Source organism: Devosia sp. ZW T5_3, from assembly GCF_044987315.1.
Classification (GTDB): Bacteria; Pseudomonadota; Alphaproteobacteria; order Rhizobiales; family Devosiaceae; genus Devosia.
On sequence record NZ_JBJDRE010000001.1, the window covers coordinates 397117 to 512098 of the forward strand.

Below are 114982 nucleotides of genomic sequence, written 5' to 3' on the forward strand. Positions count from 1 at the left end.
CACTTGGTAGAGCTAATGAAATTCTTCAGCTCCGGCGTCGCCGGATTGGCGAACAGCTCGGCCGGTGCACCTTGTTCGTGAACCTTGCCGGCATGCATGAAAACGATCTTGGACGCGACATTGCGTGCGAAGTTCATCTCATGGGTTACAAGGATCATTGTCATGCCCTGACGAGCCAGATCCTCCATGACTTTAAGCACTTCACCCACGAGTTCGGGGTCGAGTGCCGAGGTCACCTCGTCGAACAGCATCAGCTCCGGCCCCATGGCCAGGCAGCGCGCGATGGCGACGCGCTGCTGTTGACCGCCGGACAGTTGTTCGGGAAAAGCATCGATCTTTTCGGCAAGCCCGACGCGGGTCAGTACCTCGAGGGCAAGCTTGCGAGCGGACTCGCCCTTGGCCACGCGCTTGGACAGTGTAGGTGCCAGAGTGATGTTCTGCTCCACCGTCATATGCGGGAAAAGATTAAACTGCTGGAAGACGATGCCAACCTTCTGACGGAGGCGACGCAGGTCGGTATTGGCGTCGTGCACGCGCTGGCCATTGATGCGGATGTCGCCATCCTGGATGGTTTCAAGGCCATTGATACAGCGCAGAAGGGTCGACTTGCCCGAACCACTGCGGCCAATAATCGTGACGATCTCGCCCTTTTCGACTTCGATCGTCACGCCCTTGAGAACTTCGGTTTCACCAAAGGTCTTGCGGACATTGTTGATATCAACGAACGCCATGGAATTTTCTCTCCAGAGAACGCGACCACTGGGTCAGCGGGAAACAGATCGCGAAGTAGATCGCGGCGACGCAGGCATAGGATGTGAGAGGAGCGAAGGTCGCAGCGCTGGCCAACTGACCCGCGCGGGCCAGTTCGACAAAACCGACAACCGAAGCGAGCGAGGTGTTCTTGATCAATTGGACCAGAAAGCCGACCGTTGCTGGCAGAGCGATCTTGAAGGCCTGTGGCGCCACGACATGGCGAAAACTCTGCCACTTGGTGAGGCCCAGACAGGCTGCCGCCTCGCTCTGGGCGACATGCACGGCCTGAATCCCGCCACGCCAGATTTCGCCAAGAAAGGCAGCGGTGAAGACCGTGAAAGCCACGCTCACTGAAACCAGTGCCGGCATCTGAATGCCAAGAAACACCGGCATGCCGAAGTAGAAGAACATCAGCATGCCAAGCAGTGGCACGCCCTGCACGATCTGCAGGATGACCAGTGCGATCAGGTTCAGGACGCGATTGCCGCTGGTCCGCATCTGCGCCATCAGCAGGCCCAGCGGGCTACCAAATGCCAGGGAAATAAGGACCAGCGTGGCGGTCCATTGAACGGCCCAGAGCATGGTCAGGAAGTCTGAGAAGGTAAATCCGCGCATCAAGGGCCTCCTAACGACGCGTGGGCCAGCGGAAGGCAAGCCGCTCGACGCCGGCAAAGATCAGGCGCAAGGCCAAGACCATGGCGAAATAGATGACGCAAACCACCGCATAGACCTCAAAGCTACGGTAGGTGCGGCTTTCGACGAAGGCGGCGGTATGAAATAGCTCGTCGGCTGAGACCTGGCTGGCCAGCGATGAACCGAGCAGGATCAGAATGATCTGGCTCGAAAGCGATGGATACACGTTGCGCAGAGCCGGCGGCAGAATGACGTGACGAAACACCTGAAACTGTGTCAGCCCCAGGCACTGGCCAGCCTCAATCTGGCTCTTGGGGATCGACCCGAGCCCGCTCCTGAAGATCTCGACTGCATAGGCGCCCATATAGAGCGACAATGCCACCGAGGCGGCCTCGAACGGCGGCAAGCGCAGTCCGGCATAGGGCAATACGAAAAAGATCAGGAAGATCTGAATAAGCGCCGGCGTATTGCGGATCAGTTCCACATAGGTGCGAATGAACAGTCGCAGTGGCGCGAAGCGGCTATTGGACAGGGTCGCTCCGGCCAGGCCGATCACCATGCCGGCGACCGTTGCGATCAGGGTTAGGGTAAGCGTCACCTGAATGCCGTGCAGGAACTGGTCCTGATAACGCCAGAGCTGGTTGAAATTGAGATTCATGCGGCAGGGCCTTTACGTGCGGGACTAGCCGAAATGGGTGGGGAATACATCGGTGAGGACGCCGGCCGGGTTGCGGGCCAGTATGACGCGCCACCGATCGATGCAGGTGCACGGGTGGGATATGCCGAATTCGACTACATCGCCTACCGAGGCTGGATGGCCAGCCGGTATGCGTAGGAAGGCATGCTGGTCGTTCAGCTTGAAAACTTTAGCGTCTTGGCCGGAGACGAACTCGGCGCCGTCACGGTAGAAGGCCAGGGGACGCGGCAGGTCCTGATCTGACGACACGTCGCGCATACCCATGCCACAGATCAGTAAATCTGGTTCCGGCCGGGACAGAACCTCGGCCCAAACACGCAGAGCCGGAGCAAAGGCATCTGAAGCCCTTTGACCGGTGACCGGCGCGAAGCCATCGCGCTCGTCCAGCAGTGCCAATGAACGTTCGTAGACCCCATGATCATGGAAGTAGATTGCGCCGCTGCGTAAAACCATGCGGACGTTGCCGTCCATTTCAACCAAAGGGGACAGATGCTTCACGACGAGGTCGAAAAAGGACGATCCACCTGCGCTCAGGATGAGTTCCGCACCGGGCCGAGCTTTGCGAACCATATTGAACGCGTCCGTGGTAATCGCGCACAGCTCGGCGATGGCAGCTTCCGTTTCAAATGGATTAGCGCTGGCAACGGCGCCTTCGTAGCAGGCCACGCCAGCAAGCTTCAGATGTGGTGAAGCCAACACCGCCGCGATGACTGCGCCTACCGTTTCCCGGTCGCGAGCACCCGCACGGCCGCGGCCGACCTCGATCAAGGCGGGCAGGGGACGGCCTGCAGCTTCGCCGGCAGCGGCGATGGACAGGGCACTCGGAACCGAATCTACAAAAAAGTGGGCTTCGGCCTTAGGAAAGCCTGACAGTAATCGCCCGAAGCGAGCGCCCGATTTCCGACCGCCAATCTGATTTGCCACCAATAGTGTGTCGAAGCCATTTTCAAGCATCACCGCTGCTTGCTGCAGGTTGGCGACGGATAATCCCCAGGCACCTTTTTCGATCAGGCGCCTGCTCAATTCGGGCGACATCGGGGTCTTGGCGTGCGGTGCCAATGAAAGATTGAGCGCCTTGGCATAGCCAAGCATCGCATCGGCATTTCGATCGAAAGCCTCGATGTCGAGAGTCAATACGGGGAGAGACAGATCACCAGTCTCTGGACGCAATGCGGCGTGGGACAGCCCCTCTTCATTTGCCAACACCCCCACCAATCCTCGAAGCAAACTCACGACGCCCTCCAATGTTAACGTTGTCATTCAAGAGACTGATGTTAACGTTGTCAATGAGATTCTGTACTTCGCTTTTAGGCTGCTGGTGGAGAAAAATACCATGACAGATCAAAGTGATAGGTTTTCGCAGTGCCGACGCGGAAAACAGCCGACTGCTCTGTCAACATAGGAAGCGGGATCCAGAACGGGCTGGTCGGTGGCCACGTGAACGGCAACGCAGCCAAACACGACACTGCCTCGACCATAACTACGGCGGCACCTTTGTCGACCTGGCGATGTACGACAGTTTAGCGTGCATGCCCTTTCCAAGGCGGCATCAACTGACTGGCTTGACATGGATAAATAACCAACTTATTCGTATCACTAATACGTATAAGGAAAGCACTCGTGACTCGGAGAGCTACACAAAAGGACGTTGCGCTGCGCGCCGGTGTATCGCAGGCGGCTGTCTCGATGGTTCTTGGAGGTGGGGCGCCCTCCACGTTGCCGGCCGAAACGATCGATCGCATCCAAGCTGCCGCCAAAGAACTCGGTTACGTTCCGAACCGCGTGGCACAGGCGCTCAAGACGCGCCGCACAATGACGATTGCCTGCGTTGTTCCAGACATAACCAACCCGTTTTATCCGACCCTTATCCGCGGTGTGCAGAGGGTAGCTCAGGCCGGAAAATACGACGTCATCACCCTAAATAGCGATGGCAACGCTACCAGCGAGCGGCACTTCATAGAGTGGGCCCTGGAAGGGCGTATTGACGGCGTTGTAGGAGTCTTCTTCACGCTACGCGCCGCCGACCTTAAGGTTCTGCTCGATAATTCCGTCGCCGTCGTGCGCATAGAATCTTCTCGCAAATCGGGCGGGATTCTGCCGATCGACGACATTTTCGTCGATAGTCGTGCCGCCGCCGCAGTGGTGGTCGAGCGATTGATCGCCATGGGGCATCGCCGCATCGCAATGGTTGCCGGGGTCGGCGGGCCGCAAGGTGTGCGCGTTGAGGGCTACCGGGAAACCCTAGCTGCGCACAAACTAGATCCGCTTGTTGTGATTGAACACAGCTTCACCGAGTCTGCTGGGCTGGAGGCTGCAAATGCCATTCTCGAAAGTGGGTTTGCTGCTACGGCGATATTTGCTGCCAACGATTTGATGGCAATCGGGGTGATGCAAGCCCTGCGTAACCGCGGAATTGCGGTGCCTGGGAAAATGGCCGTGGTGGGGTTTGACAATATCTCGGCGGCTCCTTTGGTCACGCCCCCGCTGACAACCGTCACCCAGTTTCAGGACCGAATGGGCGAACGCGCGGCCGAGATCCTGTTGCAGCGCCTGAATGGAGAAATTGTCGGCCCTGGCACGGCTCAGGAAATGCCTTTCCAACTCATCGAGCGCGGATCGGTCTAGTTACTTTGCATTCTTGGAGGAGAATATGGACAATCGCATCTATGCCAAAGCCGCCATCGCCTTGCTGGTTGGCACTGCCTTCACCAGCGCGGCTCTTGCCGACGGGCCCATCAGTTGGTGGTACGAAACCGCGACTCCTGAACAACAGGGAGTAATCACCAAAAACATCATCGAGCCGTTCAACGCCGCGCATCCAGAGGACGTGTTGAGCATCGATTATCGAGGTGCCCAGCTCGACAATCAGATGCGTGTGGCGCTGCTGTCGGGCAGCGGCCCTGATATCGTTTATACGGCCGGACCAAGTTACGTGGCACCCATGGCGCAAGCCGGCCAGCTACTGGCTTTGGACAAATATGCCGAACAGTTCGGCTGGCAGGACCGCATACTGCCGGTTTTCATCGAAATGGGCAAGTACAACGGGCAGCTCTATGCGCTGCCTAAGACATACGAAACGCTTGGCCTTTTCTACAATGCCACCATGTTCAAAGAACACGGTTGGAAGGTCCCGACAACCATCGCTGAACTGGAAACAGTGGCGGATGCCATGTTGGCCGAGAATATCGTTCCATTCTCGTCCGGGAACGCGCTTTGGCGCCCGACCAACGAGCACTATGTTACGCTCGTACTCAACTCAATCGCGGGCCCCGAAGCCGTCTACCAGGCACTGACGGGCAAAATCCCGTGGACATCTGAGCCATTCGTCAAGGCTATCGATAAGCTCGACGAATGGTGGAAAAAGGGCTATTTCGGCCCCAACTACTTCTCGCTCAACGGCGAGCAGCAGGTCGCGCAGCTGGCCAATGGTCAGGCGGGCATGATGCCGTCCGGGACCTGGCAGTTCCAACACATCAACACCTACTTCCCACCTGCCAATGCAGAAGCCGGTTTCGTCGGGTTCCCGAGTGCCGAAGACGTAGGCGAACCAGTGTTTCCACTGGGGGTCGGCTCCACCTTTTCGGTTGCGGCATCTTCGCAGAACCCGGATGGCGCGGCGGCGGCGATCGACTTCATTTTCTCTGATGCAACCTATGCCAGCATGAACACCGAGTGGCAGGGCGAGTGGAACACGCCCCTCAAGGACCTTTCCGGCATCACGCTCGGAGACGGAGTGCTGCCACTCTACACCGAGGCCATGCAAACGCTCGCGCAGTCGGTCGCCGAAGACAAGTATGGCTACACAACCTGGACCTTCCTGCCGCCGGCAACCGTATCGTTCCTGGTGAGCGGCATCGAAGAGGTCTGGCTCGACCGCACCGATACCAAGCAGTTCCTGGAACAGCTGGATGCCACCTTCCAGCAGGAGATGGCCGAGGGCAAGGTACCCGCCATTCCGGCACGGTAACACCTCCCACGAACGTGGGGCGGCGGTTCGCCGCCGCCCTTCATGGCGGAGCCTCACATGCATCGACTCTATCTGCTTCCAACGTTGCTCATCAACGTGGTCATCATCCTGGTGCCGGCCATGCTGACGATCGCCCTGGCATTCTTTCGCTGGGATGGCATTTCCACGCCGGTCTTTATTGGTCTCGAGAATTTCCGGGTCCTGTGGGCCGACCGCGTTTTCTGGACGGCGCTGACCAACAACATCATCTGGACGCTGCTCTTTCTGACAGTGCCCATCGGCATCGGCCTGCTTGCCGCCACTCTGCTGCTTGTGGCGCGCCGCGGCAGCATGTTCTTCCAGGTCATCTATTTCCTGCCCATGATCATTGCGACGGCCATCCTGGCGCGTATCTGGCAAGGCATGATCTATAGCCCTCTGTCGGGCGTGAACGGCATGCTGCAACGCATGGGCTTCCCCACACTCGACCCGCTCACCCAGCCCTCCACGGCGCTGGTTGGCATCGCGACCGTGGACCTGTGGCATTGGTGGGGCTTTCTGTGCGTTATCTTCTTTGCGGCCCTTCGCCAGGTTCCGCAGGAGCAGGTGGAGGCAGCGCGCATCGAGGGCGCGTCCTTCTGGCAGATGATGCGCTACGTGCTTTTGCCGGGCATTCGCCCCACGATCACGCTGATGATGATCATGACCGTGATCTGGTCCTTCCTCGTTTTCGACTTCGTCTACATCCTCACCCAGGGCGGCCCCGCCTTTTCCAGCGAGGTTCTGTCGACGCTGGCCTATCGGAGCGCCTTCTATGACCTAGCGGTCGGCAAGGCCGCAGCCGTGGCCGTGATTATCTCGATCTTCGGTCTGATCGCCACGGCCTTCTACATCCGCGAACAAGCCCGGGAGTTCGACCAATGAGACTGATCGAAAGCCGTGCCACGCTGTTGCTTACCTATGCCATTCTCACCGTTCTGCTGGTGATCACCCTGTTCCCCATAGCGCTGCTGGTGCTGAATTCCGTCAAACCGGCCGCGCAGATCATCCAGAATCCGCTGGCCTGGCCCGAAACCTTCCGTTGGGACAATTTCACCCGGGCCTGGAACGACGCACGTTTCGGCACCACCATGCTGAACTCGGCGATCCTGTCGGGCCTGACCATCATTCTGGTCTGCACCACCGGTTCGCTCACCGCCTATGTGCTGGCGCGGCGCAAGATCAAGTCGTGGAAGATCATTACCTTCTACCTCCTGGCAACGACGACCGCGCCGATCCAGCTCTTCCTGTTCCCGCTCTATTTCGGCTTCGCCCGGCTGGGCCTGATCAACAACGCCGTGGCCGTGTCGGTGGTCTACACCGCCATCTGGTCGCCTTTTGCCGTCATGTTACTGCGGACCTACTTCCTGGCAGTGCCCAAGGAGCTCGAGGAGGCTGCGCTGATCGACGGCGCCTCGCACTGGCAGGTGTTTACCAAGGTCATGCTGCCCATCGTATCGCCGGGCATCCTGACCGTCGCGCTGATCATCGGGCTCTATTCATGGAACGAGTTCCTGATCGCGACGACCTTCCTTCAGCGTGCCGACACGTCCACCGCAATTGTCTCATTCTTCCTGCTGTCCGGTCAGTACAGTAGCGACTGGGGTGAGATCATGGCAGCGGCTCTGATCATCGTGCTGCCCGTCATCATCCTGTTTGTCCTGCTGCAGCGCCGCTTCATCGAAGGCATGGCCGGCGGCTCGGTCAAGGGCTGAACCAACTAAAATTCTGAGGAGATAAAGATGTCCGTCCCAAACGATTATCTTGAGCGCGTCTATGCCGGGGTGCTTGGCAAGCTGATTGGCGTTTACCTTGGCCGCCCATTCGAAGGCTGGACCTATCAGCGCATCATGGATGAGCTTGGGCCGATCGAATACTATGTGCACGACCGGCTCAACCAGCCGCTGGTGGTCACCGATGATGACGTTGCGGGCACCTTCACCTTCATCCGTGCGCTGGAGGATTACGACCTCTCGCCCGATCTGCGCGCCGAGGATATCGGCAAGGCGTGGCTGAACTACATGTGCGAGGAGCGCTCGATCCTGTGGTGGGGCGGCAATGGCAATTCCACCGAACATACCGCCTGGCTGAATCTCAAAAAGGGTGTGCCGGCGCCTGCCTCCGGGTCCATTGCCGTCAATGGCAAGGCAGTTGCCGAACAGATCGGCGCGCAGATCTTCATCGACGGTTGGGCCATGGTCGCGCCAGGCAAGCCGCAGCTCGCGGCAAAACTCGCCGAGCAGGCCGGTAAGGTCAGCCATGACGGGGAATCGGTCTATGCGGCCATGCTCTGGGCGGCAATGGAAGCGGAAGCCTTCCGCACCAAGGATATCGACGCACTGATCGATGTCGGCCTGTCGGTCATTCCCGCCGACAGCCTCATCGCCAAACTGATCGCCGACATTCGCGCTTGGCACAGCCAGCACGCCGACTGGCGCGAATGCCGCCAGCTCATTGAGGACAATTACGGCTACGACAAGTATCCCGGCAATTGCCACGTCGTACCCAACCACGCGCTGATGATCATGTCGGTGCTCTATGCGTCGGACGATTTCCAGAAGGCCCAGATGATCGTCAACACGTCCGGTTGGGACACGGACTGCAATGCCGGAAACGTCGGGTGCCTGATGGGCATCATGCTCGGTCTTGAGGGCATCGAAGATGGTCCGGACTGGCGCGGCCCCATTGCCGACCGCTTGCTGATCTCATCTGCAGATGGCGGCAACTCGATCAATGACGCAGTCCGCACGGCCTATTACCTGGCCAATCTCGGCCGCAAGCTGGCCGGCGAGGGCGAGCTGGGCGACCCCAAGAACGGCGCGCAGATGCACTTCTCGCTGCCGGGTAGCCAGCAGGGATTCCGTCCCGATGGCACCGCCGGCGGCAGCGCCAATCCTGCCTTGCGCAACGTCGAGTTTGAAGGCGGCCGCGCCTTGTCCATCAATTACGAAGCCCTCGGCCCGGGACAGTTCGCAATCGTGACCACGCCGACCTTCTCGCCGCCCGAAATGCTCAAGATGCGCACCTATGACTTGATGGCAACGCCGCTAGTCTATCCTGGCCAGACAATCAGGGCCCGCGTCGTCGCCCCAAAGGATAACAAGGGTAGTGTCGAAGTCCGGCTGCGCCTGCGGGTTTACGACGCGGCAGACCAGTTGCGCGACGTGGACGGCCAGGTCCAGCGCCTGTCGCCCGGATCAGAAACCGAGCTGGAATGGCGCCTGCCGGAATTCGACGGCCAGCCTATCGCTGAAATTGGCCTCGCTATTGCCGCCGAGGGCCGCCGCGCCGACGGCTCCGTTCTGCTCGACTACATGCGCTGGGATGGATCGGCCGAGCTTACCTTACGCCGGCCCCAGGGCGATGGCGACTTCTGGCGCATGGCCTGGGTGAACGGCGTGGACTTCTTCTCCAAGCGCTTTCCCCCCAGTTTCCGAATCTCGCAATCGCGGGACGAGGGCATGGTCTCGCATGGCACACGCCAGTGGACCGACTATGCGCTCAAATCCGATATCATGGTGCATCTGGGCAATTACGGCGGTGTGGCGCTGCGTGTGCAAGGCCTGCGCCGCTATTACGGCGTGCGTGCGACACGGAACAACACCCTCGAAATCGTGCGCGTGCGTGACGACGAGGTGAAGGTCCTTGCTTCCACCGCCTTCGCGTTCGATTTTGAGACCAAGCTCTCCTTCGACGCCAAGGTGGTCGGAAACACCATCTCGGCCAGCGTCAACGGCACCCATATTTCCGCCAGTGACCCCAGCGCCGACGGTTTTGCCAATGGCGGCATCGGTCTGGTCGTGCATGAGGGTGCGCTGTCCACCGACGCGGTCAGCATTGCGGCCGCAGCCTGAACGTCATTGAAAGGAGAGCACCATGGCTCCAGTACGCATTGAAAACGTCAAGAAATCCTACGGCGGCGTGCCGGTGATGCATGGCGTCTCAGTTGACATTGAACACGGCGAGTTCGTGGTTCTGGTCGGCCCCTCCGGTTGCGGCAAGTCTACCCTGCTCCGCATGATAGCTGGACTTGAGGATATCACTGACGGAACGATCAGCATCGGCGATCGCGTGGTCAATGATCTGCCACCTAAGGCCCGAGACATCTCCATGGTCTTCCAAAACTATGCGCTCTACCCGCATATGACGGTGGCCGAAAACATGGCGTTCTCAATGACCCTCGCTAAGGCTCCGGCCGAAGAAAAGAAGCGGCGGGTTGCTGAGGCGGCACAAATCCTGGGGCTCACCGAACTTCTGGGCCGATATCCGCGCCAGCTCTCGGGCGGCCAGCGCCAACGAGTGGCCATGGGGCGCTCTATCGTGCGCAACCCGCAGGTGTTCCTGTTCGACGAACCGCTGTCCAATCTCGATGCCAAACTCCGGGTGGCCATGCGCGCCGAGATTAAAAGCCTGCATAAACGGCTCGGCACCACGATCGTTTATGTTACGCACGATCAAGTGGAAGCTATGACGATGGCCGACAAGATCGTGGTTATGCAGGCCGGGCGAGTTGAGCAGTATGGCACTCCACTGGAGCTATACGACAATCCCGCTAACAGCTTTGTCGCGCAGTTTATCGGTTCGCCATCGATGAACCTGCTGCCGGTCATCCGGAAGGGTGATGAGGTGGTGCTGAGGTCTGGCGCAGCGACCGGATTGAGGGCGCCCTCGTCAATCCCGGAGGGCGGCACTTTGCTGCTCGGCAAGCGACCAGAGCATATTACAATCACGGACCAGGGTGTAACAGCTCGCGTGAAGGTCATTGAGCCCACTGGATCAGAGACTTTTGCTGTTCTGACTGCGGGAGAGCACGAAATCGTATGTCTGTTCCGTGAACGGGTGGGCTTAACCGATGATCAGCAAGTCCACCTATGCCTCACTGGCGGCGACACCTATTTCTTCAATCAGACAACTGGCGCACGCTTATAGGCGAAAACGATGCCGGCGACGGATTCCGGATTGCTAGGAACACACGGTTACTAGGCTCACGCAGCCGCCGCTGATGTCTGGAGCACTTCGCCGAACTTGGATCGGGGTGAGCCTCACCCCGACCTCATATCACCAGCAGATTACGGTGCGGGCCGGATAAGAAGCTCGGCTGCCACAGAATCCGGGCCGCCAAGCGGTCGGATTCTGACTAGTTTGCCACAGGTAGCACCGGTGATTTGCGTTCCGCTCGCTCGATCATTGTGCGACGTATCGTACCGAAGATCGCCAGTCCCCAGATGATGATCGTTGCCGCACCCAGCACACCAGCGATTGGACGGCCGAAGAAGCCAGCGAAATTGCCGCTGGTGATGATCATGGATGTCGTAAAGTTCGTCTCTACCAACGGTCCCAACACGATACCCAAAATGATTGGCGCGATGGCGAACTGCCGCCGCTCAAGGACATAGGCGACAATCCCCAGCACCAACATGATGCCGACCCCAAACATGGTGTTGTTGATGGAGAATGAGCCAACGATACAAAAGAGCAGGATGGCCGCGTTTAGAAGCGCCCTTGGCACTTCGAAGATCCAGCGCGCGGTACGGGCGGCCACGTAGCCAAGCGGCAGCATGAGGATATTGGCAATGACGAAGACCAGCATCACGGCATAGAAGTTTTCCGGATGCACCGTGAGCAATTGCGGGCCGGGATCCAGTCCCTTCATCACCAGCACGCCAACGGCGATGGCCGTCACCGCGTCGCCCGGAATACCAAAGACCATGGCCGGAATCCACGAGGCGCTTAGGGCCGCGTTATTGGTTGCGCCAGCTTCGACAAGCCCTTCGGGATGACCCTTGCCAAAGAGTTCGGGGGTCTTGGAGGTCTTTTTGGCCAGGGTATAGGTGACCCAAGCGGCCAGGTCGCCACCCACGCCGGGCAGGGCGCCGATCAGGCTGCCGATGATTGAGCCGCGGATCTGGTTCTTGCGATATTTCCAGAGGACCTTGAGCGTGCCCTTGAATGGGTTGCGGGAATTATCCTGGATGATAGCCGGTGCGCCGGTGCGGCCGGCTCGCATAATCTCGGCCAGCGCGAACATTCCGATCATCGCCGGGATGAAGCTGATACCGCCGGCCAACTCGGTCAATCCAAAGGTGAAGCGCTGCGATCCCATCAATGGATCCAGCCCCACCTGGGCAATGAACAGGCCGAGCAGTAGCGACAGTGCGCCTTTGGCCATGCCACCCGAGGAGATGAGTGCGGCGCAAGACAGGCCAAGCACCGCCAGCCAGAAATACTCAAAACTGGAGAAGCCCAGCGCAAACTTGGCCAAGGCCGGCGCAGTGAACATTAGGAAAACGAAGCCGAAAAGGCCACCCAGTACCGAACCGATGACGCCAATGCCGATGGCAAGGCCCGCCTGGCCCTTTTGCGCCATACGGTAACTGTCTTCCACATAGGCGGCCGACGCCGGCGTGCCCGGAATGCGCAGCAGGGTACCAGGCAAGTCCCCGGCAGTGATCGCCATGGCAGTGCAGGAAATGATGGCGGCAATGGCCGGAATGGGCGCCATATAGAAGGTGACAGGCACCAGTAGAGCTGTCGCCATGGTGGCGGTCAGGCCGGGCAGGGCGCCAACGAAGAGACCGAAAATGGCCGAGCCGGTAATGACAAGCAAGGTCTCGACATTGAAGACCAGCCCGAAGGCTTGCAGAAAGGCGTCCATGACTTACCCCAAAATTCCACGGGGCAAAGGCACCCGGAAGCCATAAGCAAACATGGCATAGATCGCGATTGCGGCCAGCGGACTGAAGATCAGCGCCGAGGGCAGCTTGCCCCCGCTCAACAGCACAATTGCGAAGGTGAAGAGAAGCCCGGTAATGAGGAAGCCCAGCAACGGCATCAAGAGAATGCTAGCCAGTACGCATCCCAAAGTGCCCAAAACGAAGGGGCTGAAGAAATTGGGTGGCGCATAGAGCACCGCCTGTTCGCCCGACGACTCTTCGGGCAGCAGCGGCGCATCCTCGTCAGGCGTCAAAAGCCAGCCTTGGACGGTCAGAACCAAGCCAAAAAAGGCCATGGCACCGCCGGTGATAGTGGGAAACAGGCCGGGGCCCACAGGCAAACCAGGCATGGCGTGGATGGATAGGGCTTGGCTCAGAATGAATAGGCCGCCAAGAGTGAAGGCGGCGCCCAGGGCAATGTCGGGATAGTTTCTTGCTTTCAACGGACCCTCCTCCATGAGGTAGCCCCCCGGCCACCGGCCGGGGTTAGGCGATTATTGTGCGGTGATACCAGCGGTCGAGATGGCCGTGGCGAAGGCCTCACCGCGGGTCTTGAGATAATTCTCGAAATCGGCACCACCTTCCCAGACGACACCGTAGTTGCGGCCGTCCATGAAGGTTGCGAACTCTTCGCTGTTCACGATTTCGTCGAGCGCAGTCGAGAGCTTTGTCACGACGTCTTCCGGCATGCCCTTGGGCCCGCCAAGGCCGCGCCAGCCTGCGATCGAGAATTCAAGGCCAAGCGCGTCGGTGATCGGGGGAACATTGGGCTGCTTGGGATTGACCTCATTGCCCAGAAACCCGAGCGCACGGATTTCACCGGCATCAACCAGCGATTGCGCTTCGGGGAACTGGGAGACGGCAACGTCAATGGCGCCGGAGGCCAGCAATTGCAACGAGGGCGTTGCTCCATCGGTGGGCACCCAGAATGCCTTGTCGGCGGGGGCGCCGAGCAGTTGCACCAAGCTCACCCACGACAAGTGGTTGAGGCCCCCGAAATTGGCGCCGCTGGCTTTGACGGCCGCGGGGTCCGCTTTCACCGCCTCGGCCAAATCCTGCATGCTCTGGTACGGCGAGTCAGCACGCACGAAGACGGCGGATGGATCGGCGTTGAACAGGCCGATCAGGGTGAAATCCTCATAGGTCATGTCGGCCGAACCAACAGCCTTATACATGGACAATTCGGTAGTGATGATGCCCAGCGTATAGCCGTCCGGATTGGCCGCCTTGATGGCTTCGTGGCCGACGATGCCGCCACCCCCGGTCCGATTGTTGACGGTGATCGGCTGCCCCAGCTTTTCCTCAAGCATAGTGGCGATGATGCGCCCGGTGGCGTCGGTGCCGCCGCCAGCGGCCCACGGAATGATCAGTTCGATCGGGCGATCTGGATATTGCGCCATGGCGGAACCGGCCATCATCAGCGTTGCAGCTAATGCCGCTGCGAGCGTTTTGACTGTCTTCATTTAACGTCCTCCCTTGAGGCCGGCTCGTTCGCCGGCGGCTTATGCGATCAAACCGTATCGCAAAATTATATACCACAATGTGGAATTAGCATGGAGTGCGGCACGAGACAACCGCTGTAGAGAAGGCATTCTGAAAGCGGCCTTAGTCCGGTTTATTGGGCGGTTGCATTGACATCTCGCCGGACCTGCACGTAAAACGATACAGGAATGGTATTCCACAATATGGAATTGATGCTCACGTGGGCGCCGTATTGATGAGCAGCGCCTGAAATGCAGACAGACCGATTTTCGGGTCCGCTTTCTCGTAACAGAGCGGCCCATAACTGGAGGAAAGATATGACGAATCCAATCGCCCAGCAGGTGCGCCAGACGCTCACCGGCATCCTGCCCCCGCTGTCGATGCCCTTTGACGAAAATGGCAATCTCGTCAAAGGCGCGCTCAAAGCGCAGGTCGATTTCATGATCGAATCGGGCGTGCGCGCCGTTGTTGTTGGCGGCTCGACCGGTGAGGGGCACACGCTCTCCAACAGCGAATTTGTGGAGGCCATGACAGAAGCCTATGAGGCCACCGCCGGCCGCGTGCCTTTCGTTGCCGGCCTGATCGTGCAATCGACACGCGAGGCCATCGACCGGGTCAAGGCGCTGGGCGATATGAAGATCGCCGCGCTGCAGGTGACCCCGGTCCACTACCTTTTCAAGCCGGGTTTGGAAGCCACGATCGAGCACTTCCGCGCTATCTACGAAGAAACCAAGGTCCCGGTTCTGATCTACAACGTCATTCCCTGGAACTATCTCAGCGTCGACGACATGCTGGCGATCATGGATGCCGTGCCGGGCGTTGTGGGTATGAAGCAGTCTTCGGGTGATCTCAAGTCCGTTTCCGACCTGATCCTGCGCGCCAAACCGGAAAACCTCATTCTGTCGGGCATCGACGCTCTGCTCTATCCAGCTTTCTCGCTGGGCGCCCACGGCGCCATCAGCGCGCTGACCTGTGCTGTGCCCGGCGTGACGGTCAAGCTCTACAATGCCGTAGAGGCCAAGGATTACGAGGCCGCCAAGGATATCCACTTCCGCCTCAACGCGCTGTGGAATGCCATGCGTCATGACAATCTGCCGGCCTGCGTGAAATATGTGCAGCACCGCCAGGGTCTGCCTATGTTCCATCCGCGCGCACCAATGGAGCGGGTCAGCGATGCGCAGAAGAAAAAGATCGACGCTGCCCTTGGCCCGGTTCTCGAATTGGTCACGATACGCGCCCGTTCGGCCGCCTAAGTCTGCATCTACCGGCCGCGGAGCTGAACGCGGCCGGTCCCGCCCCGTAGAACACCCTGGGAGGACGAACTGAAAAAGCTGATCAACGATCCCGCCAACTATGTCGATGAAATGCTGGATGGGCTGTGCCTGGCCCACCCGGGGCTGGTTCGCGTTGGCAGCGATCGCCGCGCTATCGCGCGTAACACCGCCATTCGCCAGGGTAAGGTCGGGATAGTTTCGGGGGGCGGTTCGGGCCATCTGCCCTTGTTCACCGGCTATGTCGGCGAGGGACTGCTCGACGCCTGCGCTATTGGTAATGTGTTTGAAGGGCCAACCATCAATTCCTGCCAGGACGCCATCGCGGCCGCCAACGGCGGTGCAGGCGTACTCTGCCTGTTTGGCAATTATGGTGGCGACAGGATGAATTTCGAAATGGCCAGCGAATTCGCTGCCATGGATAATATCGAAATCCGCACTGTGCTGGGTACCGACGACATTGCCAGCGCGGCGCCACAGGAAGCGCACAAGCGCCGCGGCGTTGCCGGCCTGATCTTTGCCTACAAAACCGCCGGTGCCTTGGCCGAACAGGACGCTGATCTGAACGCCGTCGCGGCCATCGCGCAGAAGACCGTCGATCGCACTAGGACCATTGGCGTGGCACTGTCGTCCTGCCAGATCCCAGGCGCGGCAGTCCCCAATTTCACCATTGCCGATGATGAGATCGAAATGGGTATGGGCATTCATGGAGAGCCCGGCATCTGGCGCAAGAAAGTCCGTCCAGCGGACGAATTGGTTGACGAAATGATCGCGATGCTGCTGGCGGAGAGACCCCAAGGCGCCAGCCGTGTATCCATCTTGGTCAATAGTCTTGGCTCTACGCCCTTCGAGGAGCTCTTCATTCTCTACCGCCGCGCAGCCCGGCAATTGGATGCGGTGGGTTTGTCTGTGGCGCGGCCCTTGATCGGCCCTTACGTCACCTCGATGGAAATGGGTGGGGCGTCCATCAGCCTCTGTTTCCTTGATGACGAAATCGAAACCTTGCTGGCCGCTCCGGCCGATTGTCCCTTCTGGCGGGTGGATTGAACCATGGCTATGACGCAGGAAACCCTGGCGACGGCTCTTGAACGGGCCAATACCCGCATGGACACGCTCGCCGACGTTCTCAATGCCGCAGATGCCAAATTGGGTGACGGCGATACCGGCACCATGCTGGCACGTCTCATTGCAACATTCGCCGCTGTGGACGTGCGCGCGACACCAGATCTTGGCACCGCTTTCATGGCTTTGGCCAAGGCCGGCGCCGCATCCACGGGATCGAGCCTGGGCACGCTGGTCATCACGGCGATGATGACGGCTGGCAAGGCGAGTGCCAGCCAATCGGCGCTGGGCTGGGACCGCCTGGGCCCGCTGTTGGCAGCCATCCGCGACGCGGCCATGGCGCGCGGCAAGGCCGAACTCGGTGCCAAGACCATTGTCGACGGGCTTGACGCCTTGGCGAAGAGCCTTGCCGGTGAGGAGGACCCCGCCACTATAGCTCAGATCGCGGACAGAACGATGCGGGCCGTGCTCGAAGATTTTCGCCCGCGTCCCTGCACCATGGGTCGTGCCCGAATGTTCGCCGACACGAGCCGAGGCCTCGATGATCCGGGCATGCTGGCGCTGGCCGAATTGGTCTGGGCGGTGATTGGGCATGAGGACGCGCGTCATGCCGGCACCGCGTTCGCTTGAGGTGAGCGGACAAGTGAATTATGGGATGAACAACCTGTCGCAGGCAGCGCCGGCGGTTCCATTAAAGTTCTGAGGCCCAAGCAATGACCGATCCCGTCGACGCTGCCGCTCCGGTCAAACCCGTTCGCAGCGACGAAAGCCTCAAATCGCTGACCAAGGTGTCGCGTGTTCTCGAGTGCTTCACAACCAGCCGCCGCTCGCTGAGCCTGGCGGAAATCTGCACCAAAACCGGCTATCCGCGCTCCACCACCCACCGCCTTTTGGCCGCGATGCGCGAGGTCGGGTTCATCGAGCAGGACCGTGAACGCGACTTTTATCGTCTCGGATTGCGTCTCTTCGAATTGGGCAATGTCGTGCTGGCAAATCTGGAATTGCATCGCGAGGGCCGCGCCATCGTCGATGCGCTGCACCGGTTGACGGGCAAGCCCGTGCATCTGGCGGTGTTCGACGGCCTGAACGCCGTCGTTATTCAGCGCACCGAGACCGAGCCCATGCTGTCCAACACGATGGTAGAAAATTCGCCGGCCTATTGCACCAGCGTCGGCAAGGCCATCCTGGCCTTTCAGCCGCCGGAAATTGTCCGGCGCGTCATCAATGCTGGCCTGCAGCGTTTCACTGAAACCACCATTACCGATGCGGTCGCGCTTGAGGCCGAGCTCGAGACCGTGCGTCAGCGGGGCTTTGCCATCGACAATGGTGAACACCAGCCGGGCCTGCGTTGCGTCGGCGCACCGATCCGCGACCAGTCCGGCGCAATTTTTGCCGGCATCAGCGTCAGTGCGCCGGCCTGGCAATTGCCCATGACCGAAGTGGATGAACTCAACAAAGTGGTAATTTACCACGCCAACCTCATTTCCCAGAGGCTGGGCTACATACGCTGATTGCAGCATCGCCCCGCTCCTCCTCGAGTGGCTGGATGGTGTAGGCCGACCTTTGGGGCCGGCTTTTTCGTCAGGCGGGACCGGCAACCCCCACCGGCCAAATGTCGCGCAGGTTCTCGCCAGCCAAGATGCGCGTGCGGCAGCGAATTTCGGCCTCGCCATTAGCATCTGCCGCGTCGGCAATGACGCTCACCAGATCGGCCGGAATAACCACTACGCCGGTAACGTCGGCAAAGATCACATCGCCGGGCCGTACTTTGACGCCGTCAATGTCCAGTTCGACCTGGTAATGTGCCGGCTCCATGCGGCCCGACACGCCCACCGGGCTCATGCCCTTGGCAAAGAGCGGGTAGTCGAGCTTGCGTACCTCGGCCAGGTCGCGCACCGTGCCATTGACCACAGTTGCCGCTGCGCCCTTGGTCTTGGCTCCGCTCGACATCAATTCACCCGTGCCCGACCCCTCGGCACAGGAGGAATCCACCAGTAGAATGCCGCCCTTGACCACGGCATCGATAGCCCCATGATAGATGTCTTGCGGCTGGCCGATGCGGGTGCTGGGTTCGTACCGCACGGTCGAAACCGGGCCGCAGATCACCTGTCCGGGATGCAGCACACCGAACTGGCTGATGCCCTTGAGATAGCCATAGGGGCCGCGGCCATCGAGCACGTCGTGGATGTCGCCCGAATACCATTTCGACAGGCGCTTGATCGCCGCCCAGTCGGTTTGGTTGTAGTCGTATGCGGCCATTTAGCTGTTCCGTCCCTGCTGTTTTGCGGCGCTGATCGCCTGTTGGAGATAGATGGTGGAATTATCGATATGCTCGCGCATCAGCGCGCGGCTGGCCTCGACATCGCCCTTAGAAATGGCGGCGTGAATAGCCTCATGTTCGGCGACACCTTCGGCCTGGGTCTTGCTGGCTTGCCGGCTGGTCAGCCGGATCACGTCGGTGATGAGGGCATAGAGATTGCCATAGACCGTCGAGAGGATTTCATTGCCCAGCGATTGCACCAGTGCTCGATGGAAATCTGCATCGGATTGAGCGTATTGAGCAAAGTCCTTGGCAGCGGCGAGATCGGTTAATGCCCTGGTGACATCGTCCGACAGCGCGCCTTCACCCGCCGCCAGCCGCCCCACCGCTTCCAGCTCGAACATGCGGCGCACGTCCATTAGTTGCACCAGATAGTCCGCGTCCTTGGCAAAAAGGCTGCGTACGGTTGTGGCAAGCGAGCCGAGGAATTGTCCGACATCATCGCGCACCACCTCGGCACGTTCGCCATGACGGCGGCGCACCAGTCCCTTGGTTTCAAGGATTTGCAGACCCTCGCGCACCGATCGCGTTGAGATGGCGAACTGCCGAGCGATTTCGGCTTCCGAGGGCAGGCGAGCGCCAACCTTGAGTTCACCCGACAGGATCTGCGCCTCAATGGCTGAGACCACCGAGACATAAAGCCGGTCGCGATCGGATGGAGATGGAGTCACCACGCGGTAAAGCCCCCGTCGACTACAACGTTGGAGCCGGTCATGTAGGAGGAGGCGTCAGAGGCGAGGAACTGGATGACCCCGTTATATTCACTCTTCTCCGCTTGGCGGCGCATCGGCACCCGCTCGAGAAAATTATCGACGAACTCCTTATCGAAGCTGCCGGTCTTGACCCCGCCAAACGAGATAAGGTTACAGCGCACGTTCTTTTCCGCCCAATACGTGGCGACGTAGCGCGTTAGGTTCACCAGCCCCGATTTAGACGCGGCATAGGACACAGCCTTGATGAAGGGGACACCGTCTCGCTTTTCGCGATAGGCATAGAGCGCCTGATTGGGCGATACGATGCCGTAGATCGAGCCGACATTGATGATGCTGCCACGGCCCGCTTCAGCCATCTTAGTGCCAATAACCTGGCTGCACAGCATCACACCGGTCAGGTTCACATCGATGATGTCGTCCCAGAACTTTTGCGGATAGGTCTCGAAGGGGCCATTCTGTTCGGCGCCGCCATCGGGCTTGGAATCGATGCCGGCATTGTTGACCAGGATATGCGGTACGCCCCAATCGGTGATCAACTTGTTGGTTGCCACATCCAGGGCTGCTTTGTCTGAAACACTCGCTTCGTAGACACGAATGCAATTCTGCAGTCCCGGGAACAATTCATCGAGATTTTCCTGGGTGACAGGCCGACGGCTAAAGATGGCAACCTTGGCGCCAGCCTGGGCAAGCGAGCTGGCAAACTCTCGCCCCAACTGCCCCAGTCCTCCGGTTACGACAGCGATCTTTCCTTCGACACTAAACAGGTCAGACAAAGCTACCCACCCTCCACTTATGACATAAGTCATATGTCATAAGGTCGGCAGCGGCAATTGGCAATTGTTGGATGCTATTTTTAAGCCCGCGAGCAAGCGGGAACAGTTAGCCTTGGCGAAGCGAAAACCCTGATCCGCCTAATGGACCGTTGTACAGTGGGGAACCGTCGGCCAATCTCGATCATGGAAACAGGCGGCGGCATGACGTTGACCCCAAAACGGGCTATCGCCATGGTCGTTAGATGAGAACCGCTATTTATGGAGCTCGCCGGTGATTGACCCCCTGGACCAGATCCGAAAACGCTTTGCTGAACGGTGCCGTGGTGATCTTGCCCGCCTGAGCGCGTTGAGGGCGTCCAGGGCGTATCGTGACGATGCGGAAGCAATGTCAGCGTTGTACGGGACGCAAATCTGCTTGGGGCTAATCCGTCGAAATGCCGAGGCGGAATTTTCCGTTTAGCGACGACGTGTCAGAGCCCAGCCCACCATAGCCGAGATCAAAGCCTAACCGGGCACCCGCATCGAGCGCGAAATCGACGTGGGCGTTGATAGCGGCATGCGGTTTGGCAACGCCCTCGTCGCGAATGTCGACCGTCCCATCCAAACGGATTCCAGCGACCGTAGCGATGCCATCGCCAGTTGGGAACCTGTACGTCCCCCCCGGTCCGAGAGCGATCTTGCCAACGCCAGTCGTGACGGATGGGACTGTCACTCCAAGGCTGTCAGTGTAATTCTGCGAGGTTTCCTCGAAATAGCCGATGCTGGCGCGCGGTGAGAAGGTCCAGTCCCCTGAGGTCCAACTGCCTCCCAATGTCGCCCGCAACAGATACCGTTCCGCACTGAACTCATCGGTATAAGTACCAAAGGGAGAGACGCGATTGGTGGACCCGCCAACTGCCGCCATCAGGTCGAGGAAAAGATTGTCCGTCAGACGCAGAGTCGCGTAGGGGCCGGCAAGCCAACCATCGCCCGCAATTTTCGCCGCCCCCATGTCAGCAGATTGGTTGAGGCCGTCGAGCTGGGCAAAGGCGCCGAGCAGCAGATCATCAGTGATGAGATAGTCCGCGCCCAACGCAACCGTGCTCAATTGCCCACCGGCGACGTCGGTATCGAACAGGGCAAATGAACCCTCGATCCATGCGTCGAAACGGGAGGGTTGGCGGTTCCCGGCCAGAGCATCGAGCGTCGCAAGGGAGGCCGACACTGGCAAGTGGGAGCCGGATGCAATATCGGGGAGATAAGCCAGCACCGATCCGGGACTGATATTGCCAGCCACTGAACCGTTCAGGCGTCCGACCCGGCGTGAACTGTCAGGAAGGCTCTCCAGCAGCAGTGAGGCACGGGTCTCCATGAAGTCTTCGATCAATGCCGAGGTGATCTCGGCAGAGTTCAGTGCGCTAAAGGTACAAGTCACCGCATCACCAGGGGCAAGCGTGATCCGTGCCGTGCGGCTCGCGACGTCGATGGCGCCATTGGGATCGGTACAGGCCAGGCTCGTTAATCCGAATCCCGCCGCGCGCATGTCATCGGCTACGATCGTGTAATTCCCAGCGGGCAGGGCGAGAGGTGCACTCTGGCCCTGTCCCGCCATTGTGGTGACAAGAATAGTGGTCGCTGAAGGCATGATTGCAAAGCCGAATGCACCATCGGCGCCTTCCGTCATCTGCCGGATGACCAGGTTCGCCAGCTCAGCGATATTCTGGGCGAGCGGGGACGAGTTCGAACCTGCGTAATCCGCGCTTCCTTCATATCGTGCAACGACATTGTGGTTGCCGGCGCCGAGCTGGCTTGTGGCATATCTGGCAATGCCATTGTCGAGCGCGGCGGTGCCGAATTCCTCGCCATTAACGAGGAATGTCACCGATCCTGTCGGGCTACCCACCGGCGCTTGAACCTGCGCGGTGAAGGTTACCTCCTGCCCGAAGGTGCTTGGGTTCGCTGAAGAGCTGACCAAAATTGTGGTGGCGGCTCGTCCCACAGTATGGGTGAGAGCGGCGGTAGCGGCTTGCAGGTTAGAGTCACCGTTGTAGGTTGCGGTCAGACTGTGGTCGCCAGAGGAAAATGAATCGATCTCGAGGCTGGCCATGTCGCCGTTTAATGCGCTGGTGCCCAGAGCTTGGCTGCCATCATAAAAGGTTACCGTGCCAGTTGGCGTATCGACTGCGGCGGTTACTGTCGCCGTCAGGATTGTCGCCACACCGAAAACCGATGGGTTGGGCGTTGAGGTCAATGCCACTGTCGCAGCACGTTGTGGAACAGTCTGGCTGAACGTTATCTGCGAGGCTTCAAACGGCCCGCCTCCCGAATAAGCAACTTGAATATTCTGCGACCCTGGAGCAAGGCCACTTGCCGTCAGGTCTGCCTTGCCGTTGGCATCAAGCGTCACTGGGCTTGTCGCCGTCCCGCTGACAAGGAGCGTGATCGTTCCGCTCGGTGTCCCGCTCGTTGCGCTGACGCGCGCCGACACGCTCAGCGTCCCAGTTGCCGGGTCGAGGCTCGATGTGTCGATATTGATGGAGGTGGGAACGACGTCGTAGGTGAACGCCGCGGATCTCTGAACGCCGCCAGCTGACGCATAGATTCCGAGTGTAGTAGCGCCCGGAACGGCCTGGGGCGTGACCAATGTGATCGTTGTGTTATTGACGACGGTGAAAGGGACCGACCTGCCCCCCAATATTACGGTTGATACGTCAAAAAAATCAGCGCCGCTTATGGTAACTGACGTTCCCCCGGTGGCCGGGCCATTTGCCGGGGACACACCGCTTATCGTGGGTGCGGCAGGCGCTGTGCAAGTTGCCGAGACTGAACCACTCGTGGAGCTGAACGCCCAGCCAACATACTGGTTCGCCGTTGTCGGCACGATAAGCGTGACGCTTCCCCCGGCGGGAATGCTTGTCCAAGGACTGGGTAGGCCCACTTTTGCGTCTAACGGATCACTGGCATGATGATTGTTGAACTGGATCGCTTCGCCTTGGCGAAAGTCATAGAAGTTACCGGCCCCAAACGCAGTTGCGGTGAGCACGCCGCCCGCGACAGCGTTGCAACCCGATGAGGCGGCCATGACGGGCTGCGAAATGACACACGCCATCAGCACACCGGCCATTAGGGTCCCCAGGCGCCTCGTGCCACGCCCCCGTTTCGATGCCGAGAACACAGAGCCCAAGCCTAGTTTTTGCCAAACTCCACGCATCAACGCCCCCAGTTCTCCTTGCCAAGCAAAGAGAGTCGTGGCCGTGCCCCACCCAGAAGATGAATCGATGCATGGCCTTAGAGGCGAGTAATGTCGGTCTTCCTACCTTCGGCAATGACAGGATGTTTCAAGCCAGCGGCAAACCGTCTCACGATAACGAGAAACTAGCGGTGTGCTCGCAATGCATCAGTGCGCATCTTCCCCGGAGTCACACCGAAATGCAGACGGAAGGCACGATAGAAAGTGCGAACATCCGAATATCCGCACAGCGTGGCAATCGTTTCATTGGTAAGAGACTGAGGTGCCAGGATAACGGATCGCGCGAGGGCCAGGCGTGCTCGGGTCACGGTATCGGCGACATTCTGGCCCTCTGCCTCGAACGCTCTGTAGAGCGTCGCACGCGAACATCCAAGCGACTTGGCAATTCTCTCGGCCGTCAAGTTCGGTCGCGAGACGTTTTTCTCGATCAAACGCATGGCGGCCACGTAGAAGGCGTTCGGCTGCAGCCCGCCGAATCCTGGGGTGCCGCCGCCTTCCGGGTTCTGGAGAGCCGAAAGGAGAAGCGCCTTAGTCTGCCCCAGAACAATAGCGCGCTCGGGGCCAACCATCTCCGCCATGCCACTGGCCAGAAGCTCGAAGTGGCTGCGAACGAAAGGCGCGAGACGCGAGGCGGTGAGCCTCTTGCCGATTTCCGCTGCATCCGGAACCTCCCCACCGAACGCCTTAGCAACGTCATTGCGACGGAGATTCATATAGGCCGCTGTATGATCGCTCCAAAGAACACGCGAGGGCCGACTGGCGTCATAGGCATAGAACTGCCCAGAATGCTGGACGGCCCGGCTGTCATCAAAAAGATCGTGCCGACGCGTTCCCTCGAAAACCAGGCCTATGCTGATGTCCTCGTTCCCGTCCTGATGTAATTGCCGGGTATTCCTCACCCCGCCGGTCAAACGAGATCGATAGGCTACGAAGTCGGCCTGTTGAGACAAAAGACTGCGGCCCGATGCGAAAAACTCTCCGTGTTCGGGCTGCCAAGGATCAGGCTCATAGAAGAACAGGATCGTATCGCGCCATATTTCGAAAGCGTTGCGACCCAGTCCCTCGGTGCTCGCCTGCGCGTAGACAGGAATGTCCGTATTTAGGCTCGCTTCATTATCCCGCATGCAGTCACCGGTCATTCTTGCCACTTATCATTAAGCCTGCAAGATCAGCGGCGCACAAGACCATGGTCTCGCAGGTGAATAACCTTGCTCGCTTGCCCATTTGCCGACGGTCACGCCGACGCCCTCGGTCGCTCGCCTGGTTGCGGCACCGGGAGCGCGACGACAATCGGCTTGCCATTCGTTCCAGACACTCCGTCTTCGGTCCACCGGCAACGCGCGTCCAGCAGTCTTACCACGTTTAGGCCTCTCTTGCCTTAGACGGCAACCAACGCTGGAGCATAAGCTCAAGTTTCTCGGGTGTGAGCGGGTGCGACAGCAGGAAACCCTGCAACTGGTTACAACCCATTTCACTCAAGAGTTCGCGTTGATCTTCGGTTTCCACCCCTTCTGCGGCCACCACGATCCGCATTGCACGTCCCAGATCAATAATGGAGCGTACGATACTGTCGATCTCTTCGTTTTGGCCCAGTTGCGCTGTGAAAGACCGGTCAATTTTGAGCTTGTCCACCCCGTGATTGCGCAGATAGGTAATTGAGGAATAGCCCGTCCCAAAGTCGTCCAGCGCTACCCTGATGCCTTTAGCACGCAAGAGCATCAACGTGGATTGGACTACGGGCGAGTTCTGAAGCAGTAGACCCTCAGTGACTTCAATTTCCAACCTCTTAGGCGGGAGCCCCGTTTCAGCAAGAAGATTGAAAACTCTTCTGGCAAAATGCTCGTCACGGAACTGAATAGGTGAGACATTGACGGCGACCCACGGCACCGAGGATGAGGCGGCAAAGCGGCAGGCTTCCCGCATTACCCACATGCCCAACTGATCGATCAGCCCGCGTTCTTCCGCTAACTCGATGAACTCTGCCGGAGACATCCTGCCGCGGCTGGGGTGTTGCCAGCGGACTAAAGCCTCTACGCCCGCGATTTCGCCGGCGCGGGTGTTCAGGAGCGGTTGATAAACTAAGTGTAAGCCTTCACCGGTGTTCAAGGCCTCACGCAGGTCCATTTCAAGCAACCGCTTGTCGCGCACAGCCTCGCCGAGATTGTCCGCAAAAAGCTCGAACTTACCCCGCCCTCCAGCCTTGGCCTCATACAAGGCGATATCGGCATGACGCATCAGGTCTTCGGCTTGCGTCGCCATGTTGGAGGTAACAACGACACCAACACTGGCGCCGACATGAACCTGGCCTCCGTTCAGGTCGAATGCCAACGCCAGGGAATCGACGATTTTTTGACTTAGCGCGAGAGCTTCAGACGTATCGGCTACCGCGAATTGGATAATCGCAAACTCGTCGCCCCCCAGCCGTGCAACCGTATCAATATCATCCACCAGCTCTGTTAGGCGGGACGCTGCTTTGCGGATTAGATCGTCGCCGGCAGGATGCCCCAAGGTGTCATTGACATGCTTGAAGCGGTCCAGATCAATGAAATGGAGCGCTAGTTTAGAGCCGTTTCTACGCATGTTGGCCAGCGCCTGTTCGAGCCGATCCTCGAATAATGCACGATTGGGTATCTTGGTAAGTGCGTCGTGAAAGGCCAGAAACGAGGCATGCGCTTTGCTGTTCTCGAGTTGAACTGACGTGCGCTGGAGCCGGCGCAGTAATAGGAAGACCGCCAACGCGGCCAGCGTCACGCCACCCGCCACTGCGGGTCCCGTTTCTCTGATTAGCTGGTAGGCCGGTTCATCCGGGGTCCATGTAAAAAAGCCAACAATGCGCCCGTCCGCCGATAGAACGGGCGAGGCGATACGATCGCCGTCAGACCGGGCGACACGTTCAAAGGCGAGTTCGTTCACCTCAAATTTCTCGCTGATCGCCGCAGTCACCGAGCTATCAATGAAGCGGATCGAAATGTGCAGGTACTCTGTTCCTGGGATTTGCGGTACTGCGTCGGTACTTGGAACGATGGGCCGCACGCTAACAATCCCGGGAGTACCATCGCCCAACACCGCGAAATCTTCCTCGCCCATTCCGGTCACAGCTTCAGTGGAATTCGCCAATCCCTTCGAGGCTACGGCCATTTGTGCCCTCAGGGCGCCGACAAGAGGAGCGATTGCGGCTCGGTCCGTCTCGAACATTGCTGGACTGACAAGTTTGCCATCCGCAACAGCACGAACGAGGCGGTTATCTGAATCAAGAATGTAAACCCGGTTGTGGCCAAAGTACTCGCTCATCCACTCGGCCAAATTCTCAGCGATCCATGCTTCATCGTTGGAGCGCAAATTCGTAACGGCATCGTCCCAGATGGCGGAACTGTCCTGTTCGACTGGCAGACGTTCGGCAATTTCACCAAGCCCTGTCTGCACCGCCCGTGTTTCCCGGGCCATCGAACGGTCATCTATACGCGACGCTGCCCACCATCCGAAGGAGCCAAGCACGATGACTAACGCGGCAGCGAGGACGAGCGAGAGGGAGGTAATTTGCTTTGATAGCGAGGGCATTCAACGCTCGGCGAGAAACTAGCCAAATTGAACGTAAGCCCTAACCCTTCATAATTCGTGTGCCTGTCGGGGCAAACTCGTGCGCAGCCTTAATCGTCTGTCTTCGCACGGTGAGCGTCGCATCGGCTCGGGCGATGCAAGGTGCCAGGGCCGCTTCGCGAGGATCGTTGTGCCTGCCATTGTCGGGCGGACTGACTTGAAGCGCTCTTAAGTCATCTGCGACCTCATCGACGGGGAGCAATCGGCGCCGGTTGGTTGGCCGCCAACTCTCGGTGGCTGCGGATCGGTTGGACCAATTGAGAATGCTGCTCCTAAACCACGGAACAAAATCACCCCAACACTGGTTGATTGGCACCACTCACAAAAATTGGACAGGCAAATGAACTCGATCATCTATCTCGTCGGCCTCGTCGTGATCGTAATGGCAATCCTCTCGTTTATCGGCCTCGCCTGAACGTTTCGAATAAGCAACACGGAGGAAGACACAATGGCACTTGATGCACCGGCGGGAGTAACCGTCGTCGAAAACGCAGAAGCCACTAGGGACCAGTCATCTTATGTCGACTGGCCAGCCATCATCGCCGGCATTCTCTTGGCCTCTGCCATCTCCATCGTTCTTATTAGTTTCGGCTCAGCAGTGGGGCTCAATTTTCTGGACTTCAATGCCCGCGAGGGCGCGTCCCCGATTTTCATCGGAATTGCCGCCGCAACCTGGTTTCTTTGGGTGCAAGTTTCGAGCTTCATGGCAGGCGGCTATTTGACCGGCCGCCTGCGCCGCCGTTATTTTGATGCTACCGAGGCAGAAAGTGACCTACGAGACGGCGCACATGGCTTGCTTGTCTGGGCGGGCGCAGCAGTCCTGGGAGCGGTTATCGCCCTTGGCGGAATTGGAGCTGCAGGCAGCGCATTAGGTTCCGCCGCTTCGACAGTAACGGAAGCGGCCTCCAATGCCGTCGAAGGCAGTGTGGATTCCCATGCATACTTCGTCGACACCCTTTTCCGATCGGATCAACCGGTAGAGGCAAATGTTGCGCGAGACGAAGCAGGCCGCATTTTTGCACAAGCCGCGCTTGGTGATGGCACACTGACTGACGACGACCGCACCTACCTGGCCAATATTGTTGCAGCGAATACAGGCCTGACCCCTGAGGAAGCAACGACACGTGTCGATCAGGTTGTCGCGTCAATCGAGGCCGCTCGCCAGCAGGCTCTAGAGGCCGCGCGTATCGCAAGAAATACGGGCATTATCGCCGCATTCCTGCTTGCTGCCTCGCTTCTTGTGTCCGCAATCGGGGCCTACTGGGCAGCACAAAAAGGTGGCAATCACCGCGATGAAGGCACTCTTTTCGCCGAAGTCTTCCGTCGATTCTGAAAGGAAAAACCTATGTTACGAGGAATTGGCCTGTGGCTTTTAGGTGTGCCGATCTGGTTGATCATCATCATCATATTCTTCATCAACTAGCGGCGATCTAAACCAAAGTTGAGCTTACAAAGGGCCCCTTTCACAAGTGGGCCCTTCTTGTTCCAGTGGCCAGCATAGGCAGGGTAAAAATACCCGCGTCGGTCCGGCTTGATGGAATATGACGCTGGCATTGCCACGCTTTTAAAATGCCTCTCGGACTTAGACGTGAACCTCGTCCCCGCCGCGATCCTTGCCCCGCAGACAGGCGATGCCAAGCGCCGCATAGAAAACAAGTACCAGGGCAATGACTAGCCATCCAGGCAACGGTCCAATAGCGGCGTGCCCAAGCATGGCCGCCAGAGGTCGCGCAGGATCAAGATGCGCCCCTGCCTGCAGGTCAGGAGATGCAATCTTGACAATCCAAGCGCAAAGCAAAATCAAAAACATCCAGATGTAGTTGCGGCGCAGGCGGCGGCGGAGCGCCAGCATCAGGGTAATCCTGAACTTGGGGTGGCGAAGATCCTGCGCCAGCATGACCAGCCAGGGCTCGGGACCACCACCTTGAGTATCAGCTGCAAAAAACTGCCCGAAATAGTGGCGTTCAAACTGCCGAATCCGCATGCGGTAAACATCGTAAAAGCGGTACCGCCTTGCTTCAACGAACAACAGCAACAGGATAATGACCATTCCGAACAAAGCGAGGCCATGATGGGCGGACCGCGTCGAGAGCGAAACCGATAGGAGCGCCGCCACAACGGTGATCGACCAATTGCTGGTGAGATCGAGCCGAGCCCGCCACGCGTTCATCCGCGTCATTTCGGCCCGATAATAGTGTGTCATCACTGTTGCGGCTTCTGACGAGCTGGTCGGCAGTGTCGGTGCCACTATGGAGGCGGGTTCGTGCATTGGTTGCATCTCGTTTCCGGTCGGCACTTGTCGCGCCGGCCCATGAGCTTTGAAGGGAAGCGCGGCTTCTGCCAAAGGTTGCACCACGGATCGACCGGACAACGAAAAATATTCTTTGATCGGTCTATGCAAAATTAAGTTCTTCCGCGTTGACCGTGGCTTATGGAGCCCCGCCAATGACTACGCCCCAGATTCTCGCCTTCGGCATCATCTTGCTCATGATGGTTGCTTTCGTTTGGGGGCGCTGGAGTTATGACCTCGTCGCCGCCGGCGCACTGCTCCTCGCCGTCGCTGTCGGAGTGGTTGCTCCTGGCGCCGCCTTTTCAGGGCTTTCGGACGATATTGTTGTGATCGTGGGTAGTGCGCTGATCGTCAGCGCTGCCGTGGCGCGCTCCGGGATTATGGAGGTGGCCGTCAGGCGGTTTGCGCCCAATGTCAGCACACCTCGAGCCCAATTGATTCTGTTGGTTTTAGTCGTCACCATTCTTTCGGCGTTCATTAAGAACATCGGAGCCTTAGCGATCATGATCCCGATCGCCTTCCAAATGGCTCGCAGCTCGGGCGTTTCGCCCTCGCTGTTTTTAATGCCGATGTCATTTGGGTCGCTGCTAGGCGGGCTTATGACCCAGATTGGAACGTCGCCTAACATCATCGTTTCCCGTGTCCACGAGGAACTCACCGGCACCCCGTTCAGCATGTTCGATTTTACACCGGTCGGCGCCACCTTGGCCCTAGTTGGCGTCGTGTTCCTGTCCATCTGTTACAAGCTGCTACCCGAGCGGACGCGCGAGAGCCTTTCCATGGATCAGGCGATCGAGATCAAGAATTATACAACCGAGGCGCAAGTACCTCAGGATTCTCCAAGCGTCGGGCAGACGGTGAGTGCCATTCAAGCCCTTAGCGGCGGGCAGGCAATGATAATCGGCATCATTTCGGCCGCCGGCAAGCGACGCACGCCCTTACCAGACGCTATCGTGCAAGGTGGCGATCTGCTCTTGCTGGAAGGGGAACCTGAGGCCCTCGACAAAATGGTCGCGCAGGGCAAGTTAGCCTTTTCCGAGCGCCGCGATGCCGAGGTTGCATCCGCAGAAACTGGCGTCGTCGAGGCCGTCATTGGGGAGCATTCGAGCCTGATCGGTCGCAGCGCGCGCGAGTTGACGCTGTTCGACATCACGGGCCTTAACCTCCTGGCGGTTAGCCGGCGCGATAAGCGGTTCACTGAGCGCCTTGGAGAGATCAGGTTTCAGAACGGCGATGTCATCGTTCTTCAGGGAAATCTGCGGAGTTGCCGGAACTACTGCGCCAATGGGACTGTCTGCCGCTCGTTGAACGTAACCTGAAGCTTGGCAGCGCACGTAACGGATTGGCACCTCTCGTCATCCTGGCATTGGCAATGGGCAGCACTGCACTTGGCCTTGTCTCGGTGCCGCTCGCTTTCTTTGCTGCGGCCTTCTTGATGGTGGTCTCCCGCACCGTTCCTCTGCGAGAGATTTACACCCACCTCGACGCTCCCATCCTAATCATGCTGGCAGCACTCATTCCGGTTAGTGACTCCTTGCGAACCACGGGCGCCACCGATCTTATCGCCAGCTGGCTGTCGGAAACCGCTAGTGTGCTACCGCCATATGGGGCCTTGGCGCTGATTATGGTTGCCGCAATGGCGGTCACGCCGTTTCTGAACAATGCCGCTACCGTGTTGGTAATGGCGCCGATCGCAGCCACTTTCGCAACAGACCTGGGGTTTCAGCCCCAAGCTTTTCTAATGGCAGTGGCGATAGGGGCGGGGTCGGACTTCCTCACGCCCATCGGACATCAATGCAACACCCTTGTTATGGCCCCCGGCGGCTATCGATTTGGCGACTATTGGCGGCTGGGGCTGCCGTTATCGCTCCTCGTCGTTTTAGTGGCAGTTCCCATGCTGATATTGGTGTGGGGGATATGAGGCCAGTCCGGCGCAACTGGCGCAAGCGAGCGGAACTGGCCCGCAGGAGCCAGCGTTACCGGGCAGACTAGTCCGCTTCCGTCTTGGTTGGAGTCTTGTGTTGCGAACCGAGGTTCGGCTTTCAATGTTTGGTTTGGCCGGGACGTTTGGACCGGGCATGAGGACCGTTTGTCGCCCCACCAGAGCGGCGAAAGCAATTGAGCGCTCCTTCCCCGCCGTTGAGAAGCTTTGCCGATGACCGGTGCCTCCAACCAGCTGCGCACCGGGCTCGGTAGAGCATTCGGTGGCGCATTGGTGTTTTCACTGCCCATGCTGATGACTATGGAGATGTGGGATCTGGGCTTCGCCATGGAACGCTGGAAAGCCCTCCTGTTGTTGGCCGCAAGCCTGCCCATGCTGATGTTCCTGTCGCATTACTCCGGCTTCGAGCGAACTTGGGATTGGCGCGAAGATGCCCGTGACGTGGCCATCGCATATGGCGTTGGTCTACTGACAAGTGCATTCGTGCTGGGTCTGCTCGGCATTGTCGGAGCGGGAATGAGCCTTTCGGAAATCGCCGGCAAAGTCGGATTGCAGTCCATACCTGGAGCGTTGGGAGCCCTATTGGGTCGCAGCCAATTCGGTAAAGACGCAAAAGACAGCCAGCGCGAACAAACCTTCTTCGGGGAGCTGGGTATCATGATGATTGGCGCGCTGTTTCTTGCATTGAACGTGGCGCCAACCGAAGAGATGGTGCTCATTTCATATCGGATGACGAGCATTCACACACTCGCACTTATCCCCGCCACGCTGCTCATCATGCATGTTTTCGTTTATGCAACCGAATTCTCAAGTGGCACCGAGCTAACACCCGATACGCCGTGGTGGAGCGCTTTCCTGCGGTTTACGCTGGTAGGATATGCTGTGTCGCTGTTGGTGGCCTTGTACCTCTTATGGACATTCGGGCATCTGGACGGGGTCAGCGCCGGCAATGGGCTGCGGGTAGTCGTGGTTTTAAGCTTCCCGGCGGCCATTGGAGCGGCGGCTGCCAGACTGATACTGTAGAGGTGCGGATGACCAAGAAACCTACGCCGCGTAAATCCAGGGCTAAGTCGGTCACGGGTGATCGAGTTGAATGGACCCTGGCGAGCGCCGCGGCGCTTACCGTGCTGAGTCTTTTTGGCTATCTGGTCTACGACGCCTTTGCTGCGGGAGACGGCAGACCACGGATCGAGTTGCAGCGCGGCGAGATAAGCGGAAGCGGGCCAGTCTATCTCGAAGTGGAAGTATCCAATTTCGGTAGTGGCACTGCCGCGGACGTAGAAATCGAGGGCGAGGTCAGGACCGCGTCAGGCAAACCGGTCCTCGCGCATGCCTCACTCGACTACGCGCCCGCGGAATCAACCAAAAGCATCACGCTCGTCTTTCCGGCTGGCACAAGTGGCGACGCGGTAGAGTTGCGCGTTGCGGGATTTAGGGATCCCTGATCTCCTCGGCCAACCAAGCGATAACCGGAATTCTAGGTGTCTGATTAACGGACGCTTGATGATGCCGTGACAGACGTGGAGCTCCTAAAGGACATTTCGATGCTCCGTGTTGTCGTAAAATCCGTGCTCATAACCCTAGCTGTGATTGTCGTGGGCCAGGTGATTTCCTACTCGGGCCGAATGGCGACCGGCCAGCCGTTTACCCCCTATGTCTTTTTCATGAACAGCTTCCTGCCGCTCGTGACGGCGCTGCCTGCCTCCCTGATTATTTTTTGGCAACAGCACCGCATTCAGCAGGCCCATCTCGCGCTAAAAAGGGCGCATGAGGAACTGGCCGTTCGAGCTGCTCATGACGGGCTAACCGGGTTGCTCAACCGAGAGACCTTTCTGGCGAGGTTGGGCGCACCAGGCGCACTACTGCTAATCGACGCCGACAATTTCAAAGCGATCAATGATACTTTCGGGCACGCCGAAGGCGACACCGCATTGCGCCTGATCGCAGCAGCACTGCGATCCGGCAGTTCCCCGAGTTGGATTGTTGGACGGATAGGCGGTGAAGAGTTCGCCGTGTTTATCCCAAATGCGTCAGCTGCTGAGGCTGCTTCCGCAGGCGAAAAGCTACGCTCATTGGTGGCCAACGTTCAGCTTTATCCGGTTCATTCCATGCCTTACCCCCTCAGCGTCAGTATTGGCCTAGCGGTCGGCACGGAAGACATAGATTTGCAGCATGCCTTTCGGCAGGCAGACGTTAACCTCTACGCAGCCAAAGCCGCTGGCCGGAATACAGTCGTGGCGTCCTCGATCAAGCCCCGACTAGTTAGCCACAGCTCGGTAGCTTGATTGAGCTGCGAGTTTTTGTAGCGTAGCGGGCGTGTCCAGGTCAGTCCAAGACTGGGAGCGCCCCTGACATCGTCTGCGCCTTGTAAGCCAATTGTCAGGAAGGTTAGTTAACCGAAATTGCCTAAGAATATTGCGACGCCGTCTTTCTTCGAGCCCGGCGGATCAGCGATCAGAGGCCGCCATGTTCTCCCGTATTTCCGTCGCCAATCGCATCTTTGCTGCCTTTGGTGCGCTTATCGTCATTCTCACGGGTATCGGCACGGTGGGATATTACGGGGTGTCCAGCGTCGCCGGAATCTTTGAAAACTATTTGCACGCCGCGCGCGAGACCCTCGAGCTGAGTGACTACACCAACGATCTGATTGATCTGCGGCTCTCTGCAGATGCGTTTTTTCGTGAGCCGGGGTCGTTTTCTACTGAAGAAATTGTCGCCAAGATCGAAGACGTCGGCACCATCGATGCTGATGGTTATGCTAGGTTTGAAGGGGATGCTCTAGCTCTTAGCGAGCTGGCCAAACTGGTGGAAACGGCAAAGGCTTACCAATCGGTATTCGGAACTGTTGCTGGTGTGGATGGTGACCGTTCATCCGACCTGGCCCAGCTCGATGCACTAGCGGATAGCATGGCACAAAATCTCAAAACGGTGTTCGAACACGCCAAAGATGTTCAGAACACTCTTGGACCGCAAGCTCTGTCGCGAATTGATTTTACAGAAGCCGTGGTCGTTATCAGTTCGGTTTTTGGCATCGTGGTCGGCCTAGTCTTGGCGTTTTTTACTGGCGGTTGGTTGTCCCGAGCTCTCAAAGACATGACCCAGCTTATGGGGGAGCTGGCACACGGCAATTATCAGGTGGCAATAAATAATGCTGAGCAGGATCACGAGCTCGGTCGGATGGCGAAGGCCTTGAAGGTTTTTCAGCAGAACGGTTTGGCGGTGCAACTATCCGACGCAGAACGCGCTCAGCGCATTCAAGAGGCCGAGTTGCGGGCAGCGACAATGGAGCGCTTCCAAGCCTCGTTTGCACAAACAATTCAGGCCGCCGTTGGAGGTGATTTCAGTAGCCGCATTCGCGATGACTTCGGCGACGCTGCTCTCGACCAGGTAGCTGGCAACATGAACACAATGCTGCAAACCACCGAGTTAGCATTGGCAGAAGCCGGCAAGGTGCTTTCTGCGCTGGCGCGGACTGACCTAACGCAAAAAATGGAAGGCCAATATCTGGGTGCTTTTGCTGCCCTGAAAGGTGACACCAATGCCGTAAGCGAACGGCTTACAGAAATGGTTATCTCGCTGCGTGGCACCTCCAGTGCACTCAAGGCAGCGACGGGTGAGATATTGACCGGCGCCAACGACCTTGCGGAACGCACGACGAAGCAGGCCGCAGCAATTGAACAAACGTCGGCTGCCATGGAGCAGTTGGCCGGAACGGTCAAGGAGAATGCTCAAAAGATCGAGCAAGCCGCAGGTCGCACTACGTCAGCGGCCCAGCTTGCCGAAGAAGGTGGCCAAGTCATGGGCCAGGCCAATGAGGCCATGGAGCGCATTACCAGCTCTTCTAGCAAAATCTCCGACATTATCGGGCTGATTGACGACATTGCCTTCCAGACCAACTTGCTTGCGCTGAACGCGTCCGTAGAGGCAGCCAGGGCTGGAGAGGCCGGCAAGGGATTTGCAGTAGTTGCTGTCGAAGTACGTCGATTGGCACAGTCTGCGGCTCAAGCATCCTCAGACGTGAAGCATTTGATCGAGCAGAGCACGCAGGAGGTCAGCGGCGGAACTAAGCTGGTTTCACTGGCAGCCGACAAGCTCGACGCGATCCTGCGAGCAGTCCGAGAAAACAATGAGCTTATGAAGGCTGTATCGAGCGCCAGCACCGAGCAGAGTTCGGCCATCGGGGAGGTCACTTCTGCCATCCGCCATATGGACGAAATGACTCAGCACAATGCAGCGCTTGTTGAACAAACCAACGCCGCTATAGAGCAGACCGAGGCCCAGGCAAACGAGCTCGATCAGGCCATTGCCATATTCCGTGTGACCGCGCCAGCAGTAACGGCCGCTGACGCACGCACAGCACTACAACCTGCCGGCAAACCAGTGCTGCGGCAGAACGTCCAGAGTGCCACACGGACTTATCTGAGCCGTGGAAATACCGCTGTCAAAGAAGAGTGGAGCGAGTTCTAAGCCGGCGCTGAGATCGTGTTCGCCCATCTTTGGACCTGGGTCCGATGCCCATGCTTGCTATCGCAAGCACATGTAGACCCGCTCTGGCGGCTGGATGCTCAGCGAGCAAAGTTCTAATCCAATAGCGCGATCCAAAGACAGACGCATCGGACCGAGGACGGCAGTCCGCTTTAGATCAAACGACGAGCCATTTGGTGTTTTCGGCGAGGGCCCAATGACGGTTCCGAAGGATTACCGCCGCGCCTCGGAGCAATTCGACGATTTGCTAAAGGATGCGGCGGTTGAAGCCGGTCTGGAAACGCGCAACCAAGCCTACACCATGCTCCAGGGCGTCCTTCAGGTTTTTAGACGACGGCTGGAAGTACAGGACGCGATCAATTTCGCACAAGTGCTACCACCCCTACCCAGAGCGCTCTTCATTGAGAATTGGGACCCTGGCCAGGCTTTGTCCTCAAACTGGGACTCGTCGGCTCTGTCCCGGGAGGTGCAGCAATTGCGTGTTCATCATAACTTTTCGCCGGATACGGCAATTCAGAATGTCGCTGCTGCACTGCGAAAACACGTCGATCAAACGGAGTTCACTAAGTGCTTGGCGCGCTTGCCACCGGAGGCGCGGGCGTTCTGGGAGGAGTGAGCATCGTGCACCGCGCACTGATCAATAGGCGGCAACTCGCCGTCACGAACGCAGCACATCGCCTGGTCTCACAGAGCACATGAGTTTCCTGGGCCGCCTGGGAGTTGTTGCGGCATAGGACATTGCCTCCTCAGCAGGGAACACACGAGCCTAGATTGGCGTTTGCCTGGGGACTGAAGGAGGCGACCATGGCACCTCGACCTTATTGGAGAGGTTATCTGAAACTGTCACTGGTTACCTGCGCAGTGACTTTGTCGCCCGCGACCACTGAAGGCGAGAAAGTCCGGTTTCATACGCTCAACCGCAAGACCGGCGACCGCATCTATACGCGCTACATCGATGCCGTTTCAGGAAAGACCGTCGACGAAGACGATCAGGCCAAAGCCTATGAGAAGGGGGAAGACGACTACGTGATCCTTGAGGACGAGGATCTCGATGCTGTTCAACTCGAGAGTGCCCGCACGATCGATATCGATGAGTTCGTGGAGGCGGACACGATCGAATGGGTCTATTTTGACAGTCCCTATTTTGTTGTGCCGGCTGACGAGGTCGGTGAAGAGGCGTTCACGGTCATTCGAGAGGCCATGTCCGACAGCAAGGTCGTGGGGATTTCTCGGCTCGTCTTGGGCGGCCGCGAGCGCGCCGTCATGCTGCAGCCTTGGGACAAGGGAATTGTCCTTTGGACACTGCGCTATGGCGATGAAGTGCGCGAGGAAGACGAGTATTTCAAAAGCGTCCAAGCTCAAAAGCCTGAAAACAAACTGCTGTCGATGGTTGAGGAAATTATCGAGCAGCGGACCGTGGCATGGTCAGACTCCATGGTGAAAGATCCGGTTCAAGACCGCCTCCTCGAAATAATCAAGTCCAAAAAATCTTCCAAGCGCAAGGCCACGCCCAAGAAAGGGGCCGAGCAAAACGCCGAGCCCAAGGACAATGTGATTGACCTGATGTCAGCTCTGAAAAAGAGCTTAGAGAGAAAGGCCAAGCCGAACCATAGGTCCGACGGTTAACTCGCCTTTCTGCGCGCTGGTGCTCGTTTCGATGCTTTGGTGCTAGAGTCCTTTGCTGAAGCCGCCTTCTTGGGTGCTTTCTTGTGATCCTGCTCTTTCTTGCCGCCTGCGCTCAGGCGGAGTGCTTCGAGCAGATCATTTGCCTTGGTCGGCTCAGGTGTACGGAAAGGGATGATCTTTCTGCCCTCGATTTTGGCGCGCACCATCTCCGTCAAGGCTTCCTCATATCGATCCTCGAACTTGTCCGGTTCGAATTTTCCGGCCTTGGTTTTGAGTATGTGTTGCGCAAGCTCTAGCATCTCTGGGTCGATTTTTTGCTTGGAGATGCCGCTGAAAGCCTCGCGTGACGAGCGCACTTCGTAGTCGAAGTTCAAGGTGGTCGCGATCAGACCCTTATGATGGGCGCGGATCAGAACTGGCCGTAGGCGGCGAAACAATACGGTATGGGCTATTGCGGCAGCCTTCCGATTGCGAAGCGCTTCGCGGATCAAGACGAAGGTCTCCTCTGTCGCTTCGCTCGCCGGCAACAGATAATAGGGGCGGTCGAAATAGGTCTGGTCGATCTGGCCGCAGGCTATGAATCTGTCGACCGAGAGCACCTTGTCGCTATCGGGAACGGCGGCCGCGATTTCTTCTGGCTCGAGCACGACATATGATCCTTCATGGGTTTCATAGCCTTTGACCTGATCGTCCTGTTCCACCGGTTTATTGGTTTTCTCATCAACATAGACCCGGCGCAGACGATGACCGGTCTTCCGATTCACCATGTGCAGGGCAATGCGCTCTGAGGTGGTTGCGGCGGTGTACATCTTCACCGGGCAGACGACTTCGGCAATTTTTATTGCTCCGGTCCAAATCGCGCGTGCGGCCATTTCATCCTCCAGTCGAGGTGAAACGAGGTGGCGAACGAGCCGTTCCCCTCGACGGTACTAACGCCGTACAGCGGCATGGGGTGTTCCGGGCGGTTACATCGAGGCGGATCAGGTGGTTGGGAAGGCAATCGAAAAGCGGCGGATAGGCCACCCTCCCAAAGGGCGTTATGCCCCGCCAGATAATGCGGCTGCGGCAGGTCAGTTGCCGGGATTAACGCCGAGCATCCGGCAAGACGATTACGCTCCGTGCCGGCGGGTGGCGTCATTCATCCACTCGAATGAGCCCTGGACAGGTGATGCGGCGGAAGGAAAAGGTTGCGCGCTGGCCTAGTACCGAAACGCTTCACAAAGGATTGGCTTGCCACTATCTCGGCCGACGAGGCGAGAACCGATTGACGGCTAGTTGCGCTTGAGGTAGCCAACCGCAAGGATGGACAACCTTGAATATCGGCCGGGCACCGATATTCGGATCATTAACTGCCCGCAGCGCGTTCAGGACGCTTTGCAGCCCTGGCCCTGGGGTTAGAGCTTTTGCGTTTAGGCGGGAGAGCGGCAAGCGGGGGCTGGCCACCCTCCCTAACCCTGGCAGGGCTGTTCGCATATCTGACGCCCTTTGGGCCGTAGGCAAGTTCCAAGCGCTCCTAATCGCTTACATTTTACCCAGCAGCATTCGCGCTGTTTGCAACGACTGGCGAGCGTTTGCGATCTCTCGACGTATCTCTACCCGCCTGTCATGAAGCATCTTCGCATTCTTCCGGGCTTCCGCCCGCGTCGAAGCAGCCCTCAGCATGGCCTCGTCTGCTGCTCGCAGCGCCGCGTTCAATCTGTCTTCGAGGTCGTCTGCCAAACTCATGCCCACCCAGTGCGGACTAACTTACTCGAAGAAATGCCCAACAGGCCAGTGAGGTGCCACGGAATAACATGGGCTAGTCCAGGACGCGGATGGGGTCGTGGGCTGATCCTGTCTGGTCATAGCCAGGGCAACGCGTGCGGCCCTCCGCATAACCGCATCGCCGTCATCACATCAGTGCGCTGCTAATCACAAGCCGCTCATAGCCCTATTGTGTCGGAACTATTGCTCGTCGCTTTAGCTTTGCCCCTCGTAACGAGGAGCATAAACATGAACTGGTGGTCTGAAACTGCGGTGCTATGGCTTCCTGTCGCGGAACAGCCCTATCCCGCTGAATTTGCCGATCGAGCTCGTCCTGGATCAAGTGACTTTTACTATTATGCTCTGGACGCGTTCGAAGCTATTTCACAGCGTCGGACACGCGAGTTTGAGCGCGAACCTTGGGCCTATGTCTTTGATAGCCAACAAATCCTGTCGCCTGCGGAAATCGACCAGTTAATGGTTGAATGGCGGACGCAGGCTCAAAACGTGCGGAAAATTGGACTGGCAGCCGCTGCCCCTAGGCAATTTAGTCCTCGGCTGAGGGTCTCGGTATAGGGAACCAAGCTGGGCGGTATCAGGTTTAAGATCCGCATTGTGTTTCCTGGACGTTCGCGATGTAGCCCTGGCCGGAAGGTCGGGGCTTTTTGCCTTAGCCTCTCGCAAGCTGCCCCATCCCAAGGTGGCCAGCAAGTAACCGTTGAGCAGCGATTTCGGGTGACTCATTTCCAACCGCAACGGTCAACATGCGTCCGTCGATAGCCACGTGGACGATATCATATTCAATGAAAAATGATGCTCGATGAGCGTGCCGTACCCGTCACGAACTTCGAGCGTGAACTGGTGGAGCTGATGGTCAACACGGAGGTAAAACCGCATCGAAACGATCTGGCCTGCGTCGCTTCAAAGGTCCACCAGGAACGTCTCCAGATAATGGATATAGCGTCAGTTCGGCGCTTGAGCGGTTCACTGTGGCTTTTCATCGGTCCCTGGTTAGTGACTTATCCCCGAAATCCTCCGCCTCGCCAATGAGGTTAATCTTGTTGGACAACAGGAGGAGACACCATGAGCCGAGATGTGAAACGAACGATTGCCCAATTCTTGAATGGAGTGGCTCTTGCCATTTTGGCCGCCGGCGCCATTGGGCCAGTGACCATGGCCAATGCGACCTTGCCGTCAGCCATTGTTGCCATCGCTATCTCCGTCGGCTTACACGGTCTTGCGTTGTTTGTGTCCGCGGCGTGAGCCTTGCGAAGATTCGAACAGCACAGATGGCGGTTACCTTGAAAAGAACTGCGTGGTAGCGGGACTTGTAATGGAGAGTTTTATGAAGCGTCGTTTTGCGTACGTACTGATGGCCATAGCCACTGCGTCGCCCGCATGGGCACAGGAGAAAACTGATCTTGCATCCTGGATAGGGGAATGGACCGCTGGACCCGAACAATTCATCACTATCAAGGCTGATGGTGACGCCCTGCTTATTGAGGGAAATGCCACCTATGGCGCCGAAGATCCGGAGAAAGCGGCCATCGGCGCGATCAATGTCGGAGACTTCTCCGTGTTGGTGCCCGCAGGTTGGATCGAGCAGGGCAAGGTCTCCTTCGGTGTTGGAGAAAATGGACCGCTGCGGATCGATGATGCGGATGAGTACGATTGTGTCGTCAACATAACGCAGTCTGGCCAGACGCTTGAGGTCTCGGACAACTACATGTGCGGCGGGATGAACGTGACATTTGACGGCACCTATTCCCGAAAGTAGGCGCTGGGCGGGGACGACGATCTTCGTGGCTCGACTTTAGAAAAAGGCTTCTCCCTTGAGGACGAGGGGAAGCGACCGTTCTGTCAGAAGCCAGCAACAGCTTTGGCTTGGAACGAGCCTTTCTGGGATGGCCGGCTCAGGTAGTGGTCGAGAAGGCCAATATGAGACGGTTTTGGCTCGTATTTCGCAACAGTGAGGACAACGGCACGGTACGACTTGATCGTATGGGGTGTCCAATTTTCGAGGAGTGTGAGACCCATGCAAGCTGAACTCGCGATCCCTAGCGTGGCGCTCTCGTCTGTTATGGCTAAAGTTGCAGCCTTGCTGATGCTGGCGGAGCGCTAATTGGAAAAGGGCGCCTGCTAGGTGACTACGGCTCGGTAGCAGGCGCCGCGCCGGCGGAAGGTGATCCACCGAGGCCCCTGCCTCATATCACCGATGCTTGGGTGGACCTACGGATAGTAAACACAGCCTCGCTCACGCATCCATGCCTCAAGCTCCCCCTTGATCGCCTCGATCCGGTCTTTTTCCGGGGTTGCATGCGCGCCGTGCGCTTCCAAGTATCGATGGCACCCAAAGAGCATTGTCGAGACCGTATAGGATTGATCGAACGCGGAAAGCCCGCCCGGCTGGCTGTCCAAGTGATCTCGCCAACGGATGATCGCTGACGCAAAATTTTGGGGCATATATTACCTCGAGCGGAAGGCCAGACTGACAACGTTGAATCAAGCGCCGGCCGTTACCGCAAGATGATTGTACCCGACATTGGCCGAAATTCTCCCTCTACTTCCTCGGCCTGACATGATCGGCGTTTTGGGTAACGCAACGGCGCCACCAGTTGGGCCGCACGTCATCGGGTTCATTCTACTGAAGGCTGCAGCGTCATCGTCGGGCAGGTACGCGGGACAGGCAGAAAATCACACACGAAATCGGTAGGCGGCATGATTGGCGAGTTGCCGTCCGTGCAGATGCCTAAACTTGACATGTTGTATCATAAAATCTAGTCCGAAGACTTGCGCGCGCGCCGTTGGGGTATGGGTCATACGCGCAGCCCCCAGGGACAACCAAGCTCAAGAAAGCACATTGATGAAAACGCTCATTGCTCTGATCCTTGCGGTTGCCATTGGTGTGGCGCCGACCGTTGCTCAGGAAACCCGCAGCGTCACCGTCGCCAACGGAGTATTCGAAATCCCGACCGCGCCGCAGCGCATCGTATCTCTCAACGATCAGATCGTGACACTACCGCTCTATGAACTGGGCGCGCCGGTCATAGGTAGCGCCGGCCGTACCGCCGAGGATGGCACCCACTTCCTGCGCGGGGGCATGGATACGCTGGGGATCGACTATTCCAATACCGACATCGCCTATGTCGGCGGCTTCAATCAGTTGGACGTGGAGGCCATCGCCGCCCTGGAACCCGATCTGATTATCGGGGGACTTTACACTGACGCCAAAGTAATCGAACAACTGCAGTCGATCGCGCCGACCCTGGTGGTTGACAACGCCGACCTGGGCTTCATCGGCACGCTGCGGACGCTGGCCGACATTACCGGACAGAGCGGTCGCTTCGAAGCCCGGTATCAACGCTATCTCGACAATGTCGAGCGTGCCCGCTCCTTCATTGGCAATACCGGCGATATCTCGGTCGCGACAACGTTCATGTTTCCCGCTGCCGAAGAACTATGGGTCTATAAGGCCAACCTTGGGGCAATCACCCGCGTGATCGATGACCTCGGCTTTGCCAAGCCCAAGGCAATTGCCGATCTCAGCGAACCCCAAATGACATTCAGTCCTGAATTGATCCAGGAGCTCGACGCCGATTTCGTCTTCGGGTTCTATCGCCAGCAGGCCGACGCCACGCCGACCACCGTTCGCGCGGCTTATGAGAAATTCTCGCCTGGCTGGTGCCAGGCTCTCGCCGCCTGCCGCAACAACCAGTTCGTTCTGCTGCCTGGTCCGAGCTTCGGCAGTTCCATGACTTCGCTCGAACTCGCGCTGGAGCTGGTGGAAAGCCATATCGCCGGCCGCGGTTTCGTACCTTTGGCCGAGTAGCGAGCCGCCTGAAGGAACGGATGCTATTTGGCGGCGGTGCTGGTCATCAAGGCTGTCGAGCGGTCGTGGTCCTGCGTTGGATCTTGGCCGATACCCTATTGATCCCTTGTGCGAAGAGTCTGGCTGTTCATCAGGGCCAGGAGCGTCGTGGTGATGCTGCTCAGGCTTTGGTAAGAAATGGCATAGGCCTCGTCGCGCGGCAGGCGGAAATATTGCTCGTTCCGGCAGGCCCAGAGCTGCTCGCAATAGCCGGGGAGCGCCTCCTGCATGCGCGCATCGGCGTCGGCAGGCGTTTCGCCGCGATCGGTGCGGAAGGTGTCGAATATGACATCGGCATCCAGGTCCGGCAGCAATTCGGCGCTCAGTTCCTGCTCTCCGCCTTCGCGAATGGCATCGATGAGCGCTGGGAAGCGGAAGCCGGCATCGCGCAACACCTTGCCCAGGCTGCCATAGCTGTGCTGCACGGAAATCGCGCCGCCGGAGCCTTCTATCACTGAGACCATGATGTTCTTTGCATCGACAAGCCGCACCAACTGCGCCAATTGCGCCTGATAGCGGGCTTCCAGGCGGGCGAGGGTGGGCGTGGTGCCGGTTAGATCGGCCAGGCGGGCGTAGATATCGAAACGATCGCTGATGATCTCGTCGAACACCACGGTCGGCGCGATCCGCTCGAGCTGGTCGAGCGGCACATCGCGGGAGACGAGGGTAACGATCAGATCGGGTGCAGCGGCGGCTAGTGCTTCGATGTCGATTGGCTCATTGCCCAGGAAGGTAATGTCGGCCGTGGCGAAATCGACCCCCGTGAGGATCAGGCCGGAGCGAATATAGGGTTGATCGTCGTTGGTACGGCCGTGCGAGGCAATGGGCATGGCATCCAACTCGATCAGCGGCACGCTTAGCCGCAGGTCATCGAGCGCGGCAATGCGTTTCGGTTGGGCCGGAATTTCGACCACGCGGCCCAGATCGTCGGTGAAGGAGCGGGTGTCCTGAGCCTGGGTTGGGGCGATGGCCAGCACAGCAAGGCAGAAGGCAAAGACGAGGGTTTTCATGGTTTTGCTTTACTTGGACAGCGGCAGGAAGGCGCGGCCGGCAATGTGGGTGAGCAGTTGCAGATAGGCCGTCTCAAGCGACTTGAACGACGACGAATAGATCGGCGTACGGTGCAGGAAGATGTGCTGGTTATTGCTGCAGGCATGCAGGGCCTGGCAGTAGCCGGGCGCGATCTTCTCGAAGGCGGCGCGGATCTCGGCAGGGCTGCGCTCGTCGGGGTAGAGGGGTTCATAGGTGGAGACGATGAAATCTGCATCGACCTCAGGCAGGAATTCGGGGCTCAGATCGAGTGAGCCTTTCTCCAGTTCGGCAATGATGGTGGGCCTGGTAAAGCCGACATCGTCTAGCAATTGGGAGAGGGCGTAATAATCCTTGCTGGCGGCGATATAGCCGTCATCGGGCCAGGGCTGCAGGATAGCGACCGAGATATTGGCGGCATTGGGCACTAACCGCTTGAATTCGGCGACCTGGGCGTCATAGCGGGCGCGCAAATGCTCATATTCGGGCAGCACGCCTGCGGCATCGGCTACCGCTTGCAGAGCGCCGAAAAAGCCCAGCCCGCGCTGGTCGATCAGAATGGTGGGTGCAAGTTTTTCGAGATTGGGCAGCAGGGCGTCGTCATTGCCAGAGCGGCCGATGATCAGATCAGGCTCAAGCCCGGCAATCAGTTCAAGATCGATCTCGTTGAAGACGCCGAGGAACTTGATGTCGGTATTGTCGAAACTGGTTTCGTAGAGCTCCTTTGCGCCACGAATATAGGGAATGTTGTCTTCTTCGAGCCGTCCATGGCTGCCTACGACATGGTTGGTGGCGCCGAATTCGACCAGCGGCAGGGTGATGCTCAGATCATGCAGCGAAACGATGCGCAGAGGCTCGACCGGAATATCGATTGTGCCATTGGCAGCCTCGAAGGGGCGGGTCTCCTGCGCCCACGCCGATGCGGTGAGCAATCCCCCAAGAATGGCAGCGGCGGCTAGAAGCAGTTTCATGGGCTTGATCCTTAAAGAGCAGTCCGACGCGCGGCCCGGCGCAGCAGGATGAGAAAGATCGGCACGCCGATCAGATCGGTGACGAGACCGGCGGGAATCTGGACCGGGGCCATCAGGGTGCGCCCCACCAGGTCAGCAGCGCAGACCAGGGCCGCGCCCAACGTTGCCGTGAGCAGCAGATGCAGGGCCACGCCCGAGGGGGCGAGGCGGCGCGCGGCATGCGGCGCGATCAGCCCGACAAAGCCGAGCGGCCCCACAACGGCGGTGCCTATTGCGGCAAAGCCTACAGCGGTGGTGATGAGGCCATAGCGTACCCAGCGCACCGGGGCGCCGAGGGCAGTGGCGGTGGCGTCACCCATGCGTAGGGCTGCGGTGGAGCGCGAGAGCAGCAGTAAGGCGGGCAGCAGCACTGCCGACCAGGCGGCGAGCATCTGCACATCGCTCCAATTGGCAGCATTGATCGAGCCATTGAGCCAGGTCAAAACCGAAAGTACTCGTTCGATGTCGCCATAGGTCATCAGCACCGACGTGCCGGCTGAGATGAGTGCAGCAACCCCGACGCCCATTAGGATAAAGCGGACGGAGCTGGCACCCCTCGTCGTCCAGGTCAGGCTCTGGATCAGAATGGCCACCAGCATGGAGCCGCCAAATGCCACCCAAGGCCGTAGCGTTGCCAAGCCACTGGGCCACAACACGGTCAGCGCAACCACGGCGAGCCCGGCGCCTTGCGACACGCCCACCAGGGACGGATCGGCCAGGCCATTGCGGGTGACGTTTTGCAGCGCTGCGCCCGAGAGGGCAAACATGGCGCCGACTAAAGCGGCGGCCAGGGCACGCGGAAAGCGGAATTCCCAGACGACATTGTCGATGGTCTTGCTGACGCTTTCGCCGCTCAACGTGCGCCAGACTTCGGAAAGGCTGGTCGGTTGGCTGCCGATGGTGAGGCTATAGGCGATGATGGCAGCGAGCAGCAGCAAGGATGCAACGAGCCAGCCAAGCGCCCCAACGGGCAGGCGCAGGGCGATGCGTTCGCCGAATAGGCGCAGCACATACCAGCGAGAGGCGGCGATGGTGCTCATCAGCGGGCTCGCTGGCGAATGAGGTAGATGAAGATCGGCGCGCCGATCAGTGCGGTGATGATGCCGGTGGAAATCTCGGCCGGGCGGAACAGCATGCGCGCCGCGACATCAACTGCCAGCAAATAGCCGGCCCCGAGCACGGCCGAATAGGGCACGATCCAGCGATAGTCGGCGCCAGTGAAGAGCCGCACCACATGAGGGATGACCAGGCCAACAAAGCCGAGTGGTCCGGCCAGGGCCACCGAACCGGCCGTCAGCGCCACGACGCAGACCAGCAATTGCGCCTTGAGCCAGCCGGTGCGCACGCCTAGCGCCTGAGCTACTTCCTCGCCCATGGCAAGTGCCGTGATCTGACGTGCCAAAGCGAAGGATAGTAGCAGGGCGACAATAAGCACGGGCCCAGCCGTCAGCAGCATGGATAGATCGCGTCCCGCCAGCGAACCGGAGAGCCAGACGCGATAAGAGTCAAAAGCGTTCTCGCGCAGCAGGAAGGCGACAGAAGTCAGTGCCCCCAGGAATGCGGTGACCACCGCCCCGGCCAGCGTCAAGGTCAGTGGCGACGTGCCGCCGGGTACCCAACGAGCGATGAGATAGACCAGGCATGCCGCCCCGAACGCTCCACCGGCGGCCATCAGCGGAATGGCGGTATTGTCCACCAGACCAAGCATGCCGATGCCGAAGACCACAGCGAATGCCGCGCCCGCCATGAGGCCCAGAATGCCCGGCTCGGCCAGTGGATTGCGGGTAACACCCTGCATCAAAGCGCCGGCAACCGAGAGCGATGCTCCAACGATCATGCCCACCAGCGCGCGCGGCAGCCGTAGGTCCCAGATGATAGTGTGGTTGAAATTGCTGGGATCGCGCGCGGTCAGCGCTTCGAAGACGACGTTGAACGGCACCAGCTTGGCGCCCAACGCGATATGAAGGCAGAAGATCGCTGCGATCAGACCCAGCGCCACTGGCAAGCCGAGCCAGCGGCTAGTGCGTATGACGGGCGAGACCCCGGCGGCGCTGTTCATGCCGTAGCCAGAGCCGGAAGGATATGGGTGCTTGCGGGCGCCCCCCGCGTCGGCATGCAGAAGAGGCGACCCGATGCCGGGTCGCGCAGCACATTAGCGTCCAGATCGAACACGGTTTTGATATTTTGCGCCGTAAAAACCGCCTCGGGTGCGCCCGAACACACAATGCGCCCGGCCTGCATCATCACGAGAGTGTCTGCATAGGCAGCGGCAAGGCTGAGTTCGTGCAGCACCACGACCAGCGTGCGGCCAGTCTTGTGTGCCAGATCGTGCAGCAGGTTCATCACATCCACCTGCACCTTGAGATCGAGAAAGGTGGTGGGTTCGTCGAGCAGGATCAGATCAGTTTCCTGCGCCAGTGCCATGGCAATCCAGCAGCGCTGACGCTGCCCGCCCGAGAGGGAATCCACTGGTCGGTCGGCAAAGTCCGTGACCTGGGCGGTGACCATGGCCGCATTGACCGCCGCCTCGTCGCTCGAACTCCATTGCCGCAGCAGCGATTGATGGGGGAACCGCCCCTGCGCCACCAGCTCGCGCACGCTCAGCCCTTCCGGCGCCACCGGCCCCTGTGGCAAGAGGCCGAGTTTGCGCGCCACCTCGCGTGTAGCGGCTTTGTGGATGTCCTTGCCATCTAGCAGCACGTAGCCGTGGCTTGGCATGAGGATGCGCGCCAGCGTCTTGAGCAGGGTGGATTTGCCGCACCCATTGGCGCCGACCAGAATGGTCAAAGCGCCACTGGGCACCGCAAAATCGAGGCCATCGAGAATAGTGGTGTCGTCATAGCCGGCGCGCAGCTCGATGGCCTCGAGCCGCTCGTCCTTCGCCCTTGCCTGATCTTGGATATCCATGTGCCAGCCCGCCGCGACGTCACTTTGCAAGCCCTCGGACTAGATTTTATGATCTGGCTTGTCAAGTTTAAGCAGTGGCTAGATGGCGCCAGGCTATCTCGCCAGCGGTTGTCCCCGCCAACCGACTACGATCCGCTACTGCGGGCAAGGATGGCGGCTGCGTCGGCGACGAAGGTCTGGGCGGCATCTTCGGGTGAGCGCATGCCAAAGGCAATCTCCTGGGAGATATTGCCAAGAGCCTTGCTGACCTCGCCGGCGGCGGGGGGTGGGGATGGCGGCAGCGGGCCGACCAGAGCACCAAGCGAGGTAACGAAATCGAGTGCGGCCCGGCTTTCCGGCGTCAGCTCATCGGCGACGGCCTCCCGCGCGGTCTGGGTGCAGGGCACACCGCGCTCGACGCCGAGCAGTTTGGCGGCAGCTGGATCATTGACGAAATAGGAAATGAACGCCGCCGCCGGTTCGGCATTTTGCGAGGCGCCGCTGACGGAGAAGAATTGCGAGGGCTTGCGGTAATGCCCGCCGGCGCCATCGCTGATCAACGGATAGCTGGCCAGACCCAGCTGGTCTGGGCTGATGCCTTGATAGACCACCAATTCATTGGAGTGGATCGGGGTGGTCGCCGCCTTGTTGGTGATGATCATGCTCGATTCCGCCGAGGCGGTGCTGAGCGCCTGATCTTCGGCGGAAACGATGACGCCAGCATCACGCAGGTCGGCCCAGAGGCGGAACCAATCGACCAATGCCGCTTCGTCGAACCCGATACCCCCATCCGCGGCATAAAGGGCCGAACCATTCTGGCGGAGCCAGTTCTCAAAGACGACATCGCTGCCGGATGAGTCTGACAATACCTTGATGCCGTTGCGGATATTGGCTGCAGCAAAAGCCTCGCCCATGGCGCGGTAATCGTCATAGGTGGTTGTGAGGTCCGGTGGCGCGATGCCGACCTCCTCGAAAACCGTGGCATTATAGATCATCGCGGCCGAATTGCTGCCGAGTGAGACGCCATAGAGCTTGCCATTGACGCGGCCGCCAGCGACCTGATCTTCGTCGAAATCGTCCAGCTTGAGCGTACTGCCGATGAAATCATCGAGCGGCGCGATGGCACCGCGCGAGGCATATTCGACGATATAACGATAGTCCATCTGCAGCACGTCCGGCGCAGAACCGCCCGAGACCTGGGTGGCAAGGCGGGTCCAGTAATCGTCCCAGGCGATGAATTCGCCATCGATGGCCGTTCCGGTTTGCTCGGTGAATTTGTCGACCACGGCATAGGTCCGGTTTGCCCGGTCCTGTCCGCCCCAGAAGGCGAGGCGCAGCGAGGCCCGCTGGGCCTGGGCCGTGGACAGGCCGAAAGACGTGGATGCGGCGAGCATTGCGCTGCCCATGAGAAACTGACGACGGGGCATACGAAAAGTCATGGGAACCTCCCTTGGATCATACCGGTAGCGCTCTGGTGGCGCTTCTCTGCATTCAGATTGACATGCCCAAGCGCGCAAGAAAAATACGAACTAAGGTGCTATTGATAGATAAAATCTATCACCGGAGGAGACATGGATAAGCTCTTGCGACAGTTCATCGCCATTGCCGAGACCGGCAGTATTCGGGCGGCCACGGCAGTGCTCAACGTCACCCAGCCAACGCTGACCGTGAACATGCGTAAGCTCGAAGCGGATTTGAATGCGCGGCTGTTTGTTCGCTCGGCCCGGGGCGTGCGGCTCACGCCCTATGGCGAGGTGATCTACGAAAACGCCCGGCTGATGCAGCGGCTCGACGACAATATGCGCAAGTCAGTTGAGGAGATGCGCGTCCGCAATGAGCGGGGTATCAGCATTGGCAGCGGCTATTCGTGGTGGACCGTATTCGTGCGCGATGTCCTGCTGCGCTATCAGCAGCGCAATCCCAAGGCGCCGCTGCAGGTGAGCCTGGGCGATCAACTCCGCTGCCTCGACCAATTGCTGTCGGGCGATATCTCGCTTTTTATATCGCACGAAATCCGCGGGCTGAACGCCGGTATCGGTGCGCAGTTCATCCGGCTGAGTCAGGTCTACAACGGGGTGTTCGTCCGCGACGGGCACCCTTTGCTAGGTGCGGTCCGCACGCGTGAGGAAATCGAAGCCTATCCTGTGGTGACCAGTTCCCTGGCAGAAAGCCGGCACCAGCGCTTTTTCGACGAAAACTGGCGGAGGCAGCGTGGCGAAGCGCTGTTCGGCCGAGAAAGCTACATTTTCGGCTCGAACTCTATTTCGGCCTGCCTCGACTATCTGCGCAACACCGACGCCGTCTTGCGCATCTCCAACGTCATTGCGCCGTATTTTGCAGAACAGGGCATAATGGAGGTGAAGCAGGCCGGAACATTGGCGAGCATCCCCATGGGCATATATGTGTTGGCTGAAAGACGTGGGGAGAAGCGCCTGGAGGATGTGTTGGAATGGCTGATCGCGGCCTGCCGCGAAGCGCTGCCGCCGTCGCAGGATTAGCCGCCCGCCACAGGGCCGCTTGAATGTCATGACCGATAGCCGCTGGCAGTGAACCAGGTTTTTTGGACCGGTCATCGGGGCATTGCATGACATTGCTGCCGCCCATCAGACTCGAAGTCGCTCTAGCTCAAGGGGCCGCCACGATCTTGGGTCATCTTGACCAAGCGTTTAAAAACACTGCCGCTTTGACGGATGCCGTCATGCTCGAACTCATTGGTGACCCAGTGTTCGAGGTTGCCGATCAGACCAGCCGTCTCCAGTGAGAGGCTCGCGTCGACATACATGTCATCGTGGTAGATGATGGCTGAGACGGGGACCGTATTGGCGGCCAGCCGCTCGCGATCGTAGAGCAGGCTATGGTCCACGCGCTGGGCAAGCGCCTCGGTACCAGCTTGGAAGGGGCGCAGCGAGCGGATGTCCTCGAACATCCAGGGAAACATCATTTCGCCGGTGAACAGCAGCGGACGAGTAGTTTCGGCGAACTGGGGGAGGGTGTCACGCACCCGCTGCGCGGCCCAAGCTGTCGCGCCGGATCCGTGGCCGTAGATGGATTCCTGCATCACGGCAAAGAGCGGATTGCCGTCATAGCTAGTCATGCGCATCACATCGGCAAGGAACTGGTCGGACAAGCGGTCGCGCTCGGGGGTGGCGAACGCCTCGTCGATCAGCCAGTGGATGTTTTCGAAACCTGGAGCCATGCCGAAATCGATGCCGATGCTCTGTAACCGGCGCACAGTGAGCTGGTCGCCATCGGGCAGGCGGACATCGTTGCTGGTGATGAAATCGGCTAGTTCACCGATCGTGTCACGGTCATCAGGGTAGCGCTTGTAATAGCGGGCTGTCTTGGCCTCGACCCGCGGATAAGTGCGGCGATAAACCTCTTCGGCCGAGGGGGTTATGCTGGCGAGACCCCCCGCCACATAGCAGGCCGAAAGCCCCTCGGATGCCTGGCTCAGATAGGTCAGGGTTAGGAAACCGCCATAGCTCTGGCCCAGCGATTGCCATTTGGCGCCGCCGAACACGGTTTTTCGCAGATGTTCGAAATCGGCCACAATGGAATCGGCGCGAAAATGGCTGAGATAGGCGCCGGCCTCTTCCCCACTGACAAAGCGCTGCATGGTCGCGCCATCCACCCGCGTGCTGCGGCCGGTGCCGCGCTGGTCAGGCAGGATGACGCGGTGGCTCTTGAGGGCCTCTGCCAGCCAAGACGGTCCTCCGCTGGTGGGACGGGGCGACTTACCGCCGGGGCCGCCTTGCAGGAAGACCAGCAGCGGCAGCTCGGCGTCCCTTTTTGTCGGATCCACTGCTTCGCGGGCAAAGAGCTTGATCGTGGGGCCACCGGGATTGGCGAACCAGTCGAGCGGCACGTCGATTAAGTGGTCGCGGATATGAATGCCGGGAATGGTGTATTGCGAGACGATCATGGTCCTGTCCTAACGAACGCGCGGGTCCAGCAGAGCATAGGTGATGTCGACGACGATGTTGGAGATGACGATGAAGAAACCTCCCAACAGCACCACGCCGATAATGATGGGCCTATCCTGATTATTGACGGCCTGAACGGCCAGCGCGCCGACGCCTTGCAGGCCATAAACCTGCTCGATGACGATGGCGCCGCCCAGCAGCAGGGCGATATCGGCGCCCAATTGGGTTACCAGCGGTGTGAGAGTGGCGCGCATGCCATGCTTGAACACGACGCGGCCTTCCGACAAGCCTTTGGCACGAGCGGTGCGGATATAGTCCTCATTCATCACCTCAAGCATCTGGCCGCGCGTCAGCCGGGCATAGACTGCCGCGGTGGTTAGCGCCAGCGTTGCCCAGGGCAGGGCCAGATGCCAGGCCCAGAGCGCTGGATTGGGCAGGAACGGCTTGAAGCCGCCGGCGGGAAAGAGTGTGAATCCCGCCTGGCGCGGCAAGAAATAGAAGACATAGAGCGAGACCATGCCGAGCACGAAGGTAGGAAAACTCAACCCTACCAGAATAAAGGCCTGGCCCAGCCGGTCGCGCAATCCGCCGGGATGGCGGGCCGACATGATACCGATGGGAATGCCGACCGCCAGCCAGACAATGACGCCGCCGATGACCAGGGAAATGGTGGCTGGCAAGCGATTGGCAATGAGCGTGGTGACCGGTTGCTGGTTACGGTAGGAAAAGCCGAGATCACCTACCGCCGCGCGCCCGAGAAAGCTCACATATTGCTCGTGGATGGGACGGTCGAGCCCTAGATTGGTGCGGATCTGCACCAATTGAGCTTCGGTGGCCTTGTCGCCTGCCACCATGCGGGCCGGATCGCCGGGGGCCACGAAGAAGAGGAAAAAGACGAAGGTGCTGAGCGCAAAGAGGATTAGCGCGGCAAAGCCAATGCGGCCAAGCAGGAAGCGGATCATGGCTTGTGCCTCCAGCGCAACAGACTGCGCCTGACCACGGGGCGGGATTTGGGGTCGAGCGCGTCGCGCAGCCCATCGCCCAGAATGTTGAACGAGAGAGTGGTCAATAGCAGCGCCAGGCCCGGGATGAGCACCAGCCACCAGGCAACGAGATAGATGGAATTGGCAGCGGCGTCGGCCAGCATGCCACCCCAACTCGGGGCGGGCGGCACAATGCCCAGGCCCAGGAAGGAAAGGGTGGCCTCGAATACGATGGCGCTGGGGATCATCATCGTGGTGTAAACGATAATGGGGACACTCAGATTGGGCAAAATATCGACAACCATGATGGAGAGCGAGCTGGCGCCGAGCGAACGGCTGGCCTGAACGAACTCGCGGGCACGCAGCGACATCACCTGGCTGCGCACCACGCGGCCCATGGTCGTCCAGCTGAAAAAGACAATGACCCCGATGCTAAGCGACAGGCTTGGCCCGAACACCGAGACCAATGCGAGCGCGCAGAGCAGGAAGGGCACGCTCATCACTAGGTCCATGGCCCGGCTCAGCACCATGTCGATCCACCCGCCGAAAAAACCGGCCAGCACGCCGACGGTGACCCCGATCAGCGAGGCGGCCAGCGAGGCCAGGACGCCCACCAGCAGAGAGACGCGGGCACCATAAGCGAGGCGGACGAGCACGTCGCGACCCAGCTGGTCGGTGCCCAGCACGAATTCGGCAGTGGGCGCCACGGGCAGACCCATAGTGGACAGGCCGGTGTCGCGGAATTGCTGGATCGGGGAATGGCCGGCCCAGCTTTCGATCAGCGGTGCTGCGGCAGCAAATAGCACCAGCACGACAATGAATACCATGGCGGCGAGGCTGGCCTTGTCGCGGAGCAACCGCCGCAGGGTGAGCGAGAAGGAACCGCGCTGGACCACGATGGGAGCGGAGCTGGCCGGCGTACTCATGCGGCGGCCCAATCTATGGTCTGGACCAGATCACGGCTGCGCGCGAAATGTTGGGGCGGCGGAGTGACCGAGGCGGCGAGCAGGGTACGGGTATAGTCATCCTGAGGATTGGCGTAGATGGCCTGGGCGTCGGCCAGCTCCACTATGCGGCCCTTGTTCATTACAGCGATGCGATTGCAGACCTGGCGGACCACGGCCAGATCGTGAGAGATAAAGAGATAGGTAAGGTCAAGCTCGCGCTGCAGTTTGGACATCAGGTTAAGCACCTGGGCCTGGATGGAAACATCAAGTGCCGAGACCGGTTCGTCAAAGATGATCAGCCCAGGATTGAGCGCCAGGGCGCGCGCAATACCGATGCGCTGGCGTTGGCCGCCGGAGAACTCGGACGGGAAGCGGTTGTAGTGCTCTGGATTGAGCCCCACCCGTTCCATCAGTTCCTGCACGCGGTTTTTGCGGTCGGCGCCGGAAGCGACGTGGTGGATGCGGAAGGGGTCGCCGATAATGGCCCCCACGCGGCGGCGCGGATTGAGCGAGCCGAAGGGGTCCTGGAACACTAGTTGCACGGCCCTACGCGTCTCGCGCCAACCGGCGGCATCGAGATGAGCCATATCGGCATCGCCCAAAAGCACGCGGCCGCTAGTGGCCGGGATGAGGCCGGCAATGACGCGGGCGAGAGTGGATTTGCCGCAGCCGCTTTCACCCACAAGGCCCAGCGTTTCGCCGCGCCGGACTTCGAGGTTGATACCCTTGAGCACGTCGAACCGGCCTTGCTTGTCGAAGAGCCCACCGGTGGCAAAGCTCAGTGCGACATCCTCGACCTTGAGTATGACGGGGGCGCTCTGGGTGTCGATACGGCGGACGGTCGAGCCTGCATGCGGCGGCGGAGCTGGGGCCGTGTCTTCCAGCCAGCACAGAGCTTCGACATCGTCGCTATAGCGGCGCAGCGGCGGACGACTAGTGTGGCACTTTTCCATGACAGCACTGCAGCGGGGGGCAAAGGCGCAGCCATCCGGACTATGCAGCAGGCTGGGTGGGCGGCCCGGAATAGCGACCAGTTCTTCGCCAGCCGCGTAGTTGGCGGGGGAGGAGCGCAGCAGGCCGGCCGTGTAGGGGTGAGCGGGCGTGGTGAAGACCGCTTCGCTTGAACCATATTCCATGCGATTGCCGGCATACATCACCATAACCCGGTCGGCGACGGAAGACAGCAGACCCAGATCGTGGGTTATCATAATGACGGTGGTGCCCAATTCCTTGCGCATCGTATCAAGCAGAGCGACGATCTGCGCTTGCACGGTCACATCGAGCGCCGTGGTCGGCTCGTCGGCGATGATGACGGCAGGGTTGAGTACGAGTGCCATGGCGATCATCACACGCTGGCGCATGCCGCCTGAAAACTGGTGCGGATAAGCGTCGAACCGCTCGGCCGCGTTGGTGATGCCTACCTTAGCCAGCATGTCGACGGCGCGGGTCCGCGCAGCTGCCTTACTCACCCTTTCATGGGCGTGAATGGCTTCGGTAATCTGGCTGCCGATAGTGTAATAGGGATGCAGGCTCGACAGGGGGTCTTGGAAGATCATGCCGATGCGTGATCCCCGCAATTTGCGCAGGTCCTTGGGTTTTTCCGTTAGCAGGTCGCGCCCCTCAAACAGGACTTGGCCGGAAATATCGGCATAGGGCAGCAGCCCCAGAATGGCCTGCATCATCACCGATTTGCCCGAACCCGATTCCCCGGCAATACCGAACAGTTCCCCGGTCTCGATGGCGAAGGAGACATTTTGGACAGCGTGGATTGTGCCGTCTTCGGTGGGGATCGAGACGGTCAGATTGCGGGCTTCGAGCACTGGCAAGGAGCGGCTCCGAGTTTGACCTACGCGGTGGCTATGGTCCGGACCTGGTGGCCCGGACCACGCCGTTACAGCTTAGCGTTGGATCCAGACATTGGTCCAATCACCCTGCACGCCTAGCGCATAGGGCTGGAAATTCTGCACGGCGGCACTGCGATAGAGCACAACCTTATTGGCGAGATACGGCACGACCGGCGCATCGGCCATGACAAGCTCGTCGACCTGACCCCATAACCGAGCCACTTCCTCGGGTGTGGTGGCATTGATGGCCTGCTGGGCCAGCTCATTGGCCTTGGGGTTGTTATAATCGGTGTAATTGTAGGTCTGATGGGTGCCGTTGAAGCTGAATTGCGGCTGGAACACCGAGCGGGCCGAGCCCCCCGCCCAGTCGGGCGTCCAACCCACAGGCGCAATGTCCCAGGTTCCGTCCTTGGTGTTGACCGGGTTGGTCATGAACTTGGAATAATAGTCCGCGGGGGCCACCGGCGTCAGCTCCAGCGTAATGCCGGACGCCGCCATGCTGGCCTGGATGGTCTGGGCAATGGCCGGTTCGTTATTCTGGTTGCGGAACGGCATTTTGAGCGTGATGCCATCGGGGTAGCCTGCCTCGGCCAGCAATTCCTTAGCCTTGGCCGGGTCGCCCTTAGCCTCGGGCGAGGGATAGAGATCGAAATCGTGATAGCCCAGCACGCCCGGCCCAAAAATGCCGTTGACCGGCTGGCCTACCGTGGGGCCGCCGGATTGCTGCACGATGGCAGCCTTGTCGATGGCATAGTTCAGCGCCTGGCGGACCTTGAGGTCGCGCAGAGCGCCATTGTTGTTTTCCGATACCGTGTTGATAAAGAGGAAGGCAGTGGCCCCCGATGAGACCGTCATCAGCTTTTCATCGCCCGTGGCCGTCAGCAATTGCAGGATGGCTGGCGGAATGGTGATGTCAAAAGTCATGTCGCCATCACCAGACTGCAATTGCTGCAGGACAGCGTCGGGTTGCAGGCCGAAGGTGATCTGGATGTCGTCGACATAGGCTTTGCGTAGCGGATCGCTCTCGGGTGTCCAAGCAGGGTTGCGGACCAGTTGCAGGCTGCTATCGGGGGTGTAAGCGCCGGGGGTGTAAGGACCGCTGGCGATGAAGTTATTCCGATAATCGGGGCTATCGGGCAGGTAATCGAGCACCTCGACTGGTGCCGGTGCCGAGGTCGGCAGGCTCAGCATATAGATGAAGTCGCCTGCTTTTTGGGTGAGATTGATGACGATTGTTTGGTCATCTGGCGTTTCGATGCCGGCGATGTCGTTGCCCTCAATATAGGCCTTCATGGCCTCTACAGTTGGTTCGACCTTGGAAAAGCCGGCGCAGAACTCGGCCAAACCCGCGATGAGATCCTGATAATAGGTCAGCGCAGCGGAGCCCAGCAGCGGATTGCACATGCGCTTGATTCCGCGCTCGAAATCGGCCGAGGTAATCTGGCGGGCGCCAGAGGGCGCATTCCACTGTGCGCCCTGGCGCAGCTTGAACGTATAGGTCAGCCCGTCATTGGTAGGCTGAGGCACTTCGGTAGCAAGGTCCCCCTCTGGCGTGATGCGGACCGTTTCGTCGGTTGAGGCGGCATAGCTGATCAATTGCCGTGTCACCGCGCGCAGGAAATTATTGCTGGTAACCAGAGCAGCCGAAGTTGGATCGAAATGGTCGATGTCGGCTGTGCCCAGAATGCGCAGCGTGCCGCCCGCCTGGCCGTCCTGAGCCGCGACCCCATGGGGCAGGGCAATGATGCTGGTCGTCGCCATTAGGCCCGCCAGGGCCAATCGAGTAATACCGGACAAATGGTGCATGAGCTCCCTCCGAGCGTTTTGTGCCAGGAACCAGACCCCTCTGGTCTCCGGCGGAAGCCTGAGGACACCAGATGCGCTCTTCGGAGTCAATGAATTTGTCGACAAACTAAATACAGCGATTTAGAACTCTGTCCCGTCAGGGAAAGAACAGGGAGCAGCCGGCATGCCGAACGCAATGAACCGAACTAATGCCGCGCTACGCCAGCTCCGAGGAAAACTGACCCAAGCTGGCCTTTATGGCGTGGTAGTGCCGCGGTTTGATCCCTATCAGGGCGAGGTCGTGGCGCCACATGACGAGCGGCTGGCCTTCCTCACCGGCTTTAGCGGCTCGGCCGGGAATGCGGTGGTAACGGCAGATCACGCCGTGCTTTTCGTCGACGGGCGCTATCAGGTGCAGGTGCGGGCCGAGGTGGACACCCGTCAGTTTGAGATCTCGCATTTTTTCGATTTTCCCATTGAGACCTGGCTCGAGCAGAAGCTGCCCCGCGGGCAGCGCATCGGCATCAATCCCATGCTGGTGCCGAGCGCGCTTTACGCAAAGCTGAAAGCAGCCATGGACCGAACGGGGGGCGAATTGGTCCTTTTGGAAACAGACCTCGTTGATGCCATCTGGCCGGATCAGCCGCCCCCGCCAATTGCCCCGATCCAAGCCTTCCCGTTGCGCTGGGCGGGAGAGGCTAGCGCGAGCAAGCGCAGGCGTATCGGGGCGAGGCTGGAACAGGCCGGAGCGGATTTCCTGGTCGAGACTCAGCCGGATAATATTGCCTGGTTGCTCAATATCCGGGGCGGTGACATCGCTCATACGCCGATCGCCCATTCGGCGGCGATTGTTGACCGCGACGGGCAGGTGGATTGGTTCGTGGATGAGCGCAAGCTGCCCAATGACCGCAGCGGCATCGAAACTGACGGGCTGGCGGTCCGGCCTGCTGACGGGCTAATCGCGGCGGTGCGAGAGCGAGCAGGGAATAAGACGGTATTGGTTGATCCGGGCTTCGCGCCGGTGGCGGTACGCCTGGCGGTAGAGGCCGCGGGCGGTATCCCGCTGCTGCAATTCAGCCCGGTTACGCTCGCCAAGGCGGTCAAGAACGAGGTCGAGCTGGAGGGGTTTCGGCAAGCCCATATCCAGGATGGCGTCGCCTGGACGGAATTTCTGGCCTGGCTCGATGCCGAGGTGCCGGTACGCCTGGCCGCGGGCAACGCCATCACCGAGCTTGAGGCGCAGTCGCAATTGCTCGCCTTCCGGCGCGCGGGCGTTGACTTTGTCGAAGACAGTTTCGGAGCAATTTCGGCGTCAGGCAGTAACGCAGCCATGTGCCATTATGCTTCTAAGCCACAAACCAATGCCCCTCTGACTGGCGAGTTGCCCTATCTGATTGATTCAGGCGGGCAATACTGGGGGGGCACAACGGACGCCACGCGCACCGTGAATTTCGGTCCGGCCAGTGGGGCCGTACGGCAGACCTATACGGCCGTGCTCAAAGGTTTTGTGGCGCTGATGACCGCGCAGTTTCCACCGACCACTCAGGGCCATCATCTTGATGCCCTGGCGCGGCGGCCACTCTGGGATCTCGGGCTGGACTATGATCATGGCACGGGGCACGGGGTAGGGCATTTCCTGTCTGTGCACGAGCACCCGCACCGCTTCGGCAAGACGGTGAATGCGCATGGCTTCGAGCCGGGCGTGGTGATGACCATCGAGCCGGGCTATTACCGGGAAGGCGCTTTCGGGTTGCGGGTGGAAAACCAGGTCGAAGTGGTCGCGGGCGTTGCCGGCTTTCTAAGGTTCGAGACGCTGACGCTGGTGCCTATCGATGTGGCCATGGCCGAAATAGAAGCGCTAACCACTGCGGAAATTGGCTTTCTCAACGCCTATCACGCCCGGGTCCGCAAGGCTCTGGCAGGGCGTCTGTCGCCGCGTGCCGCCGCGTTTCTGGACCGCAGTACCCAACCGATTTCCGGCTAGATCGTCAATGCAGTCGAACCGCGGACGACCAGGCGGCAATCGGACAGCTCGATGCCGCTGGCTAAGGGCGCGCCGCCAATAGCATGGAACAGGCGTTCGGCGGCATGGCGGCCGAGCAGGCCCAGATTCATGTCGATGCTGGTGAGAGGCGGGTGTGTACCCTCCACGATAATGTCCCAATTGTCGAAGCCGACAACGGCGACATCGTCGGGTACGCGGATGCCACGTTCGCGCAAAGCGTCTAGGGCGCCGCGGGCAATTTGGTCGGAATCACAGAGAATGGCGTCGACCTTGGTGCCCTGTTCCAACATCATGGCACAGGATGAACGGCCCCAGCGCTCGGTCCATTCGCCATAGGCGGTTTCGAACATCAATTGGGTTCCACTTTCGGCAAGGACCTGGGCAATGCCCCTGGTCCGGTCGGCCGCGGCGCGCTCATGACGCGGTCCGGTCAAATGGGCGATGTGGCGCCGTCCCGAGGCAAGCAGATGCTCGATTGCCATGCGGCCGCCCGCAACATTGTCGGGGGTCAGCGAGAGGTCGCGCGGGTCCTGGGAGGGCGTATAGACATAGATGACCGGCACGGGCAGGTCGCGGCCAATAGGGGCGCGATGGTCAGTCTTGCTGCCCACCACCATAATGGCATCGACGCGGCGGGCGAGAAGCGCGGAAATGTAGTGTTGTTCGCGGATCGCATCGCCCCGTGCGTCGCAGAGAAAAACCGAGACCCGTCCGGCCCCAAACCTGTCCTCGGCCCCCATCAAAATGGGTAAGCTGAAGCGCCCCTCAAGATCTGAGGTGAGCAGCCCCACTGTGCCGGAAAGCCCCTGCGACAACCCTCGTGCGAGGGGGTTGCCAACATAGGCGAGGGCCCGTGCAGCGTCTTCCACCCGCGCGCGCGTCGCATCACTAACCCTGTCACGGCCGTTGAGCGCTTTGGATGCGGTGCCCAGAGATACGCCGGCACGGCGCGCCACATCGTCCAGCGTCGAGGGTCGAGCTTTGGCGTCACGCGGTGGGATTGTCTCGTTCATGCCGGCTTGCCTAACAGGGATCGTTGCGAGCCGAAAGCCTTGCAACATGTTCGGCTTTCGCATGTTTTCGCAAAACTCGAAAGTCCTGGGTGCAATAAACCGAAGAAGACCGGCCATTCCGTTCCAAATTTCCGATGAGAAAGCGCTTTCGCAAATATTGTCGACAAACTGAATTCTTGCTGCTAGTCCTCATGGCAATCTGGTGGCGGGTCCGTTGCCAGATGAGGGAAACGGGAAGGGAAAACCATCATGAAAAAGTGGATGCTGATGACCACGGCGATTGCCGCGACAGGCCTTGTGGCCATGTCGTCGGCGCGTGCCGAAGAGCTGAACCTATGGGTGCGGACGTCCTCAGCGGGCGTCTTGGAAAAGCTCGTCGATCTCTACAATGCCAGCCATGACGACAAGGTCGTGGTGACGCCGATCACCGCTGAACAGATGGTGCCCAAGCTAGGCACCTCGATCGCGGCGGGGGCAGCGCCCGATGGCGCTGTGCTGGATTTGATCTATCTGCCCACTTTCGCGGCGACCGACAGCCTCGAAGATATGACCGATTTCATCAAGGGCCTGCCCTATGCGGATGCCCTCAGCCCCTCCCATATTCGCCTAGCCACCTATGAGGGCAAGGTCTATGGCGTGCCCGCGCTGCCTGACGCCTCGATCATCGCCTATAACAAGGATCTGTTCACAGCCGCCGGGCTCGATCCGGAAAAGGCCCCAGCCTCGCTGGCCGAAATTGCTGAAGACGCAAAGAAGATCACTGCGCTGGGCAATGACACTTATGGCCTTTTCTTCGTGGCAAGCTCAGGCAGTTGGTTGGTCTATGATTTCACGCCCCATATCTGGGCGGCCGGAGCCGATGTGCTCTCCGAAGACGGGCGCACTGCAACCATCGACACGCCGGCCATGCGAGCGACGCTAGCTGCCTATAATGACATGTGGACATCGGGCTCCATCCACCCCACGTCCCGCTCGGGCGTGGGCAATGATGCAGTGGCCGCTTTTGCCTCGGGCAAGGTTGGTATTCTGATGACAGGGTCCTACATCGTGAATCTGCTCACCAGCCAATATCCCGACGTGAATTTTGGCGTCGCACCCATTCCCGGTCCCGAAGGCGGCGCCTCGAGCTTTGCCGGTGGCGACACGCTGGCTCTGATGAAGGGCATCAGCCCTGAAAAAAAGGCCGTGGCCGAGAGCTTCATCGACTTCTACATGCAGCCCGAGCAGCAAGTCCTGATCACCGCGGAATCCGGCATGCCGCCGCGCACCGATTTGGCCGATGAGGCCTATGCCGATTTCGATCCGCGCAATCTAATTGCCTACGATATCCTGGCTAGCGCACGCACGCCCTACACTTTCGCTTCCGACGAATTGTTCGTGGCCCGCACTGGCCCCTGGGTCAATCTGCTGCAAACCGCCATTTTCGATGGCGATATCGATGGTGCGATTAGCGCGGCGCAAGAAGGGTTCACCAAGATCCTGGAACGCACCAACCCCAAGTAACTCCTCCCGGAGCGTGGCGGACGGGATCTGTTCCGTCCGCCGATTTTTGATCAGCAAGGGGAGTGCGCCGTGACCATGTCCATCGAACAGCCGGCAATCCGGCAAGAGCCGCATCAATGGCTGGGCGCCGCCTTCATCGTGCCGAGCCTGATCATGATCGGACTCTTTTTCTTCGTGCCGCTCATCATGACAGTGTGGATGAGCTTGCATGACTGGCCGCTGCTGGGCAAATCAAGCTTTATCGGACTCGATAATTTCATGGAGATCGCGGGGGACCGTCAGCTCTGGAACAGCGTGGGTTTCACCATGCTTTATACCGTGCTGGTGACCCTGGCCCTCTTCGCTGTGGCCTTTCCGCTCGCGCTGTTAATCGACCGGCCACTGCGAGCGGCAGGCTTTTTCCGCACCATCTTCTTTATGCCGGTGGTGATCGGGTTCGGTGCGGCTTCGACCCTTTGGATGTGGCTGCTCAATCCCGATAGCGGGGTTTTTGCGCAATTGCTCAAGAGCCTGCATCTGGTGACAGCCGCGCCGCGCCCAATTGAGAGCTTTTGGCCGGCGCTGGGTGTAATCATCCTGATGGTGGTGTGGAAGAGCGCGGGCTTCACCATGGTGATCCTGCTCACGGGCTTGCAAAGCGTGCCTGCCGAGGTGATCGAGGCGGCCAAGATCGACGGCGCCAATGCCTGGAGCCGGTTCCGCAATATTACCCTGCCGCTGATGCGCAATTCGCTGCTGCTGGCGCTGGTGCTTAACGTCACCTCCTCGATGCTGGCCTTCGATCAGTTCTTCGTCATCACCCAGGGCGGGCCGCAGAACTCGACTATTACCGCGGTGTTTCAGATTTATCTGGCCTCGTTCAGTTCCTACCGGCTGGGCTACGGCTCGGCGCTGTCGCTGGTACTGCTCGTGGTGCTGGTTGCCATCAGCTCGATCCAACTGACCTTTCTTAAAGTCCGCCCGGAGGAAAGCTGATGAGCGATCTGACTAGCAATGGCCCCTCGCGCCGGGAGCGGCTGGGTCTGGTAGCCTTTTATGTCGCGGCCAGTGTCTTGGCCGTGCTGTTCCTGATGCCCATGGTCTGGTCGGTGGCCAATTCCTTCAAGCCGCCCGCCGAGGCGTTGGCCAATCCGCTTGCTTTGTTCAGCAAAGCTTTTTCGCTCGATAATTACCGTCGTCTCGAAGGGGTAGGAGCAGGCTGGTATGTCTATGCCGGCAATTCGGTGATGATCGCTTTGGGAACAGTCCTGCTGACCGTGCTGATCGCGGTGCCGGCCGGTTATGGCTTTTCCAAATTCCGCTTTCCCGGTCAGACGGTCCTGTTCGTCGCCTTGATGGCAACGATGATGATTCCGTTCCAGTCCATTTTGACGCCGTTATTCCTGATCCTCAACTTGCTCAAGCTGCAGAACAACCTGTTGGGGCTGGTGCTGATCTACACCACCTTCCAGCTGCCCTTTTCGATCTTCATGATGCGCAATGCCTTCGATGCTGTGCCCAAGGCATTGATCGAGGCGGCGCGGATCGATGGGGCCTCCCAATGGACCATTCTGCGCCGCATCATGGTGCCTATTGCCCTGCCGGGGGTCGCTACGGTGGCGCTCTTTGCCTTTCTCAATTCCTGGAACGAATTTCTGGCGGCACTGATTTTCCTGTCCGACCAGAACAAGTTCACTCTGCCCATCATGCTGGTGAATGTCTCATCCGGCATCTACGGCATTATCGACTGGGGCGCTCTGCAGGCCGGCGTCACGGTCACCATGATCCCCTGCCTTGTCCTCTTCCTGTTGCTGCAACGCTATTACGTGCGCGGCATGACGGCTGGCGCCGTCAAATGATCCACCTGGTTTCGAAAGCGATCCGATGACCGATCTATCCAATCCCCCGCGCATCGAGCGCTATGTTCCCGTTGACCATGCCAAGGTCGATTTCGCCGGCGGCTTCTGGGAAAGTTGGAGCAAAACGGTGCGCGAGGTGACCGTGCCCAGCCAGCACCGACGCCTCGATGAAGAGCGCTTTCTCGAGGTGCTCAATTTCGACCAGCCACCCGGGCCATTGGCCCGGCCGATCCAACCCAGCGGGCTCTCGATGCAGCATTTCTTCGACAGCGATTTCGGCAAGTGGATTGAGGCTGCGAGCTATACGCTCAAAGCCCATCCCAATCCGGCGCTGCAAGCAAAGATCGATGGTATCGTCGAAAAACTCGCCCACGGGCAAATGGCGGACGGTTACCTTAATTCCTGGTTCATCCGCCGGGAGCCGGACAAGCGCTGGACCAATCTGCGCGACCTACATGAAATGTATTCCATGGGACATTTGCTCGAAGGAGCGGTGGCTTATTTCGAAGCTACCGGGAAGCGGGCTTTCCTGGATGTGATGATCAAAGCGGTCGATCACATCGATGCCACCTTCGGCCGCGAGCCGGGTAAATTGCGCGGCTACGACGCGCATGAGGAGATCGAGCTAGCGCTGATCAAGCTCTATCGCGTGACCAAGAATCCCAAGCATCTCAAGCTTGCACAGTATTTCGTCGATGAGCGCGGCCAGATGCCCTCCTATTACGACGAGGAAGCGCGGCGACGGGGTGATGATCCTGCCAATTACCACTACCAGACCTATGCCTATAGCCAGGCCCACATGCCGGTGCGCGAGCAGACCCAGGTGGTGGGCCACGCGGTGCGGGCCATGTATCTGTTCTCGGCCATGGCGGACCTCGCCTACGAAACTAGCGATCTGACGCTCCTGGCCGCCTGTGACCGGCTTTTCGACAACCTCACCGGACGGCAGCTCTACATTACTGGCGGTCTGGGACCCTCGGGCGCCAATGAAGGGTTTACCCGGGAATACGACCTGCCCAATGAAACTGCCTATGCCGAGACCTGCGCGGCGGTTGCCCTGGCCTTCTGGGGGCATCGTATGGCACAGATCGAGCTGGATTCGCGCTTCACCGACCATGTCGAACTGGCAATTTTCAATGGCGCGCTCTCCGGCATTGCGCGGGATGGCGAGCACTATTTTTATGAGAATGTGCTGGAAAGCCATGGCCAGCACCGGCGCTGGAAATGGCATTATTGTCCGTGCTGCCCCACCAATATCGCCCGTCTGATCGCCTCGCTGGGCAGCTATTTCTACACAACCAAGCCAGATGAACTGGTCGTCCATCTGTACGGCGCCAACACGGCCGAAGCCGAGATTGGCGGGCGGATCGTGCAAATATCACAAGAAACGTCTTATCCTTGGGATGGCGATATCGCGCTGACCCTTGTGCCTGCGGCGCCGATGCCTTTCACACTACGTCTGCGTATGCCGGGCTGGTGTAACAAGGCCAGCGTGACGGTGAACGGAGAGGGGATAGACACTGCCGCCGCTGAAAAGGGTTATCTGGCCATCGCTCGCCAGTGGGCGGCCGGCGACGTGGTGCGGATCAGCTTCGACATGCCGGTCGAGCGACTTTATGCTCACCCGCTGGCCAGCGAGGATGCCGGGCGCGTGGCGTTGAAACGTGGGCCGGTGGTCTACTGCGCGGAGGAGGCTGATCTGGGGTTTGTGCCCCAATTGTTGGCGCTACCGGCCGACGCAGAAATCGCAGCGGAATTTGATCCCGACTTGCTCGGCGGCGCAGTGCGGCTTTCGGCCTTAGCTACTAAAACCAGCGACGCGGACTGGGACGGGCAACTTTACCGCCGCGAACAACCGAAAACCCAAGCAACGCGTCTTAATGCGATCCCGTATCACCTATGGGCCAACCGACAAGCCGGCGGCATGCTCGTTTGGTTGCGCGAGAAATAGGAAACCAGCATGGCTCAACTTTCTCTTCGGAACGTGGTCAAAGCCTATAACGAGCACCAGGTGGTGCGGGGCATCAACCTTGAAGTCGCCGACAATGAATTCGTAGTGCTGGTCGGGCCTTCAGGCTGCGGCAAGTCGACGACACTGCGCATGATCGCCGGGCTCGAGCATATCAGCGGCGGCGAGATCGCCATCGGTGACCGGGTGGTCAACAATCTGGGGCCGGGTGAGCGCGATATTGCCATGGTGTTCCAGAATTACGCGCTTTATCCCCATATGAGCGTGCATGAGAACATCGCTTTTTGCCTGCAGCAGCAGAAAATGCCAAAGGCAGACATTCAGCAGCGGATTGCGGCGGCGGCGCAGACCCTACACATCACCGAACTCCTAGACCGACGCCCTGGCCAGCTTTCTGGTGGCCAGCGCCAGCGCGTGGCCATGGGCCGGGCCATCGTGCGCAATCCAAAAGTGTTTCTATTTGACGAGCCGCTGTCGAACCTGGACGCCAAGTTGCGCGTGCAGATGCGCACCGAAATCAAGCGGTTGCACCAGACCCTGCCGACGACCACAGTTTACGTGACACATGACCAGATCGAGGCCATGACCATGGCCGATCGGGTCGTGGTAATGAACAAGGGCCGCATTGAGCAGGTCGGGCCGCCGCAGGAACTCTATCATCGCCCGGCGAGCCTGTTTGTGGCCGGCTTTATCGGTTCGCCAGCAATGAACCTGCTATCGGCAAGCGTCGTTGCCGCTGGGGATGAACTGACACTGGTGCTGGTAGACGGCACGAGCCTTCCGGTGCCACCGTCAATGCGGGCAAGCGCGGGGCTTTTGGCGGGACGCGAGGTCATTGTGGGAATTCGGCCGGAAGTGATCACCCAACCCAATGGTCGACCCCATGCTGCCCCGATCTTGGCCAATGTCGAGATCGTCGAGCCGTTGGGGCTGGAAACCTTGCTTTATTTCAGCGTCGGCAACGACGTGGTGTGCGCCAGGGTAGACCCGGATACCGCACCCTCGCCTAATCAGCAGGCGAAGCTGAGTATTGATATGGATAAAGTCCATATCTTCGATCCCCAAACGGAGCAGGCGCTACGGCCATAAGAGTTCGGTCATCGGCGTGGGAGCCCTTGTACCTGCCAGCGCCACTAAGGTGCCTGATGATCGGTCAACCGGATGCCGGTCTCCATATCGAAAAGCAGGATGTTGGCCGTGTCATAGGTAAAGCTGACCGGCTCGCCCACGGTCAGTTTGGGTCGATTTCCCAGTACAGCAACGACGATGTCGTCGCCCGCCTCAAGCTGCAAATGCGTTTCCGATCCGGTCGGTTCGATGCTGCGGACCTGGCGGCATTGCCGTCCGAAGTCAGCTCGATGTGCTCGGGGCGGATGCCCAATTGGATGGATCTGCCAATGTCATCACCCCACGTATCACCATGGTGGTGCAGGACACACTCAAGCGCGGCGGTATCATCGCCCCGGGGTCTGCTGCACCGCATCATTAATCCCGATGCGGCGATCGACCCACCACAGGATTTGGTGCTGAGTCCAAAATTCGTTCCCGGTAACTCCTGCCGCCGAATTTCGAGTTAGCTGCTCGCAGGAACAGGTGCCGATTTCACACCCTAACCGTAAGGGCCTTTCACTATCTCTCCGCCCATCTGCGCGTGGAATTCCCCCGGCATTGGCTGGTGGAACGGGCCATGGTGCAAGACCTCGGCGTGGGGCAGCAGGCCGCCGTCCCAAACACTCCCCAACAGCGCAATGTTCTTGGTTTTGTCCAGCCGGATGCTCATTCAGCGCTGGTGCGGGTGACCTGAAGGCACAAATCTGCTCATCCGGCATTATCGCCGGCCGGATACGCCGACGTCTAGCTTGATGGCGAGGAGCGTTGACAAGGAGCGGCTACAGACATATCAATGCATCAACTAAGATATCAGTTATTGGATTGATATGTCTCCAACGAGTGAATTTCCATCGCTGCCCTTGGTCGATCTTGTGCGGTCTGACGAGTTGCCGTCGGTCGGCAATATGGCCAACCGCATTTATGCCCTGCTGCGCAAGCTGATCGTCGAGGTCAAGCTGCTGCCAGGCCGGGCGCTGTCGGAAAAGGAGATCGCGGCGCTGCTGCATGTCAGCAAGACGCCGGTGCGTGAGGCCATCATCCGGCTCGCCGACGAAGGTTTCGTCACTGTCGTGCCGCAGGGCGGCACCTACGTCGCCACCATCGATGTGCAGCGCTACATGGAAGCCTGCTTCATTCGATTCAAGCTCGAAGAGGGCGCGGTGATCGAAGCCACCAAGCGCCACTCTTTCGAGGATATTGCTCGCCTCAAGACCTGCCTTGGCGAGCAGCGCACCGCCGCCGAAGACGAGCAATTCACCGACTTCTTCCTGCTTGACGAAGAATTCCACCGCACCATTTTCGCCGCCGCGCGCCTGCCTGGCGCCTGGGGCGTGGTCAATCAGGCCAAGGGCGAAATGGATCGCATGCGCCATCTCAAGCGCGTCTTCGCCGTGCGCCGCACCGAACAGGTGATCGGCGAGCACGAGGCCATCGTCGCAGCCATTGAATCCGGCGACGTTGAAGCTGCACGCGAGGCTGTCGCCAAGCATTTGGGTTCGCTCGAATCCAAGATCGCCGAGCTCTCCAAGAACCCCAAAATCTGGGCCTATATCGAACAGATCAATACCCGCGTGCCCAAAAAGCGCGCTCCGCGTGGGTCCAAGACGGTCGCTGAATAGACCGTCTCCTGAAACTCCAGGGCCCTGAGGAGGAGCCTTTCTATGTCCGCAGTTGAGATCAACGATGTCGTCAAGCGCTACGGCGCGCTTGAGGTTGTGCATGGCATCAACCTCTCCATCCAGCCCAAGGAATTCGTGGTGCTGGTCGGTCCCTCCGGCTGCGGCAAGTCGACCACTTTGCGCATGGTGGCGGGGCTCGAAGACATCTCGGGCGGCACGGTTTCCATCGGCGGGCGCACGGTCAACAAGGTCGCCCCCAAAGACCGCGACGTGGCCATGGTGTTCCAGAATTACGCGCTCTATCCCCATCTCGACGTGGCCGAAAACATTGCCTTCGGCCTGCGCGTGCGCCGCGAAAAGAAGGACGTGGTCAACAAGGCCGTCGCCGAGGCCGCCCATATTCTGGGCCTGACCGACTATCTCAAGCGCAAGCCCGCCGACCTCTCCGGCGGCCAACGCCAGCGCGTCGCCATGGGCCGCGCCATCGTGCGCAAGCCGAAGGTTTTCCTGTTCGACGAGCCGCTGTCCAATCTCGATGCCAAGCTGCGCACCCATATGCGCGCCGAGATCAAGCTGCTGCACCGTCGCATGGAAGCCACCAGCATTTATGTGACCCATGATCAGGTCGAGGCCATGACCCTGGCCGACCGCATCGTCATCATGAACAACGGCCATATCGAGCAGGTCGGCTCGCCCATGGACGTGTTCCTCGAGCCGGCCAATACCTTTGTGGCCAGCTTTATCGGCTCCCCGCCGATGAACCTGATCGATGCAACAATCTCCGTAGTTGATGGCAAGCCCCGCGGCGTCATCGCCGGTGGGGCAGGGCAGAGCCTGGCCATCCCCGAAGCCTTCGCTCACAACACCAGGGACGGCCAGGCCGTCAAGCTCGGCATCCGCCCCGAGGCCATGCTGGTCAATGCGGATGCAACCACCGAAGCCGTGAACTGCATCATCGATCTCGTCGAGCCACTGGGCGCCGAGGCGCTGCTGCATGGCCGTATCGATGATCACCCCTTCATCGCCAAGGCCGAAACGCTTTCTGCCATCCACGATCTCGCCAATGTCCGCCGGCTCGGGATCGACACATCCCGCATGCATGTCTTCGACACCGAGACCGGTCGAACCCTCAAGACGCTGGCGTGAGGGCAGGGCAATGGAAAACCGCTTTCGCGATTATCTGCGCACGCTTGGCGAAGACCTAAGGCGCGATTGGCAGCTCTATCTCCTGCTGGCACCAATGGTCATCTGGTTCGCACTGTTTCTCTACAAGCCCATGCACGGGCTGCAGATCGCCTTCAAGGATTTCTCGATTTTCCGTGGCGTCGATGCCAGCCCCTGGGTCGGCTTCGCCCATTTCCAGGAACTGTTCAACAACGGGCTGTTCATCCGCTCGTTCTTCAACACCATCATTATCAGCTCGATCGGCCTGATCTTCGCCTTCCCGGTGCCAATCATCTTGGCGCTGATGTTCAACGAGGTGCAAAGCGCGGTCGCGCGGCGCTGGGCCCAGACCGTAGTCTATCTGCCCCACTTCATCTCCGTGGTGATCGTTGCCGGTATCGTCATCAATTTCCTGTCGCCCTCGACCGGCGTTATCAACATCTTCCTTAAATGGATGGGGTTCGAACCCATCTACTTCCTGACCCAGCCCGAATGGTTCCGCCCTGTCTTCATCGGGTCGAGCATTTGGAAGGAAGCGGGCTTTGAATCGATCGTCTATCTGGCCGCCATCGCCGGGGTGAGCCCCACGCTTTACGAAAGCGCCCGCGTCGATGGCGCGTCGCGCTGGCAGATGATGTGGCGCATCACGCTGCCCTGCATCCTGCCGACCATCATCATCATGCTGATCATCCGCATCGGCAATTTGGTCGAAGTGGGTTTCGAATACATCATCTTGCTCTACCAGCCCTCGACTTACGAGACAGCCGACGTGGTCTCCACCTTCATCTACCGCACCGGCTTGCAAGGCACCCAATACGATCTGGCGACCGCTGCGGGCCTGTTCAACGCCGTCATCGCTTTCGTCCTCGTCTACTCGGCCAACCGGATCAGCCGGAAGCTGTCGTCAACGTCGCTGTGGTGAGGAAAAGATAAATGGCAGCCTTCAATCTCTATACGCGTGGCGACAAGATTTTTGGTTGGGCCAACGCGGTCCTGCTGACGCTGTTCGTGCTCTCTACGCTCTACCCGTTCATCTACATCCTGGCAGTGTCGATTTCTTCGGGCGCCGCCGTCACCTCTGGCAAGGTCACGTTTTTCCCCGTTGGACTGACGCTGGCAGCCTATGAGCGGGTGCTGTCGGACAAGATGTTCTGGGTCGCCTATGGCAACACCTTTATCTACACCTTCGGCGGCACGCTGATGAGCCTCGCCATCATGATCCCGGGCGCCTATGCGCTCTCCCGCAAGCGCCTGCGCGGCCGGACCTTCTTCAACATCGCCATTGCCTTCACGCTCTGGTTCAACGCCGGCATGATCCCCTTCTTCCTCAATATGCGGGACCTGGGGCTGCTTGATAGCCGCTTCGGCATCATCATCGGTTTTGCCTGTAATGCCTTTAACGTCATCCTGTTGCGCAACTTCTTTGAAGCAGTACCTAAGTCGTTCGAGGAAGCCGCCAAGATGGATGGCGCCAGCGAAATCCAGCTGCTGTGGAAGGTGTTCATTCCCCTCTCCAAACCGGCCATCGTGACCGTGGCCTTGTTCTGCATCGTCTCGCGCTGGAACGGCTATTTCTGGGCCATGGTGCTGCTGCGTGGCGAAGAGAAAATCCCGCTGCAGGTCTATCTCAAGCGCGTCATCGTCGATCTCAATTCCAACGACGAATTCGCCTCGAGCCTGCTCAATGCCCAGTACTCGTTCGAGACGGTGACGGCCGCCATCATGGTCGCGTCGATCATCCCCGTTCTCATCATCTACCCATACGCCCAGCGCTATTTCACCAAAGGCATTCTGCTGGGCGGGGTCAAAGAATAATCGCTGCACCACAAGGGAGGAACCTGTGAAAGCACTACTCAAAGGCGTATCGAGCGTCACACTGGCCGCCGCTTTGGCCATGCCATCAATGGTCTGGGCGCAGGAGGCGCCCAAGATCACCGAGGAGCCACTCGAGCTCACCATCCACTTCCACTTCCGTGATAAATACGTCTACACCGAAGACTGGCCGGTGGAGCAGAAGGCCGCCGAGCTCACCAATACCCACGTGCGCAATGTGGCCTCGCTCGCCACCACCAGCAGCCGCGATGCCTTCAACCTGCTGATCGCCTCCGGCAATCTGCCCGATATCGTGGGTGGCGACGCCTCGGGCGGCCTCAAGGACGATTTCATCCGCTATGGTCTGGAAGGCGCCTTCGTGCCGCTCAACGACCTGATCGAGGAGCATGCCCCCAATCTCAAGGCTTTCTTCGACAGCCACCCCGAAATCAAGGCTTCGATTTCAGGCCCGGACGGCAATCTCTACTACATTCCCTATGTGCCGGACGGCAAGTTCTCGCGCGGCTGGTTCATCCGCCAGGACTGGCTGGACAAACTCGGTCTCGAACAACCTGAAACGCCCGAGGAAGTCTATGAAGTGCTCAAGGCCTTCCGCGACCAGGACCCCAATGGCAATGGCCAGAAGGACGAAGTCCCCTATTTCGCCCGCGACGTGGTCGACGCCGTCCGCCTGATCAACCTGTGGGATGCCCGCGTTTCCGGCTCCGAACGCTATGGCGATTTCGCCACCTATGATGGCAAGGTGCGTCACCCGTGGGCCGAGGACAACTACAAGACAGGCATTTCCAATATCGCCCAATGGTACAAGGAAGGGCTGATCGACAAGGAAATCTTCACCCGCGGCTCCCGATCGCGCGAATTCCTGCTCGGCAACAATCTTGGCGGCATGATGCATGACTGGTTCGCCAGCACCGCCACCTATAATGATGCGCTTCGCCCCACGATCGAAGGGTTCAACTTCGTCCCCATGCTGCCGCCCAAGACTGTATCGGGCGAACGCTTCGAAGATGCGCGCCGCCAACAAGTGCAGCCCGCCGGCTGGGCCATCTCGGCCACCAATCAGCACCCGGTCGAAACCATCAAATATTTCGACTTCTGGTTCTCCGAACAGGGTCGGATCATGTCGAACTTCGGTGTCGAGGGGCTGACCTATGACATGGTCGATGGCAAGCCGCAGTTCAAAGAAGAACTGTTGACCAATGGCGAGCCGGTCAATGCCCAGCTCTGGGCCGTGGGTGCCCAGGTGCCGCGCGGCTATTGGATGGACTACGAATATGAGCGCCAATGGACCAACCAGATCGCGCTCGACGGCATCGCCATGTACGAAGAGTGCAATTGCCTCAAGGACGAGTTCCTGGGTGTAGCGCTCAATGCCGAAGAAAAGGCGATCTATGATCGTTATTGGCCCAGCCTACTCACCTACATGACCGAGATGCAGCAGACCTGGGTGCTCGGCGCACAGGACGTCAATACCGGCTGGGATGCCTACAAGCAGCGCCTCACCGATATGGGCTACGATCAGGTCATCGAGGTCATGCAGGCAGCCTATGAACGCCAATACGGCGCCGCGCAATAGCGGCTCCGTCCTCCCGGGTGGCGGCCTCCCCGCCGCCACCCTCCCACTTTCCCCTTGATAGGAGTTCGGCAGGCGATGCGTCCTTCTGCCCCGGCCAAGCTGCGCAAATCCGCTCTCGATGAACCCCGGCCGGGTTCGTTGACCATCACCTATATGCCCAACGCCGATCAGGCCCCAACAGAGAACCCGCCGCGCTTTTCCTGGCTGCCCGATATCGACGACGGCGCCCGCTATGTGCTGCGTATATCGGACGATGCAAGCTTCCCCGAAAGCCGCACGAGCCTCCACACCGACCTGGCCTGGAACTTCTTCACCCCCGACACGCCACTGCCGCCGGGCCACCATTTCTGGAGCTACGCCATCTGGGACGCCAAGACCGGCGCACCAGGCTCGGATTGGAGCAGCACCCGCAGTTTCGATCTCGCCGAAGGCCTGCCCGAAACTCCCGTCCCATCCATCGCGGCCCGCCGCGCGGCGAGCGATCTGCGCCATCCCCGCCTATGGATGAACCCGGACGAGCTGCACACCTTTTCGGCCTCCGTCAAAGGCGATGCCACCCATGCCGGCTGGGACCAGTTCTACGAAAAATCGGTCGCCCCCTGGATCGATCGGCCCATCATCGCTGAGCCCAAGCCCTATCCCAACAATATCCGCGTCGCGACCTTGTGGCGGCAGATGTATATCGATTGCCAGGAGACCATCTACGCCATCCGCCACCTCGCCATTGCCGGCAAGGTGCTGGGCCGCACCGACCTGCTTGACAAGTCCCGCGATTGGCTGCTCGCAATCGCCCGTTGGGATCCAACCGGCCCCACCTCCCGCGCCTATAATGACGAAGCCGGTTTTCGCGTCGTGGTCGCTTTATCCTGGGGCTATGACTGGCTGCACGATCATCTGACCGAGGCCGAGCGCGACGAGGTCCGCGCGGTGCTGGTGACCCGAACGCGCGAGGTGGCCAATCACGTCATCGCCCATGCCCGCATCCAGGTCTTCCCCTATGACAGCCACGCCGTCCGCTCGCTGTCGGCAGTGCTGACCCCGGCCTGCATCGCGCTCGATGGCGAAAGCGAGGAGGCTACTGCCTGGCTCGATTACACGCTCGATTTCCTAGCCACGCTCTATTCGCCCTGGGCTGGCACCGATGGCGGCTGGGCCGAGGGCCCGCATTACTGGATGACCGGCATCGCCTATTTCATCGAAGCGGCCAATCTGCTGCGCAAATATCTCGGCGTCGATCTCTACCGCCGCCCCTTCTTCCAGAACACCGGCGCCTTTCCGCTCTATACCAAAGCCCCCGGCACGCGCCGCGCCTGCTTTGGCGATGATTCAACGCTGGGCGATCTGCCCGGCCTCAAGGTCGGCTACAATGTCCGCCAATTCGCTGGCGTCACCGGCAATGGCCATTACCAATGGTATTTCGAGCGCCTCAAAGCCGACGCCGCCGGCACCGAAATGGCCTTCTACAATTACGGCTGGTGGGACCTCAATTTCGACGACCTGCAATACCAGCACGATTTCGCCCCCGTCGAAGCGCTGCCGCCCACCGATCTACCCGCCGTCAAATGGTTCAAGGATATCGGCTGGGCCGCCATCCAGAAGCACATGGACGATCCCATGCGCCACATCCAGTTCCTGTTCAAGTCGAGCGCCTATGGCTCGCTCAGCCACAGCCATGGCGACCAGAACGCCTTCCTGCTCTATGCCTATGGCGAAGACTTGGCGATCCAGTCCGGCCACTATGTAGCCTTTAACTCCAGCATGCACCGCGACTGGCGGCGCCAGACCCGCTCCAAAAATGCCATCCTGATCGACGGCAAGGGCCAATATGCCGACAAGGACAAGGCCCTCGCCCGTCGCGCCGCCGGGCAGATCACCGAGGTCGAAGAGAACCCCGGTCATATCCGCATCGTCGGCGACGCCACCGAAGCCTACCGCGTCACCAATCCAAAGGTGCAGAAAGCCGAGCGCGAAACCCATTTCGTCGATGACAGCTATTTCGTCATCGTCGACCGCGTCGAAGCCGCCGAGCCCGTCACGCTGGATTGGCTCTGCCACACCACCAATGCGCCCGATGCCGGCCGCTCCAGCTTCCGTTACCACGGTGAGCGGGCCGGCTTTTACGGCCAATTCGTCTTCTCATCGGCCGGCGCGCCCAGCATCAGCGCGGTGCACGGCTTCCCCGAAATCGACCCCGCCGATACCGAGGGGCTGGAACAGCATCACCACATAAGGGCAAGCGTTCCGGCCGCCAAAAGCCATGTGCTGGTGACCCTGCTGGTGCCCTACAGCCTCGACGCGCCCAAGCGCATTTTCAGTTTCATCGACGACCAGGGCTTTGCCACCGACATCTATTTCACCGATGTCGATGACCAGCGCTTCAAGCTCACCCTTCCTAAAAAATTCTAGATCAGAGGTTTCATCATGCAGCGCTTTTCCAACAAGACCGTCCTCGTCGCCGGTGCCGGTCGCGATATCGGTCGCGCCTGCGCCCTGCGCTTTGCCGAGGAAGGTGCCAATGTGGTGCTGACCTATAATGGCGCCGAAGAGGGCGCCCGCTCCGCCGTAGCCGAAATCGAACAGCGCGGCGGCAAGGCCCTCGCCCTCAAGGCCGATCTGACGCAGAAGACAGCAGTTGACGCCGCCGTGGCCGCTGCAACTGATCGCTTTGGCGCCATCCATGGCCTGGTGCATGTCGCCGGTGGCCTTGTGGCCCGCAAGACTATGGCCGAGATGGACGAAACCTTCTGGAACCAGGTGATGAGCGTCAATCTCACCTCGCTCTTCCTCACCGCCCAGGCCGTCTTGCCCAAAATGACCGAAGGCGGCGCCATCGTTACCTTCGCCTCCCAGGCCGGCCGCGATGGCGGCGGCCCCGGCGCCATTGCCTACGCCACCTCCAAGGGCGCGGTGATGACCTTCACCCGGGGCCTTGCCAAGGAGGCCGGCCCCCGCATTCGCGTCAACGCGGTCTGCCCCGGCATGATCGCCACTGCCTTCCACGACACTTTCACCAAGCCCGAAGTGCGCGAACGTGTGGCGGGCGCAGCCCTGCTCAAGCGCGAAGGCACCTCTGAAGACGTGGCCGGGCTGGTGGCCTTCCTCGCCTCCGACGACGCGGCCTACATCACTGGTGCCTGCTACGACATCAATGGCGGCGTGCTCTATTCCTGAGGCAGTAATGGCCATCTCCATTCCGCGCGCCGGGCGAATTGCCATTCTTGGCACGTCGCTCGTGCAGCAAAACCACAATGGCAGCGACAGCCACATCGCCACCTCGGCGCGCGGCTGGATGAGCTGGGCCGAAGTGCTCTCGCATGGCCGTCTCGCCTGTCCGATCCATCACGATCCGGCCGTCATGCCCGGCTGGGAGCCGAGCAACCGGCCGGGCATCAGTCGCTTCTTCACCGGGCTCAATTTCGGTGTCTCGGGTCAGAAGGCCATCGAGATCGAGCGGCGCGTTGCCCGATTGCTGGTCGAAGATTTCGACCTGATCATCGTCGACGCCGGCACCAATGACATGATGGTCGAAACCAAGGAAACCATCGCCGAAATCCGCGCCCGTATCGCCACGACCCTGCTCGCCGCCGGCAAAACGGTCATCCTGCTGCCCATTCTGGCACGCGGCACGCAAAAATGGGCTTCGGTCGGCGCCGAGCGTGCCAAGGCCCACTGGATCAACCAGATGAGCCTGGATTTCGCCGCCCGCCATGCCAATTGCCACGTCTTCGATTGGAACGCCCCCTGGGTCGACACCGCCGATCCCGATGGCGCGCCGCAAGCCGGCTTCTCCAATGACGGCACCCATTTCTCCGTCACCGGCGGCTTCGCCGTGGGCAAGGCTCTGGGAACCTATCTAACCTCGCTCGTCCCCCAGGCCGAGCCTCGTCTGGTCGCGCCCGACGACCGCTTCGACGCCATCAATAACCCGCTCGGCAATCTCACCCGCGCCCAAGACCAGTCGATCAGCGCAACCGCCAGTTCAAACCAAGTTCTGGCCGATGACATTGTCTATCCCGGCGCCGGTGCCTGGGTCACAGCCAGCTGCACCATCACCGTCCCTGCCCATCCGGCCATTCTGGGCCTCTCGCTCGTCCTGAGCGATCCAGCAGAGGATGGGCTGCAATCCATCTCCCTGGCCCCTTTCAAGTCCGACGACGGCGAGCTCTGGTCCTATCCAGCCCAGGCCTGGAGCGGCCTCCTGCGCACCCCACCCATCCGCCTGCGGCCCGGCGCTATCCCGCCGACCCTCACCCTCGAAGTGATCCTCGCCACCGACGCCGCCCCGCTCCATGTCGACATCGGCGGCATCGACATCCGCCCCGTTCCCAATCCGGTGCGCTCATGACCGCCAAACCCAAACTACTGCTCGCCATGCGCGAAGAACTGCCCGCCGGCTTCTGCGGCTCCGAGGAATGGGCGCGTCTTGAAGCGGTAACCGACATCATCTCGCGCGACGCCTTCACCGATTTCGACACCGCCGCCGGCGCTGCCGCCCTGCGCGATGCCGACATAATGCTGGCCGCCTGGGGCGCGCCGCCCCTGACAGAGGCCCGGCTGGCTCGCGCCCCCAATCTCAAAATGGTGGCGTACGCCGCCGCCTCCGTCCGCGTCATCGCCCCGCCGCCCTTTTGGCAGCGTGACATCCTCATCACCTCGGCAGTCTCTGCCATGGCCGTGCCGGTCGCCGAATTTACCTTCGCCGCCATTATCCTGTGCGGCAAAGACGTGTTCCGCATCCGCGATACCCACCGCGATCAGCGCGGCACAGGCGGCTTCGGCACCCGCATCAGCATGGACGTGTCCCATCTCGGCAATTATCGCCGCCGCATCGGCATTGTCGGTGCCTCCCGCATCGGCCGGCTCACTATCGAGATGCTGGTGCGCGCCAATTTCGCCGTCGCAGTCTACGACCCCTTCCTCAGCGCCGAAGACGCCGCCGCCATGGGCGCCACCAAAATGGACCTGCACCCATTGCTCGCCTGGTCCGACACTGTATCCCTGCACGCGCCGGTGCTGCCCGAAACCCACCGTATGATCGGCGCTGCAGAACTGGCGCTGATGGCCGACAATGCCGTGCTGATCAACACCGCCCGCGGCTGGCTGCTCGATCACGATGCGCTCCTGCCCGAGGTCCAATCCGGCCGGCTACGGGTGCTGATCGATACCCCCGATCCAGAACCCCTGCCGCCCGAAAGCCCGCTCTACGACCTGCCCAATGTCGTGCTGACACCTCATATCGCCGGCGCCCAAGGCAATGAATTGCGCCGGCTGGCCGATCTTGCCATCAACGAAATCGAACGCTTCGTCGCTGGCCAACCGCCACTCTTCGCAGTGCGAGAAACCGAACTGGACCGCATCGCATGAGCACGCTGACCCATTGTTTCTCCACCCTCGGCTGCTCCGATTTGTCAGTCCGCCAAGCGGCCGAACTAGCACAGGCCTATGGTATCCCAGCCGTGGAATTGCGGGTGATTTCAGGCTCGCTCGACATCCCCCAAGCCCTTGCCGCCGAATTCGGCGACCCGGCCGGCTTCCGCCATTGGCTCGAGAACACGCCCATCCGCATCGCCGGCCTTGGCACCTCCGCACGCCTCTTCGGCGACGAAAACCTCGCCGAACTCGAACAATTCCTGCCCTGGGCCGAAGCCGCGCGCGTGCCTTTTCTGCGCATTTTCGACGGCGGCGAAATCCTCTCGGACGCCGACTATATCCAGGCCGGCGAGCGCCTCGCCCAATGGCAAGCCGACCGCCAGCGACGCGGCCTCGTCGTCGATCTCATGATCGAAACCCACGACGCCCTGGCCCAACCCGCCCAATTGTCCGAATTCGTCACGCGCCTCCCCACCGTCGCCATCCTCTGGGACGCCCACCACACCTGGGCCAAGGGCGGCGCCGATCCGCTCGCCACCTGGCGGAGCATCGCCCCGCACGTCGTCCACGTCCACGTCAAGGACAGCGCCTTGTGCGCCGATGGCCGCCATTATGTGCTGCCGGGGCAGGGCGACTTCCCCATGGCTACCCTCATGCCGCTGCTTGAGGCCGCCGGGCCTCTTCCCATCAGCCTCGAATGGGAACGCCACTGGCACAATGAACTACCCCCGCTGGATCAGGCGCTCCAGGCCGCCCGCTCGTGGTGGTAACCAGGAACAACAACATGCGTATTGCCGAAGTTCGCCTCACGCCCGTCGCCATCCCCGACAAGCCCTTGCTCAACTGCAAGGGCGTGCACCAGCCCTATGCACTGCGTACTATTATCGAGCTGGTCTGCGACGACGGCACCATTGGCCTCGGCGAGAGCTATGGCAGCATCAAAGCCCTAGCCGGCCTGCGCCGCGCCGCCCCCGCACTGGTGGGCCTTGATCCCTTCCACCTGCATGAACTGCATGCTCGCGTACTGGCCGCCATTCCCGAAGGCGGCGGCATCAACGCCAAATCCGCCGTGGCCGATCACAAGGTAACCGACGTCGCCACCTCGGCTTTCGAAGTGCCCTGCATGGATATCCAGGGTAAGCTACTGAACCGTCCCGTCTCGGACCTGCTCGGCGGCGCCGTGCGCGATCGCGTCTCCTTCAGCGCCTATCTCTTCTTCAAATTCGCCGGCCATCTCGGGCAATCGCCCGACGAATGGGGCGAGGTGCTGACCCCTAACCAAATGGTCGAGGAGGCCCGCCGCTTCGTCAGCCTGCATGGCTTCAAATCGCTCAAGCTCAAGGGCGGCGTGCTGCATCCCGATCTTGAAGTCGAAACCATGCTCAAGCTGCGCGAGGCCTTTCCCGACCATCCCCTCCGCATCGATCCCAATGGCGGCTGGACCGTCGAAACGGCCAAATACATCGCCAAAAAACTCGAAGGCGTGCTTGAATATCTTGAAGACCCGGTCGTCGGCATGGACGCCATGGCCGAAGTCGCAGCCTCCACCTCCATCCCGCTTGCCACCAATATGGTTGTGCTCGAATTCGACCAGATCGCCGAGGCCTATCGCAAGCGCGCCGTCAAAATCGTGCTGGCGGACCATCACTATTGGGGCGGCATGCGCGCCGCGACCCATCTGGGCAAGCTCTGTCAGGCGCTCGAGCTTGGCGTCTCCATGCATTCCAATTCCCATCTCGGCATCACGCTAGCGGCCATGGCCCACGTCGCCGCCGCCTCAACCAACCTCGGCTATGATTGTGACACACATTATCCCTGGACGGGCGTTGACGTTTTGGAAGGCGATCTCTTCGCGTTCGAGAATGGTGCGTTGGCCGTGCCAACAGGGCCCGGCCTCGGCGTAACGCTCGATCGGGATAAACTCACCAAACTCGCCGCTCTCTACGAAACCGGCGGCGTCTCCGAACGCGACGACACCGCTTATATGAAACAATTCGACCCCACTTACGAGCGCCGCGTACCCCGCTGGTAGGCCGAAACAAAGGATATCCGATGCCCGACTTCTCCGAAGCCACCCGCGAAAAATTGCGCGGCGTCAGCACAGCAACGCTTTGCACCGCCCTGTTCAAACGCGGGTTGCGCAACCAGTTTATCCAGGATGTTCGACCCGTCGGCAGCGTCACTCGCACTATGGTGGGACCCGCATTCACGCTGCGGTATATCCCCGCCCGGGAAGATCTTAATCCGCTTGAAGTGTTCCAGGACCGCGCTCATCCTCAGCGGCAGGCCGTCGAACAATGTCCGGCCGGTTCAGTTCTGGTGATGGATAGCCGGCAGAATGCCCGTGCCGCGTCCGCCGGTTCGATCCTGGTGACACGCCTCATGCGGCGCGGTGTCGAGGGTGTGGTCACCGACGGTGGTTTTCGTGACAGTCCGGAAATCGGCCGGATGTCTTTCCCGGCCTATCATCAGAGGCCTTCCGCGCCAACCAATCTCACATTGCATCAAGCGCTCGATATCAATGTACCGATCGGTTGTGGTGATGTCGCGGTATGGCCCGGAGATATCCTTGTCGGCGATGGCGAAGGGGTCGTTGTCATTCCCTCTGGTATCGTGGAGGAGATCGCTGAGGAGGCGGTGTCCATGACGCGCTACGAGGACTTTGTGCTCGAGCGCGTTCAAGACGGGGCCTCGGTGCTTGGCCTATACCCAATGACCGAGGAGCAGCATCGCAGAGATTTCGAGATTTGGAAGGAAACAAGCTTGTCGAACAGAACCCCTGAGGCTCGCTAACATCCCAGGATGAGTTATAGACCCTGTTGCTATAGCTCACTATTTCCATAATTAATGAGCTATAGAACGGCTCGGCTATAGCTCATGACTTGGAACTGGGAACATCCCGATTGGCCGGAATTTGTTTTCGACGCCAAGGCATTGGATGCCATGGAGCCGGTATTCTCCAAGCTGACCCTGCCCCTCAAACGCCACAGGCGGAGTCGTGAGGATAGGGTGAGGTCCATACCCTTACGAGCACAAAGTCGGAACGGAGCCACATCGAAACGGTTAGCTTGTAGCCGAAGGCCCTTGTGCCCCGGTCGGCTAACTGTCGCAAGCGATCAGCGCGTCGAAGTGTCGCCAATTTAGATCACTTTCGACGGGCACAGGCGTGCGGCAAGCTAGTAGCGTGCCGCACGTGAGTGTTAAGATGCATCGCATCACGCAAGGAATGGATCGATTTGCACGAGAGAATTACCATACGCATGACCTCTGAGATGATCGCCCGCATTGATGCGTGGATCGTGGATCAACCTGGGTATGTCAGCCGCCAGGATGCGGTGAGACGCTGTGTCGATTTGGTGCTTGGGCAGAGTGGTTCAGAACAGCCTGACCTTTCTGGGGGCAAGGCAGCGGCAAACTCAGCGGCACAGCAAAACGTTTCCAGTTAGGCACTGTCTGCCCAACGCAGTCCGCGTTGGGCTGGGTTTCCAGAATGCCGTAACGCTAGAAAACTCATATTTAACACTAGAAGGGTGAGCTAAATCGCTCGCAAAGAAGCACGGACGCAGGCATAGCCGGCGACATATTTCTCTACAGAAGACGACTAGAAATTCTATCAACGTGCTCACTTCTACCAATCCCGTCCTGCCGGCACGCTTCGCGTTACAGAGATTGGCATACGCTGCGAGCGCTTATTTCAAAAACCTAGTCGGCTCCGGAGGAATATCGAAATTCCGTCTCTCCAACGGAATTGAACAAGAAAGAAAATGGCTTAGGACGAAAAAGTGAAATCCGAAAGATTGCACCCGAGGATAGATTTTCTGTCTACGAGAAGGCAGTTTTCGGCCTGTAGCGCGTAACGTGACGCATCTCACCGGATGGAGCGCCTCGGAAGCCTTTTTGAAATTTCTACACAACGTACATACATTGTGCTATTATGTTGCTAGAGGTTTGACAAATGCCGGCAAAAGAAGACCAAAAAATAAGCACTTCCGTCCCAATCAACTTGCGGATTCCGCGAGAGGCGCAGCTTATGATCGACCGGGCGGCCAAGCTATCCGGTAAGAACCGCACCGAATTCATGGTGGAGGCAGCCATGGCAGCAGCAGAAGACAAGCTGCTGGACCAGGCTTTCATCGCACTCGACGCGCAAGCCTACGCTCAGTTCCTGGATGTTCTTGATAGGGGGCCAGAGCCCGAAGGGTACAAGCGCTTGATGAGTGCGCCTTCGCCCTGGGGCCAATAATTTTTGCAGGCGCCTTCCCGACTTTCCGAGCAGCATAGGCTTGAGGACTTTTCCTCCGGCGAGGTTGTTCTCGACACTTGGCTCAAAACCCGGGCTCTGCCCAACCAGGCGGCGGGTGTTTCTCGGACCTACGTCGCAGTTGAGGGTGGCCAGGTGGCAGGGTATTACTGCCTCAGCTCCGCGGCAATTAGCTTGAAAGAGGCACCTAGGGCACTGCGCCACGGTATGCCGGATCCTTTGCCGATGATCCTGATGGGCAGACTTGCGGTCGATCAGCGATACAAGGCGCAGGGGCTCGGAACTGCGCTCCTGAAAGACTCCGTTCTGAGAGCACAATCAGCCCTGGAAATAATTGGGGTCCGCGGGCTCCTGGTTCATGCTCTTCATGACCAGGCTAAGGGCTTCTATCTGCATCACGGTTTCCGTGAGACGCCCGGAAACCCGCTCACACTGGTTCTGCCCTTCAAGTTTACATGATTGCATGCTTGCTTACCGTCTGAATTGCTTGGGCACTTCCCAAGGTGAAGATCGCCATCGGTTCGAGATCTGAACGCGGTTCGGTTTGGACGGTTCAAGCCAGGCAAAGAGGTGGGTATTGCAAGATCGCTTTGGCAACCACATTTTCGATTTGAGCTTTATGACTGAACCCCATCCGCATCTGGTTGTGCGGCTTGCCGGTGACGAGGCTGTGCCGAGCGGGCTGCATGAATTCGGCGCCTATCGCGTTGACGTCCGTTTTGAAATCGGCGCCGGAGGCGAAGTTGGCGACGGCATTTGGGAACGTTTGCCTGAAGCCGCGGGCTCCGCCGGCGATTGAATGCCGGCCGCCAAATGCCCTTCCAAGGGGGACGCGTCTCCCCAAGGCGCAGTGCGTTGATCGTCTAGCTGCGCTCGCAGCCCCCTACGAAGCGGTCCAAGGTCTCGACAATGCCGTCGATCCCGAAACGCTGAGACCGTCCGTCGTAGAGTATCTGGAGCGGCTGGGTGGCACCGCGAGCCGTCGCAAGGACCTGCCGCAGACGACTTTCCTCCAGTGTGTCGACGACCACGGTGCGCTCGCCCTCCACAGCATCGTAATAGCCATTCAAATCGTCGAAACTTGTTCCGTTGACAACAACACTCACCGCTACTCCTGGGCGCTCCTTGTCACCCTCCTGGGCATCCACAGCTGTAAACAACAGCATCTGGATATCGTCGGGGTAATTATGGTCGCAAAAGAACTGCAACTCGACGCCGCCAGTTTTGTCGGCCTGAAAGGCCGTATAGCTCCAGGCCTTCTTGGCGTCGCTACTATCCAACTCCCAGGCAGCGACCGGCGACGCCGCCAACGCGGCAGCACAAACCCACATGAGCCGATTCATCGACATTACCCTCTTTTTGAGATGGGCAGCCTACTGAGCAAATCGGCGCCAATGAGGCATTACCGACTCCAGTAGTGATGCAGGGTCTCGTTGCTCAATCCCCAGAACAGCAGCAGCGCCATGGCGATACCGGGGCGCTTTGCAGTCGGTGACGTTCATACTTATGTCGCTCTCATGGCATTGATGACGGCAGTTATCGCCTTATGACCCTGCGCAAAATCAGCAGCAGGCCTTCCTTGGCCAGACCCAGCAGCCCCCCCGCCAGGAAAAAGAGCGAGATCAGCATGAGCCAGCCAAACGCAGTCATGTTGTAGAGCAAACCGCCAATATCTGTCCCAAGGACGATGCAGGGCTGCACGAAACCCTCGTGCAGACCGCACCCATTGAGATCGGCGATGAGCCCGGCCAGAAAGACCGAGGCCAGTGGTGCGATTCCAATGAGTATCATCAAGATCAGCAACCATATTCGGCGAGGCACTCTCGTCAGGGGGAACTCAGGCATCTCCCGATCGTGTCCTGCGACCGCCAATGGCTGCGCCGGCGCCCAGCGCCACCGCGCCCGCTCCGATCATCGCCCAGTCGAGCAAATGGGTACTCACCTCGTCCTGATTGGCTTCCGAAATACGGCGTGCCGCCGCTTGGGCATCATCGCCTGAGGCCTGAGCGTCCATCATTGCGACCATGCCCGCGTCACTACATTTGGGGAGCAGGAGGGTAAGCGCCTCGGCACTATCGCTGTTCTGACTCCGCACTAGCTGTTCACACCGCGTCTGATCGACAGAGCTTACATCTGAACTGAAGAATTGTCGGTAACCACCAAAACCGAGGAGGACCAGCCCGATAATGACGAGAATTCGTTTCTGCATGCTCAACCCGAAGCTGTTTCATTTTCTGCCTCTGTAGCATAGGAGCGCTCGGCGAACAGAGGGGCATCACCGGGTGAACACCCGAGCGGATTGTGCGATGGATAGTTGGGGCGCGCTAGCTCGCCGGTATCATTGATCACTCCGGCACTTCGGCAAACTGCCAGGCGGTTGGTTTTGCTCTAAGAGGCTATGGATACGTTTATGATGAAAACCGCTTTACACCTGCCGATCCTGCTTATGCTGGCGGCGGTCGCGCCGAGTTCGGCGCTCGCTCAGGACATGGCACCGTACCAGTCGTTGGAAGTTCGCCACGTCTGCACTGCGCAGGCAATGCGAGTGACCCCCGGAGGAGCCGAGGCCCTGATGGTGGAGACTGGCGAGCAGGTGGTGCTAGTAGATGTCACCTACGCGGCCGATGAAACCGCGTGGTTTGCGCTGAACTATGCCACCGGTCGCGGGCTTGAGCGGGCCACAGGCTATCTGCCTGTTGAGGAGGTCCGCCATTTCTGTGGCGATCCTGCGCGAGCCGAGGTCGCAAGCGACAGTCGTTTGCAGTCATATATCGCTCCGCCCAACACCTGCCATCTGGTGCTCGGTTACGCCGATACGGTCGACGCATTGAACGCACAAGCAAGTTCGGCGCTGGATTTTGCCGCTGTGATGTCGAGCTACCGCCTGCAGTCCGGCGGGTACGCTCTGACGGCAGGTCTGCTTAGCACCGAGGTTGCCGACCAGTTGCCGAATGGCAGCACTTGCGTGTCTGGCGCCGATTTCGCTGAGGCGCTGCTCTACGACGGATCGAGCTTCGCGTTGGTGGACAACAGCGCGTCTGAAAATAACGCCGCCCGGCTTTTGAGCGCACAGGATTTACTCGCAAACGGCCGCAGACTCGAAGATCCCCAGGCCATGAAACAGGCCTGCGACCTGGGTCTTGGCGCTGCCTGCACAGGTTTTGCAGATCTGATTTATGACGAGCCCGATGGGACAGATCGCGGCCCTGCGGTCGTAACTCGTTACTCGCTGTTGGGGTGTTTGGCCGGTGATCTGTACGGCTGCCGGATGGCGGTTAATCGGCTGGATAATACGCTGGAATTCGCCCGTACTCGGGCACTCGCGGGCACCTCTGAAAGCACCGGGCGCGTTACGACCGAACTCTCCAAGCTGCTATGCGATGAGCAGGATCGGTTCGGCTGCATCCTTCTGGCTCGGGGGACGGCACCGGACCGCCCCGCGTCGCTGGTGGAAGCTGCATCGAATTTTGCGGCCAATCTTACAGCCTGCAAACAAGGCATTGCGTGGATCTGCGAGGAACTGGCTTCGAACTTTGATCGCGTTGTTCAGGCGCGCGGGTCAGGTCTTTCCGGGGATGAACGCTTTGCCATCGCTGGAATCGAGACCGAGCTTTGCACCATGGGCGCGCGCGAGCCCAATCAACGCAGCTGCGTCCGGGCATACTATAGCTATCGTGACTTCCTGCAGTATGGCACTCACGCAAACCTCGACGCCGACCGGGTCGCCAAAGCGGTCTCGGTGCTCACCGATGGCTGTTCCGCAGGGGATCCACCCGCTTGTGGCACGATGGCTGCAATGCCCGACTACTGGTCTGTTTCGGATCGGCGGCAGGCCACCGCCAGCGCGATCGCGCTCTGCAGCGTCCAAGACCAGAAGGACAGTATCTGTGATAGCCTTGACAGCATTCTTGACCCAACATTTTCAGAGACCCGTTCGTTGCTGCGCCCAAGATATGAGCGCCTTGCCCAATCCTGCCGGACGCCGGGCAACGGCGCCTACCAGGACTGCATCTGGGCGCTGCACAGCTATGCCGCGCTAGAGGCTCCAGATGGATTGACGACGGCCGAGGCGATGTTGAACGAGGCGTGTTCGCCTGCCAATAGCAATGGCTGTCAGGCGCTGGCGCAGCTTTACGGCAAGTCGGGACACGATTACGGCGGGATAACGATCCCCGGGCGCGACGAGCCCAAGGCCTATATGGCGGTGCTGCGCATGGGCTGCAGAGAGGGCAATCAGGATGCCGGCAATACCTGCAGCCAGCTTGCCGATGCGCTGGCGATGGCTGGCGATGACGAAAACCCGCTTTCGGTTTTGGCCGAGGCTTGCGTCAGCCTGATGGACGGGCAGGGTGGTCAAGATGCCTGGGCCTGCTACGACGCTGCGAAAATGGCGCTGACGCAGAATGCGCAGTTGGAAGATGCGCTGGTCTGGGCCAACTTTGTCTGTGAAGGTGACGATATTTCGACCGCGCCCTATGCCTGCAAACTGGTGGGAAATATCCTCGCCGAGGGGCTGGGCCTGCCCGCCGATCCATCGGGTGCACTTCTTGGCTATCAGCGGGGGTGCTTTCACCCCAGGGTCAGCACGACCGATGGCGAAGCCTGCCTGAACTATGGCAACATGCTCATTGAAACGGTCCGCCAAAATGAGATGCCGACACAGCCGCTAGTCTTCGCCCATCGGGAGGATGGTGAAGACGCCGAGCCATCCCTTGTCCTTGCCGAGGCATCACGTGCCTTTGACATGGGCTGCATGGACGGTATCGCCCAAGCCTGCAGGGCAAGTGAGCGGCTCCTCGAAGAATGGAGCACCGGGGATCTACCTTTTGATGCCTTCACCTGCCAAGTTCGGTCCGCCGTCGGGGAGGTCGTATCCGAAAGGCCCTGTCGTGGCCTCGTCATCTATCAAGCGGCAGACGAAATGAAGCAGAGCCGCGAACAGATCGGGCTCAACGTCTATGTCTGGCCAGATGGCGACCGCAGCGTAACCTATATCAAAGATGGCGTTTGGCGGCTCAACGAGATCCGCACGGACTATCCGACCAGAGAAGGCGCCACGACCTGCTGGCACAACCCCATCTCGACCCGCAGTTTCTGCGTGACACCCGCGACCGGACCGAACTTAGGCTCAATGTGATCGTTGCCGAGAGGTGCAGCCGGAGCTGGTCTGGTCAGAAGGCAGCGAGCAGCGACACCCCGCGCCCCCTCGGCAGAGAAGATCGCCGCCACAATGGTCCTCGCCCAAGCTGTTGATGTTCCTTGCCGATGGTCCGGGCAGCTTTGTTTTCGCGCCAGCCCCGCGACGATATCCGGATCTTCATATCCGCAATCTAGCCGTACTACGGGAAGCTCTTGTGAGCCCGACGGGCTCAGCGGGGTGACGTCACCGAATAGGGGCATGGGGCGCGAACCATCCCCACGACCGCTGCCGTAACGGCCGAAAGTGCTTCATTAGGGAGCATCTGGTTCGGGGCCGGTTGCGGATCGGCAGCTTTCAGGAGCTGCAGGTCGGATAGTTGCCCTCCGCCTCAGATAGCTTCCGGCAACAGGCGGACTCCGGTCCGATTGAGAAAATCAAGGACGCTGCCGACGCCACGGACGACATAGTCGAGGAGCCTCCCCCAGGCTTCCTGCATGCTCGGGAAACCTGCTGCTCCTCACCACGCCGCCACAGGTTGAGTATTACCGAGGCAGGGGTGTCTTTGTCAGGGACTGTTCGCCATCTCGCCATTGGGGCCCTTGCGCATCGTGAATATATTGGCAGCAGCAGCGCGCGTTATGACCGTGTGCCATAATTGTCTGCTGGCTTGGCCGAACAGAACAGAGGCCAAAATTTGCCGGCGGCCGCACAAGGGCGTTCCGCAGTTGAACAGAAGTGCTGCCCACCTGCGATCATGCGCCACCAGTAGGTACTGACACCCTGCCGCAATGGCAGGAAACGGAAACAGACATCGCGGGCCTCCGTCGGCGAAGCTCGCTATTTCTGAACGACGCAAAAGCGGTTGCCATCGGGGTCTGCGAGCACGACAAAGTCGGCATCGGGTGGATAGTCTCGGGCAACCCTGGTGGCACCAAGTTTCAGAAGACGATCAACCTCCCGCGCTGGATCATCAGCGTAAAGGTCTAAATGGTGCCGGGGACGGTGACCAGTTGCTCGCTCATCTGCCTTGTCAATTGCGACCTGCACGCCTTCACCGCTAATCGGAACCAGAACTGCCCAATCAATATCGGGCTTCTCACGAGGCTTGTAATTGAGCGCGGCGCACCAGAATGCAACGGCCCTGGATACATCCTCCACTCCCCAGACAATCGAGGCAACTCGGAGCATTTTGTGCTCTCCCATAGGACTACGTCTTTGGGATAACGGTTTGCCTCGCAACCCGTTTCAGATCTTCCGGTCGAACAGGCAAAATACGGACGGAACTCTGACTGGCAAAAGCGGCCAGGTGTTAGCTTGTCAAAAACCAAGGATGGTGGGATCCAAATGGACAACTTTCTAAGCCGAATTGAGTTGGACTGGTATGCGCAAGCCCGTTCTATCCACGCAACGAGACGAGCTATTCGAACTCTACTCCGAGCTGCATCTTGCCTGCGGCCGCGCGGCCGCTACGTTGCGGCTAGCAGAACGCTGGGATGCTCCCGAGAATGAGTTGCTGGCTAGGTTCGAACGTGAAGAAGATCGCGCTGAAGCTATCTGGAGGCGGATCGTGTGCCTGCGCGACAATGCGGATCTGGAGCCGGGGGAGAGCCCATGAACGTCGTCGAAGTTTTTCTGCCACTCGACACTGGCCGCGGTGAGCCGATACCGCTTGAGACCATAGAAGGGTTGGTCGCTGGTCTAAGCGATCGCTTCGGCGGTGCTACCGCCTATACCCGCGAGCCCGCTCTTGGATTGTGGAGGCGGGCGACAACTATCGAGCGAGATCGCATTATCGTGGTCGAGGTCATGGTCGAGCAACTCGATGAGCAGTGGTGGAGCGATTACCGCCAACGGCTTGAACGCGAATTTTCCCAGGAACGCGTCCTGATACGGGCAACGGTCTGCCGGACGATTTGATGGACAGTCTTAATCATGCGGACCATGTGCGGAACTAGCTGGACCGGATCAAGGATCGAGGTGGGCTGCCCCCCGCAGTTCGCATGTCCACAAAACCCGCATTTCATTCGGCCATCCGGGCTGAGGGAGAATGACCCCCGGCCTCTCGGATGAGTCGGTCATGCTCACCCAGGTGATTTTCCACAAACGTTCTCAAAGAAAAAGTAGCCGGGGTCGGCGACTGGCGTGGCGACATACCCCAATTGCAGCTTTCACAAATGTCAAAAGCTCAATCCGTTCAAAGGGCGTACCCTCGGCGGCTTGGGCAATCAGTGGCCCATATTCCTACACACCGCGGGGCTTGCGTGTTTGGCCTTGCAGCTAACGAATTGGATTCGCTTACTATCGGCAACGAAGATCGGAGGCCCGCGTTGAGTCGTGCGCGATAGGCGCTTTGGAGACTACTGTGGGCACTTCCGTTCTAATCAGCATCCTGATCACCTTCTTGGTGATCGTCCTCGTCCTCTGGCTGGTTCAGCGCCTGCCCATCGAGGCGCGCATCCGCCAGATATTGCAGATCGTGATCATTGTGATCGGGATAATCTCACTGCTGAAGTACCTGGCGATCTTCTAACCTCTTGCGACCTCAGCTTCTCCATCACATTCGTTGACGGGGAGCTGAGGTCGTTGATTTCGTATGTGGGGCTGCCAGGGCGAGCGACACAGCTTCGTGTCCCGTTGGAGACTTGCAGCCGGCCTTGAGGGAGGCATCAAAAGGCTACCGGCGAACAGCGCCACTTTTGGCGTCAACTTTTCGGGTGAAGGCGCTATTGCGCCGGAGTTTGGGCGCGTAAAGCCACCCACTGATCTGTTCGATCGCGCTGGCTCGCCTTGGTGACATTTCGATACGGCCCGCAGAGCTGGGCAGCCTGGTTCGCGCCCATTGAGCTACTTTGTCTGACCTTTGCGCCCTTGCGCATCGAGCTCGTCCACCTGCCGATTGATGTCGTCAAGTAGCCGCCTCGCCGATTTGTTTCGAATGGGCGTGTCAACCACCAGCGCCAGGCCAAGCGTCGTGGCCTCCAGGCGCGCGTGAACGGGCTTTTGTGGATGATCAGGAACGCGGCTCATAGCGACATCATAGCGCGAGGCCGGGGCGAAAGAACAGGGGGGCGGGAGGGCAACGTTTCCGCCGCAGGAACGATGCCCTCCCTGTCACCTGCAGCATCTTGGGCTGCGCAGGGATCCGGTTTTGCGGCCTCTGCGCGACAGAAGAGGCCCAGACCCAGGGCAATATAGCGAGCAATATGCGAGTCTCTCGAACACCGCGTCCCCCGATCCACAGGGTGCGGTGGGCATGGTTTACGAGTTCTTATCTCCGGCCAAACCTGTGATGTGAATTGTCAGAGATGGTTCGTTTGAGGACTTGTCAGAATGGCCGACTGCCTCAGTCTCTCGCCGCACAGCAACGTGCTGGGCATCCAGGTCATGGCGCCCGCGACTGTGCCGCACGCGAGAATGCCCGTTTGGGCTTCGGAGAGCGAATATTAGCCCCAATGGTGAGAATTTGGTCGGCCCCTCATAAGGCCAGCGCATAATAGAATGCCTCGTTTGTATTTGACCTTTATGTGACGGATTTTCCAAGATGACCGCCTAGATGAGCTGTCCCGGTAAGGGTTTCAGCAAAGCGGGGGCATATATAATCGTGCAATTGGGGATGTCGTCAGGCCTTAGAACGAGCTCTAATTTCTGGGCGGCGTTGTTGTTTCTTGTCATGGGCGTCGCTGGCGCGATCCTGGCGACACGCTATGATCTGGGCCAATTGCGCCGCCTCGGGCCGGGGGCTTTTCCCTTTGCAGTCGCGCTCCTTCTGGCGCTGATCGGGCTGTGCCTCTTGCTTAAATCCCTGCGGGATCATGGCCCCGACATACTGGGTGTCGAGGTCACCAGTCTGCTGGCCATCGGCGGCGCGCTACTGATCGCCGGGTTGACCGTGCGCTCGCTGGGCATTGTCGTTGCCGTCCCGGCGGCCGTGGTGGTGAGCAGTCTCGCCGCCGGCGGATTCAAGCCGCTGCGAATAGCCGCAATGGCGGTGGGGCTGACGCTGTTCTGCTATCTCGTGTTCATTTTGGGGCTTGGTATTCAATTGCCCGTTTACCCGGGGCAATTCTGATGGATCTGTTTTCCAACCTTGCCATGGGTTTCAATGTTGCCCTGACGGTCCAGAATATCGGCTTCTGCTTCATCGGCGTCTTGTTGGGCACTGCCGTGGGCGTGTTGCCGGGCCTTGGGCCGCTTGCGACCATCGCCATGTTGCTGCCGCTGACCTATTCGCTTGAACCGGTGACGGCCCTGATCATGCTGTCGGGCATCTATTATGGCGCCCAATATGGCGGCTCGACCACGGCAATCCTGGTCAATCTGCCGGGCGAATCCAGCTCGGTCGTGACCTGCATCGATGGCCACCAAATGGCGCGCAATGGGCGGGCAGGTTCGGCGCTGGCCATTGCGGCGCTCGGATCTTTCTTTGCCGGCACGATTGGAACTTTGCTGGTTGCCGCCTTTTCGCCCTATCTGTCCCGGCTTGCCCTTTCGTTCGGCCCCGCCGAATATTTTTCGCTGATGGTCCTGGGTTTGATCGCGGCCGTGGTGCTGGCTTCGGGTGGACTGCTCAAGGCGGTTGGGATGATCCTGATCGGCATCCTGCTGGGCACTGTCGGCACCGACGTTAGCAGCGGCGTCATGCGCTTCACCTTTGGCTCGCTCGATCTGGTGGATGGGTTCGAGTTCGTTGCCGTCGCCATGGGCCTGTTTGCCTTCGCTGATATCATCGCCAATGCCCGTGGCAGCAATACGCGGACGCTGATCACCGACACCGTGAAGGGCCTGTGGCCGAACCGTGAAGAGTTCCGCCTGGCCTGGCCGGCAGTGCTGCGCGGCACCGCACTTGGTTCCGTGCTGGGGCTGTTGCCGGGCGGTGGCGCGACCCTGTCGTCGTTTGCCTCCTACACGATTGAAAAGAAGATATCGAAGCATCCCGAAACGTTCGGCAAGGGCGCGCCCGCTGGTGTGGCGGCGCCTGAATCGGCCAACAATGCGGGTGCGCAATCCTCGTTCATCCCGATGCTGACCCTGGGCATCCCGAGTAATGGCGTGATGGCGATGATGATCGGCGCCATGATGATCCACGACATCGTGCCGGGTCCTGAAGTGATGACCAGCAACGCGCCGCTATTCTGGGGCCTGATTGCCTCCATGTGGATCGGCAATTTGATGTTGGTGATCTTCAACCTGCCGATGATCGGTATCTGGGTTCGCCTGCTGCGCATTCCCTATGCGATCCTTTATCCAGCCATCCTGATCTTCTCCACGATCGGGCTCTATTCGATCGCGAACAGCACGTCGGCGATCATTATGGGCGCTGCGTTCGCGCTGTTCGGCTACCTGCTCAATCGCCTTAAATGCGAGCCGGCGCCGCTGCTGCTGGGCTTCATTCTCGGTCCGATGATGGAAGAGTATCTGCGCCGGGCCATGCTGCTGTCGCGCGGCGATCCGGCTGTGTTTGTCACCCGCCCGCTCTCGGCCGTGCTGCTGGCCGCCGCGGTGGTCCTGCTCGTAACCATTGTGTCGCCGATGGTGCGCAAGAAGCGCGAGGAGGTGTTCGCCGAAGACTGAGACGCCGCCGCTTCCCAAATAATCGCGCGCAATCTGCCAGACCGGCTTGCTGCTGCCTAACTGATCAAGGTCAAAATGCCAGACATTATGGGTGAATATGTCGACAGGCTCGTCACTGTCGAAATGAGAAACCGTGGGATGAATCACGGTATCATCAAGCAAATCTACGACGCTGCACGCGCCGAGGGTGGCGGACGTCCACTAAGTGCCCAGGCTGCCGAGGCGCTGGTGAACACGGTCAAACCGGGCGACGTGGTCTTTATCGTGACCGGTGCTGGTTATGCGCCCGAAGTGCCCAATGGCGAGAGCGATGGTCCCCCCGGCGCGGCGTCCCTAGCACGCGCCATTTATTGGGGTCTCAAGGCCATCCCCGTCTTCGTGACAGAAGAGTGCCACGCCCCGCCGGTCGTCGCCTCGGCCAAGGCCGCCGCCGTCATGGTGCGTGAATTTGATCTGGCCAAGAACCGCCGTATGGGTGGGGCTTTGATAACCGCGCCGACCGATCGCAACCAGACTAAGGCCTGGGCCGAACAGATCGTTGAGGAATATCAGCCCAAGGCAGTGATCTCGATCGAGCGGCTTGGACCCAATGATCAGGGCGTCGTGCATGGCTCGACCGGCGTTGCTAAGGAATGCGTCGATCTGGGCCACGTGTTTGTCGAAGCCAAGAAGCGCAAAATCCTCACCGTCGGCATCGGCGACAACGGCAATGAAATCGGCTTTGGCCGCATCTATGATTTCATGCGCGATTTCCACCCTTATGGGCGCGAGACCCAGTATCCGGGCGGTACCGGCGTGATCACGGTGATCGCCACCGATTATTTCCTGCCGGCCTCGGTCTCGAACTGGGGTGCTTATGGCATTGCGGCGATGATCGCCTTCTTCCTCAAGAATCAGGATCTCATCCAGACCCCAGAGATGGAGCGCAAGATCCTTGAAGCCTGCCTTGATGCCGGTGGCTGGGAGATGCGCTATTGCACATCCCGCTTCATCGTCGACGGCACGGCAGGGGAAAGCTCGATGTCGATCGTGCAATTGCTGCGCGACATGCTCCGGCTCAACATCGCGGAACCGGACCGCGGCCTCTCCCATGGTAAGATGAAGGAACAAGCCTGATGAAATCAGTTGCCAAGTGTCTGGCGGTCGTCGCCGCTTCGCTCGTTTCCTGCGCTCTGCCGGTCCTGGCGCAAGCACCCGATTACCCGAGCCGTGCCATTACCATTATTGTCCCTTATGCGCCGGGCGGGCAGGGGGATATCACCGCCCGCGTCATCGCCGAGCACCTTGCTCCGCTACTTGGTCAGCCGGTGACGGTGGAGAACCGGGCCGGCGCCAATGGTGTGATCGGCATCGATGCCATTGCCCGATCGGCGCCTGACGGCTACACGATCGGCGTTGTGGTCGCTTCACACGCCCTGTCGCCAGCGCTGATGGATAGCTTGCCCTATGATCCGGTGACAAGCTTTGCCCCGATCACCACGACGGCGCTGACGCAGATGGTGATGGTGGGTAGCCCAACGCTGGAGGCCGACACAGTCGGGGAGTTCATTGCCTACGCCAAGGAACATCCGGGAGAACTTGCCTATAAGTCCGCCGGCCCGGGCAGCAATTCGCACCTCTTTGGAGCCTGGTTCGCCGATGCTGCCGGGATCGAGATGATCCATGTGCCCTATAAGGGCAGTGGGGATTCCATGCCCGACCTGATGAGTGGTGTCGTGCAGATGGGCTTCGATACGCTGCCGGCCGTGCAGGGGCATATCGATAGCGGCCAACTCAAGCTGCTTGCTGTCGGCGGTCCAGATCACTCACCGCAATACCCCGATGTCGAGACCGTTGCCGAAGCTGGTATTGAAGGCTTTGCCGCCAATTCCTGGGGTATGGTGCTTGCCCCGGCCGGCACGCCGGATGCGATTGTGGATAAGCTCAACGAAAACATCGTTACCGTGCTGAACATGGAAGCGGTGACGGCGCGCTTTACGACCATGGGCGCCACAGTAGTCGGCAATACACCGGCAGAGGCTGCCGCAATGCTGCAGTCCGAGGTCAACCTATACGGTGATCTGGTCAAGCGTCTGGCGATTGAGACCAATAACTGACAGGCGACGGCATTCATTGTGTGTAATGTGGCGGGGGGAACATCAAGTTCTCCCCGTTCTGCAATGAAGTCGAAAATGAAGGCTAATCGTCCCCTTAACGAGCGGCAGCTGGAGGCTTTCCGGGCTGTGATGCTGACTGGCAGCATGACCGGCGCGGGCCGGCTGCTATCGGTGTCGCAACCGGCGGTTACCCGCTTGATCAAGGACCTTGAGAGCGAACTCAAGTTGATCCTGTTCAGCCGCGAGGGCACCCATATTGCGCCCACTGCCGAGGGTAAGGCACTCTACCGCGAGGTCGAGCGACATTTCGTCAGTACCGAGCGTATCCGCGAAGCCGCCTACGGCATCCGCGAATATAATGCGGGGCAGATCAAAGTCGCGGCCATCGTTTCGCTGTCCATGGCTTGTCTGCCCAAGGCGATCCAACAGTTTGCCGAAATCTACCCCAACATCGTCATCAGCGTGCATAGTGGGGCCTCGCACGACATTATTGATCTCGTCTCCAATGGCAGCATGGATGTCGGTTTTGTTGCTTTGCCGCCGGGGCGCAACGACCTGCGCAGTGAACCGCTTTCGGCCTCCAAGGCGATCTGCCTCCTGCCCAAAGGGCACCGTTTGGAGAAGCTGGCTGTAATCACGCCGAAGGATGTGGATGGAGAGGACTTTGTTGCCCTTGGCCCCGGCAGCCTCATGCGCCTCGAGCTAAATGCCCGCCTGCACCTGGCGGGCGCAAAGCCCAAAATCCGGATCGAGACGCTATTCTCGTTCTCGGTCGCAACCTATGTGAGCCGGGGTTTCGGGGTCGCGGTGGTAGATCCTCTCGCGGCAAGTTTCGTTGACCCCGAACTGGTCAGTGTGAGGGCGTTCTCCCCCGCCATTCCCTACCTGCTATCGACAGTTTTTCCGCCTGCCGAGGCACCCTCGGCTCCGCTGGAAGACTTCGTCAACATCATGCGGGTGGCCTATGAACAGGAATTGGCCAAGGCCGAGGAATTATGCCGATTTGGAAGGTAGAGCGGCAAGGACTAAGTCCGGCACCCAGGCGCGATGGTCCATCCCGGCGACGGGGTTATTCTGCTGCTCCATGGTCGGCTGCTCGCACAGCGGGCGCCAAAGCCGCCGGTCTGCTCCCGACCCCATCTCTGCCGTTCGTGGCAGGATGCAAGGACGCTTGAAGCTGACTTTGTATGCCGGTGCGGTCTTGGATCATACCTGTCGCTGATTTCGGGAATTTGCGACAACCTACTCATGGAGCATTTGGCAGAAATCAAATTGACGCGAGACGAAGCATGCTTTTGAACCGACGCACCTTGCTCGCGATGGGAGTCCTTGGGATGACAGCTCCTCTGGCTGCTCGGGCAGCTATGTCTAAAGTTCTGTATGACGGCAATCTCTTGGCCGACTATTTCCAAATATACCTGCGCGACGAAGCCCATCCTGATTTACCCGACGACTACACCGATGACGCGATCTCCCGACGTCTCATGGCCGGGCCGTATGCGGTCATTCTCCACACAGCGCGCAATATGACCGTGCCGATCCGCGTTGAATGGCACGACATACGACCCGCTCTCGATCTCGATGCTTACCAACACATTGTCGAGGCTCATTTCGATTGTCCCTCGGGCCAACTCGTGCTGGCTGGCCTGACGGACTACGATGCCACCGCTCCGCGACTTTCGGTGAAAGCAGGGCCGCTTGGCGTGCGTGCCAGCTTTTCCGGTCTCGACACGCTCAGTGAAGATGGTCTTGAAGGAGATGATCAATACGTAGTTCAGCTCTGGCCCGGAGCTGAACCGGAAGGCGTGCGTGTGTTGAAGGCATGGCCTGGCGAATAAAGGGCCGCTTTCCAGCCAGCCGGTTGGAAGGCGGCTTTTCCGTTCCCCCAACTACTCGTCTGTCGAACCCTGATGCCCGCATTGAGGAAGTGCGAACGTTCGTCAAACAGCCGAAATGGGGCGCGTTTCGACACCGGGTTGCCGCTGATATCGGACAGTATCTGGGCAATATCCGCGAAGGACACGGCAGGGTCACCGTACAGTCACGGCGGCGGCATTGTGGTCTGCGGCTTCGGTTATACGGAAGTAGCCAAGCTTTCCCTCGGCCCGGACGGATGGCGGGCCATCTCCGGGCGTTGATGTTATCGCTCCCAGTCACGATCGCCCTTCGCCGGCTTGTGCTGCCAGATAGCTGGCGTACCACTCCCGGAATTCTTCCGCGGCACCAAATTCGGGATGGTGCCTTGAGAGCTCTGCAGTCACATCTTTCGGCGCTGTCGACAAAAGCCCGATGATCTCGGGGGAGCGCGGAAGCCTGAAGGCCGAATGATCGTGATGGTTGCCGACCGCGATTGTGCCAAGAGGTCGTCCGTCCCGTCCCAGCATCTTGCTGAGCATCCACCGTTGCTGGTGCGTCTCATCGGCATTGCCCCACTCTCGGCTGCTCTGAAAACTGCCCGGCAGCCGGGGGACAGCCTTCAATCCCGCTTCTGCAATGGCATGTCGGGCCGGAAGGAACAGCAGGGCATTGAACTTGCCATAGGCCATGTCACCCACGCTCTCGAACAGCGTCTGATATTCTCCCAACAGAGGCTGCAGTTCGTTTAGACGGCGATCAACGGAAGACTGAATGGCATTCGCGAGCAGCGTGATGCTCGTGACCGCCGCTATTGGCAAGCGGAAATCCTCTTGATGCATCTTTCAATCCTCAATAACGTACATAGTAAAGAGTTACTGTTATAGCGGCAATGCCGTACTGTGTAAAGAGTTGAGGGCGGGCATGGGTGATGTTTCCGGCGCTAAAGCCGAAATTGATAGGCTATGGGGTAGCCAAAGTGACTCTAGGACAGGTCCAAAGGCCAAGTTGACAGGCAGACAAGTCGCCAGGAGAGCGATTGCGCTTGCCGATCAGAATGGCATTCATGCCCTGACCATGCGCTCTGTGGCGCAGGCCCTGGGCGTATCCCCCATGGCGCTCTACACCTATTTTCCGAGCAAGAACGAACTCATTGAGGTCATGGTCGACGAGACCTTCACCGAACCTTCGCTGACATCGGAGATGGCAGGAGGCTGGAAGGAACGGCTCATCGTAGTGGCCGAGAGGAATTGGTCTCTCTTGATGCACCATCCGTGGCTTGCCGATGTCGAAGGCTTCAGGCCTGTTCTGGGACCTAATGTCATCGCCAAATACGATTTCGAACTCTCAGCACTCGAGGGGGTGGGTCTTTCGGACGTGGAGATGGATCTTGTACTCGCTACCGTGCTGAACTTCGTGCGGGGCGCGGCCAAGACCAAGCTGGATGCTGCGGCGGCGGTGCATCGCACCGGGCAGGCAGATGACGTCTGGTGGCGAGAACGAGGCCCCCTATTGGCCAAAGTCCTAGGAGACCGGTACCCTCTTGCCCAACGTGTTGGTGCCGCAGCGGGGGCACATTACGATGCCCCGGCTGATCCCGATTTGGGGTTTAGATTTGGTCTCGAGCGCCTAATCGACGGCATCGGGCTAATGCTGCCACGTCAGTCGCTAAGGGTCTGAATAGGGGCCTATTTGGAGCAGGTTATCACCTGTTGGCAATACGCCGCGAGGGCAGCTCTCACAGTGCACATATGGGGCACAAGGGCCTTGCTTCAAGAGTAGTTACCCGTCGTACACCTCGGTGAACGTGTTCGGTTTGGAGGTAAATGATGCGCGTATTGCTGGCTAGCTATGGATCAAGGGGGGACGTCGAGCCCATCGCCGCGCTGGCGGCTCAACTGCTTGGGCAAGGTGTAGAGGTGAAGGCCTGCGTCCCGCCTGACCGTGAGTTCGTGGAGCTATTGGATCGCTACGCAATACCGTCGGTACCCTTCCCGAAAAGCTGGCGATCCTGGGCGGACCAGCCATCAACCGCCGAAGAGAAGGTCTTTAGCGTTGATGACTATGTCGGTCAGCACGTTGCTGTGACCTATCCGACCTTGGTAGAGGCCGCGCAAGATTGCGATGTAATGGTCGCCAGCGGTATGTTGCACTTCGTCGCCAGCTCAGTCGCGGAGCGGGTCGGCATTCCGCTGCGCTTTGTGCTCTTCTCGCCTAGTCTGCTCAAGCCGCAACCTTGGCAGCCTTTGGCAGTGGCGCCGATCAATGCTCATCGGGCCTCCATCAATTTGCCGCCGATCAGCAATGCTATGGAGTTCTTGTTCACTGCCCGCCCTTGGCTGGCGGCCGACCCTCTGTTGAGCCCGCTAAGTGACCAGCAGGAAATGCAGCTCGATCGCACGGGTGCTTGGGTCTCGACTGATGATCGCCCCCTACCTCGCGACCTTCTAGCGTTCCTGGATGCCGGCGCCCCGCCCATCTATGTGGGTTTTGGCAGCATGCGGATGGCGAGCGATAGCGCGAGGATGGCGATCGAAGCTATACGCGAACTTGGGCATCGCATTGTCTTGGCACGTGGTTGGTCCGACTTGGCAACCATCGATGCGGAAAAGGACTGCTTTTCAGTCGGAGAGGTCAACCAGCAGGCGCTGTTTCCCCGCATGGCGGCAGTGGTGCATCATGGCGGCGCCGGCACGACGATCGCCGGGGCCATGGCGGGAATTCCGCAGGTCGTCGTTCCGCAAGCGGCTGATCAGCCCTATTGGGCCAGTCGCGTCAGCGCTTTGAGAATAGGCGCTGTCCACGACGGTCCAGTTTTGACATCGAGCTCGCTTTCTTCGGCGCTCCTGGAAGCACTCAATCCAAAAGTGCAAAAGGCAGCCTCGGCCATGGCCCAACGTATCCACCGGGATGGGGCTGCTGTGGCCGCCAAACGATTATTGGATCTTGTCGCGCAACCGCTAGTCACCGCAAAGGCCGGGAAGCATGACCCGCATTCAGTTTCGTAACGCGACATCTGCCGACCGCGACAGTCTCAATCGGATCAAGCGAGCGGCTTCGCTTGTCAGCGATGAGTACAGGGAGGCACTTTTGGCCCATCCCGAATTCCTGCTGGTGCCGGACGAACAAATAGAGTCCGGCCAGGTAGTTGTTGCCGAGGCGGGAGGCGAGATCGTTGGGCTGGCCGCAATCAGCCGCCGGGACGATGGACTGGAGCTGGAAGGTCTTTTTGTTGACCCGTCTCGGTGGAAACAGGGGATCGGGCGCCGCCTGATCGAGGTGGCGGTTCGGCAGCATAGCGAGGGTCCTGCATTGACGCCGCTGCATGTTATCGCCAGCCCTGACGCCAAGCCATTCTACCTGGCCTGCGGGTTCAAGATTGTTGGAGACACCGACACCCGCTTCGGTCCCGCAATCGTCATGAGACTGGACCGTTAGCCTTGCGGCTCAGCAATCATACCCACGAGGAGAGATCAGATGAAGGCACGCGGAACATTCACGGTCAGCAATTTCAAGCCGACGCAGCTGGCTCCTGTGCCGGCCATTTCGACCGCCATGCCGGTTGGCGTCAGCACGATGGAGAAGACATATTCAGGCGGAATTGTCGGCCGATCCGCCACGATCTTTACGGCCGCCTTCGATCAGGCAAGTGGAGTCGGCTCTTACGTGGCGATGGAAAGCTTCGAAGGCACGATTGCCGGCAGAACCGGCACCTTCAACTTTCTTCACTCCGCCTCGACCAAGGGCAGCGATCGGAGCAATGAGTTTATTGCCATTGTCGAGGGAAGCGGTACCGGTGGATTTTCCGGAATCTCGGGCGCCGGGCAAATGACAGTCGATGCTGATGGCGCACATCACTTGGAGTTCGATTTTCAAATTGTTGGATAGGCTGGGGTTGATTGCCAAGGTCACTACTGGACTGGAGGCATAACTACAGACCTGTTGGCTCTTGATCGCCTCATCGATTTCCACAAGATGAGCCCGAAAGTGCTTACCAGACGCCTGGTGTACTCACTGCGAGCCGCTCTGCGTTTATCCTCAAAAGAAGACGTATGACGGAGTGGGACCCAAGAACTCTGCCGAGAGCTATGGCTGCAATTAGGATATAGATTCATGAGAATTCCCAGAGCGTCTACCAGCGCCCTGGGAATTCCAGATCCTCAAAATTTGCGCCCGTTGGCTGCCTGCTTCTGCAACCTACAAGAACACAGTCGGTCACCAAAGCCGAAACCGCCGGGATGTTTCCAACCCCAATTCGGACGGTTCAGCAGTCCGGTCGCGGGTCTGCCCGGAACGGCGGTGGAATTGCGGGCTCACGAAGTGCTTATAATCCTCGGGGCGACGGCTTACCTCGGCAGCTATGCCTTTGCGGGCGATCATAAGCGACGAACGGGCGCAGGATACTGAGCAACCAGATCGTCTACCGTCAGCAACGTAATGCCCTCCACAATAGACTGAGCAATCAAAATGCGATCGAACGGATCTTTGTGGATTGGTGGGAGCCTGTCCACAGCAACGGCATGCTCACTTGTAATCGGTAACTCATGATAGCCATTGTCGACTAGCCCCCGCCGTAAAAGGCGTGGATCGACGGTAAAATCCTGGCGGCCAAGCCCCCGTTTAATAGTAACTTCCCACAGGCTTGCTGCACTAAACATGAGGTCGTTATCAGGGTTCTCGATTTCGGTTAGTGCCGCAAGCGAAAGTCGATCAGGCTCGCCTGCCGCCCAAAGCAGGAGGTGGGTATCGAGCAGAAGCTTCATGTGTTGCCGCCAAACAGCTTCTCGATTTCCTCACTTCCCATGCGATCGAAATCGTCCGGAATGGCTATCTGACCATTCATAAATCCGACACGGCGAACATCAGCGGCTGCTGGTGTGTCAATCGCGACTACCTTGACCATCGGCTTGCCCGATTTAGCGATAATGAAAGATTCGCCCTTGGCGGCCTCCTCGATCAAACGCGAGAGATGCGTTTTGGCCTCGTGGATGTTAACGGTCTGCATCAACGACTCCTTGACTTAGTTCAGTAAACTTAGTCTGTTTTGGATTGGCTTTCAAGCGCACTTGCCACCGTCACGCGGCTACTTAGTGCATTCCACGGTAGGATCGTGGATGGCCCTCAAACCAGTCCCGGTTCCATTCTGAGGAATATGAATGACCACGCCGCTTTATATCATCACCGGAGCCATGGCCGCCGGAAAGTCGACGATCGCAAAGGAACTGGTGCAGCACTTCGAGAGGTCCGCTCATGTCGGGGGCGATGCCTTCCTACGCATGATCGCTAGGGGTGGTGCCGTTATGGGGCCGGTGCTCGATAGCGAGGCCGTCTTGCAGCTCCACCTCCGGCAAGACATCGCCATGGACGCTGTGCGCCGATTCATCGGGGCAGGATTTGCCACGGTCTATCAAGACATTCTGATAGGTGACGATTTCATTCGCGTCACAAAAGCGCTCGCTGACCTTGCTCCCCGAATAGTGGTGCTCAATCCCAGTGTAGAGACCTTAACAGAGCGTGATGCTAACCGACCCAAGACTGGCTACAGTGAACAGTTCCGGCCCAACGTTTTGGCCGAAGCACTTCAGTCGAACACCCCTCGTCAGGGGCTATGGCTGGATACCTCCGAAATGACGATCGAAGTCGTCATCAAGACAATCCTAAAGAACTGGTAGGCCATCCGGACGGCCCTCTCGTGTCAGTGTTCTTCTCGCGTTGACCCTCAATCCGCTCTCCACCCATTGCGGTCATTGCGACTCGCATAGCTGGTAGTTCTGGCAAATGCGAACAGGACACTCTCAGACGGTCTCGGTCCATTCGAGTGGTTCGCTATCGCAACCTTGTTCGCCATTAGTGGCCTGGCCGTTTTCATGGTGTGGCCCCACGCGCAGCATAAGTTTCGTTTCAGCCTGGAAATGCTATCGAGTCAGTTTGTCGATCGGAACGCGTCCGCAAAGCTGTCGGGCATGCATCCCACGCTAGCGCCGCGTATAGGGCACGCCCCCCAGATAGATACGTATAATACCAGTTGCTAAGTGGTGACTCGATGCGTATCGATTTTGTGGCTGCGGGACTGGATGATGTTATGAGCACCGACGACTTCATAGAGTGGTTGAAACGCAATATGGCGGACGCTGATTCCGGCCAGCCCCTCCACAAGCGACTCAAATTTTCCATTGAGGGCGCGATCCTTAGCAACAGTCTCAAGCCTGGTGCAGTCCTGCCCGGTGAACGGACCTTGTCGGACGCGCTGGCACTGTCACGGGTAACTGTTCGCAAGGCCATCGCGCTGCTTGTGGAGGAGGGGCTAGCCCATCGACGGCAGGGGGCGAGAACGGAAGTCGGCTCGCGTGTCGAGAAGTCGCTGGCGACCTTAACCAGCTTTTCAGAAGATATGTCGGCCCGTGGCCTGGAGCCGGGATGCATCTGGATTTCCAAGCAGATGTGCCGTCCTTCGCCCGCCGAAATGATGGCGTTGGGCGTATCGGCGGACAGCCAAGTCATCCGCATGAAGCGCATACGGACAGCCGACGGCATCCCCATGGCAGTGGAGACCTCCGCTGTTCCGGCCCGCTTTATTGCCTCGCCGGATCTAATCGCGGATTCGCTCTATGAAGCGCTTGAGCGGCTTGGCGCCATGCCGCAGCGGGCCATCCAACGCATGCGCTCGCGCCCCGCTTCCGCTAACGACGCGCAGCACTTGCAATGCGATCTGGGACTGCCATTGCTCGTCATGGAGCGACGCTGCTTTTTGGCCGACGAGCAGATCGTGGAATTCACGGAATCGCGTTACCGCGGGGACGCCTATGATTTCGTGCTGGAGCTGAAGCGCTAATACCAGTGAAAAACTGGTTGTAATCTGGTATACTCTCGATATCGTTGCCGGCAATCAGGGGTTGCCGGTGCAGCGCGAAGCTCTCAAGAACGTACTTATTGTATCCTGCCAGCCGGTTCCCGGTGGGCCGATGGATAATCCCGAAATGGTGGTCGGGTTCGCCCTTGCCGCCCTGTCATCGGGCGCGGGCGCGTTGCGGATCGAGTCGCTGCCGTATCTGCGCGCCGTCCGCGCCGCTACCAGCGCTCCGATCGTCGGCATTATCAAACGTGATCTTAGCGATAGCCCCGTGCGCATCACTCCCTATGTCGAGGACGCCATAGCGCTGGCCGAGGCGGGCGCCGATATCGTGGCTTTCGACGCCACCGACCGCACTCGGCCCGCCAGCGTTGCCGAACTCATCGCCGCCGTCAAAGCCAAGGGCAAACTCACCATGGCCGACTGCTCCTCCCTTCAGGATGCGCAGCGTGCTCTCGCGGCAGGCATCGATTTTGTCGGTACGACCCTTTCAGGCTACGTCGGTGAAGCTGAGCCGGTCGATCCCGATCTCGGGCTCATTGCCGACATGGTCCGTCTCACGCCCTTCGTAATTGCCGAAGGCCGCATCCGCTCGACTGATCAGGCTAGTGCTGCGGCACGGGCGGGTGCCTATGCCGTCGTGGTTGGCTCGGCCATCACGCGCACCGAGCATGCAACCTCCTGGTTCAAGGAGGCCGTCGAGCACGGTTTTGCTGATCGCCAGCCATCGAGCAAGCCCGTGCTGGCCATCGACATCGGCGGCACCAAGATCATCGCCGCTCTGGTCGAAAACGGCACAGTCCGCGATGAGGTCACCCTGTCGACGCAACGCGACGCCGGACCTGATCGCTGGATCGATGATCTGGCTAAAAAGTCCGCTGCCTGGCGCGGCCAGGTGGAGAGGGTCAGCATTGCCGTCACAGGCATCATCGACAATGATCTGTGGTCTGCACTCAATCCTGCTACTCTGACCATCCCGGAAGCCTATCCGTTGGTCGATAGGCTCCGGCAGGCATTCGATCTGCCTGTCTTTGCCGCCAATGACGCGCAGGCCGCCGCCTGGGGCGAGCATCGATTTGGCGCGGGGCAGGGGCAGGACATCGCTTTCCTCACCATCTCCACCGGCATTGGCGGCGGTCTTGTGCTCAATGGCAAGCCGCTCCTGGGCATTGCCGGCCATTTCGGACTGCTGCAATCGCCGAGCGCCGGCGCTGGTCCGCTGGAAGATCAGGTTTCTGGCCGTTGGATTGCCGATCAGGCATCCAGGGCTGGACATCAGGTCGATGCGCCCGCCGTCTTTGCCGCCGCACGCCAAGGCGCGACCTGGGCAAATTCCATCATCGATCAGTCCGCCGGCAGAGTGGCGCTGCTGTGTCGGGACATCCAGCTAATGTTTGATCCGGACAGGATCGTCATCGGCGGGGGCATTGGTCTGGCCGACGGTTATCTCGACCGGGTCATCGACAAAATTCCAGCTGAGCCCGTTCGGCTCAAGCCTCGAATCGTGGCCTCCCGGCTTGGACGCCATGCTGGTGTGATCGGCGTGGCCGATCTCGCTTTTCGATCCAAGGGAACCGACTGGACGGCTGAGGGGCTGCCCGGCGCAGAATACAGGGACAAAGGGAAGTAAAATGAAGATTCGGAACGGGACAAGCGTTTCATTGGCCGCCGTCATGTCTGCGTCGCTCGCACTGGTCGGCACCGCCCAGGCGGCGGTGACTGTATTGGGTTGGCCCGGCGGCTCGGAAGAAACTGCGCTACGCGCCACCGTCGAAGCCTATAACGCCCAGGACAGCGTTGCCGCCGACGATAAGGTGGAGTTGTTGTTCTTCAACCGCGAAGGCTTCTACGACAAGCTGCAGGCCGACATGGCTGCCGGCTCGGACGCCTTCGACGTCAACCTGATCGCTACCTATTCGATCGGTCGCTACGCTCCGTATATGGAGCCGATCGACCTCGGCGACGCGGCGGTTGCGACCTATGGCGAGTCCACGCTCAGCACCATGCAGTTTGAGGGCAAGCAATTTGGCGTGCCAACCGATCTGTCGGCCCACTTCATGTATTTCCGCAAGGATCTAATCGACCAACTTCTGGCCGACGATGGCGCCAAGGCTAAGTACGCCGAGATCTCTCAAAAATATCTCGGCACGGCGCTCGAGCCAAAAGACCCCTATAGCTGGACTTGGGAGGACTGGGCGGCAACCGCGCTCTATTTCACGCAGTCCATCAATCCTGATAGCCCAGTCCGGTACGGCACCGTGTTGCAGCTGAAGAACCTGCTGTTCAACATGATGGTCTTCCAGTCCCTTCCGCGCTCCTATGGCGGCGATTGGCGCGATGCATCGGGCGCGGTGACAGTTGACTCCGAGGCTTATCGCGAGGGGCTTGAACTCTATAAGACGCTCTATGATGCCGGCGCTACGCCAAAGGATTCGCTGAGTTACGAATATGCCGAAACCAATGCCGCGTTTGGCGCTGGCCAGGCCGCCACGGCCCTGCAATGGAATGCCGCGGCAGCCGAATTGACCGACCCGGAAAAGTCCCCGGCAGTGGCCGACGTCGTCGGGATCGTTGCCCCGCCGGCCGGTCCGGAAGCGCGCGCCGATCACATCCACGGTCTTGGTCTGGGTATAAACAAGAACGCCAAAAACAAGGAAGGCGCCATTCAATTCCTGCAGTGGCTCGCCACCGAAGATGCGGCGCTCACCTATGCGCGGGCCGGTGGTTCGCCGGCCCTGGCGCCAGACGTGGTCGCCAAGATTGCCGAGGAACGCCCCGACCTCGTCCAGCTTGGTGAGTTCGCCAGCGCCTATGGCTATGTGATGAATGGTGCAACATCGGCCAATGCCCTGTCCATCTATGAGCTGCAGGCCAAGGAGTTCACCGCCTATTGGTCCGGCCAGCAGGACCTCGACACCACCTTGGCCAACACCAAGGCCGGTATGGAAGAACTGCTGAAGTAGTCAACGTCACGCAACGGGCCTGGCCACTACGGGCCAGGCCCCACATGATCTTGAGGTATGATGGACCGCATCCGTAGCCACGATTGGGCGATTTTGACGGCGCCGATGGTGGTGTTTCTTCTGCTGTTCCTGGGCTTCCCGGCTCTGGTGAACGTTGTCTATTCGGTGTCCGAAGTCCGTTTCGAAACATTGCGCAGTCCCACCCTGTCGGGCCTTGGCAATTATCTGGCCGTACTCACCGACGACGACTTCTGGCGCGCCAGCTGGTTCTCCCTGCGCTTCGGCGTGGTTACGGCTTTGGCCGAATGCCTGATCGGGCTGTTCCTCGCCATCTTCCTCGCGCCGCTTCTGGCCAAGCGTTCATGGCTTCTCGCCCCCCTAATGTTGCCGCTGATGGTGGCACCCGCCATGATCGGGCTGATGTATCGCCTGGTGCTGCATGAATTCGTCGGGCCGATCCCGTTTTATCTATACGATTGGTTCGGCTCGAGTCCGGCCTTCCTCGATGTCGGCGGTGCGTTCTGGACGCTCAGCGTGATCGAAACACTGCAGTGGACGCCGTTCGCTTTCTTGCTTTTTCATATGGCCTACCAAGCCATTCCCCAGGATGTGCGCGACGCCGCGCTAATCGATGGCGCCACCTCCTGGCAGATCCTCAAGCGCATCGAATTGCCCCTGATGGCGCCCACGATCGTGGTCGCTCTCTTCATTCGCTTCATCGATGGCTTTCGTGTCTTCGACAATGTCTACACGCTCACGGGCAGCGGCGCAGGCGGCAGCACCATGTCGCTGTCGATCTATATCTACGAAGCTTTCTTCAAACAGGGTGCGATTGGCAAAGCCGTTGCGGCCTCGGTGTTACTGTTCATCGCTTCGTTTGCTGTGCTCTGGGGCCTGAACGCGCTGGCTGCCAGTCGGAGAAAAGCATGATCAAGGCATTGCGTTGGCTGGTGCTGGTCGTGGCAGTCCTTGCCATGAACTTCCCCGTTCTGGTGACGTTGATCACCTCGTTCAAAAGTGCACGAGAACTATCGACCAATCCCGGTTTTTGGATCAATGCGCCAACGCTCGACAATTACGCCCGCGTTCTGCAGGTCAGCGACCGGCTCAACATATTCGCCTATCTTGCTAACAGCGTTGCTGCCGCAATCATTGGCACGACCCTGGCGATCATTCTAGCCTTCCCTGCAGCTTACGCTATTGCGCGCGGTGATTTCGGCCGCAGAACGCTAATGCCCGTCATCGTCAATCTGCGCGCGGTGCCGCTCATCATCTTTGCCATTCCGCTCTACATGATGTTTCAGTGGCTTGGACTACTCGACACCCAGCTCGGGCTGGGGCTGATCCTGACCATCGTCAATCTGCCCCTGGCACTGATCATTCTTGTCAACGCCATTGCCGAAGTCCCCATCGAGCTCGACGAAGCTGCAAAAATCGACGGTGCCAACACAATCCAGATTATGTGGCGGATCATTCGACCGGTGGTACGGCCAGCGCTAGTCACCACCTTCATCTTCGGCTTCATCACCGCCTGGAACGAATTCCTCTTCGGTCTCATGCTGACCACCAACAAGGCCGTGCCGATGACGGTGGGCGCCTCATTCTTCTTCTCGGCTAGCGGTGGTGGCATTCAGTGGGGCATGGCCTCCGCGGTCATGATCCTGGGTGCCCTGCCGCCTATGTTGCTGGGCCTTGTGATGTATCGACAGATTTCGGGCTCGATGACGGCCGGTGCAGTAAAAGGCTAGATCGGCCGGACCGGCCGCCGGTTGCTGACGGCTAACGGCCCGGCGTTCCGCAAACGATCACCTGTACTCCGCTCTGGCAGGCTTTCTTCGTTCTTTTGCTCACCCGATCGGTCACAAAAGCGGTGAATTCGGAAAATGGCGCCACCCGCACCGAAGCGGTTCCGGACCACTTGCTGACGTCGGCAACGAGGTAACCCCCCGTTGCAACTTTCGGTAGAACCTAGATAGAATCTGTCCATGACACCCACGCCTCAACTCAGCCTAGGCCTGCTGCTCACCGCGGCTGCTGGCTTTGTCGATGTGGTGGGCTTCGTCGAACTGGGCGGACACTTCACCTCTTTCATGAGCGGCAATATCACCCAGTTGGGCGATGCGCTGGCGCTGGGCGCCTGGTCGGTGGCGCGGATCACCGCTTCGCTGGTGGCACTGTTCCTGCTGGGCAGCGTTGCCGGTTCCATGCTGGCCCTGATCGCCGGAACGCGCTGGGGTTCGGGCGCCGTAACGGGTTTCGTGGTGGCGACTTTTATCGCTACGCTGGTCCTTGCCTATTTGGACTTTCCGCCCGACCAGTTCATGCTGGCTTTGGCCGCCGGCGCCGGCGCCCAGAACGCCATTTTACCCTCAACCGGCTCGGTGCGGCTCGGCACCACGTTCGTCACCGGCACCTTGTTCGCAGCCGGCCAAGATCTCGCCCGCGCCCTTTACCGCCTTGCGCCGCCCTGGCGATGGGCGCAGCACATGCTGGTGTGGATATCGCTGCTGCTCGGCGGACTGCTGGGGGGACTGGGCTATAAGGTGTTGGGCATCAACGTCTTGGTGGTTCCAGGGGCAGTGTATCTGGGATTTCTTGTGGCATTTGTAGTGAGGCGGCCGAGCAAGGTAGTGCCGTAGCGCACCTGAATGGCAGCTTCTCTATCGTCGTTTATGTCCATGGCCGCGCGAAGTCATCTGCCGCCGAGAGGCGGCATCGCTGGCTTGGAAAACACCGACCACGAAAATCGCAGGCCAATGACAGTCCCCGGCCTTAAGGCCCGCCTAGATGGAGTATCGCAGCCAGTGGCGGGATGAGCCGGGCAGGCGGCCAACTCCAATCTCTGTTAGGATGTACTGCACTGCGCCCGCAGCTATGCATGCGACAGGATAGCACTGCGACAGCTGATCGGCTTAACGGGCGCTTCGCGCCAGTTTAAAGCATAGATCGCCCAGGAGGCGCCAAAATGCTGTCTGTTTCAACTTGCTCTGAAACTATCGATATTCCGCTTTTTTGCCAGAACTGCCCGTCGCGGCGAAAGGGTAGCTGCGCGGCCCTAAGCTCCGACCAATTGGGTCGGCTGGCGAGTCAAAGCCGGCGGGTGCACTACGATGCCGGCGAGGCGCTGGCCGCCGACGCGATGCCGATCGGTGGCTATGGCAGTCTGCTGCATGGGGTGGTTAAGCTGTCAAAGGTGCTTGAGGACGGCCGCCAGCAATTGGTGGGGCTGCAGTTTGCTCCCGACCTAACTGGGCGGCTCTTCGCCAATGAAAGCCGGGTAACGGCCGAAGCTGCATCCGATGTCGATCTTTGCGTTGTATCGCGATCGGCGATGGAAGCGGTGCTCCGCGACAGCCCCGATTTCAAACACCGCATCATGCTGCAGACGTTGCGGGAATTGGACGAGGCGCGCGACTGGATGGTGACGTTGGGTAGGAAGACGGCGGCCGAAAAGGTGGCCAGCTTCCTCTGTCTTATTGCCAGCCATGCGACCCCCGACCAGGACAAACCTCGCACCAGCTTTGACCTACCGTTGAGCCGGGCTGATATCGGCGATTTTCTGGGTCTGACCATCGAGACGGTGAGCCGGCAGATGAGCAAGTTCAAGGCCGATGGCGTGATCGGGATTGAGAACTACCGGCATGTAACTGTGCCGGACCTGGCGCGGCTGCGGGTGCAGTGTGGGTAGGGCTGCTTTCTTCCAAACACCCCGTGGCCCTACCGGATCAAAATTGGGCCAGGAGGCATGCGCGCGCGTTGTGCGAATTACTCCCCCAGCACTCCATTCCTGATGCTCACCACGCGGTCCACCGTCCCATCGGCGATGGCGGCGTGAGTGACAAGGATGGTGGTGCGGCCGGCCATTGCGGTTTTGATGGTGGCGAAAAAGGCCAGTTCCGCGTCGCGGTCCAGGCCCGTAGTGGGTTCGTCGAGCAGGATGACCGGCGCGTTGCTGAGCAGGGTGCGGGCGAGGCAGAGACGGCGGCCCTGGCCGGCCGAGACAGTTTTGCCCGCTTCACCCAGAAGACTGTCGAGGCCGCGCGGCAGGCTACGCACGAAATCGGCAATTCCGGCATCGGCAAGCGCTGCCCAGAGGTCGGGCTCGCTGGCATTGGCACGTCCGATCAGCAGATTGGCACGGATTGTGTCATGGAACACCGGGCTGTCCTGGCCGAGCAGGGCAATATGGGCATGAAGGTCGGCTTGCCGCAAATTGGCGAGCGGCACGCCCCCCAGGGTGATGCGGCCCGATTGCGGATCACTCAGGCGCAGCAGCAGCTTGAGCAGGCTAGATTTGCCGCCGCCGCTTGGGCCGACAATGGCAATATGCTCGCCGGGCATGAGGGTCAGGTTGATATTGCTGAGGGCCGGGGCGCTGCCGCCATAGCAGAAGGTGACGTTGTCGATGACAATAGCCGCTTGCGTTGGAATCGGTTGCGGCTGGGCGGGGTCGGCGACGCTGACCGGTGTTTCTGCCATGGCCATCAACCGCTCGGCGGCCGCCATGGCGGTACTGAACTTGCCCACGCTGCGCACGATGGCATTAGACGCCTCAAAGCTGCCGAGCACGGCCAGCAGTAACCCAACCAGCAGCGGAGCATCGATTTCGCCGCGGCCGAAATGGTCAAGGCCAACCCATAGCACGCCGACCAAAGCCAGTGCAGCGAGGGTCTGCACGATTGCGGCCGCAATGGCAGTGAAGCTTGCTAGTTGCCCACGCGCCGCCGCGAGTTGGGTCGCCTTGATCGCGAAACTGGCGTGGGTGGTCCCTAGCAGGCCCATGGCCAGCAAGTCGGTATGACCATCAATGCCATCGAGCGTTGCAAGGCGCGCATCGGCCGCGCGGGCAACCACCTGGCTACCGGCACGGCGAGTGTACAGGACCAGCAGGACTGGTGCGGCGAGAACGGCGAGAGCGTAGCAAAGAGCATAGACCCAAGCAGCGGCCGGCAGCAGGAATACGAGGATGGTGGAAACAGCTCCGCCGATAACGAGCGCGGCAGTGACTGGACCAACGGCGACAAGGAAAGCCGTATCGAGCGCATCAACATCGGCGGTGAGCCGGCTGACCAGGTCGCCATGCCGCATATTGCGGTCAGCAAGCGGCAAGCGGGGAAAGAGGCGAGCAAAAAGCCAGCCGCGAATATCGGCCAGCAGGCGCAAGGTGGCGTCATGTCCGGTGAGGCGCTCGCCATAGCGCGCCAGGATGCGGATAAAGGAAAAGCCGCGCACTAGCGCCGAGGGGGCAAAAAGATTGAATGCCAGGCCCGCTGAGGTGAGCGCGGCCCCCGTGACAAACCAGCCCGAAGTGCCGAGCAGGGCAATGCCGGCAGCCAGCGTCACTAGCGACAGGATGAGCGCCAGCAACAGGCCGCGCGCCTGTCTTGCAAAGAGGCTGCGAAAGGCCAGGAGTGCTTTCATGCCGCGCTCCGTTTGCCGGCGGCGGGAACTGGGGTGGCCAGCAAGCGGCCGCCGGCAATGCGATAGGCCTTGCCCAAGTGTGCCGCTACGGCGAGCGAATGGGTAGCCACGATCAGCGTGCGGCCCTGGGCATAGCGCAGCAGATTGTTGAGCACCGCCTGTTCGAGCTCGCCATCAAGATGGGCCGTAGGCTCATCCAGCAGGATCAGTCCGGCATCGCGCAGGAAGATGCGCGCCAGCGCCACGCGCTGGGCCTGACCGCCGGAGAGGCCGACGCCATCCTCACCTAGCATGGTATCGAGACCATCGGGCAGGGCATCGGCAAAGGGCAGGACATGCGCCAGCTCGGCCGCCCGGACGATTTCCGCTGGCGTGGCACCGGGGCGAGCCAGGGCGATATTATCGGCCATGCTGGCATGGATGATCCGGGGCTTCTGGCTCAGCAGGATGACGCGGCCGCGCAGGTCGGATTCGGCCCATTCGGTCAGCTCGATATGATCGAGATGTGCCGAGCCCTCATGGGGGCGAAGACGAGCGATGGTTTCGAGCAGGGTGGATTTGCCGCTGCCGCTGGGACCCAGAATGGCGACATGTTCCCCCGCGGCGACATGCAGCGCCGCGTTGACCAGAATAGCGCGGCTGCGATCGGGCGTGCGGATGGTGAAATCACTGAGCGCCACGGCAATGGCGGCAATGTAGGGCAAAGGCGGAGCGTCGCTGGGCCGGGCAATGGTGGTGGGGAGGACGCCGAGTTGCGCCTCTATTTCGCCGATGGCTGCCTTGGCGCTGGAGCGATCATGATAGCAGGCGGCGAGCTGGCGCAGGGGATTATAGACCTCCGGCGCCATCAACAGCAGGAAAAGACCAAGCTGCAGGCTGAGCGGTTCGGGGCGCAATTGCAGGTAGCCGATATAGGTGAGGCCCACATAAAGCGCGATGCCTGCCACACCTAGGGCCGCAAAAAATTCCAGCACGGCCGAGGAGAGAAAGGCGATGCGTAGCACGCGCAGAGTGCGTCGCCGCAATTCGTCGCTGGCGGCGACAATGCTCGCGGTTTCCGCCTCGGCGCGGCCGAACAGTTTGAGTGTGAGCAGGCCCCGCAGCCGATCGGCGAAGCGTCCATTGAGCTGGCTGAGGGCGCGGGCCTGCCGCGTCGTCGCGATCTGGGCGCCCCAGCCGACCAGGGCCATGAAGAGCGGGATCAAGGGCGCAGTGACGAGAAACAAGAGCCCCGCCAGCCAGTCGAGCGGCAGGATAACGGCGCCGAAGGCCAGCGGCAGCACGCTCGCCTGGATCATGGCGGGCAGATAGCGGGCGAAGTACCCGTCCAACGCCTCGGTCTGGTCGATGATGGCGGAGGCGGCGGAACCCGATGCGGGCTGGCCGGCGGCGCGGGGCGGGCGGGCGAGCAATTGGGCAAACAGGGCCTGGCGTAACTGGAGCTTGATGGCCTCGGCTGCGCTGACGCCAGCCCGTTCGCCCAGTGCTCCGAGCGTGGCACGGATGATTAATAGGGCAAGGACGAGGCCAATAGCCGGGGCGAGGGCGACAAGCGGCCGGTTATACTCGATGGCCTGACCCAGAATATCGGCAAAGAGCCAGGTCTGGCAGATCAACAGGATCCCGCTAATGAGGGGCGCTGCGATCGTCAGGCCAATCCATGGGCGGCCATGATGAGTGAGGGCGGAGAGTGCCTTGGCATGCAGGCGATCCTTGGTCGTCATATAGTCCTCAGCGTATCCCAAGTGCATCCCCATCCGGCTCGGTCTGTTGCGGCCGGTGAAAGCTCCTGTCCGGGCAACATTAGCCAAGCTGCAGCCCCAACCTTTGATCTGAATCAAGGCGGCTCGCCTCCCGACCCGGCAAAAGGGTCTCGGGACAGCCACGAATCGGCGGCTGAGCTTATTCACAGGGGCATTCGCGCCATGATCGACATGACGGTTGTCGAACTCTCGCGGTGGCAATTTGCCGCCACCGCCATGTACCATTTTCTTTTCGTGCCGCTGACCCTGGGCCTGTCTTTCATGATGGCCATTATGGAGAGCGTCTACGTGATGACCGGGCGCGATATCTGGCGCAAGGCGACTCTTTTTTGGGGTACGCTGTTCGGCGTCAATTTTGCCATGGGCGTGGCTACCGGCATCGTCATGGAGTTCCAGTTCGGCATGAACTGGAGCTATTACAGTCATTACGTGGGCGACGTGTTCGGGGCGCCGCTGGCCATAGAAGGGCTGATG

Annotated in this window: 103 protein-coding genes and 1 pseudogene (2 of these 104 running past the window's edge); 66 read left to right on the forward strand and 38 right to left on the reverse strand. The window is 59.7% G+C overall.

Translation table 11 applies throughout. The features are described from left to right. The 4 genes in view from ACI3KW_RS01940 to ACI3KW_RS01955 are tightly spaced (at most 24 nt apart) and all read right to left on the reverse strand, a layout consistent with a single transcriptional unit that may run on beyond the window. Positions 1–731, reverse strand: the 5' portion of a protein-coding gene (locus ACI3KW_RS01940) for an amino acid ABC transporter ATP-binding protein (protein ID WP_404846692.1). Its footprint begins 1 nt before the window's first position; only the first 731 of its 732 coding nucleotides appear in the window; its start codon is at positions 729–731; only part of the stop codon is in view: it crosses the left edge, with 2 bases visible at positions 1–2. Then, complete coding sequence (locus ACI3KW_RS01945) at positions 718–1368, reverse strand: amino acid ABC transporter permease (RefSeq protein ID WP_113121564.1); 651 nt, start codon at positions 1366–1368, stop codon at positions 718–720. Before ACI3KW_RS01945 ends, ACI3KW_RS01940 begins: the two co-directional genes overlap by 14 nt. Before the next feature lie 10 nt (positions 1369–1378). After that, a complete protein-coding gene (locus ACI3KW_RS01950; RefSeq protein ID WP_113121563.1) occupies positions 1379–2044 on the reverse strand; it encodes an amino acid ABC transporter permease in 666 nt (221 codons plus the stop codon). 24 nt (positions 2045–2068) lie between these two features. Further along, the gene (locus ACI3KW_RS01955) at positions 2069–3316 is read right to left on the reverse strand and encodes an alanine racemase (RefSeq protein WP_404846693.1); all 1248 of its coding nucleotides are present in this window, start codon (positions 3314–3316) and stop codon (positions 2069–2071) included. 387 nt (positions 3317–3703) lie between these two features. Between ACI3KW_RS01955 and ACI3KW_RS01960 the strand changes: the two genes are divergently transcribed. Genes ACI3KW_RS01960 through ACI3KW_RS01985 form a run of 6 tightly spaced genes read left to right on the forward strand, consistent with a single transcriptional unit; the run spans position 3704 to position 10997 of the window. Beyond that, a complete protein-coding gene (locus ACI3KW_RS01960; RefSeq protein WP_113121561.1) occupies positions 3704–4708 on the forward strand; it encodes a LacI family DNA-binding transcriptional regulator in 1005 nt (334 codons plus the stop codon). A 25-nt stretch (positions 4709–4733) separates the two neighbouring features. Continuing rightward, a complete protein-coding gene (locus ACI3KW_RS01965) occupies positions 4734–6050 on the forward strand; it encodes an ABC transporter substrate-binding protein (protein WP_404846694.1) in 1317 nt (438 codons plus the stop codon). A gap of 57 nt (positions 6051–6107) precedes the next feature. Continuing rightward, the gene (locus ACI3KW_RS01970) at positions 6108–6953 is read left to right on the forward strand and encodes a carbohydrate ABC transporter permease (RefSeq protein WP_404846695.1); all 846 of its coding nucleotides are present in this window, start codon (positions 6108–6110) and stop codon (positions 6951–6953) included. Next, complete coding sequence (locus ACI3KW_RS01975; protein WP_404846696.1) at positions 6950–7783, forward strand: carbohydrate ABC transporter permease; 834 nt, start codon at positions 6950–6952, stop codon at positions 7781–7783. Before ACI3KW_RS01970 ends, ACI3KW_RS01975 begins: the two co-directional genes overlap by 4 nt. A 27-nt stretch (positions 7784–7810) precedes the next feature. After that, on the forward strand, positions 7811–9922 hold the full coding sequence (locus ACI3KW_RS01980; RefSeq protein ID WP_404846697.1) for an ADP-ribosylglycohydrolase family protein: 2112 nt from the start codon (positions 7811–7813) through the stop codon (positions 9920–9922). Between the two features lie 22 nt (positions 9923–9944). Next, on the forward strand, positions 9945–10997 hold the full coding sequence (locus tag ACI3KW_RS01985) for an ABC transporter ATP-binding protein (RefSeq protein WP_404846698.1): 1053 nt from the start codon (positions 9945–9947) through the stop codon (positions 10995–10997). A gap of 208 nt (positions 10998–11205) precedes the next feature. Here the strand turns inward: ACI3KW_RS01985 and ACI3KW_RS01990 are convergent, their stop codons facing one another. Genes ACI3KW_RS01990 through ACI3KW_RS02000 form a run of 3 tightly spaced genes read right to left on the reverse strand, consistent with a single transcriptional unit; the run spans position 11206 to position 14244 of the window. Then, a complete protein-coding gene (locus tag ACI3KW_RS01990) occupies positions 11206–12723 on the reverse strand; it encodes a tripartite tricarboxylate transporter permease (RefSeq protein ID WP_404846699.1) in 1518 nt (505 codons plus the stop codon). A 3-nt stretch (positions 12724–12726) separates the two neighbouring features. Beyond that, complete coding sequence (locus ACI3KW_RS01995) at positions 12727–13239, reverse strand: tripartite tricarboxylate transporter TctB family protein (RefSeq protein ID WP_404846700.1); 513 nt, start codon at positions 13237–13239, stop codon at positions 12727–12729. A 36-nt stretch (positions 13240–13275) separates the two neighbouring features. Next, a complete protein-coding gene (locus ACI3KW_RS02000) occupies positions 13276–14244 on the reverse strand; it encodes a tripartite tricarboxylate transporter substrate binding protein (protein ID WP_404846701.1) in 969 nt (322 codons plus the stop codon). Positions 14245–14580: 336 nt separating this feature from the next. Here ACI3KW_RS02000 and ACI3KW_RS02005 point away from each other — a divergent pair, with 336 nt between their 5' ends. The 4 genes from ACI3KW_RS02005 to ACI3KW_RS02020 all read left to right on the forward strand — a co-directional run bounded on the left by ACI3KW_RS02005 (position 14581) and on the right by ACI3KW_RS02020 (position 18107). Next, positions 14581–15516 carry a dihydrodipicolinate synthase family protein gene (locus ACI3KW_RS02005; protein WP_113121552.1) on the forward strand — a complete coding sequence of 312 codons (936 nt, stop codon included), beginning with the start codon at positions 14581–14583 and terminating at the stop codon, positions 15514–15516. 69 nt (positions 15517–15585) lie between these two features. Then, positions 15586–16581 carry a dihydroxyacetone kinase subunit DhaK gene (locus ACI3KW_RS02010; protein ID WP_404846786.1) on the forward strand — a complete coding sequence of 332 codons (996 nt, stop codon included), beginning with the start codon at positions 15586–15588 and terminating at the stop codon, positions 16579–16581. Positions 16582–16584: 3 nt separating this feature from the next. After that, positions 16585–17226, forward strand: coding sequence for a DAK2 domain-containing protein (locus ACI3KW_RS02015; RefSeq protein ID WP_404846702.1), 642 nt, complete (start codon positions 16585–16587; stop codon positions 17224–17226). 83 nt (positions 17227–17309) lie between these two features. After that, the gene (locus ACI3KW_RS02020) at positions 17310–18107 is read left to right on the forward strand and encodes an IclR family transcriptional regulator (RefSeq protein ID WP_404846703.1); all 798 of its coding nucleotides are present in this window, start codon (positions 17310–17312) and stop codon (positions 18105–18107) included. Positions 18108–18177: 70 nt separating this feature from the next. On the opposite strand, the gene ACI3KW_RS02025 is transcribed toward ACI3KW_RS02020, so the two are convergent. The 6 genes from ACI3KW_RS02025 to ACI3KW_RS02050 form a co-directional block, all read right to left on the reverse strand. Then, complete coding sequence (locus ACI3KW_RS02025; RefSeq protein ID WP_262165159.1) at positions 18178–18855, reverse strand: RraA family protein; 678 nt, start codon at positions 18853–18855, stop codon at positions 18178–18180. Further along, entirely contained in the window at positions 18856–19590 is a 735-nt protein-coding gene (locus ACI3KW_RS02030; protein WP_113121547.1) for a FadR/GntR family transcriptional regulator, read from the reverse strand. It abuts the gene before it with no gap. After that, entirely contained in the window at positions 19584–20402 is an 819-nt protein-coding gene (locus tag ACI3KW_RS02035; RefSeq protein WP_404846704.1) for an SDR family oxidoreductase, read from the reverse strand. The genes ACI3KW_RS02030 and ACI3KW_RS02035 overlap by 7 nt, the downstream gene beginning before the upstream one ends. 421 nt (positions 20403–20823) lie before the next feature. Next, positions 20824–23505 (reverse strand): Ig-like domain repeat protein, encoded by a 2682-nt coding sequence (locus ACI3KW_RS02040; protein ID WP_404846705.1) that lies wholly within the window; start codon positions 23503–23505, stop codon positions 20824–20826. A gap of 251 nt (positions 23506–23756) precedes the next feature. Continuing rightward, positions 23757–24770 (reverse strand): helix-turn-helix transcriptional regulator, encoded by a 1014-nt coding sequence (locus tag ACI3KW_RS02045; RefSeq protein ID WP_404846706.1) that lies wholly within the window; start codon positions 24768–24770, stop codon positions 23757–23759. A 223-nt stretch (positions 24771–24993) separates the two neighbouring features. Next, positions 24994–27189, reverse strand: a complete 2196-nt coding sequence (locus ACI3KW_RS02050) for a putative bifunctional diguanylate cyclase/phosphodiesterase (protein WP_404846707.1) — start codon at positions 27187–27189, stop codon at positions 24994–24996. A gap of 487 nt (positions 27190–27676) precedes the next feature. Here ACI3KW_RS02050 and ACI3KW_RS02055 point away from each other — a divergent pair, with 487 nt between their 5' ends. Then, positions 27677–28561, forward strand: a complete 885-nt coding sequence (locus ACI3KW_RS02055; protein ID WP_404846708.1) for a hypothetical protein — start codon at positions 27677–27679, stop codon at positions 28559–28561. A gap of 249 nt (positions 28562–28810) precedes the next feature. Here ACI3KW_RS02055 and ACI3KW_RS02060 read toward each other — a convergent pair whose 3' ends face one another. Further along, entirely contained in the window at positions 28811–29497 is a 687-nt protein-coding gene (locus ACI3KW_RS02060; RefSeq protein ID WP_404846709.1) for a DUF2270 domain-containing protein, read from the reverse strand. 176 nt (positions 29498–29673) lie between these two features. Between ACI3KW_RS02060 and ACI3KW_RS02065 the strand changes: the two are divergent. The 7 genes and pseudogenes from ACI3KW_RS02065 to ACI3KW_RS02095 all read left to right on the forward strand — a co-directional run bounded on the left by ACI3KW_RS02065 (position 29674) and on the right by ACI3KW_RS02095 (position 37571). Then, positions 29674–31439 (forward strand): annotated as a pseudogene (locus ACI3KW_RS02065) (SLC13 family permease). A 234-nt stretch (positions 31440–31673) separates the two neighbouring features. Further along, on the forward strand, positions 31674–32483 hold the full coding sequence (locus ACI3KW_RS02070) for a TIGR02587 family membrane protein (RefSeq protein WP_404846710.1): 810 nt from the start codon (positions 31674–31676) through the stop codon (positions 32481–32483). Between the two features lie 8 nt (positions 32484–32491). Then, positions 32492–32905 (forward strand): hypothetical protein, encoded by a 414-nt coding sequence (locus tag ACI3KW_RS02075; protein WP_404846711.1) that lies wholly within the window; start codon positions 32492–32494, stop codon positions 32903–32905. A gap of 99 nt (positions 32906–33004) precedes the next feature. Beyond that, positions 33005–33745, forward strand: a complete 741-nt coding sequence (locus ACI3KW_RS02080; RefSeq protein WP_404846712.1) for a GGDEF domain-containing protein — start codon at positions 33005–33007, stop codon at positions 33743–33745. Between the two features lie 181 nt (positions 33746–33926). After that, entirely contained in the window at positions 33927–35927 is a 2001-nt protein-coding gene (locus ACI3KW_RS02085; RefSeq protein ID WP_404846713.1) for a methyl-accepting chemotaxis protein, read from the forward strand. Positions 35928–36141: 214 nt separating this feature from the next. Beyond that, positions 36142–36561 carry a DUF2267 domain-containing protein gene (locus ACI3KW_RS02090; RefSeq protein WP_404846714.1) on the forward strand — a complete coding sequence of 140 codons (420 nt, stop codon included), beginning with the start codon at positions 36142–36144 and terminating at the stop codon, positions 36559–36561. Between the two features lie 188 nt (positions 36562–36749). Beyond that, entirely contained in the window at positions 36750–37571 is an 822-nt protein-coding gene (locus ACI3KW_RS02095; protein ID WP_404846715.1) for a Ku protein, read from the forward strand. Here ACI3KW_RS02095 and ACI3KW_RS02100 read toward each other — a convergent pair. Further along, positions 37568–38443 carry a Ku protein gene (locus ACI3KW_RS02100; RefSeq protein WP_404846716.1) on the reverse strand — a complete coding sequence of 292 codons (876 nt, stop codon included), beginning with the start codon at positions 38441–38443 and terminating at the stop codon, positions 37568–37570. The two genes, ACI3KW_RS02095 and ACI3KW_RS02100, sit on opposite strands and share 4 nt — an antisense overlap. A 1120-nt stretch (positions 38444–39563) precedes the next feature. Between ACI3KW_RS02100 and ACI3KW_RS02105 the strand changes: the two genes are divergently transcribed. The 4 genes from ACI3KW_RS02105 (at position 39564) to ACI3KW_RS02120 (ending at position 43143) form a co-directional block, all read left to right on the forward strand. Further along, positions 39564–39890 carry a hypothetical protein gene (locus ACI3KW_RS02105; protein WP_404846717.1) on the forward strand — a complete coding sequence of 109 codons (327 nt, stop codon included), beginning with the start codon at positions 39564–39566 and terminating at the stop codon, positions 39888–39890. 507 nt (positions 39891–40397) lie between these two features. Next, positions 40398–40577, forward strand: a complete 180-nt coding sequence (locus ACI3KW_RS02110; RefSeq protein ID WP_404846718.1) for a hypothetical protein — start codon at positions 40398–40400, stop codon at positions 40575–40577. 82 nt (positions 40578–40659) lie between these two features. Beyond that, positions 40660–41091 (forward strand): hypothetical protein, encoded by a 432-nt coding sequence (locus ACI3KW_RS02115; RefSeq protein ID WP_404846719.1) that lies wholly within the window; start codon positions 40660–40662, stop codon positions 41089–41091. Between the two features lie 1086 nt (positions 41092–42177). Continuing rightward, on the forward strand, positions 42178–43143 hold the full coding sequence (locus tag ACI3KW_RS02120; RefSeq protein ID WP_404846720.1) for an ABC transporter substrate-binding protein: 966 nt from the start codon (positions 42178–42180) through the stop codon (positions 43141–43143). Between the two features lie 95 nt (positions 43144–43238). Here ACI3KW_RS02120 and ACI3KW_RS02125 read toward each other — a convergent pair whose 3' ends face one another. The 6 genes from ACI3KW_RS02125 to ACI3KW_RS02150 all read right to left on the reverse strand — a co-directional run bounded on the left by ACI3KW_RS02125 (position 43239) and on the right by ACI3KW_RS02150 (position 49546). Then, a complete protein-coding gene (locus tag ACI3KW_RS02125; protein ID WP_404846721.1) occupies positions 43239–44192 on the reverse strand; it encodes an ABC transporter substrate-binding protein in 954 nt (317 codons plus the stop codon). Between the two features lie 9 nt (positions 44193–44201). Continuing rightward, positions 44202–45182, reverse strand: a complete 981-nt coding sequence (locus tag ACI3KW_RS02130; RefSeq protein ID WP_404846722.1) for an ABC transporter substrate-binding protein — start codon at positions 45180–45182, stop codon at positions 44202–44204. A gap of 11 nt (positions 45183–45193) precedes the next feature. Further along, positions 45194–46261, reverse strand: coding sequence for a FecCD family ABC transporter permease (locus ACI3KW_RS02135; RefSeq protein WP_404846723.1), 1068 nt, complete (start codon positions 46259–46261; stop codon positions 45194–45196). Beyond that, on the reverse strand, positions 46261–47280 hold the full coding sequence (locus ACI3KW_RS02140; protein WP_404846724.1) for a FecCD family ABC transporter permease: 1020 nt from the start codon (positions 47278–47280) through the stop codon (positions 46261–46263). Before ACI3KW_RS02140 ends, ACI3KW_RS02135 begins: the two co-directional genes overlap by 1 nt. Then, positions 47277–48128 carry an ABC transporter ATP-binding protein gene (locus tag ACI3KW_RS02145; protein WP_262165202.1) on the reverse strand — a complete coding sequence of 284 codons (852 nt, stop codon included), beginning with the start codon at positions 48126–48128 and terminating at the stop codon, positions 47277–47279. Before ACI3KW_RS02145 ends, ACI3KW_RS02140 begins: the two co-directional genes overlap by 4 nt. Positions 48129–48253: 125 nt before the next feature. Beyond that, entirely contained in the window at positions 48254–49546 is a 1293-nt protein-coding gene (locus ACI3KW_RS02150; protein ID WP_404846725.1) for an ABC transporter substrate-binding protein, read from the reverse strand. A gap of 132 nt (positions 49547–49678) precedes the next feature. Here ACI3KW_RS02150 and ACI3KW_RS02155 point away from each other — a divergent pair, with 132 nt between their 5' ends. Further along, positions 49679–50605 carry a LysR family transcriptional regulator gene (locus ACI3KW_RS02155; protein ID WP_404846726.1) on the forward strand — a complete coding sequence of 309 codons (927 nt, stop codon included), beginning with the start codon at positions 49679–49681 and terminating at the stop codon, positions 50603–50605. Between the two features lie 122 nt (positions 50606–50727). Here the strand turns inward: ACI3KW_RS02155 and ACI3KW_RS02160 are convergent, their stop codons facing one another. The 5 genes from ACI3KW_RS02160 to ACI3KW_RS02180 form a co-directional block, all read right to left on the reverse strand. Beyond that, a complete protein-coding gene (locus ACI3KW_RS02160; protein WP_404846727.1) occupies positions 50728–52029 on the reverse strand; it encodes an alpha/beta fold hydrolase in 1302 nt (433 codons plus the stop codon). A 9-nt stretch (positions 52030–52038) separates the two neighbouring features. Then, a complete protein-coding gene (locus tag ACI3KW_RS02165; protein ID WP_404846728.1) occupies positions 52039–52992 on the reverse strand; it encodes an ABC transporter permease in 954 nt (317 codons plus the stop codon). Continuing rightward, on the reverse strand, positions 52989–53939 hold the full coding sequence (locus ACI3KW_RS02170) for an ABC transporter permease (RefSeq protein ID WP_404846729.1): 951 nt from the start codon (positions 53937–53939) through the stop codon (positions 52989–52991). The genes ACI3KW_RS02165 and ACI3KW_RS02170 overlap by 4 nt, the downstream gene beginning before the upstream one ends. Beyond that, complete coding sequence (locus ACI3KW_RS02175; RefSeq protein ID WP_404846787.1) at positions 53936–55780, reverse strand: ABC transporter ATP-binding protein; 1845 nt, start codon at positions 55778–55780, stop codon at positions 53936–53938. The genes ACI3KW_RS02170 and ACI3KW_RS02175 overlap by 4 nt, the downstream gene beginning before the upstream one ends. A 78-nt stretch (positions 55781–55858) precedes the next feature. Then, complete coding sequence (locus tag ACI3KW_RS02180; RefSeq protein WP_404846730.1) at positions 55859–57610, reverse strand: ABC transporter substrate-binding protein; 1752 nt, start codon at positions 57608–57610, stop codon at positions 55859–55861. A 163-nt stretch (positions 57611–57773) separates the two neighbouring features. Between ACI3KW_RS02180 and ACI3KW_RS02185 the strand changes: the two genes are divergently transcribed. Then, complete coding sequence (locus tag ACI3KW_RS02185; RefSeq protein WP_404846731.1) at positions 57774–59573, forward strand: aminopeptidase P family protein; 1800 nt, start codon at positions 57774–57776, stop codon at positions 59571–59573. Here the strand turns inward: ACI3KW_RS02185 and ACI3KW_RS02190 are convergent. Then, positions 59570–60607 carry a LacI family DNA-binding transcriptional regulator gene (locus tag ACI3KW_RS02190; protein ID WP_404846732.1) on the reverse strand — a complete coding sequence of 346 codons (1038 nt, stop codon included), beginning with the start codon at positions 60605–60607 and terminating at the stop codon, positions 59570–59572. The two genes, ACI3KW_RS02185 and ACI3KW_RS02190, sit on opposite strands and share 4 nt — an antisense overlap. A 249-nt stretch (positions 60608–60856) precedes the next feature. Between ACI3KW_RS02190 and ACI3KW_RS02195 the strand changes: the two genes are divergently transcribed. From ACI3KW_RS02195 to ACI3KW_RS02215, 5 genes are all read left to right on the forward strand, one after another. Then, positions 60857–62110, forward strand: coding sequence for a sugar ABC transporter substrate-binding protein (locus ACI3KW_RS02195; RefSeq protein ID WP_113123724.1), 1254 nt, complete (start codon positions 60857–60859; stop codon positions 62108–62110). Positions 62111–62185: 75 nt separating this feature from the next. Then, the gene (locus ACI3KW_RS02200; protein WP_404846788.1) at positions 62186–63085 is read left to right on the forward strand and encodes a carbohydrate ABC transporter permease; all 900 of its coding nucleotides are present in this window, start codon (positions 62186–62188) and stop codon (positions 63083–63085) included. Further along, entirely contained in the window at positions 63085–63948 is an 864-nt protein-coding gene (locus tag ACI3KW_RS02205; protein WP_404846733.1) for a carbohydrate ABC transporter permease, read from the forward strand. The genes ACI3KW_RS02200 and ACI3KW_RS02205 overlap by 1 nt, the downstream gene beginning before the upstream one ends. A 25-nt stretch (positions 63949–63973) precedes the next feature. Beyond that, the gene (locus tag ACI3KW_RS02210) at positions 63974–65899 is read left to right on the forward strand and encodes a glycoside hydrolase family 127 protein (protein WP_404846734.1); all 1926 of its coding nucleotides are present in this window, start codon (positions 63974–63976) and stop codon (positions 65897–65899) included. Between the two features lie 9 nt (positions 65900–65908). Beyond that, on the forward strand, positions 65909–67006 hold the full coding sequence (locus ACI3KW_RS02215) for an ABC transporter ATP-binding protein (RefSeq protein WP_404846735.1): 1098 nt from the start codon (positions 65909–65911) through the stop codon (positions 67004–67006). 44 nt (positions 67007–67050) lie between these two features. Here ACI3KW_RS02215 and ACI3KW_RS02220 read toward each other — a convergent pair whose 3' ends face one another. Beyond that, complete coding sequence (locus ACI3KW_RS02220; RefSeq protein WP_404846736.1) at positions 67051–67209, reverse strand: hypothetical protein; 159 nt, start codon at positions 67207–67209, stop codon at positions 67051–67053. A gap of 645 nt (positions 67210–67854) precedes the next feature. Between ACI3KW_RS02220 and ACI3KW_RS02225 the strand changes: the two genes are divergently transcribed. From ACI3KW_RS02225 to ACI3KW_RS02295, 15 genes are all read left to right on the forward strand, one after another. Continuing rightward, entirely contained in the window at positions 67855–68646 is a 792-nt protein-coding gene (locus tag ACI3KW_RS02225) for a GntR family transcriptional regulator (RefSeq protein WP_162740477.1), read from the forward strand. 42 nt (positions 68647–68688) lie between these two features. After that, positions 68689–69792: an ABC transporter ATP-binding protein gene (locus ACI3KW_RS02230; protein WP_404846737.1), complete on the forward strand. Its 1104-nt coding sequence runs from the start codon at positions 68689–68691 to the stop codon at positions 69790–69792. Positions 69793–69802: 10 nt separating this feature from the next. Continuing rightward, positions 69803–70732, forward strand: a complete 930-nt coding sequence (locus ACI3KW_RS02235) for a sugar ABC transporter permease (RefSeq protein ID WP_113123730.1) — start codon at positions 69803–69805, stop codon at positions 70730–70732. Positions 70733–70743: 11 nt separating this feature from the next. Continuing rightward, on the forward strand, positions 70744–71625 hold the full coding sequence (locus ACI3KW_RS02240; RefSeq protein WP_113123731.1) for a carbohydrate ABC transporter permease: 882 nt from the start codon (positions 70744–70746) through the stop codon (positions 71623–71625). A gap of 79 nt (positions 71626–71704) precedes the next feature. After that, positions 71705–73219, forward strand: coding sequence for an extracellular solute-binding protein (locus tag ACI3KW_RS02245; protein ID WP_404846789.1), 1515 nt, complete (start codon positions 71705–71707; stop codon positions 73217–73219). Between the two features lie 75 nt (positions 73220–73294). Continuing rightward, entirely contained in the window at positions 73295–75625 is a 2331-nt protein-coding gene (locus ACI3KW_RS02250) for a DUF4962 domain-containing protein (RefSeq protein ID WP_404846738.1), read from the forward strand. A gap of 15 nt (positions 75626–75640) precedes the next feature. After that, the gene (locus tag ACI3KW_RS02255; RefSeq protein WP_404846739.1) at positions 75641–76390 is read left to right on the forward strand and encodes an SDR family NAD(P)-dependent oxidoreductase; all 750 of its coding nucleotides are present in this window, start codon (positions 75641–75643) and stop codon (positions 76388–76390) included. Between the two features lie 7 nt (positions 76391–76397). Continuing rightward, positions 76398–77564 (forward strand): SGNH/GDSL hydrolase family protein, encoded by a 1167-nt coding sequence (locus tag ACI3KW_RS02260; RefSeq protein ID WP_404846740.1) that lies wholly within the window; start codon positions 76398–76400, stop codon positions 77562–77564. Beyond that, complete coding sequence (locus ACI3KW_RS02265; RefSeq protein ID WP_404846741.1) at positions 77561–78583, forward strand: hydroxyacid dehydrogenase; 1023 nt, start codon at positions 77561–77563, stop codon at positions 78581–78583. The genes ACI3KW_RS02260 and ACI3KW_RS02265 overlap by 4 nt, the downstream gene beginning before the upstream one ends. Then, complete coding sequence (locus tag ACI3KW_RS02270) at positions 78580–79359, forward strand: sugar phosphate isomerase/epimerase family protein (protein WP_404846742.1); 780 nt, start codon at positions 78580–78582, stop codon at positions 79357–79359. The genes ACI3KW_RS02265 and ACI3KW_RS02270 overlap by 4 nt, the downstream gene beginning before the upstream one ends. Before the next feature lie 14 nt (positions 79360–79373). Continuing rightward, positions 79374–80621, forward strand: a complete 1248-nt coding sequence (locus ACI3KW_RS02275; protein WP_404846743.1) for a glucarate dehydratase family protein — start codon at positions 79374–79376, stop codon at positions 80619–80621. Between the two features lie 20 nt (positions 80622–80641). Continuing rightward, complete coding sequence (locus ACI3KW_RS02280; protein ID WP_113123737.1) at positions 80642–81382, forward strand: ribonuclease activity regulator RraA; 741 nt, start codon at positions 80642–80644, stop codon at positions 81380–81382. Between the two features lie 1162 nt (positions 81383–82544). After that, positions 82545–82832 (forward strand): DUF1778 domain-containing protein, encoded by a 288-nt coding sequence (locus ACI3KW_RS02285; protein WP_404846744.1) that lies wholly within the window; start codon positions 82545–82547, stop codon positions 82830–82832. A 3-nt stretch (positions 82833–82835) separates the two neighbouring features. Beyond that, positions 82836–83309, forward strand: coding sequence for a GNAT family N-acetyltransferase (locus ACI3KW_RS02290; RefSeq protein WP_404846745.1), 474 nt, complete (start codon positions 82836–82838; stop codon positions 83307–83309). An 85-nt stretch (positions 83310–83394) separates the two neighbouring features. After that, entirely contained in the window at positions 83395–83649 is a 255-nt protein-coding gene (locus ACI3KW_RS02295) for a hypothetical protein (RefSeq protein ID WP_162740478.1), read from the forward strand. A gap of 64 nt (positions 83650–83713) precedes the next feature. Here ACI3KW_RS02295 and ACI3KW_RS02300 read toward each other — a convergent pair whose 3' ends face one another. From ACI3KW_RS02300 to ACI3KW_RS02310, 3 genes are all read right to left on the reverse strand, one after another. Further along, a complete protein-coding gene (locus ACI3KW_RS02300) occupies positions 83714–84193 on the reverse strand; it encodes a hypothetical protein (protein WP_262165253.1) in 480 nt (159 codons plus the stop codon). A gap of 193 nt (positions 84194–84386) precedes the next feature. Then, the gene (locus ACI3KW_RS02305) at positions 84387–84653 is read right to left on the reverse strand and encodes a hypothetical protein (protein ID WP_262165254.1); all 267 of its coding nucleotides are present in this window, start codon (positions 84651–84653) and stop codon (positions 84387–84389) included. Positions 84654–84687: 34 nt separating this feature from the next. Beyond that, positions 84688–85059 carry a hypothetical protein gene (locus ACI3KW_RS02310; RefSeq protein ID WP_262165256.1) on the reverse strand — a complete coding sequence of 124 codons (372 nt, stop codon included), beginning with the start codon at positions 85057–85059 and terminating at the stop codon, positions 84688–84690. 201 nt (positions 85060–85260) lie between these two features. Here ACI3KW_RS02310 and ACI3KW_RS02315 point away from each other — a divergent pair, with 201 nt between their 5' ends. Then, positions 85261–87987 carry a hypothetical protein gene (locus ACI3KW_RS02315; RefSeq protein ID WP_404846746.1) on the forward strand — a complete coding sequence of 909 codons (2727 nt, stop codon included), beginning with the start codon at positions 85261–85263 and terminating at the stop codon, positions 87985–87987. An 840-nt stretch (positions 87988–88827) separates the two neighbouring features. Here the strand turns inward: ACI3KW_RS02315 and ACI3KW_RS02320 are convergent. After that, entirely contained in the window at positions 88828–89178 is a 351-nt protein-coding gene (locus tag ACI3KW_RS02320) for a VOC family protein (protein WP_404846747.1), read from the reverse strand. Positions 89179–89601: 423 nt separating this feature from the next. Here ACI3KW_RS02320 and ACI3KW_RS02325 point away from each other — a divergent pair, with 423 nt between their 5' ends. Continuing rightward, positions 89602–89907, forward strand: coding sequence for a hypothetical protein (locus ACI3KW_RS02325; RefSeq protein ID WP_113123748.1), 306 nt, complete (start codon positions 89602–89604; stop codon positions 89905–89907). A gap of 445 nt (positions 89908–90352) precedes the next feature. Further along, positions 90353–90520 carry a Thivi_2564 family membrane protein gene (locus ACI3KW_RS02330; RefSeq protein ID WP_262165261.1) on the forward strand — a complete coding sequence of 56 codons (168 nt, stop codon included), beginning with the start codon at positions 90353–90355 and terminating at the stop codon, positions 90518–90520. 314 nt (positions 90521–90834) lie between these two features. Here the strand turns inward: ACI3KW_RS02330 and ACI3KW_RS02335 are convergent, their stop codons facing one another. After that, the gene (locus ACI3KW_RS02335) at positions 90835–91017 is read right to left on the reverse strand and encodes a hypothetical protein (protein WP_404846748.1); all 183 of its coding nucleotides are present in this window, start codon (positions 91015–91017) and stop codon (positions 90835–90837) included. 631 nt (positions 91018–91648) lie between these two features. Here ACI3KW_RS02335 and ACI3KW_RS02340 point away from each other — a divergent pair. The 6 genes from ACI3KW_RS02340 (at position 91649) to ACI3KW_RS02365 (ending at position 97495) form a co-directional block, all read left to right on the forward strand. Further along, the gene (locus tag ACI3KW_RS02340) at positions 91649–92059 is read left to right on the forward strand and encodes a tripartite tricarboxylate transporter TctB family protein (protein WP_404846749.1); all 411 of its coding nucleotides are present in this window, start codon (positions 91649–91651) and stop codon (positions 92057–92059) included. Next, complete coding sequence (locus ACI3KW_RS02345) at positions 92059–93561, forward strand: tripartite tricarboxylate transporter permease (protein WP_404846750.1); 1503 nt, start codon at positions 92059–92061, stop codon at positions 93559–93561. The genes ACI3KW_RS02340 and ACI3KW_RS02345 overlap by 1 nt, the downstream gene beginning before the upstream one ends. Before the next feature lie 87 nt (positions 93562–93648). Next, the gene (locus tag ACI3KW_RS02350) at positions 93649–94677 is read left to right on the forward strand and encodes a glutamate cyclase domain-containing protein (protein WP_404846790.1); all 1029 of its coding nucleotides are present in this window, start codon (positions 93649–93651) and stop codon (positions 94675–94677) included. After that, positions 94677–95657: a Bug family tripartite tricarboxylate transporter substrate binding protein gene (locus tag ACI3KW_RS02355; RefSeq protein ID WP_404846751.1), complete on the forward strand. Its 981-nt coding sequence runs from the start codon at positions 94677–94679 to the stop codon at positions 95655–95657. Before ACI3KW_RS02350 ends, ACI3KW_RS02355 begins: the two co-directional genes overlap by 1 nt. 75 nt (positions 95658–95732) lie before the next feature. After that, positions 95733–96671: a LysR substrate-binding domain-containing protein gene (locus ACI3KW_RS02360; protein ID WP_404846752.1), complete on the forward strand. Its 939-nt coding sequence runs from the start codon at positions 95733–95735 to the stop codon at positions 96669–96671. A gap of 320 nt (positions 96672–96991) precedes the next feature. Further along, entirely contained in the window at positions 96992–97495 is a 504-nt protein-coding gene (locus tag ACI3KW_RS02365) for a hypothetical protein (RefSeq protein ID WP_404846753.1), read from the forward strand. A gap of 315 nt (positions 97496–97810) precedes the next feature. On the opposite strand, the gene ACI3KW_RS02370 is transcribed toward ACI3KW_RS02365, so the two are convergent. Further along, the gene (locus tag ACI3KW_RS02370) at positions 97811–98353 is read right to left on the reverse strand and encodes a DUF6022 family protein (protein ID WP_404846754.1); all 543 of its coding nucleotides are present in this window, start codon (positions 98351–98353) and stop codon (positions 97811–97813) included. Between the two features lie 82 nt (positions 98354–98435). Here ACI3KW_RS02370 and ACI3KW_RS02375 point away from each other — a divergent pair, with 82 nt between their 5' ends. The 4 genes from ACI3KW_RS02375 to ACI3KW_RS02390 all read left to right on the forward strand — a co-directional run bounded on the left by ACI3KW_RS02375 (position 98436) and on the right by ACI3KW_RS02390 (position 101399). Continuing rightward, a complete protein-coding gene (locus tag ACI3KW_RS02375) occupies positions 98436–99191 on the forward strand; it encodes a TetR/AcrR family transcriptional regulator (protein WP_404846755.1) in 756 nt (251 codons plus the stop codon). A gap of 149 nt (positions 99192–99340) precedes the next feature. Further along, positions 99341–100519 (forward strand): glycosyltransferase, encoded by a 1179-nt coding sequence (locus tag ACI3KW_RS02380; RefSeq protein WP_404846756.1) that lies wholly within the window; start codon positions 99341–99343, stop codon positions 100517–100519. Beyond that, entirely contained in the window at positions 100497–100949 is a 453-nt protein-coding gene (locus ACI3KW_RS02385) for a GNAT family N-acetyltransferase (protein WP_404846757.1), read from the forward strand. Before ACI3KW_RS02380 ends, ACI3KW_RS02385 begins: the two co-directional genes overlap by 23 nt. Positions 100950–100988: 39 nt before the next feature. Continuing rightward, positions 100989–101399 (forward strand): DUF3224 domain-containing protein, encoded by a 411-nt coding sequence (locus tag ACI3KW_RS02390; RefSeq protein ID WP_404846758.1) that lies wholly within the window; start codon positions 100989–100991, stop codon positions 101397–101399. 488 nt (positions 101400–101887) lie between these two features. Here ACI3KW_RS02390 and ACI3KW_RS02395 read toward each other — a convergent pair whose 3' ends face one another. Both ACI3KW_RS02395 and ACI3KW_RS02400 read right to left on the reverse strand, forming a co-directional pair. Further along, positions 101888–102274, reverse strand: a complete 387-nt coding sequence (locus ACI3KW_RS02395; protein WP_404846759.1) for a type II toxin-antitoxin system VapC family toxin — start codon at positions 102272–102274, stop codon at positions 101888–101890. After that, positions 102271–102516, reverse strand: a complete 246-nt coding sequence (locus ACI3KW_RS02400; RefSeq protein ID WP_404846760.1) for a type II toxin-antitoxin system Phd/YefM family antitoxin — start codon at positions 102514–102516, stop codon at positions 102271–102273. Before ACI3KW_RS02400 ends, ACI3KW_RS02395 begins: the two co-directional genes overlap by 4 nt. Positions 102517–102667: 151 nt before the next feature. Here ACI3KW_RS02400 and ACI3KW_RS02405 point away from each other — a divergent pair, with 151 nt between their 5' ends. From ACI3KW_RS02405 to ACI3KW_RS02440, 8 genes are all read left to right on the forward strand, one after another. Next, positions 102668–103183 carry a phosphotransferase gene (locus ACI3KW_RS02405; RefSeq protein WP_404846761.1) on the forward strand — a complete coding sequence of 172 codons (516 nt, stop codon included), beginning with the start codon at positions 102668–102670 and terminating at the stop codon, positions 103181–103183. Positions 103184–103593: 410 nt separating this feature from the next. Next, on the forward strand, positions 103594–104343 hold the full coding sequence (locus ACI3KW_RS02410) for a GntR family transcriptional regulator (RefSeq protein WP_404846762.1): 750 nt from the start codon (positions 103594–103596) through the stop codon (positions 104341–104343). A gap of 67 nt (positions 104344–104410) precedes the next feature. Next, positions 104411–105991, forward strand: a complete 1581-nt coding sequence (locus tag ACI3KW_RS02415) for a putative N-acetylmannosamine-6-phosphate 2-epimerase (protein ID WP_262165284.1) — start codon at positions 104411–104413, stop codon at positions 105989–105991. Positions 105992–106034: 43 nt separating this feature from the next. After that, positions 106035–107324 carry an extracellular solute-binding protein gene (locus ACI3KW_RS02420; RefSeq protein ID WP_404846763.1) on the forward strand — a complete coding sequence of 430 codons (1290 nt, stop codon included), beginning with the start codon at positions 106035–106037 and terminating at the stop codon, positions 107322–107324. A gap of 60 nt (positions 107325–107384) precedes the next feature. After that, on the forward strand, positions 107385–108254 hold the full coding sequence (locus ACI3KW_RS02425) for a carbohydrate ABC transporter permease (protein WP_404846791.1): 870 nt from the start codon (positions 107385–107387) through the stop codon (positions 108252–108254). Further along, positions 108251–109072 (forward strand): carbohydrate ABC transporter permease, encoded by an 822-nt coding sequence (locus tag ACI3KW_RS02430; RefSeq protein WP_404846764.1) that lies wholly within the window; start codon positions 108251–108253, stop codon positions 109070–109072. Before ACI3KW_RS02425 ends, ACI3KW_RS02430 begins: the two co-directional genes overlap by 4 nt. A gap of 237 nt (positions 109073–109309) precedes the next feature. Continuing rightward, positions 109310–109963 (forward strand): YoaK family protein, encoded by a 654-nt coding sequence (locus tag ACI3KW_RS02435; RefSeq protein ID WP_404846765.1) that lies wholly within the window; start codon positions 109310–109312, stop codon positions 109961–109963. Positions 109964–110424: 461 nt separating this feature from the next. Next, complete coding sequence (locus ACI3KW_RS02440) at positions 110425–111012, forward strand: Crp/Fnr family transcriptional regulator (protein ID WP_404846766.1); 588 nt, start codon at positions 110425–110427, stop codon at positions 111010–111012. A gap of 77 nt (positions 111013–111089) precedes the next feature. On the opposite strand, the gene cydC is transcribed toward ACI3KW_RS02440, so the two are convergent. Together cydC and cydD are read right to left on the reverse strand one after the other, a co-directional pair. Further along, positions 111090–112745, reverse strand: a complete 1656-nt coding sequence (cydC, locus tag ACI3KW_RS02445) for a thiol reductant ABC exporter subunit CydC (RefSeq protein WP_404846767.1) — start codon at positions 112743–112745, stop codon at positions 111090–111092. After that, positions 112742–114469: a thiol reductant ABC exporter subunit CydD gene (cydD, locus tag ACI3KW_RS02450; protein ID WP_404846768.1), complete on the reverse strand. Its 1728-nt coding sequence runs from the start codon at positions 114467–114469 to the stop codon at positions 112742–112744. Before cydD ends, cydC begins: the two co-directional genes overlap by 4 nt. Positions 114470–114673: 204 nt before the next feature. On the opposite strand from cydD, the gene ACI3KW_RS02455 reads away from it, so the two are divergent. Further along, positions 114674–114982, forward strand: partial view of a cytochrome ubiquinol oxidase subunit I gene (locus ACI3KW_RS02455; protein ID WP_404846792.1) — the 5' portion only. Its footprint extends 1293 nt past the window's final position; the window shows 309 of its 1602 coding nt (coding positions 1–309); the start codon lies at positions 114674–114676; the stop codon falls past the right edge of the window.

Excerpts from the sequence above, each read along its gene's own strand:
- ACI3KW_RS02375 (WP_404846755.1), top strand. The coding sequence starts at position 98,436 with ATGGGTGATGTTTCCGGCGCTAAAGCCGAAATTGATAGGCTATGGGGT.
- ACI3KW_RS02390 (WP_404846758.1), top strand. The coding sequence starts at position 100,989 with ATGAAGGCACGCGGAACATTCACGGTCAGCAATTTCAAGCCGACGCAG.
- ACI3KW_RS02125 (WP_404846721.1), bottom strand. The coding sequence starts at position 44,192 with ATGAAAACCCTCGTCTTTGCCTTCTGCCTTGCTGTGCTGGCCATCGCC.
- ACI3KW_RS01975 (WP_404846696.1), top strand. The coding sequence starts at position 6,950 with ATGAGACTGATCGAAAGCCGTGCCACGCTGTTGCTTACCTATGCCATT.
- ACI3KW_RS02325 (WP_113123748.1), top strand. The coding sequence starts at position 89,602 with ATGAACGTCGTCGAAGTTTTTCTGCCACTCGACACTGGCCGCGGTGAG.
- ACI3KW_RS01995 (WP_404846700.1), bottom strand. The coding sequence starts at position 13,239 with ATGGAGGAGGGTCCGTTGAAAGCAAGAAACTATCCCGACATTGCCCTG.
- ACI3KW_RS02205 (WP_404846733.1), top strand. The coding sequence starts at position 63,085 with ATGAGCGATCTGACTAGCAATGGCCCCTCGCGCCGGGAGCGGCTGGGT.
- ACI3KW_RS02355 (WP_404846751.1), top strand. The coding sequence starts at position 94,677 with ATGAAATCAGTTGCCAAGTGTCTGGCGGTCGTCGCCGCTTCGCTCGTT.
- ACI3KW_RS02285 (WP_404846744.1), top strand. The coding sequence starts at position 82,545 with ATGCCGGCAAAAGAAGACCAAAAAATAAGCACTTCCGTCCCAATCAAC.
- ACI3KW_RS02165 (WP_404846728.1), bottom strand. The coding sequence starts at position 52,992 with ATGATCCGCTTCCTGCTTGGCCGCATTGGCTTTGCCGCGCTAATCCTC.
- ACI3KW_RS02070 (WP_404846710.1), top strand. The coding sequence starts at position 31,674 with ATGACCGGTGCCTCCAACCAGCTGCGCACCGGGCTCGGTAGAGCATTC.
- ACI3KW_RS02300 (WP_262165253.1), bottom strand. The coding sequence starts at position 84,193 with ATGAATCGGCTCATGTGGGTTTGTGCTGCCGCGTTGGCGGCGTCGCCG.
- ACI3KW_RS02055 (WP_404846708.1), top strand. The coding sequence starts at position 27,677 with ATGGCACTTGATGCACCGGCGGGAGTAACCGTCGTCGAAAACGCAGAA.
- ACI3KW_RS02050 (WP_404846707.1), bottom strand. The coding sequence starts at position 27,189 with ATGCCCTCGCTATCAAAGCAAATTACCTCCCTCTCGCTCGTCCTCGCT.
- ACI3KW_RS02235 (WP_113123730.1), top strand. The coding sequence starts at position 69,803 with ATGGAAAACCGCTTTCGCGATTATCTGCGCACGCTTGGCGAAGACCTA.
- ACI3KW_RS02020 (WP_404846703.1), top strand. The coding sequence starts at position 17,310 with ATGACCGATCCCGTCGACGCTGCCGCTCCGGTCAAACCCGTTCGCAGC.
- ACI3KW_RS02095 (WP_404846715.1), top strand. The coding sequence starts at position 36,750 with ATGGCACCTCGACCTTATTGGAGAGGTTATCTGAAACTGTCACTGGTT.
- ACI3KW_RS01970 (WP_404846695.1), top strand. The coding sequence starts at position 6,108 with ATGCATCGACTCTATCTGCTTCCAACGTTGCTCATCAACGTGGTCATC.
- ACI3KW_RS02315 (WP_404846746.1), top strand. The coding sequence starts at position 85,261 with ATGATGAAAACCGCTTTACACCTGCCGATCCTGCTTATGCTGGCGGCG.
- ACI3KW_RS02255 (WP_404846739.1), top strand. The coding sequence starts at position 75,641 with ATGCAGCGCTTTTCCAACAAGACCGTCCTCGTCGCCGGTGCCGGTCGC.
- ACI3KW_RS02370 (WP_404846754.1), bottom strand. The coding sequence starts at position 98,353 with ATGCATCAAGAGGATTTCCGCTTGCCAATAGCGGCGGTCACGAGCATC.
- ACI3KW_RS02310 (WP_262165256.1), bottom strand. The coding sequence starts at position 85,059 with ATGCAGAAACGAATTCTCGTCATTATCGGGCTGGTCCTCCTCGGTTTT.
- ACI3KW_RS02080 (WP_404846712.1), top strand. The coding sequence starts at position 33,005 with ATGCTCCGTGTTGTCGTAAAATCCGTGCTCATAACCCTAGCTGTGATT.
- ACI3KW_RS02210 (WP_404846734.1), top strand. The coding sequence starts at position 63,974 with ATGACCGATCTATCCAATCCCCCGCGCATCGAGCGCTATGTTCCCGTT.
- ACI3KW_RS02260 (WP_404846740.1), top strand. The coding sequence starts at position 76,398 with ATGGCCATCTCCATTCCGCGCGCCGGGCGAATTGCCATTCTTGGCACG.
- ACI3KW_RS02365 (WP_404846753.1), top strand. The coding sequence starts at position 96,992 with ATGACAGCTCCTCTGGCTGCTCGGGCAGCTATGTCTAAAGTTCTGTAT.
- ACI3KW_RS02075 (WP_404846711.1), top strand. The coding sequence starts at position 32,492 with ATGACCAAGAAACCTACGCCGCGTAAATCCAGGGCTAAGTCGGTCACG.
- ACI3KW_RS01980 (WP_404846697.1), top strand. The coding sequence starts at position 7,811 with ATGTCCGTCCCAAACGATTATCTTGAGCGCGTCTATGCCGGGGTGCTT.
- ACI3KW_RS01945 (WP_113121564.1), bottom strand. The coding sequence starts at position 1,368 with ATGCGCGGATTTACCTTCTCAGACTTCCTGACCATGCTCTGGGCCGTT.
- ACI3KW_RS02045 (WP_404846706.1), bottom strand. The coding sequence starts at position 24,770 with ATGACCGGTGACTGCATGCGGGATAATGAAGCGAGCCTAAATACGGAC.
- ACI3KW_RS02005 (WP_113121552.1), top strand. The coding sequence starts at position 14,581 with ATGACGAATCCAATCGCCCAGCAGGTGCGCCAGACGCTCACCGGCATC.
- ACI3KW_RS02215 (WP_404846735.1), top strand. The coding sequence starts at position 65,909 with ATGGCTCAACTTTCTCTTCGGAACGTGGTCAAAGCCTATAACGAGCAC.
- ACI3KW_RS02385 (WP_404846757.1), top strand. The coding sequence starts at position 100,497 with ATGACCCGCATTCAGTTTCGTAACGCGACATCTGCCGACCGCGACAGT.
- ACI3KW_RS02275 (WP_404846743.1), top strand. The coding sequence starts at position 79,374 with ATGCGTATTGCCGAAGTTCGCCTCACGCCCGTCGCCATCCCCGACAAG.
- ACI3KW_RS02135 (WP_404846723.1), bottom strand. The coding sequence starts at position 46,261 with ATGAGCACCATCGCCGCCTCTCGCTGGTATGTGCTGCGCCTATTCGGC.
- ACI3KW_RS02240 (WP_113123731.1), top strand. The coding sequence starts at position 70,744 with ATGGCAGCCTTCAATCTCTATACGCGTGGCGACAAGATTTTTGGTTGG.
- ACI3KW_RS02435 (WP_404846765.1), top strand. The coding sequence starts at position 109,310 with ATGACACCCACGCCTCAACTCAGCCTAGGCCTGCTGCTCACCGCGGCT.
- ACI3KW_RS02180 (WP_404846730.1), bottom strand. The coding sequence starts at position 57,610 with ATGCACCATTTGTCCGGTATTACTCGATTGGCCCTGGCGGGCCTAATG.
- ACI3KW_RS01950 (WP_113121563.1), bottom strand. The coding sequence starts at position 2,044 with ATGAATCTCAATTTCAACCAGCTCTGGCGTTATCAGGACCAGTTCCTG.
- ACI3KW_RS02280 (WP_113123737.1), top strand. The coding sequence starts at position 80,642 with ATGCCCGACTTCTCCGAAGCCACCCGCGAAAAATTGCGCGGCGTCAGC.
- ACI3KW_RS02105 (WP_404846717.1), top strand. The coding sequence starts at position 39,564 with ATGAACTGGTGGTCTGAAACTGCGGTGCTATGGCTTCCTGTCGCGGAA.
- ACI3KW_RS02025 (WP_262165159.1), bottom strand. The coding sequence starts at position 18,855 with ATGGCCGCATACGACTACAACCAAACCGACTGGGCGGCGATCAAGCGC.
- ACI3KW_RS02320 (WP_404846747.1), bottom strand. The coding sequence starts at position 89,178 with ATGCTCCGAGTTGCCTCGATTGTCTGGGGAGTGGAGGATGTATCCAGG.
- ACI3KW_RS02040 (WP_404846705.1), bottom strand. The coding sequence starts at position 23,505 with ATGGCCGGTGTGCTGATGGCGTGTGTCATTTCGCAGCCCGTCATGGCC.
- ACI3KW_RS02090 (WP_404846714.1), top strand. The coding sequence starts at position 36,142 with ATGACGGTTCCGAAGGATTACCGCCGCGCCTCGGAGCAATTCGACGAT.
- ACI3KW_RS02395 (WP_404846759.1), bottom strand. The coding sequence starts at position 102,274 with ATGAAGCTTCTGCTCGATACCCACCTCCTGCTTTGGGCGGCAGGCGAG.
- ACI3KW_RS02230 (WP_404846737.1), top strand. The coding sequence starts at position 68,689 with ATGTCCGCAGTTGAGATCAACGATGTCGTCAAGCGCTACGGCGCGCTT.
- ACI3KW_RS02150 (WP_404846725.1), bottom strand. The coding sequence starts at position 49,546 with ATGACTTTTCGTATGCCCCGTCGTCAGTTTCTCATGGGCAGCGCAATG.
- ACI3KW_RS02270 (WP_404846742.1), top strand. The coding sequence starts at position 78,580 with ATGAGCACGCTGACCCATTGTTTCTCCACCCTCGGCTGCTCCGATTTG.
- ACI3KW_RS02100 (WP_404846716.1), bottom strand. The coding sequence starts at position 38,443 with ATGGCCGCACGCGCGATTTGGACCGGAGCAATAAAAATTGCCGAAGTC.
- ACI3KW_RS02350 (WP_404846790.1), top strand. The coding sequence starts at position 93,649 with ATGGGTGAATATGTCGACAGGCTCGTCACTGTCGAAATGAGAAACCGT.
- ACI3KW_RS02420 (WP_404846763.1), top strand. The coding sequence starts at position 106,035 with ATGTCTGCGTCGCTCGCACTGGTCGGCACCGCCCAGGCGGCGGTGACT.
- ACI3KW_RS02225 (WP_162740477.1), top strand. The coding sequence starts at position 67,855 with ATGTCTCCAACGAGTGAATTTCCATCGCTGCCCTTGGTCGATCTTGTG.
- ACI3KW_RS02140 (WP_404846724.1), bottom strand. The coding sequence starts at position 47,280 with ATGAACAGCGCCGCCGGGGTCTCGCCCGTCATACGCACTAGCCGCTGG.
- ACI3KW_RS02345 (WP_404846750.1), top strand. The coding sequence starts at position 92,059 with ATGGATCTGTTTTCCAACCTTGCCATGGGTTTCAATGTTGCCCTGACG.
- ACI3KW_RS02360 (WP_404846752.1), top strand. The coding sequence starts at position 95,733 with ATGAAGGCTAATCGTCCCCTTAACGAGCGGCAGCTGGAGGCTTTCCGG.
- ACI3KW_RS02160 (WP_404846727.1), bottom strand. The coding sequence starts at position 52,029 with ATGATCGTCTCGCAATACACCATTCCCGGCATTCATATCCGCGACCAC.
- ACI3KW_RS02410 (WP_404846762.1), top strand. The coding sequence starts at position 103,594 with ATGAGCACCGACGACTTCATAGAGTGGTTGAAACGCAATATGGCGGAC.
- ACI3KW_RS02250 (WP_404846738.1), top strand. The coding sequence starts at position 73,295 with ATGCGTCCTTCTGCCCCGGCCAAGCTGCGCAAATCCGCTCTCGATGAA.
- ACI3KW_RS02170 (WP_404846729.1), bottom strand. The coding sequence starts at position 53,939 with ATGAGTACGCCGGCCAGCTCCGCTCCCATCGTGGTCCAGCGCGGTTCC.
- ACI3KW_RS02400 (WP_404846760.1), bottom strand. The coding sequence starts at position 102,516 with ATGCAGACCGTTAACATCCACGAGGCCAAAACGCATCTCTCGCGTTTG.
- ACI3KW_RS02060 (WP_404846709.1), bottom strand. The coding sequence starts at position 29,497 with ATGCACGAACCCGCCTCCATAGTGGCACCGACACTGCCGACCAGCTCG.
- ACI3KW_RS02120 (WP_404846720.1), top strand. The coding sequence starts at position 42,178 with ATGAAAACGCTCATTGCTCTGATCCTTGCGGTTGCCATTGGTGTGGCG.
- ACI3KW_RS02000 (WP_404846701.1), bottom strand. The coding sequence starts at position 14,244 with ATGAAGACAGTCAAAACGCTCGCAGCGGCATTAGCTGCAACGCTGATG.
- ACI3KW_RS02195 (WP_113123724.1), top strand. The coding sequence starts at position 60,857 with ATGAAAAAGTGGATGCTGATGACCACGGCGATTGCCGCGACAGGCCTT.
- ACI3KW_RS02245 (WP_404846789.1), top strand. The coding sequence starts at position 71,705 with ATGCCATCAATGGTCTGGGCGCAGGAGGCGCCCAAGATCACCGAGGAG.
- ACI3KW_RS02380 (WP_404846756.1), top strand. The coding sequence starts at position 99,341 with ATGCGCGTATTGCTGGCTAGCTATGGATCAAGGGGGGACGTCGAGCCC.
- ACI3KW_RS02200 (WP_404846788.1), top strand. The coding sequence starts at position 62,186 with ATGTCCATCGAACAGCCGGCAATCCGGCAAGAGCCGCATCAATGGCTG.
- ACI3KW_RS02335 (WP_404846748.1), bottom strand. The coding sequence starts at position 91,017 with ATGAGCCGCGTTCCTGATCATCCACAAAAGCCCGTTCACGCGCGCCTG.
- ACI3KW_RS02430 (WP_404846764.1), top strand. The coding sequence starts at position 108,251 with ATGATCAAGGCATTGCGTTGGCTGGTGCTGGTCGTGGCAGTCCTTGCC.
- ACI3KW_RS02145 (WP_262165202.1), bottom strand. The coding sequence starts at position 48,128 with ATGGATATCCAAGATCAGGCAAGGGCGAAGGACGAGCGGCTCGAGGCC.
- cydD (WP_404846768.1), bottom strand. The coding sequence starts at position 114,469 with ATGACGACCAAGGATCGCCTGCATGCCAAGGCACTCTCCGCCCTCACT.
- ACI3KW_RS02115 (WP_404846719.1), top strand. The coding sequence starts at position 40,660 with ATGAAGCGTCGTTTTGCGTACGTACTGATGGCCATAGCCACTGCGTCG.
- ACI3KW_RS01965 (WP_404846694.1), top strand. The coding sequence starts at position 4,734 with ATGGACAATCGCATCTATGCCAAAGCCGCCATCGCCTTGCTGGTTGGC.
- ACI3KW_RS02405 (WP_404846761.1), top strand. The coding sequence starts at position 102,668 with ATGACCACGCCGCTTTATATCATCACCGGAGCCATGGCCGCCGGAAAG.
- ACI3KW_RS02155 (WP_404846726.1), top strand. The coding sequence starts at position 49,679 with ATGGATAAGCTCTTGCGACAGTTCATCGCCATTGCCGAGACCGGCAGT.
- ACI3KW_RS02425 (WP_404846791.1), top strand. The coding sequence starts at position 107,385 with ATGGACCGCATCCGTAGCCACGATTGGGCGATTTTGACGGCGCCGATG.
- ACI3KW_RS01990 (WP_404846699.1), bottom strand. The coding sequence starts at position 12,723 with ATGGACGCCTTTCTGCAAGCCTTCGGGCTGGTCTTCAATGTCGAGACC.
- ACI3KW_RS02130 (WP_404846722.1), bottom strand. The coding sequence starts at position 45,182 with ATGAAACTGCTTCTAGCCGCCGCTGCCATTCTTGGGGGATTGCTCACC.
- ACI3KW_RS02110 (WP_404846718.1), top strand. The coding sequence starts at position 40,398 with ATGAGCCGAGATGTGAAACGAACGATTGCCCAATTCTTGAATGGAGTG.
- ACI3KW_RS02265 (WP_404846741.1), top strand. The coding sequence starts at position 77,561 with ATGACCGCCAAACCCAAACTACTGCTCGCCATGCGCGAAGAACTGCCC.
- ACI3KW_RS02015 (WP_404846702.1), top strand. The coding sequence starts at position 16,585 with ATGGCTATGACGCAGGAAACCCTGGCGACGGCTCTTGAACGGGCCAAT.
- ACI3KW_RS02190 (WP_404846732.1), bottom strand. The coding sequence starts at position 60,607 with ATGAACGAGACAATCCCACCGCGTGACGCCAAAGCTCGACCCTCGACG.
- ACI3KW_RS01985 (WP_404846698.1), top strand. The coding sequence starts at position 9,945 with ATGGCTCCAGTACGCATTGAAAACGTCAAGAAATCCTACGGCGGCGTG.
- cydC (WP_404846767.1), bottom strand. The coding sequence starts at position 112,745 with ATGAAAGCACTCCTGGCCTTTCGCAGCCTCTTTGCAAGACAGGCGCGC.
- ACI3KW_RS02185 (WP_404846731.1), top strand. The coding sequence starts at position 57,774 with ATGCCGAACGCAATGAACCGAACTAATGCCGCGCTACGCCAGCTCCGA.
- ACI3KW_RS02085 (WP_404846713.1), top strand. The coding sequence starts at position 33,927 with ATGTTCTCCCGTATTTCCGTCGCCAATCGCATCTTTGCTGCCTTTGGT.